Below are 85,769 nucleotides of genomic sequence, written 5' to 3' on the forward strand. Positions count from 1 at the left end.
TAAGCTTCATCAAAGCAAGAGCCATTAGCTCAGTTGGTAGAGACGAGCAAAGCAACTTTGAAAAAGCGACGAGTTGTCTCGACGCATAGTCTACTTTGAATAAACAAGTAGAGGAAGAGACACAGAAGTGAATAAGCTTCATCAAAGCAAGAGCCATTAGCTCAGTTGGTAGAGCATCTGACTTTTAATCAGAGGGTCGAAGGTTCGAATCCTTCATGGCTCACCATTTTGTTTCAACAGTGGCCCGTTGGTCAAGCGGTTAAGACACCGCCCTTTCACGGCGGTAACACGGGTTCGAATCCCGTACGGGTCACCATTCATTACATTAGAATAAAAAATGGTCCGGTAGTTCAGTTGGTTAGAATGCCTGCCTGTCACGCAGGAGGTCGCGGGTTCGAGTCCCGTCCGGACCGCCATTTTTTTTTAGGCTCGGTAGCTCAGTCGGTAGAGCAATGGACTGAAAATCCATGTGTCGGCGGTTCGATTCCGTCCCGAGCCACCATTTGCCGGCCTAGCTCAATTGGTAGAGCAACTGACTTGTAATCAGTAGGTTGGGGGTTCAAGTCCTCTGGCCGGCACTCCAAAAAAGCATGTTAGATTAAATCTAACATGTTTTTTTGTGGGAAGAAATGTAGGATTTTAGTCTAGTGTAAGATTGAAAATAATGAAAGAAATTCGCTTCCTATTTCTTACAAAAATATTTCAGATATCGCGAAACTATAACACTATATGTAACAGAAAAACTTCGATTTATAAGGGAATCAGCTAAATAAAGGAAAAAAATTGTGGATTTGTGCTCTGCTATATTACAATTTCGTTTCTTTTCTATTAAAATACGACATTGCCGTTCTCATATGGTAAAATAGAAACGGTTATTAAACTACCACTATCAATCTTTCGCCATGAAAGTCTGATGCAGGAGGAAAGCCATATGGATGTAAAAAAATTAAATACGGCATTCTTACATACTACCAATTCTCTACTACATAAATGTATAACAGCTTGGAATGGGGTAAAAAACCAGCCTCGTTATTTAAAAAATGCTATTGCAGTCGGAGCTTGCTCCGCTATGCTAGTGACAGCACCAGCGGTTTATGCAAATGAACAAGACTCAACACCATTAGATACGATTTATCATGTTTATGTTGATGGTGATTACATTGGTGTCGTAAATGAAGAAAAGACAGTGACAGAATTAATACAAGATAAGATAAAAGAACTTGAAGAAAAATATAGTGAACTTGAACTCATCATCGGTGAAAAAGTAGAAATCATACCAGAGCGAACATTTGATGACAATGTAAGTTCAAGTGAAGATGTCCTTCTGAAGCTTGCAGACAAACTAACGGTGAAAGCAGAAGCAACGGCAATTCAATTAGATGGTGAGTCATTGTTATATGTGAGTGAAGAAGCTGTAGCTGAATCAGTAAAAACATCGCTCTTATTAGAATATGTAAGTGAAAGTCAATTAGAACAATTTTTAAATAGTGAAAAAGAAGAACTTGAAACAAAACCAGAAGTGGATGAGAACATCATCCGAGATATTCGTTTTTCAGAAGAATTCACAACAGCAGAAGAAATTGTTGAGCCAGATCAAGTATTAGCTGAAAAAGAAGCCATCAAACAATTGCAATTAGGAACGTTAGAGGAACATACATATACTGTAAAAGCAGGAGACGTATTAGGTTCAATTGCAAGTGATCATAACTTAAAAGTTAGTGATTTACTCGATTTAAATCCAGATGTAACAACGGATACAATGCTTCAAATTGATCAAGAACTGAATGTTACGGCCTTTGAACCTTTAGTTTCAATTATAGTAGAAGAAGCGTCTACAACTGCAGAAGAAATTCCTTATCAAACAGAAACGAAAGAAGACTCCTCCATGTTCAAAGGTGACACGAAAGTGGAACAAGAAGGAGAAGTTGGAAAGAAAATTGTAAGTTATGAAGTGACAAAGGAAAATGGTAAAACTGTAAAACGAGAAGTCATTAGTGAAGAAGTAGTGAAAGAACCTACAACGAAAATTGTAGTAAAGGGAACAAAGGAACAGCCATCGCGTGGATCAGGAACGTTAGGTTGGCCAGCAGTTGGTGGTTATATCTCGAGTTACCAAGGCATGCGCTGGGGCCGTATGCATAAAGGAATTGATATTGCCCGACCAACCAACTATAATATTTTAGCAGCTGATAGTGGTACGGTTACTTTTGCGGGCTCTCGTGGAGGGTTTGGAAACTTAGTGATTATCGACCATAACAATGGCATTGTCACGTATTATGCTCACTTAGCTTCGTTTGATACGAGTGTAGGAGACACGGTATCAAAAGGAGAAAAGATTGGGGTTATGGGTCAAACAGGGACAGCAACAGGAATACACTTGCATTTTGAAGTGTATAAAGATGGACAATTACAAAACCCTATGGATTATTTAAAATAAAGAGAAGCCTCTAGCGATTCAATGTGCTAGAGGCTCCTTTTAAATTCTCGACCATTTCTTGTATTTTTCAGGATGTTGTATATGGTAAGATAGCAGTAATAGTAAATGAAATGATAAACTAGGAGCGATCAATATGGAAAAACGGATTCTTGTTGTTGATGATGAAAAACCAATCGCAGATATATTAAAATTCAGTTTAGAAAAAGAAGGATATGAAGTGCTTTGTGCATATGATGGGATAAAAGCAATTGAATTAGCCAAACAAGAAAACCCAGATATTATGTTATTAGATATTATGCTTCCTTATAAAGACGGGATGGAAGTGTGTCGAGAAGTAAGGAAAACACATAATATGCCGATTATCATGCTAACAGCAAAAGACTCAGAAATTGATAAAGTGTTAGGTCTAGAGCTAGGTGCAGATGATTATGTGACAAAACCATTTAGTACAAGAGAACTTATTGCCCGGGTAAAGGCGAACTTACGGCGCCATAGTAATACAACAGAAGATACGGATACAACGAAAGATATTACGATCGGTGATTTAATCATCCAGCCTGATGCGTATTTAGTGAAAAAAAGAGGAGATATTATCGAACTTACACATCGAGAGTTTGAACTTGTTCATTATTTAGCAAAGCACATCGGGCAAGTTATGACGAGAGAACACCTATTACAAGCGGTTTGGGGTTATGACTATTTTGGTGATGTTCGAACAGTCGATGTAACAGTAAGACGATTACGTGAAAAAGTGGAAGATAACCCAAGTTACCCAATCTGGATTATAACGAGAAGAGGAGTAGGGTACTACTTACGGAATCCTGAACAGGAGAGTTAAGAATGGAAAATAATAAGGTCGGTTTTTTTAAATCGATTCAATTTAAATTGATTATCATTTATGTTTTGCTTATTTTTATCGCCATTCAAATTATAGGTGTTTATTTTGTTAGGCAACTTGAAGAACAGCTTGTATCCAACTACCGAACGATGTTAGATGAACGTGCCAATTTATTAGCTTACAATATTGAGCAAGAAATGGTGAAGACCCGGGAAGACCCACAAACATTAACGACAGACATAAATAATTTACTACGCGAGTTTTTCTCTGTTGAAAATGCAGAAGTTCAAGTGATTGATATTAATAAAACGGTCATTAGTACATCAAATAGACAAAACACGCATATCGTTGGCCAACAAACAACAGAAGTAATGGTCAAACGTGCATTAGTCGGTACTGGCGATGACAGAGTGGTCCGTGATCCACAAACAGGACAACGAATACAAATTGTCATCATGCCGATAAAGTCGGATAATGTGACGATTGGTGCGATTTATATTGAAGCATCCATGGAAGAAATTTATGAACAAATTCAACAAATTAATAGTATTTTAGCGACTGGAACCGTTATTGCATTGGTCATTACCGCTCTCTTAATTATACTCGTTGCTAGAACCATTACTTCCCCTATTTTAGATATGAGAAAGCAAGCTATTCGAATGGCAGCGGGAGACTTTTCAAATCAAGTTCACGTGTACAGTAAAGATGAGATTGGACAACTGGCGAACGCCTTTAATGATTTAACCGCTCGCATAAAAGAGGCAAATGCGTCAACGGAAAGAGAAAAGAAAAAATTAAGTTCTGTATTGACACATATGACAGATGGAGTTATTGCGACAGATTCGAATGGTAACATCATCTTAATGAATAAAAGAGCAGAAGAATTACTAGAAACGACAAGTGAAGTAGCGATTGAAAAGTCACTTCCTGATGTGCTAAGGATGACGGAAGCATATTCTGTTTATGAGCTATCGGATTTTACAGATGGTATCTTACTTGATTTTAGTAATGAGGAACAAGATTATTTATTACAAGCTAGTTTTTCAGTAATACAAAAAGAAAACGGTCCAATTAATGGGATTATTACTGTTTTACATGATGTAACAGAGCGAGAAAAAATTGAGCATGAACGAAGAGAATTTGTGGCGAATGTTTCCCACGAATTACGCACGCCGTTAACAACAATGAAAAGTTACTTAGAAGCGTTAGAAGATGGCGCATTACAAGATGAAGAGCTCGCTCCACGGTTTTTACAAGTAACACAAACGGAAACAGAGCGAATGATTCGACTTGTCAATGATTTATTGCAACTTTCAAAAATTGATAGTCGTGATTATCAGCTTACATTACAAAAAGTTGATTTCCATCAATATTTACATGAAACTGTAGATCGCTTTGAAATGATTGCAAAAGATAAAAATGTCACCTTTAAACGAAAGCTACCTGCTTTCCCATCAGAAGTTCAAATCGACAAAGATAAAATTACTCAAGTTATTGATAATATCGTTTCAAATGCGTTGAAGTATTCACCAGAAGGCGCAACAATTACGATTTCACTAGTGAATCAAGGTAAAAATATTCGGGTTGGGGTTGCTGACCAAGGTGTCGGTATTCCAAGAGAAAGCCAAGCAAAAATATTCGAGCGTTTTTACCGAGTCGATAAAGCACGAGCGAGAAATGTAGGAGGCACAGGATTAGGCTTAGCAATAGCAAAAGAGCTTGTACATGCACATGGCGGCAAGATATGGGTTCAAAGCACATATGGAAATGGAACAACCATTTATTTCACTCTTCCTTATTCAGTAAGTCATGGAGGTGCGTAACGGTGACGTTTGAAAATGTGAAATCAGCAACGTTAACTTTTCTCGTTTTACTCAGTCTGTTTTTGACGTGGGAATTATGGACATTCCAACCCGATTACGCATTATTAAAAGAAGCAGAATATGTGGAAAACACAAAAATAAGTGAGGAGCGAAGTTTAACAGATATCATTGCTCCACAACAGGTGATTCTCCACAACAATGAAGATGTTGCTTCACTTGATTTAAATGATGTGTTATTTGAGGAACTGTATGAGCAGCTTGTGGCCACAAATGTAGAGGATTTAACTGTCGTTAGTTGGGATTTAGCGTCACCGTTAAAAAGTCAATCGATTGAATTTGTGTATCCCACTTCAATTCCAGCTGAAGTTATCTTAAACATGTTCCCGAATATAGGTGAAGATACGATATTACCAACAGAATCGGTAGACCGCTTAATTCTTTACCATGTAACGACTAAAGACAAAATTCATTTACGGATGGTATCATATGAAGAGCAAGTCTCTTTTGATTTTGCTACGTCGTTTTCGATCGGTGATTTTCAAAATGTTTACTTGGCCAAAGCATCAGAGTTTATTCCTGTGTTTTCCTATGAAAAAAGAAATGATGATTATGAACGGTTTACGAAACATATTTATTTACCGAGCGAAGAGACCGAATATCCGATTCTGACTTATACTACAACAGCCATTTCCGTCGATGTGTTTAAGCAAATTTTATTCAGTGATTTATTATCTGTAAAAAAGTTTCGGCAAGAAGGTGGGAATGAGTCTTATACAGATGGAAACCGAATGATTAATGTCAGTGGTCGAGGATTATATATGAATTACATTAATCCGATTTCAAGTGAAGGTCATAACCGAAGTGGGAAGCATGGTGTATTAAGTAGCATTGAGTTTATTAACGGGCACGGTGGTTGGACCGATGATTATGTACTCGCAAATTGGAGTTCTACAATGGTTGATGAGGAAGCGCAATTTCGGTTAAGAATTAACCATATTCCGGTTATGCGGATGGGTGGACAAGATACGATGCTGTTATCAGTTACTCGAACAGGAAACCAAACTTCCGGTTATTCTCGACCATTATTTGATTTAGATTACACCCCGATTGGCGATGCAACAAGATCGAAAACATTGCATTCTGGTTATGATGTCCTCTCACAGCTAGAAGATCAGGAAGCTATTGATCTAGAACAAATAGAAGATATAAGAATTGGATATGAGATGACGAAAAATAATGCGTATATTACAGTAAGTCCGTTTTGGTTCATGAAATACGGTGGGTATTGGCAAAAAATAAAATTGGACGAGCCTACAAAAGAGGTAGATGATTATGGATTGGAGTAGAACAAAATCAATTTTTATCGTTGCATTTTTATGTTTAAATGTCTTTCTGTTTTATCAACTCCAAGAATTTAATCATGCAAACAATATTAATGTCAATACAACGACACCGTTTCAAGAAGTGTTACATGAATTAAATGTCGTCATTGAGGGTGATATTGAAACAGAACCAACGACAGGATTTCATATTGTTGCCAAAGAAGTGAAAGTGACAGATGCAATATTAAATTTGTTGTCCAATCAAAAGGCGGAAGTGGTTAATGAAACAACGATTGTTTCACAACTAGATGTACCATATCAAATCAACCCTGATGAAGATATGCGGGCTCAGCTAAAAGTCTTTCTGGAAGATTATGTGTACCAAGGTGAAACGTATTCCTTTTCACAATTTGATGACGAGAAAATGCTTGTTACGTTTATGAAAAAATATGAAGATAAAGTGATGTATTCTTCTGAACGAGCTCCGCTTATTATACAGTTAAATGAAAACTATCAAGTTATCCGATACCAACAAGTTGCCGTGGAAGTTGATTCATCTGGCCGCGAGCAAGAATTTTTATCAGGTATGAAGGCGATTGAGATTTTGTTAAATGAACAAATTGTTCGAGCAAATGATACGATTACACATGTGGAGTTTGCGTATCATAGCTCATTCCAACCAGTTGAAAATATAGAAGTTTTTGCACCAATGTGGAGAATTCGTGTGAATGATGATGATTATCTCGTTTACGCGATTGAAGGTTCAATCCAAGATATCTCCTAGAAGAGGAATTACAAATAGATGGAGTGAACAAACATGAGTTTTCAATTTAGTGTGCTTGCTAGTGGAAGTACTGGCAATGCCATTTATGTAGCAACAGATACGCAACGCTGGCTCATTGATGCCGGCGTCAGCGGCAAAAAGATGGAACAGCTGTTAAAAAGCATTCAATGTGACCCTAAAGACTTAAATGGAATTTTAGTCAGCCATGAGCATAGTGACCATATTAAAGGGGTTGGCATCCTAGCGAGGAAATTCAATCTACCAGTCTATGCAAATGAAAAAACATGGCGGGCAATGGAAAAGGACCTTGGTAAAATCGATACAGAACAAAAATTTCATTTTAACCTTGAAGAAGTAAAAACATTTGGAGACCTTGATATTGAATCATTTGGTGTTTCTCATGATGCAGCGGAACCGATGTTTTATGTTTTTCATCATCAAGGCAAAAAATTAGTCCTTGCGACCGATATGGGCTATGTCAGTGACCGCATTAAAGGAACGATTAAAGAAGCCGATGTATTCATTTTTGAATCGAATCATGACGTGAATTTATTAAGAATGGGGAAATATCCTTGGAGTGTCAAGCGTAGAATTATTAGTGATGTAGGCCATGTTTCAAATGAAGATGCAGCTTATGCGCTATCTGATGTCATTGGTGATAGAACATCACGAATATATTTAGCCCATTTAAGCAAAGATAATAACATGAAAGAATTGGCAAGAATGACAGTCGAGCAAATCCTTCGAGAAAAAGATCATGGAGTCGGTGAACAATTTCGCATTTTTGATACGGATCCTGATGAGCCAACCGCCCTTGCTGTTGTGTAAACACGTTTATTTATCAAAAGTTTTGGGAAATCTAGTAGAAGTTATGTGAAATCACATAAAAGATGATAACGATCTAGATTTTTTCTATCAGCTTACTATAATTATGAGTAATAAGTATTACATCATTCAAGGATGGTGAGTCCAATGGGTTATTATGATAGTCATATTCCAAAGCGAGAAGACAATAGGAAAAAACGTGCAAGTGGACTATCTGCATTTTTTGGTGCAATTGTTGGTGGGGTTATCGTATTAGTGTCTATACCGGCACTTTCTCAAACCGGTTTATTGCCGTATGACATTTCAACAAATCAAAATGAAACGGTTCCGACGATGGTCGAAGGTGAACCAGCAGGTTTAGAGCAAACAGTGAATCTCTCCGTCAACTCAGATATTACAAATGCTGTGGATAAAGTATCTGATGCGGTTGTAGGGGTAATTAACTTACAAGAAACAAACTTCTGGTCTAATACCGGTGGTGAAGGAACAGGCTCAGGTGTCATTTATAAACAGGCAGATGGAAAAGCATTCGTCGTCACAAACCATCATGTCATTGAAGGAGCAAGAGAAGTCGAAGTTAGCTTAACAGATGGGACTCGTGTACCTGCAAAAGTATTAGGTACGGATGTGTTAACCGACTTAGCCGTTTTAGAAATCGATGATGAAGGCGTTACGGCTGTCGCTGAGTTTGGTAACTCAGAAACATTACGTGTCGGAGAACCGGCTGTTGCGATTGGAAACCCATTAGGTTTAGCTTTTTCAAGTACAGTCACACAAGGTATCATTAGTGCAACAGAGCGAAGCATTCCTGTAGATTTAACGGGTAACGGTCAAATTGATTGGCATGCAGAAGTTCTTCAAACCGATGCAGCGATTAACCCGGGTAATAGCGGTGGGGCTCTTCTAAATATTCAAGGACAAGTGATTGGCATCAACTCGATGAAAATTGCGCAAAGTTCGGTGGAAGGAATCGGATTTGCAATTCCAACGGCCATTGCAGTTCCAGTCATTAACGATTTAGAGCGATTTAGTGAAGTAAGACGACCACAGATGGGAGTCGGCATCCGTTCATTATCTGAAATCCCAGGCTATCATTGGCAGGAAACATTAAAGCTTCCTGATGAAGTCAAAGCGGGCGTATTTGTTACTAGTGTAGCACCAGTGTCTCCAGCAGAACGAGCGGGATTACAAGAGTATGATGTGATTGTCAAAATCAACGACCGAGACATTGAAGACGGTCATGATTTACGCAAATTTTTATATACAGAAACTGAAATTGGCGATGAAATTACAGTGACGTTTTACCGTGAAGGATCAAAGCAAACAACAACAATAACATTATCAGAACAACAAGCGTTTTAACAAAAAACACAGTGGCGTGATGAGCCACTGTGTTTTTTGTTATACTATAAAAAATGAGAAAACGAGAGGATGGGCTATGTTTGATGAAGTTTATGACATGTCTTGAGCATGTAGAAATAGCAATGGAGCAAATTATTGATGAATGTGAAGTGGCACCTACGATAGAAAAGATAGAAGAGTTATCCACAAACTGTGCATTTTGTAATGAAGATGCTGTGTATATTGTATCCGAGTAGGAGTTTAGTAGCGTGTTAGTATGTGGATAAGTGCTGTGGATAACAAAAAAAGAAGGGGAAAATGCTTGTGAATATCTCAATTATTACAGTCGGAAAGCTAAAGGAAAAATATTTAACACTAGGTATAAATGAATATAAAAAACGCCTGACTTCCTATGCAAAAGTAGAGATTATAGAAGTTCCTGATGAAAAAGCCCCAGAACAATTAAGCGAATTAGAAATGGAACAAGTAAAAGTAAAGGAAGGCGAACGCATCCTAGCAAAAATCGCTGTGGATACACATGTCATCGCTCTTGCGATTGAAGGAAAAATGTATTCTTCAGAGCAACTAGCAACAGAAATGGACAAGTTAGCGACATACGGGAAAAGTAAAATCGCGTTTGTCATTGGCGGTTCGCTAGGATTAAGTGATGCAGTGATGGCGCGTGCCAATGATACGATGTCGTTTTCAAAAATGACGTTTCCTCATCAGTTGATGCGGTTGCTGTTGCTAGAGCAAGTGTATCGGGGGTTTCGGATTAATCGGGGAGAACCGTACCACAAATAGTGGTAAAGCGGAGGGTCGAGATAACATTGGAAAATGAAATATTGAAAACCCTATTATAGTATTATGAATAAGTTTACTCAATGTTGTTAACAAAAGGTATATATTTTATTCTTAGTGCTTATTGAGAGACAGGTTAAATAACTTGTCTTTTTTGTTTTGCAATTAACAAAAGATTATTTGGTCAATCTTTGTAATAACATGTTTACTATAACCAACATAAATAATTATGAATAACAATACCATAATTTTGTAATGCTAACTGTAAACTAACATTTTGAGAGGATATTATGTACATAAATAAAAACTTGTCTGTACATGTCAAAGATCGATTAGATTATTGTGATGACTTAGTAATTAGGACATTTCCAGAGTTGAAAATTGAGGTATTATATTTTGGTCATCTAGTAGGGGAAGAAGAGTTGAAAAATAACATTTTACAACCTTTTTCAAATACAAATGATGAGGAAGTAAAAATTATATTAAGAAGAAAACAATATCAACAAGAAGAAGATATTAATTTAATGGTTAAGGGAGTACTTGAAGGAAAAGCATTAATAATATACCAAAATTCACTTGCGTATGCAGTAGATATTTATGTTCCTAAAACAAGAAGTGTTTCTCCAGCAGAAATTGAAACAGTAATTGTGGGATCCAAAGAAGCCTTTATAGAAGATATTGGAACTAACTTGTCTATGATTAGGAGAAGGATTAAATCAGACTGTTTAAAAGTTCTTAGTTATAACATAGGTACCATCACACAAACGAAAATGTATTTGTTATATATTGAGGGGATTACTTCTCCTATATTAGTTAAAGGATTGCAAGAAAAGATCAATAACATTGATACAAAAGGAGTTAATGACTTAAATCAAATTATACAGTATTTAGACAAGAAGCCGTTATCTGTTTTTCCGCAGTATTTTACGACGGAGAGACCAGATGTCTCGACATCTAAGTTACTTGAGGGCAGAGTTCTTTGTTTAATGGATGGCAGTCCCTACTCATTATCAACCCCAACAAATTTCTTTGAATTCTTTCAATCGCCAGATGATTATAATCAACGGTGGTTACTTGGTACTTTATCTAGGTTATTAAGATTTGCTGCACTATTTATTACATTATTTGCTTCCTCTTTATATGTAGCAGTGTCAATGTTTCATTATGAGATTATCCCTGTTAAATTACTTCATGAGTTTATTCAATCAAGAAGTAAAGTACCATTTAATCCAGTAATTGAGGCATTAATTATTGAAGGTATTATTGAATTGTTAAGAGAAGCAGGAGCAAGACTGCCTTCTAAAATTGGACAAACAATTGGCATAGTTGGGGGAATAGTAATTGGTACCGCGGCAGTAGAGGCTGGTTTTACAAGCAATGTTCTAATTATTGTAGTTTCTGTATCTGCCATATCATCTTTTGTAGTACCACATATCATAATGACAGCATCTTTAAGAATTACTCGATTTTTCTTTATTATTCTTGCATCCATTTTGGGGTTTTTTGGGATCATTTTTGGATTTACTATTATAATGATTCACCTCTGCAGGTTAAAGAATTTAGGGGAGTATTATTTAAAGCCTATATCCCCACTATCTTTGAAGGATATAAAAGATACCATCATTCGTGCTCCTTATCAGTTTTTTAAGAAATAGGTTAAGGAGGGAGCCTTATATGCAAACTGAAAAATTTAAACCGTTCTATCTCTTTTTTATTACTTATATGACTCAAACGGGTATAGTGCTCTTTATGTTACCTAACATGGTAGCCAATTATTTTGGATATAATGGTTGGTTAATGATTATACCCATTTCAGTTTTTGCTATGATTCAAATTGGATTAATTGCTGGAATTTATTATTTTAATAAAGGAAGTTCAATTTTTCAAACAATCGAGACTTCTTTTTCAAAGGTGAATATTATTGCCAAACCTTTGTATCTTTGTTTGAGTATATTTTGGTCCGTTCTTTCCATTACAGTTGCAAAACAATATGTACATGTTATGAAGTTTTTATACTTTCCACAAACAAATATACAATGGTTTGTACTGTTAACATTAATTCTTACGTACTACCTTGTGACAAGTGGAATCGTAACAATTGCTCACGTCTCTACATTGTTTTTCTTCTTATCAGCACCAATGATATTCCTTTTAATTTATTTTGTTCCCGATTTCTCTTTTTTGCAATTTTCTACCTTTGTTTTTAATGAACATAATGACTTTTATGGAGGCATGATAGAGTTATATACAGCATTTCTAGGGTTTGAAGTAACACTATTCATGTTTCCTTACATAAAAAAAGAGAAAAAGATTTTTAAGTACGTGTTTTTGGGGCACCTGTATACCACATTAATATATTTGAGTGTAACGATTTTTTGTTACGGGTTTAATAGTTTCCAACAATTAAATTATCAAGTTTATCCCGTAATAAATTTATTGCAGTATATAGAATTTGACTTTATTGAACGATTGGACTCCGGATTTTTTATATTATTTTATTTGAAGTTAATAATTACTATAACGATGTATATATGGATTAGTTTAGTTACGTTTAAAAGAGTTGTTAAGTGGAGTGCTCAACGTAGTGCTTTTGTATTATTGGTAGTTGGATACTTAGTGACATTACCATTTGTCACCAAAAATGAACTTACTTCTTTGTTATCTTTATTAGCAAAAGTTCAAATACTAATATCCATTTTCTTACCACTGTTAGTATTGACAATTATATTTTTAAAAAGAAGGAGAAAACATGTCTAGAATCTTACTAATTATTCTAATATTGTTGGTACTACCGGGGTGTAGGGACCAAAAAATTGTAGAAGAGTTAGGGTTTATTCATACAATAGGTTATGAGTTAATTGAAGAAGGAGAAAATTCAGGGAAACTTGAAGTGACAATATCTCTACCAGTAGCAGAAACCTTAAAACAACAGACAATCACTACAGTGGTTGAAACTTCGAAGGAATCAAGAATATTTTTAAGTAAAAAAACAGATAAAAATTTAGTTTCCGGGCAAGTTCGAAGTATTTTAATTGGAGAGAAACTAGCAGAAAAGGGAGTATGGGATTTAATTGACACATTTTATCGAGACCCTGTTTTAAGACCTACAGTAAAACTGTCAATAGTAAAAAGCAATCCAAAACAATTATTATCAAAGGACTATCCAGAATATCAAATGGTTGACACTGTAATCGAAAATCTTCTAAAAAAAGAAGCAAGGTTAAATACAATTCCTGAAATGGATATACATAAATTTGCAAAAGATTACCTAGACGATGCTATTGATCCTATTGCTCCTATTATTTTACAATCGGAAGACGGAATAATGTCGGACGGAATAGGGTTATTTAGTGGTGACCAGTTAAAAGCAACCATACCAGCCATACAAGCAAGAATCTTTTTTTTACTAACTGGAGAGTTTACAGAAGGTGATTTATTAATTAAAAACGAAGAAGAAAAAGTATTATTTAGTTTTTTAACGAATAAAAGAAGTATAGATGTTACACTAGGAGATCAAGAAGAAATAGATGTGAAGTTGTCAATTGATTTTAAAGGCTTCTTACTGGAATACCAAGGAAATAAAGACATGACTAATGAAAAAGAAATAGAAGCATTAGAGAATTACATTCAAGAGAATATAGAAAATAAAATACGAGATATATTGGAAACTATGAAGGAACATCAAATAGATAACCTTGGTTTAGGAAAGTATATAAAACAAAAAATGGATTATCAAGAATGGATAAACTTGAACTGGCCCAAGACAATTGACAGAGTGAATATTACACCTAGTGTTACCGTTAAAATAATTGATACTGGAATGGTTAAATAAAAAAATTTGCTAAGTATTTATCATGGCTTGAATGAATAGTATTTAAGTACGACTTAGTTTATGCAAAGGAGGGCATCATGGCTGTAATAAAGGCAAGTTATAATGATAAAAGACTTCTAGCAAGACTTATCCGTGCGGAAGCAGAAGGTGAAGGAGTGCAAGGAATGTTATTAGTCGCCAATGTTTGTGTAAATAGAGTACGAGTAAGGTGTTTAGATTTTGTTGATATTAATTCTGTAGAACGAATGGTTTGGCAGTCCCCAGGAGGATTTGAAGCAGTACAACATCCATACTTTTATCAAAGGGCAAGAGAAAAAGAAATCAGATTAGCAGAACGAATAATTAATGGTGAAAGGCATCATCCAGCAGAACGAGCACTATGGTTTTTTAGACCGAATGGCACTTGCCCTGCCCAGTGGTGGAATCAGTGGAACAGTGGCCGATATAAACTTCATTGCTTCTACTCACCTGTTGAATCCGAATGTCCAGATGTATATAGGGTTTATTGAATATAACAATAATCTCTAAGAAAATTGTAAAAAACTATAAACAAAAGAAACTTAAGCTTGCTTAAGTTTCTTTTGTTTATTTTTCTACTCTTTGTGTAAATGAATTTTTTTATCAAGATGATATTATTAAATAAAATTTAAATTGATATATAATGGAAATTATAGATGTGAAAAATTGTAGAAGGAGGTTACTAATTGAAGAATTTTGCTGAGTTTTACAAGTGTGCATTACAGGTTAACCCTTATAGTTATGTTGCCTATAGAGGTGGAGAGCACGAAATTAGCGAAGAAGAGTATAATCAATCAGTCCTAAATAATTGCTTATCAGAAGAAATTAAAGTAGTTGGCTTGGCAGACCACGGAAGTGTTCAAACTGCTGAAAAGTTGAGGGATTTGTTAACTGAAAATGGAATAACGGTGTTTCCCGGGTTTGAAATTGCAACAGCAGAGAAAATACATATAGTGTGTCAATTTTCAGAGGAGACAACTCCTGATCAGTTAAACCGATATCTTGGTAGGCTAGGTTTAACTGATGTAGAAAATGGAGTGATGCCAAGCAATTTATCTTGCTTAGATATTGCTAAATTAATTGAAGAAGAATTAGGTGGTTTTTGGTACGCAGCACATATCACTAGTGACAATGGAATATTAAAAATGGGTCAGATGAATCATATCTGGACTGATGAAAGACTAAAAGTAGCGCAAATACCTTATAGTTTAAATGAAGTAGATCCAAGATATATAAACATAATAAAAAATAAAGAACCAATGTACAAGAAAGAAACTCCTTTTGCGTTTGTAAATGCAAAGGATGTTTGTAGGCCTGAGGATTTATTAGAAAAAAATGCATATTGTTTAGTTAAAATGTCAGATTTGAATTTTACTTGTTTTAAAGAGGCTTTTCAAGACCCAACTGCTAGAGTTAAACTTTCATATGACCAAAATGAACGCTTTCATAGCAGTATAAATAAAATTGAGGTATTTGGAGGATATCTTGACGGCATGTCTGTTGATTTATCAAGGAATTTAAATACAACTATTGGTGGCCGGGGTACAGGGAAATCTACACTGTTAGAGTTGGTGAGATATGCTTTAGACCTAGAACCAAAAAGTAATGAATCAAAAAGGTACTTTAATGAGTTAATTAAATCAAATCTAGGTTTAGATAATGGCAGAGTTGAATTGCATGTTACGTCTTATCAACGGTATGGACAAGAATATAAAGTTATTAAAAGATACGGAGATCCAACAGTAGTAAAGAACATAGATGATTCCGTATCAAATCTAACTGTAAAGGACATTCTGCCACATGTTGAGATTTATGGACAAAATGAAATAATTGAATTAGTCGCAAATGAAGAAGCCAAACTTAATATTCTAAATAGGTTTCTTCCTAATCAGGCAGATATTTTAAATGAAAAGGAAGAAATAATTAAGAAACTAAAACAAAATGCGATTAAATTAGTAGATAAAATAGAGAAAAAAGATGAAATATCTACCAAAGTCTCAAAGTTACCTATTCTTGAGGAAAAAGTGAAATTTTTTAAAGAAGCAGGGATAGCAGATAAGTTAAGTACAATAGAACACCTTTCCACTGAAGAGGAGTATTTAAAAAAGTCGCTAGAGGTCATTGTCCAACATAATGTTCCATTTAATAAAGTAGATTTACCTTTTTCTGAGGAATTTTTAGGGAAAACCCCAAATTCTGCTAAATTTAAACTAATTGATGAAGTATTCACCAACTTCAATTTAAAACTTAATGAGTTAAAGGATGAGTACGAAAAACTTGTTAAAGAATCTGCCAGAAGTGTAGAAGAAATTAACTCTGGATGGACAGTTATAAAGCAAGAATCAGAGGGGGAAATACGAAATTCAATTAAATCTTTAGAGGGTTTAAATGGAAAAACTGGACAAGAAATTGCCTTAGAATATAAAGAAACAGTAGCAGAAATTGCTAAAATAAACCCAATTAAAAGTGAAACAAAGAAATTAGAAGGAGAATTAGAAGAAATAATCTCCGAAAGAAGAACACTGATAGAGAAACTTAAGAAAGCACAAGATCATTCCTATGATTCTCTAAGAAAGGCAGTTAAAAAAATAAACAAAGGCAAACTAAGAGGTAAAGTACAGATTGAAATACATGCTGCCAAAAATAGAGATGAATTAATAGAGGTTTTATCTGACATTGAAGGTTTAGGTCCTAAAAGTTTAACTTGGGTAAGAGATAAAGACGAGTTTTCCTTATTTTCTTTTATAGGGCATTTGAATCAAGGTAGCGACAAACTAATTGAAGAGTATAACTTAACAAGAGCAAAGTCAGAAATTTTAGCCAACATTCCGCTTGCCAAAAAATTAGAACTTGAATTAGTTCAATTATTAGATGTAATAGATGTCAAACTAAATACTGCTAGTCTGGAAAATGAACAAGAAAATTATAAATCACTCAGTAAACTTTCGAAAGGACAACAATGTACTGCTATTTTAAATATATTAATGTTAGATAATAATGACCCTCTGATAATAGATCAGCCTGAAGATAATCTGGATAATTCCTATATTGCAAATAACTTTGTTGATGGTTTAAGGGATTATAAGTTAAACAGACAATTTATTTTTGCAACACATAATGCCAATATACCTGTATTCGGTGACGCTGAATTAATAGTGGTTATGCAAGAAGTAGATAGGCATGGTTCAATTAAAGAAAATTGTATCGGTTCAGTTGATAATCCAAATGTTAAAACAGCGGTGGTAAATACATTAGAGGGTGGGAATATTGCTTTTAAAATGAGAAAGGCAAAATATAATTTGTAGATTTCGAGCCTAATATAATGTTCAAAAGCAAATGAACTTCGTATGTAATTATAATTTCAAGAAATTTCAAAAGAATAACTCCCTTCCGCTTAATTTACGAGAAGAAATATGAAAAGTATTGGGCTTCTATCTAAGAAAAAAATAAAAAATTATCTTATTGGACCATTATACAATTTATAGATGTAGGGAGAGTGTAAGCTAGCTTACACTCTCTTTGTTTCTGTAAAGTTCGTTAATTTTAAAAAAATCTTAAACAATCTTTTAATTGTTAAGATTTTTTATGAAGAATTAGAAGGTGAGCGTCTATCTTTGTTTAATAGAAATGTAAAGTAAAAAGGAGGTGAGAGCATTGCCAAAATATTATCCAAATTTTAAAACCGGAGAAGTAGTGGAAGCAAAAAAATTATGGGGAAAGAATAAAATTGATTTGTATAAGGAAGGGTATCTGGTTAATTTCTTTAAATCTAATCAATATAATGGTCAAGAGTATTTCATATTAAGAAAAAAAGTGGGGGATTATTATCAATTTGAAAAGGTTAGCAGATATGGTACCACAAATAAATTACCTTTATTTCTAATTAAAGGTTGGACAATTGTTAAGGCTCCTGAAGGAGTTGAACTTAGAAGAGATTAAACTACCAACATGCATGTATTTTTAAGCCATCTAACAGGTCTTCACAACACAATAAAAAGCATACATATAAAACACAATATACACTCCTAAACCCTGTGTAATGAGGAAAGGGGAGTGATGTAATATGGCTACATCTAAAGAATTTAAAAACAAAGTTACACCACCAAATTGGAGTAATATTGATGGAGAAAACAATCAAGAAATAACAGTTTCTACTGAGGAACTAAATAAAAAAGTTGAAGAATATGAAAAAAAGGATTTAAAACAAGTCTCAATAAAAGACACAGAAAATCTCCCTATCTGGAAGAGTGTCTTATACGACGAAGACGGAAATGAATATATTGGACCGAAAGGATTTAAGGTAGAATACATAGATAATGAAGTTCGATTTGTTGGCCCATTTTTAAGGAAATCAGATAAAGGCTTTAGTTATATACATCGAGGTTTTTTGTCGGAATACCTCATAAAAAATGTTCCTGTCATCAATTCAACAGGAAAGTTATATTTTTTTGATAATGGGGTGTATAGACCAGCGAATGAGAATGAGGATAAGGGGATAGTAAAAGAGTTATTAACACCTGAATATGCTAAGTCCCAGGTTATAAATGATGTTGTTCAATTGTGGAAGATAGATAGTCGAATTAATAAGTTTCCGGACGAAATAAATAAGTATCCCTTTAAGTTAAATCTTCTAAATGGAACATTTGATTTACAAACTTGGGAGTTTACTAAAGGTCACTCAATAGATAACTATTCTACAATTCAAATACAAGCAAACTATGATCCGAACGCTAATGGAGAAAACTTCAATAAGTTTATTAATAGTGCAGTACCGGATAAAGAACTTCAAATGCTGCTGCAGGAAATGGTAGGGTATTGTTTAACTCCATTAACAGATTCCAAAAAGATGATTTTCATATTTGATGGACCGGGAGATGCAGGGAAAAGTACTTTTATCACAGCAACTCTAGAGAATCTTTTAACCGATAATGCTAAATCACACATTCCATTACAAGACTTGTCTGATAATGAGTACAAACAAGCAGAATTGTTTGGGAAGGTTGTCAATATATTTGCTGATCTACCCGCTAAAGGAATTAAAGATAATGGCTATTTAAAAGCGGCTACTGGGAATGATAGGATATCTGCACGAAGACCATATGGACAAGTATTTGAGTTTTATAATAAAGCAAAGTTTGTTTTCTCCACAAATGGTCTACCGGATAATTACAGTAAAGATACTAGTGATGCTTTTTACAACAGGTTAAGTATTATCCCTTTTAAGCATGTACCTGCAAAAAAAGACCCTCATTTGAAGGATAAATTATACAAAGAGAAGGACGCTATCCTGCTTTGGATTCTAGATGGACTAAGAAGATTGATACATGATAATAATTTCAAGTTTACTGAAAGTAGGGAATCTAGTGAACTAGTCCAAAAATACAGAGAAGAGAATAATCCTGTAATGAAATTCATGAATGAACATTGCGAATTTAATCCAGATGCTGAGACAGCACGTATAAGTCTTTTTACAGCATGGCAAAACTTCTGTGAACAAAATGGACACATTGCGGGAAGTCAAACAAAGTTTAATAAAAAAATTGAAAGTATATATGGTAATCTGGTAAAACGTAGCCAAATGAATAACAGTAGAAGGACTAAGTCTTGGAAGGGTATAAAACTACTTGATTTTGATGAAATTTAAATTGCAGACGGGTATTTATAACCCGTCTTTAATTTTGTGAAAATAGAACCAAAGTTGAACCAATCTTGAGCCAATAATGAACCAAGTGTTTGCAAGGGGAACAAGGGTTGAGCCAAATGAACCAGTTTAATATTAAAACTGTAGAATGTGTGATATGTACACAAATAGTCACTTACAGTTTAGTAATGTTTTTTAAGAAGGTCATTTTGTTAAAATGTAGTTCAAACGGCTCAAATATTGATACCAAAAGAATCGCAAGCCTTCAAACTAGTTCAAAAAACCAGTCGAAAATGGTTCAGTGCTTCTTGTTATTTTCCTCCAAAATAAAGGTGAGAACAAGTGTTTGTTTAAGTGTACAAGTGGAAAGATTACACTAAAGATATTTGGAGGGATTCTCTTGAAAAACAAGGATATACTTCGTAAGAAAACTGATTATGAACTAATATCATTTAAGCATTATCAGTACAATTTCAAAATTGCAAGATTTAAGAAATGCTTTTTATTGCCAGATGAAACTGAACCATTCTTCTATTTCATATATGTACTTAAAGAGGATTACAGAGTGGCAGGCAAAAAAAAGGGGATGACAAAAATTGAAAAGTATAATGTAATGTGTTTTAACCAAGATTTTAAAGATTATAACCAAATGATCTTGCTGCTTTGTCCGATTTTGGAAGAGTATATACTAGAGCCAGATGTTCGATACAAATTAATCAAGTTAGCGCGAAAGTTAAATCCATCTCAGTAAGGACTATTCCTTACTGTTTTTTTATTTTGAAAAAAAAGGGTTGTTATAAGTTATCTCTAATAGAAAGGTATACAAAAATTCTGTTAAGGTCTAGTCAGTTTAACGTGAATTTTATAATGAAAGGGGAGGATTTTTATGAATCAAAAAGTAGAAATTAGGAGTAATATAGATGTTGAGAAGTTAGTGGAGTTAAACTTATTTCATGCAAGGTACGGTTTGAAAGTAAAGGGTTACATTTATAACGATAGGGGTGAGGAGTTAGAAGGAGTACTTATAGAGGAACGGAGAAGTCTTGGCGAAGAGCCGAATGTTTATCTACTATCAGATATAGAGTATACAAACATTTTGAATGGTTTCTATAATTATGATTTAAAAGAGGCGAAGAGGTTATTGTTACAAGATTGTACATTTTCACTTTCTAGAAACGATAAAACAGGATTTTATCAGTTTACTTTTATCCGATCAATAAATGATATTTTTGTGTTTATGTGTTCAAAAGAAGAAAGAGATTATTTATTCAATTTTTTAGTAGGTTAATCTTTATTTGGCCCTGATATTATCTTTAAGACGCGCTATAATGTATGTAATTAGTTAGTGGGGGTGACCTAAAATTGAAAGAGATTAATTCGAGAATAAGGTATTTGGCATTTCTTGTAATTTGGACGCTGCTAATCGGTGGAATTAGTTCTGTCATGTTGTACCCTGTAAATCATTTCACTTTAAAATTTGATTTAGTTTTCTATTATTCCTTATTCATATTAGCATTTGTAGGCAGTGGAATATTTTATCACATATTTTATTCTGTAATTATTTCTGGTAATACCGAAAACTCTAATGAGAAAAAGGAAAGGTTCTGGGAAATAATATCAGTTTTTATATTTAGTATAATTGTTTTAATCTTTGGTATTATCGTTTATTTATTCTCAGATATTTTAACTTATGGTATTGTGACATTCTTTGTATGTCTTAGCGGAGTATATACATGGTGTTTGCCAATGCTTGACATAAAAAAATTGGTAAAAGAAAGAGAACAGAAATTGAATAAAGTGTTTATTGATGAAAACGGGCATAAACGTATGTGGTTTAAAGTTTGAAGAAAGTATGTCACCTAACAGAATTGTTAGAAGTGGGCATGCTTTTTTATTTGCAAATAAGTACATTTCTATTTCTAAGGAGTTTGCGAAAAAAATAAATGATTTAGCCGAAAAAAATGCTACAGAGTAATAATGTGCAATGTTGATAAGGAGAAAAATGAAAAAAATAGGTAGTGCAAAAAAAGGCTTAACATTTAATCATTTTGCCGATAAAAAAAATTAAATGACTGATTTTTAAGAAAATGAAGAAATAAGAACAAATAATAATTTGAACGAGACGAAAAAAATAATTAATTAAACTAAGGCTTATTTAGAAGGTTTTAGAAAAGAAACAAACAAGATAACTATATAAATCAAAAAAGGAGTGTGCATACAAATGAAAAATTGGGTTGATCTTCAGCAAGATATTATAGAAACTAAAGAACTATTTGGAGAATTTATCAGTTGGTTAGAAATTGCTTTCCGCTGGTCATTCTTTTCTGTGATTATTCTATTGATTGGCTGTGTAATTATCAAATGGCTTCTTCAAAAGAATAAGAAGGTTGGAGAAATCACGTTTGGTATGTTAATTGGTTTTTGCTCAATGTGGATATTTGGTAGTTTTGTTATTTCATTTTTTGCATATACAAACTGAAGCTGTGCTTCAGTTTGTATATGGACATTATTTTTTCGATAGCAATTTCGTAGAATAATTGCATAGAATAGGTATTCCATGCAATTAATTGACTAAATAACAGTAAAAAGGAAATGAATTATGGCAAATAACAGTAAAAAAATATTGCATAGAATTATTTATGCCGAAAAATCAGGAGGAGAGTATATGATTAACCAATTTGTAGAAGAAGCACTGAGAGGAAAATCAGAACAGACAATTAAGACTTATGTTCACTCAATTAAGCAATTTAGTGATTGGTTGGAAGGGGCTGGAGCAGATTTATCAAATTACGCGAGAAGCGACGTTCAACAATACATTGATTATTTAGTGAGTAGACGCAAGAGCCCAGCAACAGTAAATAAAATTTGGAATGCGATTAAGAAGTATAGCAAATGGTCTCAACAAGTGAATACAATAGAAGATATTTCGGTTGTTAAACCTACTAACTATAAAAATGAGGCCCCTAAAGCACTAGACAGGTTAGAATTGAATAGGTTGATACGAGAAATTGATAGAACTGAGAATAAAAGAGATATGGCTATTCTACAAGTATTGTTAAATACAGGTTTGCGGCTTTCTGAATTGGTTGCCTTAGATATATCAGATATCGAAGTAAGTGAGAGAAAAGGTCAGGTTACTGTAATTAAAGGAAAAGGAAACAAACAGAGAACAGTTCCACTTAATAAAGAAGCACGAAGAGCATTAGTTAAATATCTTGAAGAAAGGTCTGACAATGAAGAAGCACTATTTCTATCAAATAGAGGTAAAAGAATAAGTGTTAGAACAGTGCAATATTTAATAGAAAAGCAGGGTTTCAATGTTCATGCTTTAAGACATACTTTTATAACAGGATTAGTTCGAAGTGGACAGGATATCAGCGTAATCCAATCTTTAAGTGGACATTCAAGCGCTGACATGATACTTAGATATTCTGCTCCTACTCCTGAGGACAAACAGATTGCAGTAGAAGAAATTTGGACTAGGTGACCTTTACTAGTTTTATTAATCATTAATATTTGAGATCAATTATTATAATGGCTAATAAAATTACTATAATACTTTGCCATAAATAAAGGGTTATGCTATTTCATATAGAAGTGTAGGTATATCAGGACAATTATTCCCCTTTAAAATCCTGAATGTGTACCTCTCCAAGGTGTAACTTAGACAAATTTCTTTTGCTAGCCCTTTCTAGGACATAAAATGGTCAAACAGTAATTTTTGCTGTTTGACCATTTTTATTAAATATCAAAATGTGACAATTTTGTGAACGGTTATCTATGAACGAACAATAATATCATTTCATAGATAAAAAGGCAGGGTTATGCAGATAATGCATTTTTAATCTAACTTATATATTATTTTAATATAATTAAATATTTATCTACGATTTTGCCGCCAATTCAAATCATAGAGAAGTGGGTTTACAAGCGTATCAAGGGTCTTTTATAATCAAAATCAAGTTAGAAAATTATCTATTAACAATTTTTTTGCAAGGGGATTTGTTATATGAGAAAAATTTAGGGATTTAAAAAGGGGGAAGTTTTAATGGGAAAACCAACAATTTATATTTTGATGATCAAAATTCAAAAACGCTTCTAGGTATAACAATTAAGGCAACTAAGATGTTACAACATATGGGAGATCAATGAGATAAAACAGTTGAATTATATAATAATGTTGCTAGCGCGGTAGAAAACATTCTTATAGTGAGGGAGAAATATATGAAGGTGGACTCGATATTATAGAAGAGTATGTAACCATCAGTAATAGGAGACGATAGCCCAAATAAATTCGTCACAGATATCTTATGACATACCGATTTGGTCTTTTAATAAAGGTGTTATACTACCTAAAAGTAAGGTAATTGCACTTTAAAGGAGGTGATTAATAAAAGTAAAACATGATTGTTACTGATTGTTACTAACTGTTACTTATTGTTGCATCATTGGCGTGGGCAACTCTAAGCAAAACTATTATTTGTAAAGTTACAAAGGTGATTCTATTTATGGTAATTATATATTACCACGGAATCTCCTTAATGAAAAGGGGGAATTTTAGTGAAAAAAATAGCAGTAGGTTACTTTATGGTTAATTTAAATGAATCAAACTGGCAAGTTATAAGTGATATGTACAAAGCACTTTACGAATATTGCAATAAAGAGAACTACTCGTTACATGCTGTGTATCACGATATTAGTGAAGAATTAACTGAATATCAGTTACTCAACGCTGCATATAGACCAACTTTCAAGGATTTTAAAAGAAGAGTATCAGAAGACAGCAGGATTGACCATGTTCTATTACCAGTACTTTCAGAGAGTTATTATGATGGTGGATATGATGATTTATTGGAAGTTCCTCACTTTGGAAAAATCTCAATGTTTTATGTAAATAGTCCAGAGATTCCTGAGGAAGCATACGAATTTGATGGAATACCTTTCTAAGAGATTCAAGATGGATTTTGAATAAAAATATAGATTTAAAAAGGAGGAGTTTTTATGTTGGAACAGTTAAAAACAGCAGTAGGCTATGTAAGGTTTGCTTCATTAGAAGATGGAAGTTTGCAACGAAGTAATGCAATTGTAAATTATTGTACCAATAAAGGAATTCTAGTCGAAAAGATTCTTGATGATAGAGACAGTGGATATTGTCCATTAATTACGCGTAATGGTGGTTGTAAACTAATTGATTACGTTGATAGTGGAGAAATTGACTATATCATACTCTCATATTTGCATGAATTGAGTAGAGACAATGAAGAACTTTATCATTTCTTAAAATTATTGAAGGAAAAAGGGATTGAGTTGATTGTACTTTCATCAATAAATATTGAAAAAAGTTATTTTGAAAATCTTTTTAAAGATTTTGCAGATAGAGATTTTCAACTACCTAGACTAGAAAGAGGTTATCTATATGAATAACGATAAATTTCATGTTGGAGTAATTAATTCAAGTTTCGGGATTCAAATAGCGGGTGCTGATGTGTGCTTTAAAGAAGGTGAGGTAGTTTATATCCTTGCTGAAATTTATGATAAAGAAAATCCAGAATGCATTATGTGGTATGTAGTATTAAAACCTTTAAGCAAGGATTCATTAAGGATTAACTCAGAATTTGTGGATTTAATGTTCCTAGAGAATGTTCCTCGATTTCCACATTAGAATGAACTATGGCTTCACATACAAGTATAAGAAAAGGAGATGGTTTAATGAAAAAAATAATTAATAAAAAAATTTATAATACAGAAACAGCGACACTAATTGCTGAGTATAGTAATGGGCTTACAAGAGGTGACTTTAATCATATCTATGAAGATCTATATGTAACTAAACTAGGACAGTTCTTTTTACATGTAGAGGGTGGACCACTTACTTGCTACAGTGAAACAGATGGTAGAAATACTTGGGGAATAGAAACTATTATTCTTCTAGATTCACGTCAAACATACAACTGGCTAGAAAAACGTTCAGAATACGAATTAATAGACAAATATTTTCCCGATATGGTTTCTGAGGGGTAATTAGTTTCTATAAGGAACTATAATCAATTTCAATATTAACAGTAGGAGGGTGTCTCTATAATATTTACTTCACACTATAACCCTTCCTGAAAAAGGGAGGAATCTATAATGGACAAGAAAACAACAAAAGAATTGAAAAGTGATAAGGAAAAGTTTCATATTCCTAGTGAAGAAGAATTGAAAAAAAGAGAACTAGTATCAGTTCTTGCGGAACTTATTTTAAATTATTCATTGTCTAAAAAGAAGTAAAATAACGACGCTATAATTCAATGTGAACATGGGCAAGCTGCTGCTTGCCCAAATCTTAGGGGGATATTATAAGTGAAAAATTTAAAAAAGAAATTTGTAATTTATATGAGGATAGATTGGAAGTGAAGCAAAAATTGAAAAAAAAACAAATCTCGTTAAAACTATGAAAAAGATACGATGTTAAGTTATTAGATTTTTATGGTAACGATACTATAAATAATTTTGTAAGTAAAAATGATTTGAATGAGGGGAGAGGTATATATGGAAAACAGTAAAAAATTAAAAGTTGTTATTTACAAAAGGGTGAGTACTGAGGAGCAAAAAAGAACAGGCTTTTCATTGGAAGGACAAGAAGACGAGTTAAGGGCATATGCCGAAAGGAAAGGGTATAAAATAGTAGGTGTGTATACTGATGGTGGCTATTCAGGGAAAAATTTCAAGAGGCCCGAAATTCAAAGGTTGTTTTCTGATATGAGAAATGGTGATTTTGATGCGATTTTAGTATGGAAAGTGGACAGGATCTCAAGGAAGAACAGGGATGTTTTAGATTTAATTGATAATGAACTCCATCCAAGAAATATGAAACTATTAGTATCTACTTGTGATATAGATAGTAGTAATGCCAACGGTTATATGTTTATTTCTATGCTAGGTACTTTTGCTGAGTATGAAAGGTCACTAATTATAGAGCGTGTGTCAAGTGGCATGGAAAAACGTGCAAAATCAGGTATGTGGAACGGTGGTATCATTTTAGGATACGATGTAGTAGAGAAAAGTTTAGTAATTAATGAGGAAGAATGTGAAATAGTTAAACAGATTTTTCAATTAAGGGCAAACGGCTATGGATACAAAGCGATTACAAATGTACTGAATAGTGAGGGGAAAAAAACTAAGAAAAATAACAGTTTTAGTATAAATGCTGTAAAGACAATTTTGGAAAATAAAACTTATATTGGTCAATTAAATTGGGGAACTCATAGAGAGTGGGAGAAGAAACGGAGAAGTGGGAAGACAGATCCAATCAGTGCCGAAGGTGTACATGAGGCAATAATCGACTTAGGGTTATGGAATAGGGTACAAGAAGTTAATAAGGTAAACAGAGACGCTTCTACAAATACCAAAAATATTAAGAGTGAGTTTATACTTTCAGGGATATTACGTTGTCCCACCTGCGGGGCTGGAACTGTTATGAGTAAGTCAAAGAAAAGAGATGGTTCAGGATATCATTTTTATTACATGTGTCAAAACTATCATACAAAGGGTAAAGATGTCTGCCGCTCCAATTTAGTTAAGAAAGAACTGATCGAAGAACAAGTTTTATCTTATATTAATGGTCTAATCTCTAAATCTGGAATCGTAAATGACATTATCGATAAGATAAATAAAGAAAAACATACAGGTACAGACAAACTTCAAGAGCAAATAGTTGCTTATAAAAAGGAATTGAGGGTAAAAGAGAAGGAATTGGACGCTATTGACGAAGAATATCGCAATAAAGAAATTACTGCAAAAGCATACGGAAGGTTATCTGGGAAAATTGAGGATGAAGTAGAGCGATTACTGGGTATTGTCAGCGATTTAGAAGAAAAGTACGTTAAAGTAACTTCATCATACTCTATTGATGAAAGATTGTAAAAGAGGCCCTAGAAAACTTCAACGATTTATTTACTGGTGCAAGCAATGAAAATAAGAAAATCTTAATAAAATCACTTATTAAGAAAATTGAAGTTGAATCAAACAGAAAGGAAATAAAGCGCATTGTCTTCTGGTTTTTAGAAGACAGTGCTTTGTCTTTAAAGAATGCTTTACCAAATAATGAAGGACGCAGAACCGTACCATAAATAGAGGCAAAAAAAGTTGTAAATAAGGTGGTAACTTGTCTTTTAGATCAGAATTTGAAGTGGAATGGTCCTCAAAATGCTCTAATTCATAATAAAGGGTGTGGATAAGTGTAAATGTCTTGGACAGGTTGACTTCAGAAAAGTCAAAATCCAATTCGATTTTATCCACAGTTCGAGAACGACCCTCGGATTGTTTGATTGTTATTTTGTTTAGTAAAAGCTGAAAGAGGTGTTTTTTCTTTTCTCTTGTAGACTGTTGAAATGCTTCGACATACTTTTCTAATAAATGCTTAATCACGTCTGGGGGTATAATTTTCGAATCTGATGAGCTTAGCTGAACGCTAAGTTCTTTTTTCTTTTGTTCTAAATCGTTCTTCGACTTAGCTAACTTTTGTAACCGCTCCTGTAATATGGTAACAGGGAAGAAGTTTTGCTCGAATGCTTCCATATATTTTTCTTGCATAGCATTGGTTTCTTTAAGCTTTGTTTCGATAATCTCTAACTGTTCTTTTAGTTTTAATTTTGAGTGAACCGTTTCTTTATTTATATTTTCTATGGTTTGACTAAATCCAGCTGAATTGTTTAAGAATTCGCTGATACGATTAATGACATCATCTTCTGCATCGTAGGCTTCAATTGAATTTGCTTTACAGGCAGATGATCCTTTGTTGTGGAATACACCACATACATAATAACGATGCTTACGTTTGCTTCCATCTTTTCGAGTAGAAGTAGTAATAGAAGGAACCATGCCTTGTCCACAGGTAGGACATCGAAGGATGCTGCTTAATAGGAAAGGCTCGTTTGACTGACGCTGCTTAAATGATTTACCCTGTCTTCGAGCTTGGACAATATTCCAAAGTTCATCGGAGATAATTGCTTCGTGTTTCCCTTCGACTATAATGGGGTTGGCATTTTTGCCACGTCTTCGTTTCTTATCCCAGTTCTCAACTTGTAACCAACGGATTTTCCCTATATAGACCGGGTTATCTAATATAGTAGCAATGCCATTAATAGAAAAGTGTTTCTCACGTTTAGTCAGATAACCTGCTTTGTTTAAGCGGTTAGCTATAGCCTTAAGTCCTTTACCTTCTGAGTATAAAGTAAAGATATGTTGAACAACCTTTGCTTCTTTGGGCTTGACAATAAGTTCTTTTTCTATAGAGTCATAACCGAAAACTAGGCCACCATTCCAGCTACCTTCTTTAGCACGTTGAGTCATGCCCAACTTGACATTTTCTGAAAGAGTATTTCTTTCCATTTCAGCAATAGAAGCCATCAGTTGGACAACAAGTTTCCCAATTGGACTAGATGTATCAAAATTCTCCGAGTAAGAAATAAACTTTATGTCAAACTCTTCAAATTTATCTAGCAACACAAGAGTATCTAACATGTTACGTGAAAGGCGTGATATTTTCCAGACTAATACAGCTTGAAATTTGTTTTTATTAACGTCAGCTATCAACCTTTGCATGGCAGGTCGACCCTTTATATCTTTACCACTAATACCTTCGTCAACATAATCCTCAGCAATCTGCCACTTATATAAGGCTGCATATTGACGTAATGTTTGTAGTTGTGCAGATATACTATAGCCCTCACTTGCTTGCTCTTCTGTGCTGACACGACAGTAAATTGCTACACTTTTTATCTCATTCATGTGACCACTCCTTTAACTTTTTAACAGTATTGGTTGTAAAGGAGGTGAAACATACCTTACTTTGTTTATGGGGGTTAATTCTATATGTGATTGTCATAAAAGGTTGGATAAAGCTGCGTTAAAAGAAAAAATAAAGCATTCGAAAATGGAACTGTTGATACTAATGAAACCGAAACTTATACCCTAGTTTCAGTTTGCTCAGCTGTTAAGTCTAAAATTGACTTATCGAATTCTTTCCTATTCACCTTATATAAAGAAGTAAGTCAAGTACACAGGGAAAGTGTCCTAGGGAAAAATTTGAGATAAGGGGAAAGAAGGAATAATAAGTATTAGAAGAAATAGACTTACAGATAAAAAAGAGATGTTAAACAGACAATCACTATAGAACTTAATATATCACCTGTGAATGGTGTAGTCGTAGTCATTTGTGAAAAAGGTCTAAAATCTCGTAGTTCATAGGTTACCTATCAAACTTGGTTCTTAAGGGATTTAGGAAGGAAGTCTTTACAATGAAAATATCAATCAAGGAAGAACTAGCGAATAACTATTCGTATGTTCTACAATACGTTAATAAAAATAACTGGTGTGAGAAGAATATTTCGTGGATCACCTTACTCTCAATGTATTTGAGAAGGAGAGACAGTACGAACAATGTAAAAGGTAAAATTCATGCTTGGATGGAAAGTCTTAAATAAGAGCATAATCAATAGCACTCTAATTTACATGTCCATGTGTAATTAGAGTGCTTATTTTTGTTTTACAAGATGTAACATAAATATTCATTCCGTATGACGAGATTATTTCATGGCTAACCTTAACTTCAATAATATCTGAGGAAGTAAGAGACTAAAGTAAATAGTTAATTTGCTAAAACTAATATTATTGAAATTGTAACAATTGATATTATCATGGAGAAAACAATAGATATAGATATTTCTTTTTCAAAAATGTTAAATTTTTGGGCAAACACATAGGCTCCTGCTCCTACTGGTAAGGCAGCCATAACAATTGTTGAAATAAACCATACTCCTTCTACTGGGAATACATATAGTGCTAACAATAAAGTAACGAAAGGCTGTATAATTATTTTCAAAATTATAATAGTAAAGACTTCAATATTACTAAAAGTAGGAATATTGAATAACTTTCCTTGACTTATAAGACCTAGACCTAGTGCAAACAATGCCGTCGGGCCAGCTGCATCTGCTAGCAGGCTAGAAAAGACATGAATTGATTTCGGAAGTTCGATATTAAGTACTGAAACAATAATTCCAGCAACTACTGATAAAGTTAAAGGACTTAAAAATACAGACTTTAATATATTTGAGATTATAGTCATTGTCTTATTAGAAGGCTGATTTATAGTGGGTATCTTTATGTTTTCTTGTCCTGCAACGTTTGCTAATTCTTTATTTTTAGATTCTGTTAAGGTTTTATACAGTTCAAATGAAATGGTTACGATAATAATTACCGGAATATTATGAATTAATGTAGCTAATGCGGCAGGTAGGGCAGCCGATTGACCAAATGCTGCGATTAATAATGGAACTCCCATATATCCAGTTGTACCATAAGATGCTGACATCCCATAAATACATATATTGGGGAATTTCCTTTTGAATACAAGTTTTGATAGAAAACAAGCAACAAAAAAACTTACTAATATACCAAACAAGTTAGCAAATAAGAAATTCCAATTAGTTAAGTGACTAACTGGAGCTTCTGCTAATGATAAAAAAAGTAAAGCTGGAAGAGCAATGTAATAAACAAAATTGTTTAAGCTTTTGGAACCAGAGATATCAACAATTTTAAAAATTCCTGCAAATATTCCACACAATATAATGGCAAAAACGGGGATTAAGACATCAAAAATAATTTGCATTTGAATCGCTACTTTCTTTAGTTTTAAGTGTTTTACGAGCAGGTTTTTTGCCTGCTCGCTTTATCTAATCTTCTATTTAGTGTATTCCGGTAAAAAATTCTTAGCAGTTTCAATTATATCAGCTGCACTGAAAACTCCTTTGCTATAAAGTTCACTGAATCTATCCGAAATTTCCGAAAACTCAGATCTCTTATGTTCGTATATAATTTCCATCTTACCTTCCATAGAGTTAACTATATTTTGTATGAACGTATCATCATTTATTAAATTCGAACTAAATCCAGCTGCTTCTAACGTCCGCTTGATTGTATTGATATGCAAACCAACATTATTTAAAAAATAATCAGTTTTTCTGTCTACACCTAAATAGTCAGGAATATTAGCCACGCCTAGATTCTCCTTTTTTACAAGAATTCCACTTACAGGTCGGTAAATATTAGGGATCGTCATAAATACATCTTCAGTGAGGACAGCAGCATGATTAATTCTTTCTTCTTTGAGGTCTATGTTTTTAATAGTAATATTTTTTTCTTTGAAAATAAGGTTTAGAAGTTCGATAGAAGGTAATCCAGAACGGTTACCGTATCCAGCGAATGCTCCCTCAATCATATTAAATCCATGATAAATCGAGATTAAAGCATTTTGAAGTCCTAGTCCCTTGTCATTATGAGCATGCAAACAAAAATTAAGGTTTGGATACTGGTGTGTTAAATTTGATGCTAGTATAGCCATTGCTTCAGGATAGATAACTCCCAATGAATCGTTCACACGTATCGTTTGAAAACCGAGTGATACGGAACGGTCTATTTGTGAAGTGATTGAAAGGTATTTTTCTTCATCAATACCTTCTGAAAAGCTATTGATTAGACTTACCCTAAAGGTTTCAACGCCAATTTGTGAAAATTTCTCTGTAACACGTTCTAACAGTTGCTCATCTTCCCCATACTCTACCATTCCAAAACTAATAATTACATCTTTCAAATATTGTTTGGGAAACTTTTTAAATTGTTCGTATATTGGCTCCCATGAATTAAGTAGGAGGATGAAAGCGAATTTTGAATCTTTAGGAAATGTCTCAAGGTCATATTTGTGTTTCAAACACTCTAACAGAAGTTGCGGATCTTTAGGTCCCGAACCTAGAATAATATCTCGAACTCCTGAATCTAAAATCTCTCCGATTAATTGCAATTTTCTGACATTGTTTACTGAAAAAAGACAACGTTCTGCCCCTTCTCTCAATGTTTCGTCTAGCAATCCGTCGAGTTGAAAATTTTTGTAACGAGGTCTGTGCCCTTTAGGATATGACAATTGCATGAACTTCACACCTTCCATATTTTGTTTTATATTACATTTTTTATTTTATTTTGGTTTTAGTATCAAGTAAAATGAATATATATGATAATTAATATCACTTTTTATGATATCAAAAATGGAGGTTGAGTAATTTGGACATTAAAGAACTTGAAATATTTCAAATGGTATCTAGTCAACAGAGTTTCAGTAAAGCAGCTGAACAGTTGAATTATGTTCAATCTAATGTAACAGCTCGTATTCACAAATTAGAGTCAGAACTTCAGACTTCTTTATTTCACAGAAATAACAGGGGGGTTGCTCTAACCGCAAATGGTGAAATTCTACTTGAATATACAGAGAAAATCCTGAAACTTCTTAGAGAAGCTAAAGAAGCTGTTCAAAACCCCAATCAACCTACCGGACCTTTGTCAATTGGAGCAACCGACATTACTACTGCTATGCGGTTACCAAAGGTTCTTTCTGTATACCATAAACAATATCCGGATGTAAGTTTATCTTTAACGCCAGGTTCTACTGAAGAATTAGTTAATGAGGTGTTAAAGTATAATTTAGATGGAGCATTTGTAACCAATGGAGTTAATCATCCTAGAATTATTCAAGAAACTCTGATTCATGAAGAATTAGTTTTAATTATGGATTCATCTCAAAGACTTAAATCGATTAAAGACCTTAAAACACGAACAATTTTAGTGTTTCAATCGGGTTGTACTTACCGCGCAAAATTGGAAAATTGGTTGCGAGAAGAAGGTGTATTACCAGTTAAACAAATTTCATTTGGTACAATTGAAGGAATGTTAGGGTGTGTAAAATCTGGCTTAGGAGTTGCCCTTGTTTCCAAACGTATTGGAAAACATTTAGAAAGAGAAGGAAGTGTTATTTGTTACCCTGTCCCAGATAAATATAAAAATGTCACCACTGTATTTATTCGTCGGGATGACGTGTCAGTTTCTAATTCACTAAAAAAGTTTTTAGAAACTACTAAAAAGTGTTTTGTTAATGAAGAAGAATATTTTTTCGAGTTAAAGTAGGGAAACCTATTTTGAATGCAATAATTCTATTCAAACTCTTGTTTAGACATTGCTAAAATAATTGAGGATGAATTAGGTGGTTTTTGGTACGCAACACATATTACTAGTGACAATGGAATATTAAAAATGGGACAAATGAATCATATATGGATGGATGAAAGATTAAAAGCAGCACAAATACCGTATAGTTTACAAGAAGTAGATCCGAGGTATTTAAATATAATTAAAAATAAGGAACCAATGTTCAAGAAAGAAACCCCTTTTGCGTTTATCAATGCAAAGGATATTTGTAAGCCTAAAGACTTGTTAGAGAAAAATGCTTATTGTTTAGTTAAAATGTCCGATGTGAATTTTACTTGTTTTAAAGAGGCTTTTCTAGACCCAACCGCTAGAGTTAAACTCTCATATGAGCAAAACGAGCGCTTTCATAGCAGTATAGATAGAATTGAGGTATTTGGCGGTTACCTAGATGGTATGTCAGTTGATCTATCTAGAAATTTAAATACTACAATTGGTGGTCGAGGTACAGGAAAATCTACATTATTAGAATTGATAAGATACGCATTAGATTTAGAACCGAAAAGTAGCGACTCAAAAAAGTATTTTAGAGAGTTAATTAAATCAAATCTTGGATTAGATAATGGTAGAGTTGAATTGGATGTAACTTCATATCAAAGGTATGGAAAAAAATACAAAATTATTAAAAGATACGGAGATCCAACAGTAGTGCAGAATATTGATGGCTCTATTTCAAATCTAAGTGTAACAGATATTCTACCTCATGTAGAAATTTACGGGCAAAATGAAATTATAGAATTAGTAGCAAATGAAGAAGCAAAACTTAATATACTGAATAGGTTTCTTCCTAATCAATCAGATATAATTGCTGAGAGGGAAGATGTAATAAAACAACTTAAACAAAATGCGATTAGATTAGTAGATAAAATGGAAATGAAAGATGAAATTTCTAATAAAGTATCAAAGTTGCCTATACTTGAGGAAAAGGTGAATTTTTTCAAAGAAACTGGAATTGCAGATAAATTAAGTACAATAGAACATCTTTCAACAGAAGAAGAGTATATAAAAAAGTCTTTGGAAGTTATAACTCAACATGATGTTCAATATAAAGAAGTAGACACCCCTTATACTGAGGAATTTGCACAGAAGACACCAAACTCTGATAAATTCAAAGCAGTTACAGAAGTAATTAGTAATTTTAACCTTAAATTAAATGAGTTAAAGGATGAATATGAAAAACTAGTTAAAGAAACTGCTAGAAAGGTAGAATCCATTCATACAGAATGGAAAGAAATTAAACATGAGTCAGATGGAGAGATAAGGAATACAATTAAATCTCTAGAGGGGCTTAATGGAAAAACTGGACCAGAGATTGCTCTAGAATATAAAGAGACAGTAGGAGAAATTGCTCGAATAAATCCTATGAAAAGTGAATCAAAGAAGTAAACGTCAAATAGTCTACACTTAATTGAACAGGTGTGGACTATTTGACGTTTACGTAGTATATGAATAAAGATGATATTGAACGATTTGAAGAAGGTTTTCAAGATGGTGTGTATGTCATATCAAGAAATAAACAAGAGCCACGAGTAAAGGTACGAGCTCTTTACGATTATTGTCAGGCAAACAATGTTAATCCAGAAGACTTATCAGAACAAGAGATGGAGCATTTTTTAGATCGAGGGTTATCTAATATGAATGATAGAATAAACAAATAGAGGCAATGAACCTGTAAGTAATACTTACAAGTCTAACTTAAATAATATAGGTCTTAATGGTATAAAAAAGGAGCGTACCAATGAGTTGGGTATATCCTCAAGACCAATGGGGCTCCTTAGTTATCAAAATTATTATATAAAGTATTTAGAAAAACATCAAAGGGTGGTTCCTAATAGGGAACTATTCGGTTTCTCCGAATAGTTGAAACAGAGCAGTCATCAAGCTTGGCTTGACAACTGTTCTGTTTTAATTTGTATTTATCTGTAATTGTTCATACCCTTCTTTTTCCACATGCCCTAATAAGTATAGGAAAGCAAAGGCGGGAATACGGATAATTCTTGTACTTGTCTCGTGCTTTGTCATTCCATAATCATCATCATTACGAGTAACAACAATTGCCCCTTTGGTTTGATTGTCATTAGCCCACTCTACGATGGCTTCATTTTCAGAAATCGTAGAGTTTTGTCTGTATTTCACTTCAATAATCGTTCTACCGAATGGAAATGATACGATAATGTCTATTTCCTTTTGGGTTTTTGCATCTCGAAAATAGCCAATTGTAGGGTGTTGGTCGTAAAAGAATGTATGGATATGTTTGTATACAGCAGTTTCAATAATGGTTCCCATTTCTAATGGATCGGTTAGAACTTCCTCTCCCAACATAAGAACAGCGTTTCGAATAGCAGAATCAGCTAAATAAATTTTTGGCTTTGATTTTAGTATCTTCTTCCCTTTAAGCTCAAAAGGTTTACTCATATAAATTAAGTTGGCGTGTTCAAGTAGCTCTAAGTAATTATTAATGGTTGGTCTGGAAACACCTATTTCTTTAGCAATGGTTTCGGTAACAACAATATTTCCACTTGTCATACATAAATACAAGAAAATTTTCTCGAATTCGGATACATTACGTATATTAAATAAAGAGACAATATCACGTTTAATAACTTTATCGACTACATCTTCTCGAATAATTTTTTGAGCGAATGGGATATCATTTGTCTGTGCTACTTCTGGAAATCCGCCAATTAAGAGATATTGGTGGAAGTGTTTCTGTAAAGGTTGCAGGGCAAGCATGATAGCTGTTAGATCCATATCAGATAATTGACCTAATTGAGTTGGTTTAATATTTCTTGGTAGTTTAGGCTGAGTTGCACCAATCAATTCGATATATTCATAAAAGGAGAGTGTTGGTATTTTAATTTGTTTCCACCTTCCAACACCACTTTCACTCATTTTGGATACAAGTATCGGACTTGCTGAACCTGTCGCCATTATTTTATAAGAAGGGTGCTGGTCGTATAATGTCTTTAGCCATGTATCCCAATCTGTGGCGTACTGTATCTCATCAAAAAATAAAAATAAATCATCTGATCCTTGAGAAATATTGTTCTCAAACACTTCAAGAATATCGCCAATCTCACATAATTTAAGCATAGGATGATCAAATGAAATATACAAAATTTGTTTAGGAGGAGAATGTTCAAGTATATCACCAATCATTTGATACATAATCGTCGTTTTTCCTACACGTCTCGGTCCAGACAAAATGACTTCACGTCTGATTTCGGTATGATAAAAATATTTTTTTGCTTCATAAAACGCTAAACGTTTGACAGGTTTAATAAAGTCACGAGGTATTTGTCCACTATTCCACCAAGGATTAAAGCCTAATAAAACCTTTAATATCTTTTCTTGAGATATAAAAGACATAAAAATCACCCCTTTATCAAAATATAATTATATTTTATACTTATTCAGTAAAAGTTTAAAGTATACTTTACATTTTTACCGAAAAAACTAAAATATAAACCGAAATGTAAAAAACACGCTGAACCGTACCATAAGTGATGGTAAAGCAAAAAGTTGAGATTATATTAAATAAATCGATTCTAAATAAAATTCTAAAAAAGTGAAAATAAGTTAGATAGGAAGCCTATTTGACCTGCAAGGTTTATTCATGAATCGCACATATATTGAATGAAGGAGAATCGTCATGGTATATAACAGATCTGGACAGAGTCATAAAACTTTGTCCTTCATAAAAAAAGCAACGACCGTTAAAAAGCAGAACGTGGATACACCATTATACCAAGCGTTTTCTACCGCGAGTAGGAAACGTTTTTTGTATATTTGTTAAGCTGCTAGCCGTCAAAAAAAGCAAGAGGATGGTTCCTTTTCACCTCTGTTCGTGCTATTTTAGAGGAGTCTGTATGGTTTGAAAATTATTTCTAATTATATAACAAATGAGAGGAACTTCTATATGCAAAAGAACTGGGCAGGTAATCTACAATACAGTACAAGTAACTGGCATGAACCTGAAACGATTGAAGATCTTCAACAATTAGTCTCAAAGGTAACAAAGCTCCGTGTCGTCGGAACGCGTCACTCGTTCAATAGTATCGCAGATTCAGATGAGAATCTCGTATCCTTGCATAAGCTGAACAAAGTCTTAAACATTGATAAGAAGAAAAAAAATGTAACGGTAGAAGCTGGAATTAAGTATGGTAACCTTTGTTATGAGCTTCACCAACATGGCTATGCTTTGCAAAACCTTGCTTCCCTTCCCCATATTTCGGTTGCTGGCGCTTGCGCAACAGCTACACATGGTTCAGGTAATCATAATCAAAATTTAGCTGCAGCTGTTTCTGCAATGGAAGTGGTAACCGCTAGTGGAAGCGTTGTCAAGTTTTCGAGGGAAACTTCAGGAGAGGAGTTCTATGGCTCGGTTGTGGGATTAGGTGGAATCGGTGTTGTCACAAAACTAACACTAGATATCGTTCCAAGTTATCAAATGAGGCAGGATGTATACGAAAATCTTCCATTGTCACAACTAGCTCACGATTTTGATACGATCTTTTCCAGTGCTTATAGTGTTAGTCTATTCATGGATTGGCAGGACGAAACGATTAATCAAGTGTGGCTGAAAAGCAAGGTGACGGATGGTCAAGTTTTTTCGTTTGGAGAGGATTTTCATGGTGCAAAAGTGGCCACAGAAAATCTCCATCCCGTACCTGGCGTCGGAGCAGAGAATTGTACAGCTCAGTTAGGTGTGGAAGGAGATTGGCTGGATCGCGTGCCGCACTTCCGAATGAATTTCACCCCGAGTAAAGGTCAAGAGTTGCAAAGTGAATATATCTTTGCTCGTGAGCATGCCTATGAAGCTTTATGCGCACTTAGTGACATTCGTGAATACATCGCACCACATCTACTCATATCAGAAGTGCGGACCATTGCAAAAGATGAACTTTGGATGAGCCCATCATATAAGCAGGATTCGGTTGCAATTCACTTTACATGGCAAGATAAATGGGCGGAGGTTCAGCAAGTGCTCCCACTCATCGAAGCTAAGCTCGAACCTTTTCAAGCGAAGCCACATTGGGGGAAATTGTTTACGACGTCACCTGAAAAAATACAGTCCCTATATGAAAAGATGTCTTCATTTCAGTCCCTTCTGAATAAGTATGACCCGAATGGGATGTTTCGTAATCGCTTTTTGAGTCGATATATTTTTAATGAGGGTGAGTGAATTCGTTTGACGGGGGTTCACGTCATACGATCGAACTTAATGCAGCATATACCGTTTTAATAGCTGAGTTGCATTAGCCTTGCATCGAGCAGTGCTCGAACCGTTTGGTGCCACCAAATCTTTGTTCGTCATGATTCAGCGTTCCTAATATGATAGGCATTTGCTTCATTCCTTTCATTGAAGGGTTGATTACTTCTATGAATCCATTGTTATAAGAGTAGATGAAGGGTTGTAGCATAGCATTTATTGTTTCTCGTGTAGCTGTCCTTACTGAGGGCTGAAATACTAGTATGTGTTAAATGAATAAAAAAAGTAGTAAGGAGTTGATAGAAATTGGTTGTCAGCGAAATCAAACGACAACGAAGGCAGATCACAGATTCATGGTATGAGATTGAGCAGTTAGACAGTATGACGTATGTGTTACACGAACCAAACTATTATCAGAAGAATAGTCAGTATTTGATCATCGGTTCAGAACGAGCGTTGTTGCTTGATTCAGGGTCTGGAAGGAGGCCAATTCTTTCTGTCGTTCAATCGATTACGAACAAACCAGTTGTATTATTTAACTCACACACTCATTTTGATCATATTGGAAACAATCAGGAATTTGCAGAGATTGCAATGGCGGATCTTCCTATTAATAGAAAACAGATGGTGGGAGATTATTTTGCACCGAAGTTCCGCTTAAGATTGACGCTACGTCAACGTACATTTCGTATCCATGAATGGATAAAACCTTATGATCCTATCGATCTTGGAAACAGAAAGTTAACCGTGTTACCTTTAAAGGGGCACTCAGCCGATCACGTTGGATTGTTGGATGAGACAAATGGCTTCATATTTGCTGCAGATGCACTATATCATGGACCTCTGCTCGCCTGTTTTCCAACTGCTAATATGCACGAGTATCTTAGAAGTGCACAGCTTCTGCAGCACCTTTATGATAACCAACGCATTTATGGGAATCATTATACATATAAGACACCTATGGATGGACAGCATATTAAGCAATTGGTCGAGCTTTGCGAACAAACTCTTGACACACAGCAAAATGGGTGGAAAAAGGTCATTCCTGTTCAGAAGGTTGTCCGTGGAGAAGCAATTCTTTATGTATCTCGTTTTGCGTTAGCGACACCATAAACACTAGCCGAGAAGTTAGGTGTGAGTGACCAAACCGTTCGAAGGATGTTGGAAAAAGATCATGGTGGAGTTGAGCGGTTGTAGCAATAGACAGCAGAAGAAATAAGTTTTTCCTAGAAATGAGTGAGCTATTACGATTTGACCGGGATGATTTCCGTGTTTGGCTCACTCCCATTCAAGAAGAATGTGATTACATTTTAACATCAAATCACAGGCGTTTCCCTTCTGAAATCGGTTCTATTAAACGGATTCATCCGAGTGACTTTTATGAGCGACTAACGAATCCATAAAGTTTGTGTTGCGCATATGATAATGATACTATCATGCATAAGTTTTAAGTTTACATAGTACATATACTAATGAAAATGAAAATACTTAAAAGACGACAAAATTTTTGTTGTCTTTTTGTTTTGAAGATGAGACACGCTTTCTCAGTATGGATTAATACCCTATAAAAATCGACTTATTCTAGTATTTAAGTACCAACTTTAAATGAACTTTGATTTTTCAAAGGAAAACGATGTTTAAAATTAAGGTGCAAGTTTTAGTTGTGGGAGGTTTTATTTAGTGATGAAGTTTGTTGATGACTTAGTAGGAGCTATATATGATGTTTTTAAGTTTATCATGAGGTCAATTGGTTATTTTCTTGTGGGGACGATTATTGGTGCAGTTCCAATTTATCTGATTGTTTGGATAATACGATTGTTTCAATAATTCAACTAACGGGAGGAAAAAAGAATACCAAATAAGGCGTTTGAAAAAGCTTTAAATACTAGTTTTTAACTAAAATGTAATGTCTTATATTATATTGTATTTGTTTTAGAATGAGTTTAGTAACAAAATAAATATTAAGAGTTGTTTTCATGTTTCAAAGAGTAATTTTCAAGTATTCAATAGCTTTTGCAACATTATTACTTACATTTATGATCTTCGGAAGTACTGTTATGGCTAACGAAGATATCTCTGATCAGGAAACACTTGAAGAACAAATTAAAGAATTGAATGAAAGATTAGAAGCTGGTGAAGAAATTTTTATAGTAGAAAGAGAATTGAGTTTTACAGATGAGCCCGCACAAGTTGAGATTAATAGTGGGAACACACAAGTAAGTGGAGAATTTGGGATAATGTCTACAACTAGATCAGCAAATTTTAAAGCCACATTATGAAACCCTAAACCCTATGGGAATAGCTAATAGTTTCGCTCATAGATTAAATATTGATTGGACTTATAATAGCAGCAATTCAAATATAATTAATGTTGTTCCAAGATCATTCTTAACTGGACCATTATATTATAGGACTCACGATACAGAATCTTCTGCATTGACAGATGCCGTTCATCAAGTTGAATTGGTAGGTAGATTTCGTCCATATAATTTTGCAGTAATATCTTATCAGACTAAGTTTGTTATAAATGTTAATGGTACAGGGACACATCAAGTTGTATTTTCTAAATTACTTTTTAGGTCCTATATTCTCGTATTATGCAAATTTACCAGTAAATAGTTTAATCGGGCGTTATAGTGTCGAAACCATTATCAAGGAACATAGACCAATAGGAGAAATCTTGGTGGAGTTGAGTGGTTGTAGCCATCAGACAGCAGAAGAAATAAGTTCATCCCTAGAAATGAGTGAGCCATTATCTCGAATTGACCAGGATGATTTCTGTGTTTGGCTCACTCCCATTCAAGAAGAATATGATTACATTTTAACATCAAATCACAGGCGTTTCCCTTCTGAAATCGGTTCTATTAAACGGATTCATCCGAGTGATTTTTATGAGCGACTAACGAATCCATAAGGTTTGTGTTGCGCATATGATAATGATACTATACATGCATAAGTTTTAAGTTTACATAGTACATATACTAATGAAAATACTTAAAAGACGACAAAATTTTTGTTGTCTTTTTGTTTTGAAGATGAGACACGCCAGTATGTATTAATATCCTATAAAAAATCGACTTATTTTAGACTATGTATATATAAAACCGTTTGAATATTTGTTAAGTTTTAGAGAACATCATAGGGGTGATCAGTAGGTTGAAGAAAATTTAGGAATTAGTTAAAAGGGGGGGAGTTTATAACTGTAATATATAGAACTTCCTTGTTTCTTTTCGCTCCCAATTACAAAATGTTGGGTAAATAGAAAAAGGGTGTTCAAAATCGCGGGGGGTGTTACATATAGAACTTTTCTTTAAAATCACGAAATTCCTAATCTTGTTAATGTTTATAATTTTGAATATAGTCTCAAATACTATTATACGTGAATTTGACCTGGTTGATAACCTTTATGTCTTCTTATTGTCTATATTCTTTATTTTTGCCCTTTTTGGGGAAGACATGAAGAATAAAAAACTCTATCATTCAATTATTGTATTCGGGATAACGATACTTATCTTTTATTTGATTGTTATTTTGAATGACAGAGAGTGGGGTTCAACAATATTTGGGATACTATTAATAAAAGTTATTTTACTTATTAATAGTATCCACACATTATTTCAAAGAAAAAAGAATTGAATGAATGTAAAAAAACGGGGGTACACACCCCTGTATTTTTACATACTATAAATGTGATTTTCAATATCAATCCGTATGTATCGGCGCAAGATCATGGCATGCTGACAGCCCATTACGGGGAACGGTTATACGCCCTTGCAAAAAAATAATTGCATTCCAGTATTCATTTGGAATTAATTGACTTGAAAATGTCAACTCTTATCTCTCCAATGATTGGTTAAAGATAAATTTATTATCCCCTAGAAAAAGTTTCCAATACTAGATACTCCAGTTTTTGAAATAAGTTCAACTAAAAAGCAAGAGAATAATTTTTGGATTAACCTAATTTATCAATAAATTTGCTATGTCTCAAAAAAAAAAAACAGAGTTATAACAAGTTGTGCAAATTTTTCAAAAAAAGATTGAAATATTATAAATTATAGTTTAACATCATTACTGAAACCGCTTTCCTTTTTACCACTAGCAAACGATGTGATATTTGCAATACATAAGAATTAAAAATCATTTTTTTTACCCCATTACTAACGCGTGTTAGTAACAATCATCGGCCATATGAAAGAACCAAACTTCTATAACGTAAATATACTCCCAAGCACTTCTAGAAAGTAAAGAAAGACGAGCTCTCGGGGATGAAGAAATGCTGTTGTCATATGTCCTTAGTTTTCAATTACCTGCCTCTAAGAATTAGATTAATAGTCATTTCCTAACGACCTAACTACATAGGTGATTTTATTATGAAGTTGTTCAAACCTGAAATTGACGCGCGAATAATCTAAAAAGGGGGGATGCCAAATTTATTCTGTAACATATGTAGATTAAATAAATTATTTAGGAGGTTATCATGAATCTGAAAAAAATGTTTATCTTATTTCTAGCAATTATTCTTATTAGCTCTAACTTTACTTTTATAGCTAGTGTTTCCGCTGTTGATAGTCCAGAGGTTGATAGAAGTCCAAGCCCAGAATCAGAAGGTTGGAACTTAGTTTGGTCTGACGAATTTGATGGTGACGAGATCAATATGGATAACTGGAGTTATGATGTTCCTGAAAATGGTAGATGGAATGATGAAATACAATCGTATACAGAAAATAACGCTTTTATTGAAGATGGCTCTCTTATTCTTGAAGCAAGAAAAGAAGATATTACAGAAAAAGATGGTCAAGTCTATAACTACTCTTCTGCTAAACTTATTACTCAAGGTAAGCAAACATGGACATATGGAAGAGTCGATGTAAGAGCGAAATTACCTGAAGGACAAGGCATGTGGCCAGCGATTTGGATGATGCCCGATGATGAACCATTTTATGGGACGTGGCCAGTAAGTGGTGAAATAGATATTATGGAATTGCTAGGACATGAACCTGAGACAATCCATGGGGCTGTACACTTTGGGAGTCCACATCAACAAATTCAAGGAACATATAAACTAAAAGACGGAACAACGTTTGCTGATGATTACAATGTTTTCAGTATAGAATGGGAACCAGGGGAAATTAGATGGTATGTGAATGATCAACATTTTCATACTGCAAATGACTGGTTCACAAAGCACCCTGACAATGCAGATCCTTATACTTATCCTGCTCCGTTTGATCAACCATTCTTTTTAATTTTGAATATTTCAGTAGGTGGAGGATGGCCTGGAAATCCAGATGAAACAACAGTATTTCCACAACAAATGGCAGTGGATTATGTGAGAGTTTACGAGAAAGATGAATATCCTGTACACGAAAAACCTGAAAGCTCAGAAGAACGTGAAGGAAGAGCACCGCTAGAAGATGGTAACTACGTATATAATGGAAGCTTTGACAGTGATGACCCTGAAATTCAAGGAATAGTAGGGGTTTCGTATACGGATTATTGGACATTTTTACAAGATGGAGGCGGCAATGCTACTCTTGCTGTAAATGATGGAGCATTGGATGTACAAATTCAATCTGGTGGGAATGTTCAACACGGAGTTCAATTGCTTCAGTCGCCAATGCATCTAGTTGAAGGAGCGACATATAAAGCTTCCTTTAGAGCAAAAGCTGAGAATGAAAGACCGCTTAAAGTAAAAATAGGTGGAGATGGAGATCGGAGTTGGGTTGATTATGCAGAAAAAGACCCAATCACCATTACTACTTCTTGGGAAGATTATTCGTTTGAATTTAAGATGAAGCATCCAACTGATGTTAAAGCAAGATATGAATTCAATATGGGTTTAAATGATAACAATATTTCACTTGATGATGTCAGATTAGAAAAAATTGCTGACCCAGATCCTGCTGATACGAAAAGAGGCCCACTTCCAACTGGGAACTACATCTTTAATGGTACATTTGATCAAGGTGTCGATAGAATGGGGTATTGGGAGTTCAGCACAGATGAGACAGCAGATGCAACGCATTATATTGGTAGTGCAATAAATGAACGAAGATTTGAAGCATTAATTACTAATGGCGGTAACACAAGTAATTCTGTGCAGTTAACACAAAGTGGTTTCAGTTTGGAAAATGCTAGAAAATACGAGTTGACGTTTGATGCAAGTTCAGAAACTGAAAGAGAGATTCAAGTAGCTTTTATGAATTCAAATTCTGAAGTTGTTCATGAAGAAACCATTAATCTAACAACAAATACAGAAGAATATACCGTACATTTTATTATGGAAGCTGAAAATAATCATGACTCATCACTTCAATTTAATATGGGTGGTCATAACAGCGATGTATACATTGACAATGTATTTCTAAAGCGACACCAATCCGATCTAGAAGTGGGGAATCTTATAGAAAATGGTACGTTTGATTCTTTAACTGGTTGGAGAAGAGAAGCCTATAGTCCTGGTGAAGCAACATTTTCTGTAGAAGATGGACAAGCAAAAGTTGCGATAAAGAATATAGGGACGGATGATTGGAATATTCAATTATTCCAACATGGAATCAATATTGAAAAAGATGCAACTTACGAGGTTTCATTTGACGCAAAGTCAACTGTTGATCGACCATTACGTGTTCAAATTCAACGTAATGGGGAAGAAGATAACATATGGACTGAATACTTTGACCAAACCGTATCGTTAACCGATTCATTAGAAACATACACGCACACATTTACAATGACTGAACCTTCAGATCCATTATCTAAATTTGGTTTTGCTTTAGGGAAAGATGAGAATGGATTAACTCCAGCAGAAGCTCATAATGTATTTATTGACAATGTGTCGGTTAAAAAGGTAGAAGGTAATACTGAAGAACCAGGCACCGAAGAACCAGGTACTGAAGATCCAGGTACTGAGGAACCGGGTACTGAAGAACCAGGTACTGAAGATCCAAGTACAGAAGATCCAAGCAATGATAATCCAAATGAGCCAGAAGAAAGACCAATGGGTGAGCAGTTTACTGATGAATTTGATTTCCATGATGAAGAACGTTGGTCGATGGCAGGTGTTTGGACAAATGGAGATATGTTTAATACAACATGGTATCCAGAACAAGTAACGTTTGATGATGGTAAAATGCTATTAACTCTTGACCATGACGAGAACGCTGAGGAAACGGGTATACCATACAAGTCTGGGGAGCTTCGTACAAATGATTTTTATCAGTATGGTCTGTTCGAAGTCAGTATGAAGCCTGTAAAGTCAGAGGGAACCGTATCTTCTTTCTTTACGTACACAGGGCCATGGGATTGGGATAATGATCCTTGGGATGAAATAGATATCGAGTTTTTAGGTAAGGACACATCAAGAATACAGTTTAACTATTTTACTGAGGGCGTAGGTGGTAATGAACATTATCACGATTTAGGTTTTGATGCATCTGAGTCATTTAACACATATGCATTTGAATGGAGAGAAGACTCTATTACTTGGTATGTGAATGGAGAAGCTGTTTATACGGCAACAGAAAACATTCCCCAAACACCACAAAAAATCATGATGAATCTATGGCCTGCAATAGGTGTAGATGGATGGACAGGTGTGTTCGATGACGCTGATATTCCATTAGTTGCCGAATACGAATGGGTAAGGTATACACCACTAGAAGAGTTAGAGGCACCAGCAGATCCAGTAAAACCGGAAGAACCTGTAAATCCAGAAGATCCAGAAACTCCACAAGAACCTTCTGAAGATGAAGCCAGTGACGACAAAGAAAAAGATGGTGAGAAACTCCCAGTCACAGCAACGAACAACTATACAATGCTGTTAATTGGTTTCTTCATTTTACTTGCAGGCGCTCTCTACTTCACAGTAGTATCTTACCGCAAGCGTCTAGAGTAAAACTCTAGCTACTAAAAAAGAGTATCACTGATGCGTAAGTGTCAGTGATACTCATTCACTAAAAACACCAGAAAAATCAAATACACTTTATTTCTCTCACTCAAACCACTTTATTCTCCTATTAACACTTTAGCATACTCAAGCACCTTCTTTAGATTTGTATACATTCACATATAGTAGGTAAAAAGATTAAATCATTATGCAAGGAAACTAATTATATTGGAGTGTGATTCATTATGATGAATAGGAAAAAATGCATAATTGTACTTTTCTTGACTTTACTAATGCTATCGGTTTCTTCAGTAACCTACGCAAACAATCCGGTAACAGGAGATGGCTTGTTTGCACCTTTTAACAACCATGATGCACGCAATTGGCAAATTTCCGACGGGTGGAAAAATGATGACGTTTTCTTTGGTTCACATTGGAGTTCAAATCGAGTTAACTTTAATGGTGGAGTGCTAGAATTATCACTACGTAGAAATGACGCGTATGCACGTCCGTATAATTATGAGAGTGGAGAGTATACAACAAATAATTTCTATGGATATGGACTTTATGAAGTTTCAATGAAGCCAGCTAATGTATCTGGTGTTATTTCCTCATTTTTTACGTATACAGGACCATCATACAATGGAGCACCATGGGATGAGATAGACATCGAGTTTTTAGGAAATGATACGACAAAAGTTCAGTTTAATTATTATACAAATGGTGTTGGTGGAAATGAAATCCTGTATGATTTAGGATTTGATGCTTCTCAAAGCTTTAACACATATGCATTTGATTGGCAACCAAACTATATTAGGTGGTACGTTAATGGACAATTAGTAGCTACAGCTACAGAAAACATACCTAGTAATCCCAGTAAAATTATGATGAACATATGGAATACTTATGGAATCGATGAATGGGCTGGTCGTTATTCTGGACAAAATGCAAATGCATATTATGAGTGGGTCCGATATACACCAACTATAGGAGGCGGACAACAACCACCAGGAGTTGCTCAAGATTTCCAATTACGAGCATGTGATTTTTCTAATGCAAGAGGAGTTACTTCATGGAATTGTGGGGTAGGGTCCTTCCACCCTGGAAATTGGATTAAATTTGATAATATAGACTTTTCTACGGGTTATAATGCGTTTGCGGTAAGTTATGCATCCCCTCTTCAAGGAAGCTTTGATATAAGGATTGGTAGTCCGAGTGGTAGGATTATTGGTACCGTCAATTATGGGCCGACAGGGGGCTGGTCAAGTTACGAATGGAATGGTACTCCGAATTTAGATAGTAGGGTGCGTGGAGTTCATGATGTCTATATTGTATCTACTAGTGGTGGCGCAAATGTAAGAGAGTTTTGGTTTAAAAATGAATAGTCTTTCAAATCATATTGTATAACAAGGAGGTTGTCCACAAAGGTACTGGGTCCTTTGTGACAGCCTCTTTTCATTGAAAAATACATAGATTGTTTCGTTAAATCGGTTTTTATATAATAGGATTAATATTAGTCATTAGGTGGGAACGTTATGCGTAGTGAGGATTTAGCTAAACTTCTAGGATTATCTAGAAGTACAATATCAAGAGTGATAAACAATTATCCAGATATACCACAAGCAACTAGAGACAAGGTTTGGAAAGCAATTGAGGAATACAATTATGCCCCCAATGCTTCAGCACGAAAGTTAGCTGGCGTAAAAAACAAAATGATAGCTATCATTTTATTAGATGTAAAAGATAATGATGAACCTCATCATGTAAAAACAACGGACGATACTTTAATACATGATAATCCGTTTTTTTCTCCAGTTATTAACGCAGTCAGTGACCAAGCGAATAAAATGGATTATTATGTTCTTATTTCAATTGCCTATTCAAAAGAAGATTTAAAAAAAGTTCAAAGTATTTTTTATCAAAAATTAATTGAGGGAGCTATTTTTGTAGGGACGCAAGAAGCAGAAAATGAGCTTATCTTTAATCTCATTAAACAAAAACATTTCATAGCTATGATTGATACGAGCGAAGTTTATAACAAAAATCACAATGCAATATATGTTAATGCAGATAACTATGAGGGTAGTGTGAAGGCCGTATCATACTTATTGGAACTAGGGCATACTTCTATTGGTATTATTACTGGAAATTTAAATAAATTATCTGCAAAAGAAAGGTTAGCAGGCTTTGAAAACACGTTAATGAAACATGGAATAGAATTAACAAAGGATTTGATTTTCCATGGTGATTTTACTGAGAGTAGTGGGTACGAAGGCGTAAAGTATCTTCTTAGAGGTCCCAATCGGCCGACCGCTATTTTTGTAAGTAATGATACGATGGTAGTAGGTGCATATAAAGCAATAAGTGAATTAGAGTTACGTGTTCCAGAAGATGTATCCATCATTGGATTTGATAACTCCTTTTTTTCATCTTATCTAAATCCACCTTTAACAACAATTGAAATCTCATTTGCCGATATAGCGAAAAGAGCAACAACACTTCTGATTGAATCGATTGAGCAAGAACAGCAACGAGGGATTGTAGAAAAGGTTAATGCTACTCTTATCAAAAGAGAGTCTTGTCAAGCAATCAAAAGTAATGGAGAGATTACATAAAATTTTATCGATAGAAAGGGTGCACAAGCTTCTAAACAATTACCTAGTAAGAAAAAGTGAACGCTCTATGACAAATTACGAAAGATTCCCCAGTTTTCTTGTTTAGCAAACAAAGGGTAGGAGGATATAAACGTAATGATGATAGGCGCATCGTCGAGCTCATGGTATGTGTCAAATAGTAATCTATCGCCGTACCGAATCGCTGTTAGAGCAAGAGGTAACTCACGTCTAAAGATTTCATTACGTTTAGCTGCTTCAAGTTGGCTATATTCTCCTTGATCTACGTATAAGTAAATCGCAAAGTATAAGGAACTTCCATGTGTTTTCCATTCCGCTAATACTTCATCTCTCATTGGATTGATTTTATCCCAAGCATAATCTTTACCAATCGTTAAAAACAGTTCTCCAGTAAAGTCTGAATGAGTGAGTGTGTAACGTCTTGGAATAATAGGGTGTGTTATAGTCACACCGTCCACGTACTCCACAAATAGTTTTTCAGGATTGAAGTTACTCAAGACATCAACTCCAAACATTTTTGTTATATAAATATGCTTTTGTTTAACCACTCATTCTAAATATCACAAACAAATAAATGAAGTTAAATAATTAATTACAACAATGGGTCCAGGCATACCTAACTGAGCATTGAGTAAAAGTCCTCAATGCTCTTTGTGTTTCTTAAATATACTGCGCTTAAGAATTGAAATACGCATAGCCCTACACTTGCAAAGCACCTTCAATCCTTACAAATCTCCTTTTTACCATTCCCTTGGTTCATAGTTGAGTTCTTTAAATAACTGTGTTCGCTCTTTCTTTGATAAATCTCTCCATTGTCCAGGTGGAAGATTTCCTAAATGAATATTCATGATCCGGGTTCTTTGCAGTCGATAGACTTCGTAGCCTAACGCTTCGCACATGCGACGAATTTGGCGATTTAACCCTTGGGTTAAAATAATTTGAAAATCAAATTTTGATAGCGGCCTTACTTCACAAGGAAGTGTTTTTGTACCTAATATTTTTACACCTTCAGACATGTTTTTTACAAATTCAGCTGTGATAGGCTTGTCTACTGAAACGATATATTCCTTTTCATGCTTATTTTCCGAACGTAAAATCTCATTAACGATATCACCATCATTTGTTAGGAGTATTAAACCTTCTGAATCCTTATCTAACCTCCCGATATTAAAAATTCTTAATGGATGATTTACTAAATCAATAATATTACCTTTAACTTTCTTTTCCGTTGTACTTGTAATACCTACAGGTTTATTTAAAGCAAGATAGACATTATTTCTAGCAACCCGAACGGGCGAGCCGTTTACAAGGACATCATCGCCGGGCTGAACTTGATCGCCAATTTGTGCACGTTTTCCATTGATGGTGACTCTTCCTTCTGTAATTAATTTGTCCGCACCTCGCCTAGATGCTTTTCCAGCTTCACTAATATATTTATTGATGCGCATGTAAATCACGACCTTATTTTAAAATTAGTTATTCGCGTAACCAAATATACCTTATTTTAAATAGCAAATCAAAAACATTTTATTGAAAAAGGATAAGGTCTATTCCCTGTTATCAACTAATTTTTCTAGTACTGACTACATCTACTTTAAGTTGTTTGACTCTTAAATAAAACCAGGATGTAATTAAAAAGGATAGAATTCCATAAGTAATCATCATTTGTTGCAAACCTAACGTATCTAACATCAATCCTGTTGATAATAAAATGATTTGGTACATAAAATCATCGATCATACCTCGGAAAGAGAAAAATCTCCCATGGTACATGGGGGGGATAGTCACTTGAAAAACCATTGTTGCTATTGGGAAAAAACATCCGACAGCAAAACCGAAAAGCACAAAAGCTAGTATCGTTAAATATGAAAACTGTACGTAAAAAAGCATAAGCTGTGCAAACGCGATGACTATAGAAAGTATGAATAATTTTTTAAACGGTGTGTTAAAGCCGAATCTTCGTACAAAAAAAGTACCGAGAATAAAAGCCACTCCTTCAATGGTATATAGCCATCCTTTTATTGACGGGTTTTCTAGAACTTCACTTATGTTAATCACAATTAAATTAAAGCCACCTATAAACAAAAGAGGAACCATTGTTAGGAAAAGCGTTGGAAAAATAGTTGGTCGTTCTTTTATGATAGGAAATAATTCTTTAAAAGACTGCTTAGTGTTCTCTTCTTCAGGCAAATTTTCTTTCTCCCTATTTGGTTCTTTAATGTTCAAAAAGGTTGTAAGGGTTAGCAACAAAGCATATGAAATGAATGCTATAACGTAAAGCATGGAAAGGGACATTATAGTTAAAAAGAGGCCGGCAAAAGCTGTACCAAGTACCCGAGAAAGGGTGGAAATATTCATATATAACCCATTAATGTGAAGTAATTTTTTTTCTTCAACGACAAGTGGAATGGTAGCTTGCAGTGCTGGGAAATAAAAGGCGGCTGCAACATTAATAGAGATTAGAAAGGCAAGCATCCATGCAATTGACCCAGTTTCAATGGCAATAAACATAAACCCAACACTAATTAGGCGCCCGATTCCTGCACAGAGCATAATGTTCTTTTTTTTATATTGGTCTACAATTCTACCTGAAAGGGGACCAATGGCAATTCCAGCAAGAATACCAGTCGCCAAAATGAGCGATTTATGAAAATCTGAAGGAACTTTATCTTGCATAAACGCTAAGTCACCGATAATTCCAAGCCATAAACCAAAACCTGCAATAAATTCACCAGTTAATAAAATCCAGATATTTTTATTTTTAAATATAATAACAGCATCACCTATCAGAACTTATTAAAATTGATTATCATTATCATTATAATATTAACAAGAGTAAATCACAAAAGGTCCAATTTAGTCAAACTGAAAGACTACTAGTTATTGGCGGTTTAGTTTGAATAACTAATCTTCTTAAGAGTTTATATGATAATAATTATCATTTTCATTTATGTGTTTGGTTATTAATCTACTATTATTGAGTAATTAATGTCAATTGTTTTTCACTAAATTTGGAAGGTGTTCGTTATATGACCTATAATCCACTAGAAGATGTTAAACGTTTTCATATAACTTTATTAAAAGTTAGTGAAGGAAAAAGTGAAACAATAAACCAGTTAGGTGAATATAATGGGTTAATTTATATTTCATCTGGCACAGGTTATTTACAAAGTGGAAGAGAGGAGAGAAAACTTGTTGAGGGGAAAAGTTATGTCTTTACAAGGGAGAGCAAACTTATTTCTTCATCTCAACATTTGTATGTTTACATACTATCCTGGCACAAAAATGAAACAGAATTCGCTTTTTTATCTTCAGTTCGGTTAGCTAAACAAGTACCAGCAAAAGTGAGTCCATTATGGCAGGATGCTTTATCACTTCAAGGGAGGAAATCATACTCTGAGAGTTGTAGATTCAAAAGTACCGTATGGAATTTATTATCAATGCTAACCGAATCTTCAGAAGTAGATGAGATGGACGAAATAATCGATTACATGAGGAATCATTTAACAAAGTCTTATAAAGTTTGTATGTTAGCTGCAAAGGCGAATATGAATCCAACTTCATTTACAAGGGCTTTTAAGAAGAAGGTTGGAATATCACCGAAGGATTTCTTGATAAGAGAAAGGATACGAGTAGCAAAAGAATTAATGGTTCAAAACAAAGGAATCACAATAAAAGAAGTAGCGTTAAAGATAGGGATGCAGGATGAGTTTTACTTCAGTCGACTTTTTAAGCAAAAGGTAGGATATCCTCCAACTGTGTATATGAAAAGAGCGGAGGAGCGGATTGCTATTGTAAGTCAAATGTTTTTGCAAGATCATTTACTTTCTTTAGGTATACAGCCTGTGGCAGCACCAGCTTATCCAACGATATATTCAAAGAGCGGTGGAATACCAAGATATTTAGAAAAAGAGCTCGTAGGAACACGATTGTTAAATGCTGAAAAAGTCTTTCAACCTGATGAAATATTACAAACACATCCTGATCGGATTTTAAAAACAACTTTACATAATGGAGAAACCCAATCTGTCTTGTTATCCCATGACCTCAAGGTTGAGCATATTTCCTTTAAAACGAATTGGAATGAGTATTTACGGGAAATTGCTCGTATACTTCGAAAAGAAAGTAGAGTCGATAATATAGAACGAGAAATTGAAATTTTGGAGAATACGGTAAGAGATCAGTTGTGTCCATTAACAAAAAGGGGCAATTGGGCTGTGATTTGGGTTCGTAACAATGAAATTCGCTTATATGGATACAAAGACCATGCACTTCTTGATCTTCTTTATCAAAAATTAGGCTTTAATCCACATCCTAATTTACCAAAAAACGGTTACAAAGTGATTTCGGTGGAACAACTAGCTCATTTACAGTGTGATAAACTCCTTATTTTATGGAGTCATGAACGTGATGTTTGGAAGCTAGCTCAATTAAAAGAATGGAAAATGATGAAGGCTGTTAAAGATAACGAAGTGTACTTTCCAAACAGTAAAAATTGGGATCCATGGGGTCCATTAGGAAGAAAAAAAATGCTCATTGAATTTGCGAATACATTTCAAAAATCGAAGGTAAAATTATACTAAATGATTCATTTATCCATTCAGTATGTTAAAAATGTCCATGTTCTGTTAGGATTGTAGACTTTATAATTGAAAATGAGTTTCATTATTACTTGAAATACATATGTATAGCTAATGCTATCAGGTGGTAGTAAAGAGAATATTGAGGCGGGAAGATAGCCCGTGAAATGTCAATAATGGTTGAAAGAAAGTTAGTAACGATGATTTGATAATGAACCATTTTGCTTTTTCAATAGTCTTTCTTATATAGAAAGACTATTTTCTAGCAAGTTATTGAGAATGGTTATCAACTACTAGGACGAAAGACTCTACGAAAGGGTGAGTTGATGGAAGAATCCGCTAAAACAGTTGCAGAACATGCTAGCTTTCAGGCCTTTATAAATAGCTATTTACGTGAAGGTGGTAATTGCGGGAGATGGATAAGGTCCAAGGAATGGATAAAAGAAAATCCTACTGCTGTTAATCTAACGGGCATCAATGTCATTGAGCTTGTATTAATTGAACACTCAAAGAAGTTTGTACTTGAAATCAAATACCGATCGATAGTTGGAAGACATTTAGTTGGAGTTCCGCTTAAATATTGTTCAACAACGAATCAATGGGTGAGAGAAGATCCTCTCATCGTAATGATGACACTTATTCAGGAGCTACATTTGCTGGCAAAGAGAAAAGGTTACATTGGATTTGTCACACATTATGATGAATTAATTGTTCGATTAATAGAGAGCTATCATACGATGACAAACTATATTGAAAGTAGAATATGTGATTCAGAAAAATTATATTCCGTAAACAGTACATTTATTGAAACCGAACAATCATTACTCTTCGGTCATTGGCTTCACCCAACACCTAAAAGTAGACAAGGTATGGCTAGTTGGCAACATAAAAACTACGCTCCAGAGCTTGCAGGTAGTTTTCAGCTTCATTATTTCGAAGTATCACGTGAGGTTATTGAAGAGGAATCCATTTTAAATCAAAAAGCGAGTGAGATAGTCACTCAATCTTTACTGAGAACGAATCCGAATCTAGATATCTCAAAGGAAAGTTGTGTAATCCCTACACATCCGCTACAAGCTCAGTGGCTTTTGCAGCAAGACTATGTTAAGGAAGCAATCGATGGTGGGCAGATTAAGAGCTTAGGAACAATGGGACCAGTTTATACAGCAACATCTTCTATTCGTACAGTTTATAGCTTTGAAGAAGATTGGATGTTAAAGTTTTCAATTCCTGTCAAGGTAACGAACTCTTTAAGGGTGAACAAGCAACATGAACTAAAAGCAGGGATAGTAATGGCTAGCTTATTCCGTAAACTTCCTTTCTTACAAAAGCATTCGACGTTTCATATTATAGAAGACCCTGCTTATCTTACAGTTCATTTACCTGGCAGGAAGGAGTCCGGTTTTGAAATTATTATAAGGTCAAACCCATTTTGTGAAAAAGAAAAGCATAAGCGAGGTTTTAATTCCGTTGCAGCTATTGCTCAAGATCCATTACCAACAAAGAAATCCAGGCTCTTTCAATTAATTGAAACGATAGCTCTTGCAGAAGGAAGAACGGTGAAAGCAGTTAGTCTAGATTGGTTCAAAAAGTATTGGAACTGTGCGATTGAACCGCTCATTCGACTATACGATGAACATGGAATTGCTCTAGAGGCGCACCAACAAAATAGTGTGTTAGATGTTTCGAATGGTTATCCTGAATCTTATTTTTACCGTGATAATCAAGGTTATTATTTATCAAAAGATTATGAAAAAGACCTTTGTTTCACCGAACCATCTTTGTTACATACACCAGAACTTTTTTATGAAGATTCACTCATTCAAGAAAGGTTTACATATTATTTATTTATGAATCAACTTTTTTCTGTTATTTATCGCTTTGGAGCAGATGGTTTGATTCGGGAAGAAAAACTACTGCAATATTCAAAATTACAGTTACTTTTACTGGAAAAAAGATTACAAGGACAAGGGAAAAGATTCGTATCCACTATTTTACATCAAAAAAAACTGTCGTATAAAGCTAATTTACTGACTCGTTTACACGATGTCGATGAACTATCAACAGTGCTTGAGCAAGCGATTTATACGAAGGTTGAAAATCCATTTGTAGCAATAAAGGAGGGAGAACGTGCAAAAAATTTGTCACTTACCTTCTGATAGACAAATGTTGCGAGTCAAACGTCAATTACTAGAAGCGATGATGTTTGAAGGTCTAATTTCCTTTGAAGAATATAAAACTGAAGATGATAAATATTCTTTGTTTTATATATACGGTAAAAAACGTAAATATCAATGTGAAGGACGTAGAACAGTATTTAATCGCATTCGAATAAAGGAGAATAGCTTATTTTATGTAAAAAATCAGAGGTTAATAGAAACAACGATTGAGGACCTGTTAGAAGAACTTTGCTCAAATCATAAGGATAAAGCTCAATTGCAGCATGAATTATGGCAAACGGTAAAACTATGTCAGTGGAATGAGACACATCTTTCTCAACCATATTCTAGGAGAGATTCAAGCTATGAAGAGTTAGAATCCGAATTAATAGAGGGACACCTGTATCACCCTTGTTTTAAATCAAGGACGAATTTTACTATAGATGATCATGAAATGTATGGCCCAGAAGCAAAGCAATCTTTCTCTTTAGTTTGGCTAGCAGTCAGACGAAGCAAGACTCAGATCTCGATGTTAGAAGAAGAAAAGGAATTCTGGCAAAAAGAGCTCGGCTTGAAATCGTGGAAAGAATGGATAAAGCAGCTTGAGCTATTAGGGTGCCATTTTGACGATTATACATTTCTTCCGGTTCATCCATGGCAATGGAATTCATTTAAAGAGAATATAACTGAATATATGGCAAGAGAAGATATTTACTTATTAGGAGTGAAAGGAGATCAATATCGTGCAACTCAGTCTGTTCGTACGTTAATAAATAAATCTAATCCAAAGAAAGCCTATTTAAAATTGTCAATGAATTTGGTGAACACATCTTCTTTAAGGACGTTAAAATCTCATTCAGTCTGCTCAGCACCGTATATATCACAATGGATCGAACGAATCATTCAATCAGACTCTTATTTAAAAAATGAAGCTCAATTAGCTATATTAAAAGAATATGCGGGCATCATTTTTGAACCAGAAGAAGGTCAAAGTGAAAATGTAGAAGGTCAGCTTGGTTGTATATGGAGAGAGAGCGTGCACACTCATTTGAGGAAAAAAGAACAAGCTGTCCCGTTTACTGCACTTATGTTATCTGAGGAAGATGGCAAACCTTTTATCGATCCATGGCTTATATACTATGGAATAGAAGAATGGATTAATCAATTTATCGAAATCAGTGTTATCCCAATTTGGCATTTGCTTGTTGCTCATGGCATTGCGGTTGAAGCGCATGCGCAAAATATGATTTTATTGCATAAAGATGGGTGGCCGATCCGTGTTGTCTTACGTGATTTCCATGAAAGTATAGAGTATACAAAAGAGTATATTGCAGATAAAAAGCTTGTTCCTCATTTTGAAAACATACATAAAGATTATGAACATGCACCTGAAGATGTCTATTATTGGATGTCGAAAGTTGAAGCATTACGAGAGTTGGTTATGGATACATTATTTGTGTTTCATTTATCTGAATTATCATCCTTACTTGAAGAACAGCATGGCTACAAAGAAGAGGTGTTTTGGACTCAAGTGGCAACCGCTATTGATAAACATTTGTACAAGTTTCCGGAATTGAAAAAGCGGCATGACATGCTTCAGTACAATAAACGAAAAATATATGTTGAATCATTACTGAAAAAGAAAATACAAGGGGTAGAAGAAGGAAATTTCCGTCATCTTGTACGAAATATTTTTTATAGAGAGGAAGGATGAAATGTTCTATATTAATGATGATTACTACACTACCCAAGATTTAGAAAAACAGTTTAGTGATTTTGAAAATAACTCGTATATCCATGAGTGTAATAATAGGAGATTTGCTGTTTGTCTATCAGATACGTTTCAGTGTATTGCGCTGTGTTTATTCATACGTCAACAAGGGGGGACGATATTACCGATTCATCCTTTCACTCCTAAAGAAGCTGCTATTAGAATGGCATCTAGCGCTTCAAGTAATATGTTATTCTATCAAACATTAGATTCAGTTATTATGCTAACAAATGAAGAACACGTAGAAGAAGGCGGCCTAATCCAAATGAGTTCTGGAACAACAGGAGCTCCTAAGTGTATCAAACGAACGTGGGCATCGATTGAGGAAGAGCTGAAAGCCTATGTTCTTACTTTACCCATAGACCGATCATCAAAGTCGATTATTGCCTGCCCTGTTACACATTCTTACGGATTAATAAGTGGTGTGTTGGCAAGCTTAGAAAGAGGAGATGAGCCATTACTTATTACAATTCTGAATCCAAAGTATATATTGAAAAAATTACAAGAGCATCCATCACATATTCTTTATGCAGCACCAGCTCTTCTTCATACGATTTCTTGTTTAGCTAAAAGTAAACTGCGATTAGATAAAGTGATGACTTCTGGAACGATGATACCTGAGAGCTGGCTAGATTCAATCAAACAAGTATCAACAACGGTTCTTCAGCAATATGGTTGTTCGGAAGTAGGTTGTATATCAATTCACCCTGACTTACATATTGCTCGGGAAGTTGGATATCCACTGCCGCATATAAAGGTGGAAGCTGGTGAAATAGGAAATCCGAGTGAAATTGTTGTTCATTCATCAAGGGGGACAATTTATACAAAAGACCTTGGTTATATAAAGGATGGTGTTTTGTCATTTCTATCGAGGATGGACGATATGATTAATGTAGCCGGCTTAAATGTCTATCCGCAAGAAGTAGAAGATGTTCTGCTTAAGGAACCAAGAGTAGTAGACGTAGTTGTATATAAGAAGCCAAACATGTTATCTGGTGAACGTGTTTGTGTCCAGTATGTTTCAAACAGTGTGATTAAAGAAATAGAGCTGCGCGAATGGTGCAGTAGATTCCTAGCACCATATCAAATACCAATGGAATTCATAAGAGTAGCACAAATTGAAAAATTACCTAATGGAAAAGTAAGTAGAAAAAAATTATCGGAGTCAATCGTATGACGAAAGAACAAATCATTGAAAGCATATATGACATTTTGAAATATCAGTTAAAGCTACAAACCATTGACTTTTTCCATATAAATGCACGTTTAAATGAAGATCTTTATTTGGATTCTATCTTATTATTAGAGCTTATTCTTCATATTGAGCTAGACATAGGAATCGAAATCCCTGATGACGCAATTGTACCAAAAGATTTTTATACAGTAGAAAGTCTTGCCGATTTTCTCCTTCAAGAACAAAACAAAAAAACAGCGGGGGAAGTTGTAAATGATTAAAGTCCATTGTTTTGTTAGTTGTGTATGTGAAGTTATTAAGAAAACAACGGGTGTTGACCATAGACCATACTACTTTGGTGTGTGGGATGCGGATTATGACATGCTTGAGGATGGAACGATCACTTATCACTCTGCTAATATTGACCATCAATTCTTTCAAACATGGTATGAAATGCTTTATGGTATCAAAATCTATCAATGGTATGACAAAAATAAGTCTAAACAAGAAAACATAGTGGAGTTGGAACGATTACTAAAAGGTCATGTAAAACATCAGTATATTATGGTGATGCTGGACCTCTCTATGCTTCCTGAAAGAGAAAATAAGTTCAACCAAAAGCCTTTTCCTCACTATGTCATGCTTGAGCCGACAGATAAAGAAGATGAATGGTTTATGTATGATCCTGATTTTAGATGGGAAGGAATCCTTGAAAAGGAAAGGATTATTAATGCTATAAAAGAACCGTGTGCAGAAGGAGGATTTTATTTTAATGGAGCTTCCATTATTCCTCCTAGTGTAGAGACAGTGGAAGCTTATTTTAACACGTGTATGAAACATGATATTAATCCGATTATCAAATCTGTATATGACGTTGTTTCATCTTATACCGTTGGGGAGCAGAAGGAGAATGTAGCAAATATCCATCTTGCATTGAAGCAATTACCTGTATTAGCCATTAGGAAATATGCTTACGAACATGCTTTTGCGTACTTTTGGGATTATCTTGGTTGGGAAAAAGATGGTTTTGAAGCATGGTGCAATGATATTGAACAACTTGTTAATGGGTTTACAACGATACAATATCGAGCCATGAAGCTTGCTAAAACAAAGGATTTAACAATAGCTGAAACTATATTTGAAAAGCTAGAGGAACAAAATGAGCTAGAATATAAAATTAAAAATGGCTTACGAACGTGTTTTAATGCTTGGTTATGTGAACAAAATAATCAAAAGAAAAAGGTGACAACCTAATGAAACTCTCAGTATGTACTATTTCTTTTCGTCATCACCTCCAATCCATTGACCAAATCGTTCATTGGGCAAGAACTCATCATTTCCAAGGAGTTGAACTTTGGGGAATACATGCAAAAAATCTTGAAGGTAATCCGAAATATGGAGCAGAGTGGTTGAATTCTTATGGATTACAGACAAGTATGATTAGTGATTACCTTCCTTTAGAAGGATCAACATCACATATGATAACTGAAACAATGAAAATATCTAAACTTGCAAAAAAATGGGGGACAAACAAGATTCGTACGTTTGTAGGGAGAGCAGGAAGCTTAAAAATAAGTAAATCGGAAAGAAAACACTTAATTAGTAAGCTTCAAATGATTTGCGATTATTTTGAGTCAGAAGGGCAGTTTGTTCTTGTGGAAACCCATCCAAATACATTAACAGATAATCTCGCTTCTACTATTCAATTGATTGAAGAAGTGAATCATCCAGCATTACGAATTAATTTTGATGTCCTTCATATATGGGAATCAGGAGCAAATCCAATTGAAGCATTTAGAAGGCTTTGTCCATTTGTTTCGCATTTTCATTTTAAAAATATTTCTTCGCGTGAGCATTTAAATGTATTTTCACCGGCAAATGTCTATGCCGCAGCAGGCTCAAGGGAGGGAATGACATCATTATTTACGGGTGCCATTAATTACGAAGATTTTCTTAATGAAGTTATTCCAACTATGGAAGTGGAAGCATCGTTAGAATGGTTTGGTCCTAATGTTTGGGATGTACTGGAAAATGACCGTAGTGAAATTAAAAAGAGGTTTGAAGAAAATTCTTTGCAAGGGTATTATTCAAAGACTTGACAGTTGTAAGTTTGGTAAAGACATGGTCTGTCTGTATTAAGCTGTTCACTTAGATTAGGGAGAATAAGAGAGAGAAATCATTCAATCAAACCAATACTTCATATAGATATGAAATAAACCCATCTATCATTTTAGATGGGTTTATTTATTTCCTTTTTATGAAGTCATCTTTATTTTTGCTTTTTTCTACCCGTAACAAGTAATGTCACTGTAGCTCCAACGAATAAAGCAATCAAGGCAGTTAGGATTAAACTCCACAAACTTGCATCGAATGAGCCTCTTTGTTGTTCTGTATTTCCAGTATCTAGTAAGAATGTAGAAGTTCGACTAGTTTTTATATATTCTTCACCGTCAAGAACTCCCTCTTCATCCGTCCTAACATTCGCTTTAATTAACCATTCACCAGACGAAGAAAGATTCAGTTCAAAGAGTCCGTTTTCGTCACTTTCTCCTTCTAACACTTCTCCTTTAGGTCCATATCCACTTATAATAGCATGAGAAACAGCTTCCCCATCTAATAACACTTGCCCTTCGAAAAAACCAGTTGTAAAGTTTGAAAGACTATTGGTTGGGACAACTTCTAATGCTAAATTTGTTGGTTGTTGGGACGTTTCATCCCCATCCCCTTTATAAAAAATCGTTTTTGCCATTTGTAAGCTTAATTGTGTATCTCCACCATCAGGGGTGTACGTACTCGGTTTTCGTTCTGCCCAAAATACATATTCTCCTTCTTTCGTCGGTTGGAAGTAAGCTCTAGCCTGCACACCTATTTTTTCTAAAGGTAACGATTCGACACTTCCATCTGGATAGCGGACTTGCAGTTTATAATTTTCATAATTTCCTTCGTCTACAAAATCTCTAATATGTCCCCATAGGACATCAATTTGGAGTTCACCTGAAGATTGGTCCTCCTGAATTTGGATAAATAGCTCATGGGCTAAACCTTTAGGAATAAAGGAAAAAAAATAACGACGGCTAAAAAAGAGATGAAACACTTTTTGTTCAATTTAATTCCTCCTATGCTCTTAGATGTTTTCGATAAATAAATACGGAACAGATAAACAGTAATAAAGAAACTCCAAGCAATGCCCTCAACCCAACAGGTACAGCTAAAAAAACATTCGGCTCTTCGTCTTTTACCCATGATGCACGATGACCAATACCGTCATATGCAATGATATGATCCACTTTAATTGTTGTGTCATAAGAATATGTACCGTTTTCATTGACCTGAGCTTCAAATAATAGATTCCCAGACTCGTCGTAAGCAGAAACTACAGCATTGCCAGCGGGTGTCCCATCATCATAACGAACGATAATATTTCCCTCTTTTTCAGTTTCGACAATCATACGATGTGCCTTCACTGGTTTTGCTTCCAATACAAACAAGAAGACTGGTAGTAAAGCCAATAAAATCATGATTGTCTTCACGTTATCACCTCCAATGGTTTTGAAGCTCAACTAATTTATATATTGGTTAGCCTTGCTATATTCCTCAAATGTTGAAAGAGATTATTACGAGTACTCTTACATCCATATTGTCAAAAGCCTAAATAAGAACAAGAAAAATCCTAAGGAAGTTTATCGGTCTTCCTCACTTCATGGAATACAAAGTATAGTAGTGATAGGTTAGGAATGTTTAGAGAATAGAAAAAACTTGAAATTAACTTCAAACTGCTCTAAGATGTAAGTATCCACTTGCATGCAAAGGATGAACAAAAAATGGATGAAACGAAGAAGAAAATAATTAATGCCACGGTAGCATTGTTTGTTTCAAAAGGCTATAAAGGAACAACAACGAAAGAAATAGCAAATGCTTCGGGAGTGAATGAAGTGACAGTCTTTAGGCACTTTGGCAGTAAAAAAGGGTTATTGGAAGCGGTAGTTGACCAGATGACGTTTCAAACGGTTTTTGATGACCATTTTACAAAGCAGCTCTCATGGGATTTAGAAAAAGATTTGTGGATGATTTCAAAAAAATATCATGAAACTCTTGATTCAATCAAAGACTTAGTGTTAATTGGATTTCGTGAAGCAGGAAACCACCCCGAATTAAATGAGTTAATTTCTAAATTTCCAAAGTCCTTTAAAAAGATTGTGTATGACTATTTAGTAGAAATGAAACAGAAGAATAAAATCATTAATGTGAATTTAGAGTTGCAGGCCATGAATTTTGTGTGGTTAAATTTTGGTTATTTTATATCAAAGTCAAGGTTCGGTAAGGAATTAATTACGGTCGATCATGACGAATTTTTAAAACAAAGTACCATTCTTTTTGCTAGAGGCTTAATGCCCTAGCAAAAAAATGTGATATAAATGCAAGTAAGTACTTACTTTCAATTGAGGAGGAGAAACATCGAATGAACACATGTAAAGCTTTTTTTAAGTCAGGTCCGACACTTGTAGGAATAGGAATTGCTTTTGCTTTTTTGCTTATTTTTTTTATTGTGTGGTTAACTGCTTATGATGGTGTATCAGATCGCTTGGAGAATTTGAGGGTTGGAATCGTTGATCATGACACTAATTTTTATTCAAGTATACTGGAGGAAAGCTTACCATTTACGACTATAACAATAGATAATGAAAGTGCTGGGATGGAGAAGTTAAACAAGAGGGAAATTGGAATGTTAATTGTTATTCCAGAAGGCTTTACGAACAGCATACAAAGAGAACAAGGAGTAATGGAATACTATATTAATCAGGCGACACCATCTATGTCGAAACAAATGATGGAAAACGCTGCAAAAGAAATAACGACAAAACTCAACGAATATATATTTACGGTTAAAAAGGAACAGGTCATAAATGTTCCAGATGAGTATATAAAAGAAGGTATGCAGTTACTATCTTATCAAAGTGTACGTACAGAAATAGTGGAGGTAAATTATACAGAGGGTTTTGCTGCTACTATGGTTCCGCTTTTAATTATATTGGCATCGTTTGTGGGCAGTATGCTTATGAGTTTAAACTTGTTTCAAGTAACACAAAATCTAATGTCTTCTTACAACAAATGGTCCATTCTATTATCCCGGTTCAGTATTCAACTTATTGTATCGGGTTGCCTTTCTGTCTTAACTATCAGCTTGTTATTGCTTTTCCAATTTGAACTGCAAATTAGTGTATTTGAAAGTATTATATTTCAAACATTAGTGTACTTGTCATTTTTATGCTTTACGCAAATGTTTACTATTTTGTTCGGGATGGCTGGGATGTTATTTAATATTATTAGTTTATCTATCCAGTTAGTCACAGCAGGTGTTATTGTTCCAAGAGTACTGCTATCTGACTTCTACCAACAGTTAAGTACGATATTTCCAGCTACCTACGGAACTAGCGGGTATTTCACGATTATATATGGGGGTGCAAGCTTAACGGAGGAAATGTTGCTGTTATGCTCAATCATCGCTATTACGTTTGGAGTAACGGTCGTTAGAGTGGCACTAACTAAAGAGAAAATCGAGGAAGTTCCTTTGCAAGGAAACTAACCTATAGAGTAAGGACCTAAAACATGGTGCATGTACCATTGGAAAATGAAAGAGATCGTTCTTATCTTATAAAAACGGTCTCTTTTAAAAAAGTATTTGAACTAATCGTCCATCTTTAAAATGACCATCGTAAATCTTTTAAAATCACCTGTATGCTTGTCTAAAATAGCTTTTAAAATGTTTAAATCAAGTGCTTGATAGTCATGGACAGCTATATTTCTAAAACCGACGATATTTTTTAAGATTTTTGCGAGTGCAGGATCAATAATTCCGGAATCCTGAAGTAAAGTGAATGCTTCACGACTTGATTTCGGTACCCCTAGTTTTTTTTCACTTACAATGTGCATGGCAATATCAATACTTGCTTCACAGGCGCGTTGAATATTAAGAATCATACTATCTTGCTTCGTAAAGTCTGTTAAGTTTTCTGGGTTGTTTTGATAAACGTCATGAATTCTTTTGACACATCGCTCTATTGTCGTTACTTTGTTTAATATGACATCATTCATTGCCAAACACACTTCCTCTCTTTTTAATTTGTTCAATAATGACCTCACGTTGTTCAGATAGTTCGGCATACATCCGGTAAGCTTTTATCGTTTGACGTGTATATTCATCTTCATTACGAATATAAATAGGGACACCTTGCTCAAAAATTTGCATAGCAAATATAGTGTCGATTTCACGTATGTCCACAAGGTCAATGTCTCTTTCACAAATTAATGCTAAATGATTTGCTAGTGTATACCGTTCATAAGATGAAAGTTGCTTTTCACTGAAGTAAGCAAGGTCAACATCACTTTCTTCACGATCAGTTCCTTTTGCAAACGAGCCAAATAATATGATGAAATCAGGGTTCGTTTCCTTTTGAAGTATTTCAATCATTTGAATCTTCATGTCTTCAGTAAGCATACTTTCACCGCCTTTGTTTTATTATACGCCTTTTTTATGTTCAAAAAAATAAAAAAAGCAGCGTGCATAAAACACGTTGCTTTTAATGTTTATTTTACCCACTGTACGATATCTTCTATCGGCTTTCTCGTCTTTGGTCTTGGTTCATTTTTACGATAGCCAAACGCGACCATAACGGAAACAGCTAAGTGTCCATTTTCTAGTAAGCCTTCGTCAGCAAGAACTTCTTGTACTTTATCATAATCAAACCCTTCAATAGGACAAGAATCAATCCCAATTTGAGCGGCAGCTGTCATCATATTCGCTAAGGCAATATATGTTTGCTTGCTTGCCCAGTCAAACATAGAACGATTACTTTCCAATAATTTGAGGTCATTCTCCTGGAAGGTTTTGTACCGAGCTTTAATAGTTTCAAACATTTCCGCTGGGATTCCTTTTACGTGTAACATTTGGTTTGCGACATAGTCACTATCATATTTCGTGTCTTTTATCGTTCTAGCTAGAATAACAACAAAATGGCTTGCTGTTGGGAGCTGGCCTTGACCGCCCCAAGTAACTTCACGTAATTTCTCTCGCAATGTTTCATTTTGAACAATGACAAACTTCCATGGCTCATACCCGACAGAGCTTGGTGATAATCTAGCTGTTTCTAATATAAATTGAAAATCCTCATCAGAGATTTTTTTTGTATGGTCAAACTCCTTTGTTGCATGTCTAAACGAAAAGGCATCAAGAATTTGTTGTTTTTTTGTTTCTCGGTCCATGTATGTTTCCTCCTTTTTAAAATATAAGAAAGCATAAAAATTTTGGTATAGCAGTGAAGCTTTTGAAAGCTTATTCTAGAAGAGCGAAGACTCCGCACCTGCGCGTTTCACCCCAAAAGAGCACTAGGGGTTCACTGTCAAAGGCTTGCAGGGCTTCGTACTTCGCTTGAAAAGAAAAGATAATCCTGCGTTTTCTTTATCGCATGTGTTCATATCATATAAGAAATTTGCTTTTATTTCACGTAATAGGCTCAAAACTAGTATGAACTTTATAAAAAAGGTGATTCACAATAGAAAAGAAAATGTATATGGAAGGAAATCACTGCTTTATAATACGATTATGTATGTCGTTTGCTTAAGTTTTTATGGGAGCGTGAGGAAAGTGAAAATATTACTTGTCGAAGATGACCGAACAATTGCTTCTGGATTAGAATATTCGTTACAACAAGATCAGTTTGAGACGGTTCTTTGTTATGATGCAACTTCAGCCCAAAAATATATCGTCGAACATTTACAAACCATCGATTTATGTTTATTTGACTTATCATTGCCAGATGGAAGTGGGTATGAGTTATGTAAACAAGTAAAAGCAACTTCTGATATACCTGTTATTTTTTTAACTGCTATTGATGATGAAGTGAATGTTGTGATGGGACTTGATATGGGGGCTGATGATTATATTACAAAGCCCTTTCGTGTAAGAGAATTGCTATCGAGAATCCGTACGGTGTTACGAAGATATCATAAACAAGCGCAAACAAAAACGATGATCGAGATTGACTCGATTCAAATTAATACATTAGAAGGAAAAGTGTTTAAGCATGGAGAGGAAATTGTAGTCACCGCTTTAGAATATCGACTCCTGCTCATTTTTGCTAACCATATTGGACAAGTGTTAACGAGAACCCAGTTGTTAGAGCGAATTTGGGATGTAGCCGGGGATTTTGTCAATGATAACACATTAACCGTTTATATTAAGAGGTTACGTGAGAAATTAGAAGACAATCCACAAAAACCAACGTTAATTAAAACCATTCGTGGCTTAGGTTATAAGGTAGGTGAGTAAGATGTTGCGTAATCGCGAGTTGAAGTGGCTTCTTTTGGTGATGGTGATGATTAGTGTAGTTGCGGGTTGGGGGGTCATCATTCTCCCTGCATTTTCTCTTTATATTGTTTGTTTCCTAGCCGCTTTGCTTATAACAGTCACTTTTCTTTTTACACATTGGAGATATGAAGAGATCCGAAAGCTGTCAGGTTATTTAAGAAAAATAAGCGGGGGGGACTTCTCGCTCGATGTTCGTGATAATAAGGAAGGCGAACTTAGTATTTTAAAAAACGATATTTACAAAGTGACGTTAATGTTATCAGAGCAAAGTTCTGGTCTGAAGAGGGATAAGAGCAAACTGACCGAAGCGATTTCAGATATTTCTCACCAACTGAAAACGCCTGTGACATCGATGATGGTGATGGCAGATTTATTGCAACGGCAAGGCTTATCTGAAGAAAAAAGAGTTGAATTTACTAAGAATATTTCGTTGCAATTGGAGAGAATCGAATGGTTAGTGTCTGCTTTATTAAAGCTTTCAAAGATGGATGCAGGCTCGATTTTATTTAAACGTGATACGATTATTGTAAAGGATTTGATTCACCAATCCATAGAGCCGCTACTCATCCCGATGGACATTAAGCAGCAATCTCTCATCCTAAATGGGGACGTGAATGTTACATATGATGGTGATTTTAATTGGTCATCTGAAGCGCTCATCAATATTATCAAAAATTGTGTCGAGCATACACCAGAGGGTGGGAAATTAACAATTACTTTTTCAGAAAATCCATTATTTACTCAAATTATAATTCAGGATACTGGAAAAGGAATCGCCAAAGCGGATTTACCATATATTTTTAAACGATTTTATAAAGGCAAAAATGCTAGCGAAGAAAGTGTCGGAATTGGACTAGCATTAGCAGAGAAAATAATTACGAGCCAACATGGAAGTATTGAAGTGAAAAGCCAAGAAGGAAAAGGGACAGAATTCACAATAAAATTTTATAAACAAGTAATCTAATCTTTTGTCAGCGAAAGTGACTAAACTGTCATATTAAAGTCACCGCCCCGTCATTTACGACAGATAAAGTAAGGATAACAAGAAAATATGGAGGTTATCATATGGAAATCTTAAAAATTGAAAATCTGTCAAAGGTGTATGGGAGTGGTGACACTGTAGTGAAAGCGATCGATAATGTTTCATTTAGTGTTAATAAAGGAGAATTTGTAGCGATTATAGGTCCATCTGGTTCTGGTAAATCAACGCTTCTTCATCTACTCGGTGGAGTCGACCGACCATCAAGTGGGAAAGTTTTTGTAGATAATACTGATATTTATGGATTAAATGAAACACAGCTAGCCATTTTTCGAAGAAGACAAATCGGCTTAATTTATCAATTTTACAATCTTATTCCGATTTTAACAGTAGAGGAAAATATCACATTACCTCTTTTATTGGATGAGCACAAAGTTGACAAGAAGCAATTTTCTGATATTGTCAAAGTTTTAAATTTAACGAACCGACTAACACACCTGCCAAATCAGTTATCTGGAGGTCAACAGCAACGTGTTTCTATTGGACGTGCGCTCATTAGCAATCCAGCGATTATGCTTGCTGATGAGCCAACTGGTAATTTAGATAGCAAAAATAGTAGCGAAATCATGGATTTATTAAAAATGTTTAATAAAACATATAACCAAACTTTAATTGTCATCACCCATGATGAACAAATTGCGCTACAGGCTGACCGTGTTATTGCAATAGAAGACGGAAAGATTGCTAAAGACGAGGTGATTCGTCAATGAACATCATGCAGAAACTCACCATCCGTCATTTAAAAGAAAACAAACGAAGAACCCTTGTCACCATTATCGGCACGATTATATCCGTTGCGATGATTACAGCTGTAGCGACACTCGCCATCTCTTTTTTAGATTTGATGCAGCGGCACGTCATCGCAAACCAAGGAGAGTGGCATGTTCAGTATCATAACGTGAATGAAGAACAGGTGAAAGCCATTAAAGATGATGAACAGACAAAGCGGGTAATGCTGTCACGAGACAGAGGTTATTCCTATTTAGCGGGAAGTGAAAATCAATATAAGCCGTATCTTTTTATTAAAGAATACAATAAAAGTGGATTGGAAAATTTCCCGATACTATTAAAAGAAGGAAGACTTCCTGAAAACCCAAATGAACTTGTGTTATCAGCAGAAATCGCAAGCAATGCAAAGGTTGAGTATCAGATTGGAGATACGTTAACGCTTGACGTTGGTGAACGAAAACAATTAGATGAAGAAGTACAAGAAGAACGACTTACCCAACAGTATTCTTTGCGTTTTATTGAGGATGAAGTGGGAGAGACTCTTGAAAATACGGAATCTGTCACATATGAGGTTGTAGGGATTATAGAGCGGCCAACATGGGAACCGTCATGGGCACCTGGATATACTGCGATTACGTATACAGATGAAACGTTCATTACACCGGAGTCTCCAGTTACGGTCTCTGTTGTCGTCAACAAATTAAACCGTTCGATCTTCGAAAATACAGAACAGCTAGTAGAAGAAATTGGGCTCAATTTAAATTTCGTTTCGTACAATAATGAGTTATTTCGTTACCATGGGATAACAAGCGACGATAATTTGAAAAGTTTGATGTATTCATTAGCTGGAATTATTATGTCGGTTATTATCGTTGGGTCCATTGCTTTAATTTACAATGCCTTTGCAATTTCCGTTTCAGAACGTGCCCGTCACTTAGGAATGTTATCAAGTGTTGGTGCTACGAAAAGGCAAAAGCGAAATTCAGTTTTCTTTGAAGGCGTCATAATTGGAGCCATTAGTATTCCAATAGGGCTTATTTCAGGAATCGTTGGGATAGGTATTACGTTTTGGTTTAGCAACCGATTGCTGCAAGATGCATTAAATGTATCACAGAAATTAACGGTTGTTGTTACTCCATGGTCCATCGTCACAGCGATAGTTGTATCGATTGTAACGATTTTTATTTCTACGTATTTACCAGCAAGGAAAGCGTCGAAAATATCGGCTATTGATGCGATCCGTCAAACGACCGATATTAAGTTGAATGGTAAAGTCGTGAAAACTTCAATACTAGTCAAAAAGCTATTTGGGTTCGAAGCGGAAATAGGATTGAAAAATTTAAAGAGAAATAAAAAGAAATATCGAATTACAGTATTTTCATTAGCGGTTAGTATTATTCTCTTTCTAGTCGTATCCTTTTTCACGTATTCACTAGAAAAGGGAATGGAGTTATCACAAGGGAATGTAAATTATGATATTCAAATATCACCATCAGGTAATCATGAAATCGATAGCGAGTTAGTCAGTTCGATTACTAGTTTAGAAGATGTGACAGCTCATTCTATCGTAAGAGAAACGTTCTTTTATGCGATGATAGACGAAGAAAACATGTCGGATCCATTAAAAAAACGCGTGAAAGAAGAGCCAGAGATGTTAGAGGATGGACAATTTCCATACTATGTAGAAGTGTATTCTCTCGATGACGAAAGTTTTAAGCGATATGCTGAGGAAGTAGGCTTTGATCAGTTACTGTTAATGGAAGAAGATGAGATGAGAGCAGTTGTCATTAATAACGCTGTATACGAGGATCCGGATGAAAGGAAAATTGTTGAGATAAAACCGTTAAATATGAAAGTAGGAGAGACGATTGATTTAGTTTATGATGACTGGGAAAATGAAGAAAAAGACTTTGTTAGTGAAATTACGATTGAAGCTATGACGGATCGATTGCCGAAAGGAGTGACTTCTGGTGGTGGTGAGGCTTCGGTAAAAATGGTCATTTCAGAGACTAAATTCAATCAATTATTAGCTCTTGAAAACAGGACGAGTAAAAATAGTTATCTTTATTTAAACAGTTCCGATCCACTAAAAACACAAAATGAGATTGAAGAGCTATCAGAAAACACGATCTATATTTATAACGTATTTAAATCTCGTCAACAAAGTGAACAAATGATTTTATTTATGTCGGTGTTTATTTATGGGTTTATTGTGTTAATTACACTTATTTCAATCGCGAACATTTTTAACACGATTTCTACAGGGATGGCGTTACGTAAAAGAGAGTTTGCCATGTTAAAGTCGGTTGGCATGACACCAAAGTCATTTCATAAAATGATTCAGTACGAGAGTTTGTTTTATGGGATAAATTCCTTACTGTATGGCATTCCAATCAGTATTGGGATTATGTATCTATTGCACAGGTCGATGATGAACTCATTTGAGTACGGCTTTGAACTCCCTTGGCTGAGTTTTGTATATGTCATTATTGCTGTATTTGTTATCGTGGGCTTTGCGATGCTGTACTCGTTGGCTAAAGTTAGAAAAGATAATATTATTGACACGTTAAAACAAGAAAATATTTAATGACTAAAGAAAAACGCGGGAGCGTCTTTTCGCTCTTCTTGAATAAGCTTTTTAAGCTTCGCTGCTAGACCAAAATTTTTATCTTTCTTATCTTTGAACGAAAACAAGCATGGAACCTTCATGCTTGTTTTTTACTTTGTTAAAGTCCCGGGAAAGAGAGATAAAAGTGTCAACCTAGATTTCTTTTTGCAAAAGCTTTTGGACAAGTGTAGGGATATTTTCCTTTTTTAGCTTATCGAGTGGAACGACATGGCCCTCCAATGTTACCGCAGGAAGGACTGTCACCCCATATTTTGCAGCTTTTGCTTCCATCATCTCTTGACCATCAAGACAACTCGCATCATAGACGATAACTGTGCAACGGGAACAGGCAAGACTTTTTATTTGTTGTTCGAACTCATTTGAAAAACGGCTACTATCTGTAAAAATCTCAATCGTTTTGCTCATGATACACATCCTTTTTAAGTATTTTTATAATAGGGCAATTTTGTTTTTGATGTAATGTTGAATCATCTTCTGGCTGAGAAAGCGCTGTTTCTAATAATGATTTAAACTGTTCCAATTTAGCAATTTTCTCGCTTATTTCGTTTATTTTCTGAAGAGCAAAAGAATGCATTGATTCGGTTGGAAAATAATCCTCCTTTTTCAAGATGGCTAATAGTTGTTCGATTTCGCGTAAAGTAAATCCGAGTTCTTTTGCTTTTTTGATAAGTAATAAATCGTTCACTGTCGATTCAGCAAAAAGTCGGTATCCTGAATGACTTCTTTCTGGCTTATCTAAGAGTCCTCTTTTTTCATAGTATTTTATTGTTTCAATATTTACGCTAGCGGCTTTAGCGACCTCGCTAATTTTTAAAGGTTTCACTTCATCATCTCCTCCCGATATAATCGTACACCCGGTACTATACTACCGAGTCAAGTTTAGTTAAAGTATTACTTCACGTATTAATGTAGGCGTACACTTTTTTACGGACAACTGTTCCGCTAGTTTAAGAAAAAACAGCGTTTCTCAAATGTTAACGGACACTGGTTCCGTTAACGTAGGGATTTAGAAGGATTTAATCGCAAATTTGGGTAAATAGCGGAACTTATGTCCGCTAGAATGAAAAAAACGTCGAATTTGATGAAATAGGGGAATGGATGTCCGTTCCGATAAAGTTTGATAAGAACTATAAGAAAAGAATTCCCACTCACCTTGAATGGGAATTCTTTTCTTCGTAAGTTACCTTTCTAAATCTCGTTCTTGCATTTTTCTCACATTCTCCGAGTGGAATGGCGAATCTGCCACTTCACTAACGACACTAAATGGATTCCCGTCTAAATCAAAAAAATCAAAGTGCTTCATCCCTCCAAAATCTGTGATGTCCGTCGTTGTAATGCCATTATTAATAAAGTGCTGATGGGCTGCTTCAATATGGTCAGTGACAAAGTTGTAATACGAGTTTTTTTGATTTTCTTGTGTGGTAAATTCGGTAGGTTGAATGTTGTCGACTTTAACTAATGCTAGTTGTGTTGAGCCAGTAGGCAAATAAAAGCCAACACCTTCGTCCCAACTCTCAATTTTCTTCACGCCTAAATATGTTTCATACCATCCTGTCGATTTCTCAACATCTGTAACCGGAATAAAAATACTCCCAATTTTAAACATAGTATCCCCCTTTGGATTTATTTAGAAATATAATATAAAAAGTTAATCTAGCAGTTTAATGACATCACCACTGCTAGGAACGACCATAATTGATACTTTTTCCTCCTCTTTTGTGTGGCCGGTAAAACAATAGGCTCGACTTGATGAAACAGGATTCCAATCATCATTAGTAATCATGATTTTCTCTTCCGCTATAATAGTAATTTCGTATGTATCAATCGCTTTTTGCTTTGCCTGTTCATATGTTACCGCGGGTAATGAAATGAAGAAACATGCAATAAAAGCCGTAATGAATAAAAGATAGGTAATCCGTCTTTTTTCTTTTCTTAAGCTGTCAAAATAGTATACGTGAGTCACAAGTAAAGGAATAAGAAGACTAAACTGCATCGTATTGTCGTAAAAGTAAGAATCAAACATTAGTAACAAGATAAAAACAACGCTAGATATAATGGCAGCTATTTTGTAATTCCCCAAAGACATTCTCTCCGTTAAATAGAAAATTTTTCCTTTATTATAACATGAGGAAAAGTGACTTTTATAGAGGGGAAAATATTTATTTTGGTTACTAGTAAAAAATGTATTGACAAAGAGGATTGAGTAGTATAAATTCCTTATAAAGAACAAATTTTACTCTTTATAAAGAACGAAAATGAAATAATGAAAGGTCAGATGATAATGAAAAAAGAATGGTCAAGCCCAAAGGTAGAAGTATTAAGTGTAAGTATGACTTTTAAATTTCACGACAAAAAGCCACCAAAAAATCCAGATCCAGTTAATCCTGATTTACCACAAGACCCTTTGGATAGTTAAACCTGAAAGCAGAGCACTTTTCTTAAAGCTCTGCTTTTTACATGAATTTTTCTTATCTAGGAGGTACCTGATGTTTGAAGTTGTTCGAACGAATAGGCAACAAAAGAAGTTTGCAAAAGTATGGGAATATATGTGTTCTAAAAAGGGCTGGATAAATGATCCCTATGCTGAACAAGGAATTCGATATAATCTACTCACTCCTAGTAAAATTCCTTTACTTCCTAATAAAGTAGTGGGAACTATAGAATTTATCCCTTTTGATCCAAAAAATCCACATAGTACTGTTGAAGGACCTTCTAGAGCTAAGTTTTCTTTATATGATGACATAAGAAAATATCAGTCGAGAACATGGGAAATCGATAAGTTGTGTATTCATAAATCATTTCAACGGCAAGGGCTCTTTCAAGAAATAATGGAAATTATTTATGACCATGCAAAAATTTACGCACCTAAATATTATGTCGCTTTAATTGATAAGAAACTAGCTCGGATGTTAAAAATATTATATGGTCTTGCGATTGAACAAAGGGGCGAGGTATTTGAATCCGATGATTCTGTTTTGGTTCCAATTGTTTTTGATATTGAGAGGATTATGAATGATAAAATGTTACTTTATTATTATCAAAAAAAATGTTTGTCTTATGAGAAAGCAGAATAGCCATTCGTATCGGACATTTGTTCTGCTATTTCATAAAAATACTGCCAATTTTTATTTGGTTCTGACACATGTTCCGTTATTACTTTATATTTGAAATAGAAAGATGCCATTTTCATGATTTAACGGAATAGATGTCCGTAAGCATCGGAGAAACCTAACTTTTTTTGAAATATCGGAACAGATGACCGATAGCATTGTGATGACCGAGAACTCAACTTTACATAAAGGTTGAGTTCTCCTTTTTTGTCGCAAGCTTTTGTTAAATTCAACCATAATCCTTTGTGGAAGGAGTTCTCACTTTTTTAGAAGCGCTAAATAGTTTATAATTATTAGATAATAGTAGATATTTTAATCCTTTAATTTATAATAGATATGATGAGGTTAGTGAAGACAGAAAAGGTGTGTTCCTAGGTGGCCCCTTGCTTTTTGTTATGCCGCTCGGGAGTGCCAACGCTTTTTTGCAAAATATAGAGGATAAGGAAGGTTATAATGAGCGACATACAGAGAAAATCAGACATTATTTTAATTGGTGCCGGGATTATGAGTGCGACTTTAGGAACAATCTTAAAAGAATTAAAACCGGACTGGGACATTACAGTTTATGAGAAACTATCGAAACCAGGTGAAGAAAGTTCAAATGAGTGGAATAATGCAGGCACTGGTCATGCAGCGCTATGTGAATTAAACTATACGGCTGAAAAAGCAGATGGCTCCATTGATATAAGTAAAGCGATAGCGGTAAATGAGCAGTTTCAAGTATCAATGCAATTTTGGTCTTTCCTTGTAAAAAACAAACTTATCGAAGATCCACAGGATTTCATCATGCAAATTCCTCATATGAGTTTAGTACAAGGTGAGGAAAATGTCGCTTTTTTGAAGAAACGTTTTGAAGCGCTATCAAACAATCCGCTTTTTGAGGGAATGGAGTACTCTGAGGAAGCTGAAACATTGAAACAATGGATTCCTCTTGTTATGCAAGACCGACCTACATCTGAAAAAATTGCAGCTACTAAAATTGACTCAGGTACAGATGTGAACTTTGGCGCCTTAACAAGGATATTATTGACTCACTTGCAAAAGAAAGAAGTCGATCTGAATTACAGCAATGATGTACAAAATATAAAACGTACGAGTGATGGATTATGGGAGTTAAAAATCCATGATGACCGCACAGGGGATATTATCCACCATACAGCAAAGTTTATTTTTATTGGTGGCGGTGGAGGAAGCCTTCATTTACTGCAAAAGTCAGGAATTCCTGAAGGCAAACATATTGGTGGATTTCCTGTAAGTGGTCTTTTTATGGTGTGCAATAATCCGGATGTCGTTGAGCAGCATCATGCAAAAGTGTATGGGAAAGCAAAAGTCGGTGCACCACCAATGTCAGTGCCACATTTGGATACAAGGTTCATTGATAATAAGAAATCATTGTTATTTGGTCCGTTTGCTGGGTTTACACCTAAGTTTTTAAAATACGGCTCAATGTTTGATTTAATTACATCTGTTAAGCCACATAATGTAATAACGATGCTGGCATCAGGAGCAAAAAACTTGTCGTTAACGAAGTATTTAATTCAACAAGTCATGTTATCAAAAGAAAACCGAATGGAAGAATTACGTGAGTTTATCCCGAATGCCAAAAGTGAAGATTGGGAATTGCTTGTAGCGGGACAACGTGTGCAAGTTATTAAAGATACAGCAGAAGGAAGAGGAATCCTTCAGTTTGGTACAGAAGTTGTTAGTGCCGCTGATGGCTCAATTGCAGCACTACTTGGAGCATCACCAGGGGCATCGACAGCAGTTCACGTTATGTTAGAAGTCATAAATCGATGTTTCCCTGAGCATATCAATGAGTGGGAGCCAAAGATTAAAGAAATGATTCCATCCTATGGTTTGTCGTTAATGGAAAATCCGGAGCTATTGCGTGAAATTCATAAATCAACAGAGGAAGTATTAGGATTAACTCCTCCAAAGCAAGTTAATGCGATGTAATGACGAATAAAGGGGAGTAACGTTTCTTTCCTTTTCTCTATTGCAAAAATTGGTAATCAATCATTTCTTATTTACAACCATCTTCCTTTTTACTACTATAGTAGGATGAGAAGGGACAATAGAGCTCTTCTTTTACATTTAAGAAAGAAACACAATAATTACATTTAGTTTTGGCAGGAATGCTTTAGATTGATACGCTAAACATAAGCCGAAATAGCAAAAAGACATATTCTTTTTGCTATTTCGGTTTTTTTCTTTTATTTTTCGTTAATGGGGGAAATAGTGATGAAAGGTCAGGGCACCAACATTCGTATGAATGATTATTTATATGCGGTTGCTGTCACAATAAAAATAAAATACGTAGAAGACATGTCTGAAATTGTTAAGGAAATAATCGAGCTATGCGAATCAGAAATGAGTGAATGTGAAGACATGATTCATACGATGAAAAGAAAACTCGAAAACATTGAAAAGATGGGTAATGACTGTAACAAATTAATGAAAGAGGAAATGGAAGATCCTAAATATAGAGAGGTTTTTTTAGCTTTAACGAAGTTACTAACTGAACAATTGAAGGACTTTTCGTGTGCGATGAACATGTTAGAACAACGTATGAAACAACTTCCAATCTCCAACATGACAAAAATTAAAGTGGCTTTTAAAATAAATAAAATAATTCGTGTAGCAGAAAAAATTATAAAGTAAATTTAATAATGCAAAAAGTTGTCCATACTAGTATAGGTTTACATGGTTAGAGAGGATGAGTTTTGCAGTGCAAGAAGAAATGGAACATCTCCAAAAAGAAATTAGTGGTTACACAGGAAAAGTATTTCGAGAGATTTTTGGGAAAGGGCCACAGTCTGTTCAAACCTCCATTGGTTTTACATTTATTACGATTTATTTAAGAAACTTTATTACACCTGCCGAGCAAGTCTTGATGGGACAAGATCAAGTAATGACCATTTAACAAATGAGAGATAAGTTAATGGAAACCATTATTCCACAACTGAATACGTTTATTGAAGTAAGGACAGGTAAAAAGGTTCGAGAGTTTTATTATGACTGGAACTTACATAATAAGTCAGCCATGTTCACTTCCATTAGTTCTGACCCGTTTACATCGGAAGAAGTTTTGCAAGAACAATACAAGCAAAGAGACTTAATCAATAAAGAAATCATTGATATTAGTGAACGTGCTGAAAAAAGTCCAGAAGAAATTTACTCTTGTCAAATGGATGATAGAACGATTGTAGTCATTCGGAATGGGATATTAGTTCGAATTGAAAAAGAATTGATTCGGTTAGGCAATAGTGAACTTTTAAAGCGAGTGAAGAGAAACTTAGAAAAGCATTATTTACACAATAATAGCAGACTTGAGTGGATTTTTAACCATCATATTGTTGATGCATTAGTTGACTGGGATTTTAATTTAGATAAAAGTGTAATTGTCCTTAAATTAAATCAAGCAAAACCGAAAAAGCCTAATTATGAAAAGGTGGATATTGCAGAATAACATGTTTGTTACATACTGTAGAAAATCCTGGATACTATTACCGTTAAATAGTTTTCGTTTGAACATAACGTTATCAACGGTTAAAACCGATATAACCATAAAAGAATAAGAATATGAACTCACTTGAGGAGAGGATAATGAACCTTACCATCGTTAGCAGAATCGCTATTTTTACACTTCCTACATTTGCTGTATTCTATTATGGTTGGATACTCTATTTCCGTTTTAATGAGTTTTGGTTAGTTATAGGGGCAAATACATTACATCTCATTGCTCCTTTATTAGCCACTGTTTTTTTAGTGATTCCTTTTATCCAAACAAAAGGCCGGGAACGTCTATATTATAGTTTACTTTTTATCAGTTGTTTGTTTTATGCAGTTGGACAAGCAATTTGGAATTATTATGAAATTATTGTAGGACAGTACACACCATTTCCTGGTTTATCCGATGTGTTTTATTTTTTACAAGCACTTTTGTTTTTTTGTGCTGTTCTTATCAAAATGAAACAAAATTTCACAAACTCAGCGTTAGCTCAATATCAATTTGATATTTTAAGCTTCCTTATTATTTTGTTTTTGTTTAGTTTTGAATATATATTCAAGCCTTTATTTATAGAACCGTATACGTTTACAGAGGTTTTCTTTTACTTTTCATATTTTATACTTGATATTGGAATTGTATTAGCTCTACTCGTATTAAATTATTACACGGAGATTAATAAAGAAATTAAGGTATTAATTATTGGCGCCTCCATTCTCGTCATTAGCCATATCGCTTATTCAATTATGTTACTCGAGACAAGCTACCAAACGGGAAATTTAATTGATCCATTATTTTCGATTGGTCTTTTGCTAATTGGTGTATCAGGACTTTATCGTAATACGCTATCTGAAAATCGAATATACCAACAAAACCGCTTTTTTTATACAAGAATGGTTTTTCCAATTGCGTTAATTTTGCTTTTGTTTATTTGGTATGTGCTGCATCAGTATAACGACCATAATTTCCATTTTTTTGATTTAGGTGTTATTGCTATTGTTTTATTGACGCTTTGTCGTATCATCATTTCAAGAATTGAAGTGATACGAATGTTAAAAAGTAAAATAAAAGAATTAACGATAGCAAAAGACATTCAAGAAAAATCATTGCCACAGCCTATTCATGATGACAAAATCCAAATTTCAACGTTTTATGATGCTTCTGAAGAATTATCAGGTGATTTCTACATGTGGTTTAAAGTTGATGAAGATAAATATGGTTTCCTCGTTATTGATGTGATGGGGCATGGTGTTTCATCGGCTCTTATAACGATGTCTATTCAATCTGTAGCGAGAGAAATTGTATTAAGAGAACAAACGCCAACGGTCGTTATGGAAGAGCTTTCAAAATATATGTATGAACTGTTTCATAGTGAAGACCATATGTATTACTTTACTGGTATTTACATTTTGTTAAATACAAAAGAAAAACGAATGACTTATGTGAATGGTGGGCATCCGACTGGGCTTTGGAAAGAGAAAGATGGCAATGTAGTTCGTTTAGCTTCGACGTGTCCTCCAATAGGATTGTCAGCACAATCTCCAGTGATTTCAGAGGACATTTCATATTCGAACCCGGGTAGACTTGTCTTATGTACGGATGGATTACTAGAAAAGCTTAGCAGTTCTCATGATGTCAATGAATTGGAAGAGTATGTCATTGCCCATGAAAATGTAGAGCTTGATGATTTTAAAATGAAACTTGTATCAAAGCTACAACATGGTGGAAATAGTGATGACGATAAATGTTTAGTCATTATTGATGTAAAATAGGAAAAGGTTGTCTTGTGGGGAAGATATAAATCCCACGTGACAACCATTTTAGTTACATGCCGATGAATGAAACTGTATGGATGATGCCAGTAACATAATGGATAGAAGTGATCAAGTTTATACGGACATTCGTTCCGTTAAATTACATAAAGGAGCAAATTTTATTGTTAGATTAATAAATAACGTAACCTATGTCTGATAAAAATAGAAAAAACTTGCTTTTTCATAAAATAGTGGAGTATATGTCCTTAAGCTAACCAACCAAAATCACTTCATTACTAGACGACCAAATATGGTCGTCTTTTTTCTTTAGTCAAAACGAAAAATGTAAAAAAGTCGAAAATAGCAATATCATTAAAAAACTGGTTGCCAATAATGTTTATGTAATAATATACTGAAATTGGTAGGATTATTGAAAAAATTGTAAAACGACGGTGGCTGCTGTCGGAATGGTGGTGCAAATCTAGTAAAATTAGAAGATGATAAATTGGAATTAGTAGAAAAGACTTATGAAACTAAGGAGGACAGAAATGAATTTTATAAAACGAGGTTTATTGAGCATTACGAGGAATAAAGTGAAGTCAATCATTTTGTTAGCTATTATTTTAATTTTAGGAAACTTAATTGCTGGTGCGATTTCTATTCAACAAGCGACAACAAATGTTGAAAAAACGATAAAGGAACGTATGGGAACAGCGGCAACCGTTGATTTAGACTATGACTCTCTTTGGAACTCGGACATGACTGAAGAAGAAATGATGAATGTCAATCCCGAGATGTTAACACTTGATCAGATTAAACAAATTGGGGAATTGAGTCAAGTGAAATATTACGATTATAGTAGTAGGACTAATTTAGGATCCAATCATGTAAAAAGTTTCACAGTTTATGAAGAAGATATGGAATATGAAAGTCCTTATTTTGAAACGAACTTTTTTATTAAAGGTGTGAACTATGCCCCAATTATTGATTTTGAAGAAGGAAAAAATCAAATAGTTGAAGGACGGGTGTTCACGAATGAAGAAGTGGAGAATGGAGCGGCTGTTACTGTCATTTCAAAAAAGCTAGCCGAAGTAAATAATCTCCATGTTGGTGATAATTTAATTTTAACGAGTGCGGTAATAGATTATACAGGTCAACAAGAAGAGATTCTTGATTCAAGAGATGTACCTTTAGAAATTGTCGGCTTGTTTGAGCCTGTTACGGTTGAACGAACAGAAGATGAAAACAATCAACACGGCATGTGGGACTTCATGGATATGGAAACACAAAATACTGTGTATGTCCCAAATGATATTGTGTTAAGCGAGCGAAAATATGACCTGGAAAAACGAATGGAATTGGATGAAGAATTTCGAAAAATGGTCGAAGAAGAAGGCGATGCATGGCTTCAAGAATATTATCAACCGATTTATATTTTAAACTCTACAGATGATGCTCAAGCTTTTGCTGAAGATGCTCTTACATTAGTACCTGATTATTATGTTGTTCGACATGCGAGTGACCAATATGACTCTATTTCTGGACCAATAAAGTCAATGTCGAAACTATCAGGATATGTATTAATTGTTTCTGTCGCTGCTTCGATTTTAATTATTGGACTTGTTGTCCTCTTATTCTTACGTGATAGAAGACGTGAGCTAGGTATTTATTTATCACTTGGCGAGCGCCGTGGCCGCGTTATCGGACAAATTGTCATTGAAGTATTTGTTATTGCTTTAATTGGAATTACGCTCTCTTTATTTACGGGGAACTTAATTGCAAGCGGTGTTTCTGGCACGTTAATGCAGTCGGATACAGTAAATCAAGATGAGTTTTATTACTATGGTGATGATTTCACTTCGAATTTAACAACATCGGATGTGTTAAATTCGTATGAAGTTCAACTTAGTCCAACGTATATTTTAATGTTTATCATTATCGGTCTTGCTACCGTGTTATTCTCAACCATTATTCCACTGATTTATATTGTTAGACTGAATCCGAAGAAAATATTAATGTAGAGAGGTGAAAACATGATACTTGAAGCAAAAAACTTAGACTACTATTACCAAGACGGAGAAAGCCGCCGTTATATTTTACGAGATACAAATGCCTCTTTCGAAAAAGGAAAGTTTTATACAATTTTAGGACAATCAGGTTCAGGAAAAACGTCCTTTCTTGCGTTATTAAGTGCACTTGATTCCCCACAAGGTGGGAGTGTTGTTTATGATGGCAAAGACATTAAACAAATTGGTTATGAAAACTATCGACGTAATCATATCGGGATTATTTTTCAAAGCTATAACTTAATTCCATCACTAACTGCAGTGGAAAATGTACTTGTCCCGATGTCGATTACAGAAAATGATATACCCGAAGATAAAAAAGAGGTCGCCTATAACCTATTAGATTATATCGGGATTGTAAAAAGCAAAGCAGACCGTTATGTCAATAAGCTTTCTGGTGGGGAGCAACAGCGTGTTGCCATTGCGCGTGCTCTTGCTACAAATGTAGAATTAATTCTCGCCGATGAGCCTACAGGAAACCTTGATGAAGAAATGGAACAGGAAATCATTGATATTTTCAAAAAACTAGCACATGAACACCAAAAATGTGTCATTGTCGTTACTCACTCAAATGAAATTGCTCAACAATCTGACCAAATTTTCACGTTGAAAAAAGGAGTTCTTTCAACAAATGAGTGATTTCTTATCGAGATTTAATAAAGATAATTACGATAAGCTTCAAGATGAAAAGCAAGAAAAAGAAATAAAGAGTGAAACGGACAATGCTGAAAAAGTAGAAGAGTCAGCTCCTACTGACGAGATAGCATCTTCTTCAGAGGTGACACCTGTCAAAGCAAGTCAATCACCCGCACCAAGTAGCCGGAGATCAGAAGCGGTGGAAGAATTAGAAATTGATCCTGAATATCAAAAGAAAAAAAGAAGAAGAATTATATATTCTATTATTGGGGCGATTGCCGCGCTTTTGCTCATTTTTGTTATTTATTATCAAGTCGTACATGTGACAATGGAGGATTTTGTAGGAGATTCTGTTCAAGAAGCGCGCTCGTGGGCTAATGAAAACGGGATTGAAATTGAGGTTAAACATGAGACAAGCATGGAACATGAGGCAAATCATGTGATTACACAGAGTGTGCCAGCTGGAAAAAAAGTCCGTAAAGGTAAAACAATACAGCTTGTAAGTAGCTCAGGTCCTGACCCGGAAGAACAAATTGAACTGCCAGAGTTTAAAGAATTAAGTCAGTATGAGGCAGAAACATGGATTGCAGACAATAAAGTCGAAAATCTTCAACTGATTTCGGAATACAGTGATGATATTGAACAAGGTGAGTTCATTCGATTTGAAATCCGAGATTCTGCGATTGATGAATCAGAGTACCGCAGAAAAGATCGAGCGATTGTCTATTACTCGAGAGGGAAGGAAGTATTTGAAAAAAATATAACCGTCCCTAATTTCACTGGAAAAACAATGGATGAAGTTGAACAGTGGGCCAAGACAAATGAGATTGATTTGAAAGTAGAAGAAGAAGATTCTAATAATGTAGAAGCTGGTTTGGTCATAAGCCAGAGTGTGTCTCCTGATGAGAAAGTGGCCAAACGTGATGAGATGGAAGTTGTTGTCTCATTAGGAAAAGCTGTTGTTGTACCAAACTTCGGTGAATTAACAATGGAAGAAGCGTCAAGCTATCCAGGTCTATCTCCAATCGTTAAACAAAAATTCCATGCTAGTGTTTCATATGGTGGTCTTATTTCACAATCGATTGAAGCAGGGACAAAGCTTACGGATCAAGAAGAGACGAATTTAACGGTTGTATATTCTGAAGGGCAACCTTATTTACGTGATTACCGTGGGCAACTAGAAGGAGATTTACCGAGACTTTTTTACGAAGATTATCAGTCACGAGGAGCAAATATTCGTTATAAAGTAAAATATGTTTCAGCTCCTGAAGTAAAAGGAACAGTTGTAAGTATGAGTAAGTTTAATGAATTTGTCCCAATGACGTATACGGTTGTCATTGGAGTTAGTAATAATACAAATGCCCCTGCTTCACCTTGGGAAAACGATGGAGGAACGTCTGAACCTCCACCAGAAGAGGTTGAGGTAGACAAATAAAGATAATATCGAGCGACCTAATCATTAGGTCGTTTTTTTTGGATATATTAAAAGGTATTAAAATTTTGATATAGCAGTGAAGCTTCGAAAGCTTATTTTAGAAGAATAATATTTCCTTGAAAATAAATTTGACAAAAATCATCATTTATATTTAAATGATAGTAATTATCATTATCAAAACTTTGGAGACAGCATGAGGGGGATATATATGTATACAATAACAAGAAAAAGCTTGGCTCAACTATTAGGAGTAAGTGTTCTGGCTTTGTCATTGGCAGCTTGTGGAAATAGTGGAGCGGAATCAGAGCAAATTCCTGAAACAGATACAGAGGGAACACCAACTGAACAGGTGGAAGAAGAAGCAACGACAAGAGTAATAACAGATGCGATGGGACATGAAGTAGTCGTTCCTGCAAATCCAGAGCGTGTAATTGCTAGTTATCTTGAAGATCATTTAGTGGCACTTGGAATTAAACCAGCAGCACAATGGAGTATAAGTGATGGACAAGGGGTTCAAGACTATCTTCAATATGAATTAAAGGATGTTCCAACAATTCCATATGATTTACCATTTGAAGCCGTGATGGAAATGAATCCAGATTTAATTATTGTGGAATCAGCTAGTATGGTTGAAGAAGGAAAGTATGAACAATATAATAAAATCGCTCCGACGTATGTGATTGGAGTAGAAGTCAATAATGATTGGCGAGATGAATTAGTCCGTGTTGGACAAGTATTCGGGAAAGAGGAACTTGCAAACGAAGTGTTAACGGAGTATGATACAAAGGCAGCAGAGGCGAAAGCGTCGATTGAGACTGGGGTCGGTACACCATCCGTTGCAGCAGTATGGTTAGTAGGCGGAAAGTTTTTCATGGTTGCTGAAACGGTTTCAAGTGGAGCTGTATTATATGGTGACCTTGAGTTAGAAGTACCTGAAGTTGTAAAAGAGATTTCTGAAAATGCGACCGGAAACTGGAATGAGATATCGTTAGAAAAACTAGCTGAACTTGATGCAGATCATTTATTTTTAATTAATAGTGATAATGGTGTGGAAACGACACCTTTAAGTGAATCTTTATGGGGATCAATTCCGGCTGTAAAAGCGGGAAATGTTCATGAATTTTCACCAAGCGAAAGCTGGCTATACACAGGACCAATAGCTAATAGCCAAATTATTGACCATGTTGTAGAACGTTTAGTAAAGTAGTTTTTATCAAAAAAACGAAGTTCATTGAGCTTCGTTTTTTTTGTTTGTCTAAATGAAAACCCTAGGCTAGGCCTAGGGTTCCAAAAAGCTTCTAGCGAGGTATTAAAAAAACTCCTCCGTGGTGCTAAAATATATTTGG

Annotated in this window: 76 protein-coding genes, 5 tRNA genes and 3 pseudogenes; 68 read left to right on the forward strand and 16 right to left on the reverse strand. The window is 34.7% G+C overall.

Annotation, left to right across the window (positions count from 1 at the left end):
- Positions 1-150: 150 nt before the first annotated feature.
- The 32 genes from T323_RS0124030 (at position 151) to T323_RS27610 (ending at position 27,567) form a co-directional block, all read left to right on the forward strand.
- A tRNA-Lys gene (locus tag T323_RS0124030) sits at positions 151-226 on the forward strand.
- A gap of 15 nt (positions 227-241) precedes the next feature.
- Positions 242-316: transfer RNA gene (locus T323_RS0124035), tRNA-Glu, on the forward strand.
- Positions 317-339: 23 nt separating this feature from the next.
- Positions 340-416, forward strand: a tRNA-Asp gene (locus tag T323_RS0124040).
- Between the two features lie 10 nt (positions 417-426).
- Positions 427-502 (forward strand) — tRNA-Phe (locus tag T323_RS0124045).
- A gap of 3 nt (positions 503-505) precedes the next feature.
- Positions 506-578, forward strand: a tRNA-Thr gene (locus T323_RS0124050).
- A gap of 353 nt (positions 579-931) precedes the next feature.
- A complete protein-coding gene (locus T323_RS0124055; protein WP_051556707.1) occupies positions 932-2,437 on the forward strand; it encodes a M23 family metallopeptidase in 1,506 nt (501 codons plus the stop codon).
- A gap of 133 nt (positions 2,438-2,570) precedes the next feature.
- Positions 2,571-3,275, forward strand: coding sequence for a response regulator YycF (yycF, locus tag T323_RS0124060; protein WP_026675540.1), 705 nt, complete (start codon positions 2,571-2,573; stop codon positions 3,273-3,275).
- Between the two features lie 2 nt (positions 3,276-3,277).
- Positions 3,278-5,098, forward strand: coding sequence for a cell wall metabolism sensor histidine kinase WalK (walK, locus tag T323_RS0124065; RefSeq protein ID WP_026675541.1), 1,821 nt, complete (start codon positions 3,278-3,280; stop codon positions 5,096-5,098).
- Positions 5,099-5,100: 2 nt separating this feature from the next.
- The gene (locus tag T323_RS0124070) at positions 5,101-6,444 is read left to right on the forward strand and encodes a YycH family regulatory protein (RefSeq protein WP_026675542.1); all 1,344 of its coding nucleotides are present in this window, start codon (positions 5,101-5,103) and stop codon (positions 6,442-6,444) included.
- Positions 6,431-7,204 (forward strand): two-component system regulatory protein YycI, encoded by a 774-nt coding sequence (locus T323_RS0124075; protein WP_026675543.1) that lies wholly within the window; start codon positions 6,431-6,433, stop codon positions 7,202-7,204. Before T323_RS0124070 ends, T323_RS0124075 begins: the two co-directional genes overlap by 14 nt.
- Before the next feature lie 33 nt (positions 7,205-7,237).
- Positions 7,238-8,032: an MBL fold metallo-hydrolase gene (locus tag T323_RS0124080; RefSeq protein ID WP_026675544.1), complete on the forward strand. Its 795-nt coding sequence runs from the start codon at positions 7,238-7,240 to the stop codon at positions 8,030-8,032.
- 144 nt (positions 8,033-8,176) lie between these two features.
- Positions 8,177-9,391: a S1C family serine protease gene (locus T323_RS0124085; RefSeq protein WP_026675545.1), complete on the forward strand. Its 1,215-nt coding sequence runs from the start codon at positions 8,177-8,179 to the stop codon at positions 9,389-9,391.
- Positions 9,392-9,474: 83 nt separating this feature from the next.
- A complete protein-coding gene (locus tag T323_RS28610; RefSeq protein WP_084309395.1) occupies positions 9,475-9,627 on the forward strand; it encodes a CxxH/CxxC protein in 153 nt (50 codons plus the stop codon).
- A gap of 67 nt (positions 9,628-9,694) precedes the next feature.
- Positions 9,695-10,174, forward strand: coding sequence for a 23S rRNA (pseudouridine(1915)-N(3))-methyltransferase RlmH (gene rlmH, locus T323_RS0124095; RefSeq protein ID WP_026675546.1), 480 nt, complete (start codon positions 9,695-9,697; stop codon positions 10,172-10,174).
- A 287-nt stretch (positions 10,175-10,461) separates the two neighbouring features.
- Complete coding sequence (locus tag T323_RS27605; protein WP_051556708.1) at positions 10,462-11,826, forward strand: spore germination protein; 1,365 nt, start codon at positions 10,462-10,464, stop codon at positions 11,824-11,826.
- Between the two features lie 19 nt (positions 11,827-11,845).
- Entirely contained in the window at positions 11,846-12,928 is a 1,083-nt protein-coding gene (locus tag T323_RS0124105) for a GerAB/ArcD/ProY family transporter (RefSeq protein WP_026675547.1), read from the forward strand.
- On the forward strand, positions 12,921-14,003 hold the full coding sequence (locus T323_RS0124110) for a Ger(x)C family spore germination protein (protein ID WP_026675548.1): 1,083 nt from the start codon (positions 12,921-12,923) through the stop codon (positions 14,001-14,003). Before T323_RS0124105 ends, T323_RS0124110 begins: the two co-directional genes overlap by 8 nt.
- A 77-nt stretch (positions 14,004-14,080) precedes the next feature.
- Positions 14,081-14,512 (forward strand): cell wall hydrolase, encoded by a 432-nt coding sequence (locus tag T323_RS0124115; RefSeq protein WP_026675549.1) that lies wholly within the window; start codon positions 14,081-14,083, stop codon positions 14,510-14,512.
- A 195-nt stretch (positions 14,513-14,707) separates the two neighbouring features.
- Positions 14,708-17,326, forward strand: a complete 2,619-nt coding sequence (locus T323_RS0124120) for a TrlF family AAA-like ATPase (RefSeq protein ID WP_026675550.1) — start codon at positions 14,708-14,710, stop codon at positions 17,324-17,326.
- Positions 17,327-17,675: 349 nt separating this feature from the next.
- The gene (locus T323_RS0124125) at positions 17,676-17,960 is read left to right on the forward strand and encodes a hypothetical protein (RefSeq protein ID WP_026675551.1); all 285 of its coding nucleotides are present in this window, start codon (positions 17,676-17,678) and stop codon (positions 17,958-17,960) included.
- Positions 17,961-18,084: 124 nt separating this feature from the next.
- A complete protein-coding gene (locus T323_RS0124130; RefSeq protein WP_026675552.1) occupies positions 18,085-19,665 on the forward strand; it encodes a DNA primase family protein in 1,581 nt (526 codons plus the stop codon).
- A 397-nt stretch (positions 19,666-20,062) separates the two neighbouring features.
- A complete protein-coding gene (locus T323_RS0124135) occupies positions 20,063-20,413 on the forward strand; it encodes a hypothetical protein (protein ID WP_026675553.1) in 351 nt (116 codons plus the stop codon).
- A gap of 135 nt (positions 20,414-20,548) precedes the next feature.
- On the forward strand, positions 20,549-20,950 hold the full coding sequence (locus tag T323_RS0124140; protein ID WP_026675554.1) for a hypothetical protein: 402 nt from the start codon (positions 20,549-20,551) through the stop codon (positions 20,948-20,950).
- Between the two features lie 74 nt (positions 20,951-21,024).
- Complete coding sequence (locus T323_RS0124145) at positions 21,025-21,507, forward strand: hypothetical protein (protein ID WP_026675555.1); 483 nt, start codon at positions 21,025-21,027, stop codon at positions 21,505-21,507.
- Positions 21,508-21,883: 376 nt separating this feature from the next.
- The gene (locus tag T323_RS0124150) at positions 21,884-22,141 is read left to right on the forward strand and encodes a hypothetical protein (protein ID WP_026675556.1); all 258 of its coding nucleotides are present in this window, start codon (positions 21,884-21,886) and stop codon (positions 22,139-22,141) included.
- A 120-nt stretch (positions 22,142-22,261) separates the two neighbouring features.
- Entirely contained in the window at positions 22,262-23,149 is an 888-nt protein-coding gene (locus tag T323_RS0124155) for a tyrosine-type recombinase/integrase (protein ID WP_245613764.1), read from the forward strand.
- A 1,073-nt stretch (positions 23,150-24,222) separates the two neighbouring features.
- Entirely contained in the window at positions 24,223-24,609 is a 387-nt protein-coding gene (locus T323_RS0124160; protein ID WP_026675558.1) for a hypothetical protein, read from the forward strand.
- A 54-nt stretch (positions 24,610-24,663) separates the two neighbouring features.
- Positions 24,664-25,086, forward strand: coding sequence for a recombinase family protein (locus T323_RS0124165; protein ID WP_026675559.1), 423 nt, complete (start codon positions 24,664-24,666; stop codon positions 25,084-25,086).
- Positions 25,079-25,324: a hypothetical protein gene (locus T323_RS0124170; RefSeq protein ID WP_026675560.1), complete on the forward strand. Its 246-nt coding sequence runs from the start codon at positions 25,079-25,081 to the stop codon at positions 25,322-25,324. Before T323_RS0124165 ends, T323_RS0124170 begins: the two co-directional genes overlap by 8 nt.
- Positions 25,325-25,371: 47 nt before the next feature.
- The gene (locus T323_RS0124175; protein WP_026675561.1) at positions 25,372-25,683 is read left to right on the forward strand and encodes a hypothetical protein; all 312 of its coding nucleotides are present in this window, start codon (positions 25,372-25,374) and stop codon (positions 25,681-25,683) included.
- 108 nt (positions 25,684-25,791) lie between these two features.
- Positions 25,792-25,932, forward strand: a complete 141-nt coding sequence (locus tag T323_RS29055; RefSeq protein WP_156942526.1) for a hypothetical protein — start codon at positions 25,792-25,794, stop codon at positions 25,930-25,932.
- 261 nt (positions 25,933-26,193) lie between these two features.
- On the forward strand, positions 26,194-27,567 hold the full coding sequence (locus tag T323_RS27610; RefSeq protein WP_245613765.1) for a recombinase family protein: 1,374 nt from the start codon (positions 26,194-26,196) through the stop codon (positions 27,565-27,567).
- A gap of 78 nt (positions 27,568-27,645) precedes the next feature.
- Here T323_RS27610 and T323_RS27615 read toward each other — a convergent pair whose 3' ends face one another.
- From T323_RS27615 to T323_RS0124210, 3 genes are all read right to left on the reverse strand, one after another.
- Positions 27,646-29,433: a recombinase family protein gene (locus T323_RS27615; RefSeq protein WP_156942527.1), complete on the reverse strand. Its 1,788-nt coding sequence runs from the start codon at positions 29,431-29,433 to the stop codon at positions 27,646-27,648.
- An 859-nt stretch (positions 29,434-30,292) separates the two neighbouring features.
- Positions 30,293-31,315: an AEC family transporter gene (locus tag T323_RS0124205; RefSeq protein WP_051556709.1), complete on the reverse strand. Its 1,023-nt coding sequence runs from the start codon at positions 31,313-31,315 to the stop codon at positions 30,293-30,295.
- Positions 31,316-31,387: 72 nt separating this feature from the next.
- Entirely contained in the window at positions 31,388-32,629 is a 1,242-nt protein-coding gene (locus T323_RS0124210) for a hydroxymethylglutaryl-CoA lyase-like TIM-barrel protein (RefSeq protein ID WP_026675564.1), read from the reverse strand.
- Positions 32,630-32,760: 131 nt separating this feature from the next.
- On the opposite strand from T323_RS0124210, the gene T323_RS0124215 reads away from it, so the two are divergent.
- From T323_RS0124215 to T323_RS27625, 3 genes and pseudogenes are all read left to right on the forward strand, one after another.
- Complete coding sequence (locus T323_RS0124215) at positions 32,761-33,657, forward strand: LysR family transcriptional regulator (protein WP_026675565.1); 897 nt, start codon at positions 32,761-32,763, stop codon at positions 33,655-33,657.
- A gap of 36 nt (positions 33,658-33,693) precedes the next feature.
- Positions 33,694-35,118: pseudogene (locus T323_RS27620) on the forward strand (TrlF family ATPase); the annotation flags it as partial.
- Positions 35,119-35,180: 62 nt separating this feature from the next.
- Complete coding sequence (locus T323_RS27625; protein ID WP_245613766.1) at positions 35,181-35,393, forward strand: hypothetical protein; 213 nt, start codon at positions 35,181-35,183, stop codon at positions 35,391-35,393.
- 247 nt (positions 35,394-35,640) lie between these two features.
- On the opposite strand, the gene T323_RS0124230 is transcribed toward T323_RS27625, so the two are convergent.
- A complete protein-coding gene (locus tag T323_RS0124230) occupies positions 35,641-37,104 on the reverse strand; it encodes an ATP-binding protein (protein ID WP_026675566.1) in 1,464 nt (487 codons plus the stop codon).
- A 550-nt stretch (positions 37,105-37,654) separates the two neighbouring features.
- Between T323_RS0124230 and T323_RS0124235 the strand changes: the two genes are divergently transcribed.
- The 10 genes and pseudogenes from T323_RS0124235 (at position 37,655) to T323_RS0124275 (ending at position 49,450) form a co-directional block, all read left to right on the forward strand.
- Entirely contained in the window at positions 37,655-38,920 is a 1,266-nt protein-coding gene (locus tag T323_RS0124235) for an FAD-binding protein (protein WP_035179892.1), read from the forward strand.
- Positions 38,921-39,253: 333 nt separating this feature from the next.
- On the forward strand, positions 39,254-40,060 hold the full coding sequence (locus T323_RS0124240; protein ID WP_026675568.1) for an MBL fold metallo-hydrolase: 807 nt from the start codon (positions 39,254-39,256) through the stop codon (positions 40,058-40,060).
- A gap of 119 nt (positions 40,061-40,179) precedes the next feature.
- Entirely contained in the window at positions 40,180-40,350 is a 171-nt protein-coding gene (locus T323_RS29060; RefSeq protein ID WP_156942528.1) for a hypothetical protein, read from the forward strand.
- Positions 40,351-40,627: 277 nt separating this feature from the next.
- Positions 40,628-40,774 (forward strand): hypothetical protein, encoded by a 147-nt coding sequence (locus T323_RS29265; protein WP_169737923.1) that lies wholly within the window; start codon positions 40,628-40,630, stop codon positions 40,772-40,774.
- A 149-nt stretch (positions 40,775-40,923) separates the two neighbouring features.
- Entirely contained in the window at positions 40,924-41,226 is a 303-nt protein-coding gene (locus T323_RS0124250) for a hypothetical protein (protein WP_026675569.1), read from the forward strand.
- 404 nt (positions 41,227-41,630) lie between these two features.
- Complete coding sequence (locus T323_RS27630; RefSeq protein ID WP_245613767.1) at positions 41,631-41,861, forward strand: hypothetical protein; 231 nt, start codon at positions 41,631-41,633, stop codon at positions 41,859-41,861.
- 1,563 nt (positions 41,862-43,424) lie between these two features.
- Entirely contained in the window at positions 43,425-46,844 is a 3,420-nt protein-coding gene (gene bglS, locus T323_RS29825) for a beta-glucanase (protein WP_026675571.1), read from the forward strand.
- A gap of 236 nt (positions 46,845-47,080) precedes the next feature.
- Positions 47,081-47,821: pseudogene (gene bglS / locus T323_RS29460) on the forward strand (beta-glucanase); the annotation flags it as partial.
- Positions 47,822-48,220: a carbohydrate-binding protein gene (locus tag T323_RS29465; protein ID WP_281175768.1), complete on the forward strand. Its 399-nt coding sequence runs from the start codon at positions 47,822-47,824 to the stop codon at positions 48,218-48,220. It begins immediately after the preceding pseudogene.
- Positions 48,221-48,370: 150 nt separating this feature from the next.
- On the forward strand, positions 48,371-49,450 hold the full coding sequence (locus T323_RS0124275; RefSeq protein WP_026675573.1) for a LacI family DNA-binding transcriptional regulator: 1,080 nt from the start codon (positions 48,371-48,373) through the stop codon (positions 49,448-49,450).
- A gap of 65 nt (positions 49,451-49,515) precedes the next feature.
- Here T323_RS0124275 and T323_RS0124280 read toward each other — a convergent pair whose 3' ends face one another.
- The 3 genes from T323_RS0124280 to T323_RS0124290 form a co-directional block, all read right to left on the reverse strand.
- The gene (locus T323_RS0124280; protein WP_026675574.1) at positions 49,516-49,965 is read right to left on the reverse strand and encodes a staygreen family protein; all 450 of its coding nucleotides are present in this window, start codon (positions 49,963-49,965) and stop codon (positions 49,516-49,518) included.
- Between the two features lie 243 nt (positions 49,966-50,208).
- Positions 50,209-50,916: a 23S rRNA pseudouridine(2604) synthase RluF gene (rluF, locus tag T323_RS0124285; protein ID WP_026675575.1), complete on the reverse strand. Its 708-nt coding sequence runs from the start codon at positions 50,914-50,916 to the stop codon at positions 50,209-50,211.
- Between the two features lie 112 nt (positions 50,917-51,028).
- Positions 51,029-52,258 carry an MFS transporter gene (locus tag T323_RS0124290; RefSeq protein ID WP_308417670.1) on the reverse strand — a complete coding sequence of 410 codons (1,230 nt, stop codon included), beginning with the start codon at positions 52,256-52,258 and terminating at the stop codon, positions 51,029-51,031.
- Between the two features lie 239 nt (positions 52,259-52,497).
- Between T323_RS0124290 and T323_RS27635 the strand changes: the two genes are divergently transcribed.
- From T323_RS27635 to T323_RS0124325, 7 genes are all read left to right on the forward strand, one after another.
- Positions 52,498-54,051, forward strand: coding sequence for a helix-turn-helix domain-containing protein (locus tag T323_RS27635; RefSeq protein ID WP_026675577.1), 1,554 nt, complete (start codon positions 52,498-52,500; stop codon positions 54,049-54,051).
- A 323-nt stretch (positions 54,052-54,374) separates the two neighbouring features.
- Positions 54,375-56,207, forward strand: a complete 1,833-nt coding sequence (locus T323_RS0124300; protein ID WP_026675578.1) for an IucA/IucC family protein — start codon at positions 54,375-54,377, stop codon at positions 56,205-56,207.
- Positions 56,179-57,921 (forward strand): IucA/IucC family protein, encoded by a 1,743-nt coding sequence (locus T323_RS0124305; RefSeq protein ID WP_245613768.1) that lies wholly within the window; start codon positions 56,179-56,181, stop codon positions 57,919-57,921. The genes T323_RS0124300 and T323_RS0124305 overlap by 29 nt, the downstream gene beginning before the upstream one ends.
- Position 57,922: 1 nt before the next feature.
- Positions 57,923-59,155 (forward strand): AMP-binding protein, encoded by a 1,233-nt coding sequence (locus tag T323_RS0124310; RefSeq protein ID WP_026675580.1) that lies wholly within the window; start codon positions 57,923-57,925, stop codon positions 59,153-59,155.
- Positions 59,152-59,433: a petrobactin biosynthesis protein AsbD gene (gene asbD / locus T323_RS0124315; protein ID WP_026675581.1), complete on the forward strand. Its 282-nt coding sequence runs from the start codon at positions 59,152-59,154 to the stop codon at positions 59,431-59,433. Before T323_RS0124310 ends, asbD begins: the two co-directional genes overlap by 4 nt.
- Positions 59,426-60,406 carry a DUF6005 family protein gene (locus tag T323_RS0124320; protein WP_026675582.1) on the forward strand — a complete coding sequence of 327 codons (981 nt, stop codon included), beginning with the start codon at positions 59,426-59,428 and terminating at the stop codon, positions 60,404-60,406. Before asbD ends, T323_RS0124320 begins: the two co-directional genes overlap by 8 nt.
- Positions 60,406-61,251 carry a sugar phosphate isomerase/epimerase family protein gene (locus T323_RS0124325; protein ID WP_026675583.1) on the forward strand — a complete coding sequence of 282 codons (846 nt, stop codon included), beginning with the start codon at positions 60,406-60,408 and terminating at the stop codon, positions 61,249-61,251. The genes T323_RS0124320 and T323_RS0124325 overlap by 1 nt, the downstream gene beginning before the upstream one ends.
- 170 nt (positions 61,252-61,421) lie before the next feature.
- Here the strand turns inward: T323_RS0124325 and T323_RS0124330 are convergent, their stop codons facing one another.
- Both T323_RS0124330 and T323_RS0124335 read right to left on the reverse strand, forming a co-directional pair.
- Positions 61,422-62,246 (reverse strand): DUF4198 domain-containing protein, encoded by an 825-nt coding sequence (locus T323_RS0124330; RefSeq protein ID WP_026675584.1) that lies wholly within the window; start codon positions 62,244-62,246, stop codon positions 61,422-61,424.
- A gap of 22 nt (positions 62,247-62,268) precedes the next feature.
- The gene (locus T323_RS0124335) at positions 62,269-62,682 is read right to left on the reverse strand and encodes a hypothetical protein (protein WP_026675585.1); all 414 of its coding nucleotides are present in this window, start codon (positions 62,680-62,682) and stop codon (positions 62,269-62,271) included.
- Positions 62,683-62,973: 291 nt separating this feature from the next.
- On the opposite strand from T323_RS0124335, the gene T323_RS0124340 reads away from it, so the two are divergent.
- Both T323_RS0124340 and T323_RS0124345 read left to right on the forward strand, forming a co-directional pair.
- Positions 62,974-63,549 (forward strand): TetR/AcrR family transcriptional regulator, encoded by a 576-nt coding sequence (locus T323_RS0124340; protein ID WP_035179872.1) that lies wholly within the window; start codon positions 62,974-62,976, stop codon positions 63,547-63,549.
- A 62-nt stretch (positions 63,550-63,611) separates the two neighbouring features.
- Entirely contained in the window at positions 63,612-64,736 is a 1,125-nt protein-coding gene (locus T323_RS0124345; protein WP_026675587.1) for a YhgE/Pip domain-containing protein, read from the forward strand.
- A 101-nt stretch (positions 64,737-64,837) separates the two neighbouring features.
- Here T323_RS0124345 and hepT read toward each other — a convergent pair whose 3' ends face one another.
- From hepT to T323_RS0124360, 3 genes are all read right to left on the reverse strand, one after another.
- Positions 64,838-65,245 (reverse strand): type VII toxin-antitoxin system HepT family RNase toxin, encoded by a 408-nt coding sequence (gene hepT / locus T323_RS0124350; RefSeq protein ID WP_026675588.1) that lies wholly within the window; start codon positions 65,243-65,245, stop codon positions 64,838-64,840.
- Entirely contained in the window at positions 65,238-65,648 is a 411-nt protein-coding gene (gene mntA, locus T323_RS0124355; RefSeq protein WP_026675589.1) for a type VII toxin-antitoxin system MntA family adenylyltransferase antitoxin, read from the reverse strand. Before mntA ends, hepT begins: the two co-directional genes overlap by 8 nt.
- An 89-nt stretch (positions 65,649-65,737) precedes the next feature.
- A complete protein-coding gene (locus T323_RS0124360) occupies positions 65,738-66,412 on the reverse strand; it encodes an NAD(P)H-dependent oxidoreductase (RefSeq protein WP_026675590.1) in 675 nt (224 codons plus the stop codon).
- Between the two features lie 382 nt (positions 66,413-66,794).
- On the opposite strand from T323_RS0124360, the gene T323_RS0124365 reads away from it, so the two are divergent.
- The 4 genes from T323_RS0124365 to T323_RS0124380 all read left to right on the forward strand — a co-directional run bounded on the left by T323_RS0124365 (position 66,795) and on the right by T323_RS0124380 (position 71,872).
- The gene (locus T323_RS0124365; RefSeq protein ID WP_026675591.1) at positions 66,795-67,478 is read left to right on the forward strand and encodes a response regulator transcription factor; all 684 of its coding nucleotides are present in this window, start codon (positions 66,795-66,797) and stop codon (positions 67,476-67,478) included.
- A gap of 1 nt (position 67,479) precedes the next feature.
- Positions 67,480-68,481 carry a sensor histidine kinase gene (locus T323_RS0124370; protein ID WP_026675592.1) on the forward strand — a complete coding sequence of 334 codons (1,002 nt, stop codon included), beginning with the start codon at positions 67,480-67,482 and terminating at the stop codon, positions 68,479-68,481.
- Positions 68,482-68,582: 101 nt separating this feature from the next.
- Positions 68,583-69,266, forward strand: a complete 684-nt coding sequence (locus T323_RS0124375) for an ABC transporter ATP-binding protein (protein ID WP_026675593.1) — start codon at positions 68,583-68,585, stop codon at positions 69,264-69,266.
- Positions 69,263-71,872: an ABC transporter permease gene (locus tag T323_RS0124380; RefSeq protein ID WP_026675594.1), complete on the forward strand. Its 2,610-nt coding sequence runs from the start codon at positions 69,263-69,265 to the stop codon at positions 71,870-71,872. Before T323_RS0124375 ends, T323_RS0124380 begins: the two co-directional genes overlap by 4 nt.
- Positions 71,873-72,046: 174 nt before the next feature.
- Here T323_RS0124380 and T323_RS27640 read toward each other — a convergent pair whose 3' ends face one another.
- The 4 genes from T323_RS27640 to T323_RS0124405 form a co-directional block, all read right to left on the reverse strand.
- On the reverse strand, positions 72,047-72,319 hold the full coding sequence (locus tag T323_RS27640) for a hypothetical protein (RefSeq protein ID WP_245613769.1): 273 nt from the start codon (positions 72,317-72,319) through the stop codon (positions 72,047-72,049).
- Entirely contained in the window at positions 72,303-72,737 is a 435-nt protein-coding gene (locus T323_RS0124395) for a MerR family transcriptional regulator (RefSeq protein WP_026675595.1), read from the reverse strand. The genes T323_RS27640 and T323_RS0124395 overlap by 17 nt, the downstream gene beginning before the upstream one ends.
- Positions 72,738-73,094: 357 nt before the next feature.
- Positions 73,095-73,520 (reverse strand): VOC family protein, encoded by a 426-nt coding sequence (locus T323_RS0124400; protein WP_026675596.1) that lies wholly within the window; start codon positions 73,518-73,520, stop codon positions 73,095-73,097.
- A 42-nt stretch (positions 73,521-73,562) separates the two neighbouring features.
- A complete protein-coding gene (locus T323_RS0124405; RefSeq protein ID WP_026675597.1) occupies positions 73,563-73,994 on the reverse strand; it encodes a hypothetical protein in 432 nt (143 codons plus the stop codon).
- Positions 73,995-74,177: 183 nt separating this feature from the next.
- Between T323_RS0124405 and T323_RS29065 the strand changes: the two genes are divergently transcribed.
- From T323_RS29065 to T323_RS0124455, 10 genes and pseudogenes are all read left to right on the forward strand, one after another.
- Positions 74,178-74,330 (forward strand): paeninodin family lasso peptide, encoded by a 153-nt coding sequence (locus T323_RS29065; protein ID WP_156942530.1) that lies wholly within the window; start codon positions 74,178-74,180, stop codon positions 74,328-74,330.
- A 70-nt stretch (positions 74,331-74,400) separates the two neighbouring features.
- Positions 74,401-74,988 (forward strand): GNAT family N-acetyltransferase, encoded by a 588-nt coding sequence (locus T323_RS0124415; RefSeq protein WP_026675598.1) that lies wholly within the window; start codon positions 74,401-74,403, stop codon positions 74,986-74,988.
- A 489-nt stretch (positions 74,989-75,477) separates the two neighbouring features.
- Positions 75,478-76,980 carry a malate:quinone oxidoreductase gene (locus T323_RS0124420; RefSeq protein WP_026675599.1) on the forward strand — a complete coding sequence of 501 codons (1,503 nt, stop codon included), beginning with the start codon at positions 75,478-75,480 and terminating at the stop codon, positions 76,978-76,980.
- A 282-nt stretch (positions 76,981-77,262) separates the two neighbouring features.
- On the forward strand, positions 77,263-77,685 hold the full coding sequence (locus T323_RS0124425; protein WP_156942531.1) for a hypothetical protein: 423 nt from the start codon (positions 77,263-77,265) through the stop codon (positions 77,683-77,685).
- Positions 77,686-77,764: 79 nt separating this feature from the next.
- Positions 77,765-78,493: pseudogene (locus T323_RS29850) on the forward strand (Na-translocating system protein MpsC family protein).
- Positions 78,494-78,630: 137 nt separating this feature from the next.
- Positions 78,631-80,304 (forward strand): PP2C family protein-serine/threonine phosphatase, encoded by a 1,674-nt coding sequence (locus T323_RS0124435; protein WP_026675601.1) that lies wholly within the window; start codon positions 78,631-78,633, stop codon positions 80,302-80,304.
- A gap of 530 nt (positions 80,305-80,834) precedes the next feature.
- Complete coding sequence (locus T323_RS0124440; protein WP_026675602.1) at positions 80,835-82,307, forward strand: ABC transporter permease; 1,473 nt, start codon at positions 80,835-80,837, stop codon at positions 82,305-82,307.
- A gap of 12 nt (positions 82,308-82,319) precedes the next feature.
- On the forward strand, positions 82,320-82,991 hold the full coding sequence (locus T323_RS0124445) for an ABC transporter ATP-binding protein (protein WP_026675603.1): 672 nt from the start codon (positions 82,320-82,322) through the stop codon (positions 82,989-82,991).
- Positions 82,984-84,423 carry a PASTA domain-containing protein gene (locus T323_RS0124450; RefSeq protein WP_026675604.1) on the forward strand — a complete coding sequence of 480 codons (1,440 nt, stop codon included), beginning with the start codon at positions 82,984-82,986 and terminating at the stop codon, positions 84,421-84,423. Before T323_RS0124445 ends, T323_RS0124450 begins: the two co-directional genes overlap by 8 nt.
- Before the next feature lie 208 nt (positions 84,424-84,631).
- The gene (locus T323_RS0124455; protein WP_026675605.1) at positions 84,632-85,630 is read left to right on the forward strand and encodes an ABC transporter substrate-binding protein; all 999 of its coding nucleotides are present in this window, start codon (positions 84,632-84,634) and stop codon (positions 85,628-85,630) included.
- Positions 85,631-85,769 lie beyond the last annotated feature (139 nt).

This window comes from Alkalihalobacillus bogoriensis ATCC BAA-922 (assembly GCF_000621445.1).
Lineage (GTDB): Bacteria > Bacillota > Bacilli > Bacillales > Bacillaceae_F > Bacillus_AO > Bacillus_AO bogoriense.

What these genes read in the sequence shown, in the direction of transcription:
- T323_RS28610 (WP_084309395.1), top strand. Translation starts at nt 9,475, where the DNA reads ATGAAGTTTATGACATGTCTTGAGCATGTAGAAATAGCAATGGAGCAA.
- T323_RS0124085 (WP_026675545.1), top strand. Translation starts at nt 8,177, where the DNA reads ATGGGTTATTATGATAGTCATATTCCAAAGCGAGAAGACAATAGGAAA.
- T323_RS0124140 (WP_026675554.1), top strand. Translation starts at nt 20,549, where the DNA reads ATGAATCAAAAAGTAGAAATTAGGAGTAATATAGATGTTGAGAAGTTA.
- T323_RS29060 (WP_156942528.1), top strand. Translation starts at nt 40,180, where the DNA reads ATGAGTGAGCTATTACGATTTGACCGGGATGATTTCCGTGTTTGGCTC.
- T323_RS0124170 (WP_026675560.1), top strand. Translation starts at nt 25,079, where the DNA reads ATGAATAACGATAAATTTCATGTTGGAGTAATTAATTCAAGTTTCGGG.
- T323_RS0124325 (WP_026675583.1), top strand. Translation starts at nt 60,406, where the DNA reads ATGAAACTCTCAGTATGTACTATTTCTTTTCGTCATCACCTCCAATCC.
- walK (WP_026675541.1), top strand. Translation starts at nt 3,278, where the DNA reads ATGGAAAATAATAAGGTCGGTTTTTTTAAATCGATTCAATTTAAATTG.
- T323_RS0124105 (WP_026675547.1), top strand. Translation starts at nt 11,846, where the DNA reads ATGCAAACTGAAAAATTTAAACCGTTCTATCTCTTTTTTATTACTTAT.
- T323_RS0124400 (WP_026675596.1), bottom strand. Translation starts at nt 73,520, where the DNA reads ATGTTTAAAATTGGGAGTATTTTTATTCCGGTTACAGATGTTGAGAAA.
- T323_RS0124300 (WP_026675578.1), top strand. Translation starts at nt 54,375, where the DNA reads ATGGAAGAATCCGCTAAAACAGTTGCAGAACATGCTAGCTTTCAGGCC.
- T323_RS0124310 (WP_026675580.1), top strand. Translation starts at nt 57,923, where the DNA reads ATGTTCTATATTAATGATGATTACTACACTACCCAAGATTTAGAAAAA.
- T323_RS0124210 (WP_026675564.1), bottom strand. Translation starts at nt 32,629, where the DNA reads ATGCAATTGTCATATCCTAAAGGGCACAGACCTCGTTACAAAAATTTT.
- T323_RS0124075 (WP_026675543.1), top strand. Translation starts at nt 6,431, where the DNA reads ATGGATTGGAGTAGAACAAAATCAATTTTTATCGTTGCATTTTTATGT.
- T323_RS0124080 (WP_026675544.1), top strand. Translation starts at nt 7,238, where the DNA reads ATGAGTTTTCAATTTAGTGTGCTTGCTAGTGGAAGTACTGGCAATGCC.
- T323_RS0124110 (WP_026675548.1), top strand. Translation starts at nt 12,921, where the DNA reads ATGTCTAGAATCTTACTAATTATTCTAATATTGTTGGTACTACCGGGG.
- mntA (WP_026675589.1), bottom strand. Translation starts at nt 65,648, where the DNA reads ATGCTTACTGAAGACATGAAGATTCAAATGATTGAAATACTTCAAAAG.
- T323_RS27605 (WP_051556708.1), top strand. Translation starts at nt 10,462, where the DNA reads ATGTACATAAATAAAAACTTGTCTGTACATGTCAAAGATCGATTAGAT.
- T323_RS0124450 (WP_026675604.1), top strand. Translation starts at nt 82,984, where the DNA reads ATGAGTGATTTCTTATCGAGATTTAATAAAGATAATTACGATAAGCTT.
- T323_RS29055 (WP_156942526.1), top strand. Translation starts at nt 25,792, where the DNA reads ATGGACAAGAAAACAACAAAAGAATTGAAAAGTGATAAGGAAAAGTTT.
- T323_RS0124435 (WP_026675601.1), top strand. Translation starts at nt 78,631, where the DNA reads ATGAACCTTACCATCGTTAGCAGAATCGCTATTTTTACACTTCCTACA.
- T323_RS0124415 (WP_026675598.1), top strand. Translation starts at nt 74,401, where the DNA reads ATGTTTGAAGTTGTTCGAACGAATAGGCAACAAAAGAAGTTTGCAAAA.
- T323_RS27640 (WP_245613769.1), bottom strand. Translation starts at nt 72,319, where the DNA reads ATGAGCAAAACGATTGAGATTTTTACAGATAGTAGCCGTTTTTCAAAT.
- T323_RS27610 (WP_245613765.1), top strand. Translation starts at nt 26,194, where the DNA reads ATGGAAAACAGTAAAAAATTAAAAGTTGTTATTTACAAAAGGGTGAGT.
- asbD (WP_026675581.1), top strand. Translation starts at nt 59,152, where the DNA reads ATGACGAAAGAACAAATCATTGAAAGCATATATGACATTTTGAAATAT.
- T323_RS0124230 (WP_026675566.1), bottom strand. Translation starts at nt 37,104, where the DNA reads ATGTCTTTTATATCTCAAGAAAAGATATTAAAGGTTTTATTAGGCTTT.
- T323_RS0124320 (WP_026675582.1), top strand. Translation starts at nt 59,426, where the DNA reads ATGATTAAAGTCCATTGTTTTGTTAGTTGTGTATGTGAAGTTATTAAG.
- T323_RS0124360 (WP_026675590.1), bottom strand. Translation starts at nt 66,412, where the DNA reads ATGGACCGAGAAACAAAAAAACAACAAATTCTTGATGCCTTTTCGTTT.
- T323_RS0124345 (WP_026675587.1), top strand. Translation starts at nt 63,612, where the DNA reads ATGAACACATGTAAAGCTTTTTTTAAGTCAGGTCCGACACTTGTAGGA.
- T323_RS0124055 (WP_051556707.1), top strand. Translation starts at nt 932, where the DNA reads ATGGATGTAAAAAAATTAAATACGGCATTCTTACATACTACCAATTCT.
- T323_RS27635 (WP_026675577.1), top strand. Translation starts at nt 52,498, where the DNA reads ATGACCTATAATCCACTAGAAGATGTTAAACGTTTTCATATAACTTTA.
- T323_RS29065 (WP_156942530.1), top strand. Translation starts at nt 74,178, where the DNA reads ATGAAAGGTCAGATGATAATGAAAAAAGAATGGTCAAGCCCAAAGGTA.
- rluF (WP_026675575.1), bottom strand. Translation starts at nt 50,916, where the DNA reads ATGCGCATCAATAAATATATTAGTGAAGCTGGAAAAGCATCTAGGCGA.
- T323_RS0124420 (WP_026675599.1), top strand. Translation starts at nt 75,478, where the DNA reads ATGAGCGACATACAGAGAAAATCAGACATTATTTTAATTGGTGCCGGG.
- T323_RS0124370 (WP_026675592.1), top strand. Translation starts at nt 67,480, where the DNA reads ATGTTGCGTAATCGCGAGTTGAAGTGGCTTCTTTTGGTGATGGTGATG.
- T323_RS0124235 (WP_035179892.1), top strand. Translation starts at nt 37,655, where the DNA reads ATGCAAAAGAACTGGGCAGGTAATCTACAATACAGTACAAGTAACTGG.
- T323_RS0124165 (WP_026675559.1), top strand. Translation starts at nt 24,664, where the DNA reads ATGTTGGAACAGTTAAAAACAGCAGTAGGCTATGTAAGGTTTGCTTCA.
- T323_RS0124155 (WP_245613764.1), top strand. Translation starts at nt 22,262, where the DNA reads ATGGCAAATAACAGTAAAAAAATATTGCATAGAATTATTTATGCCGAA.
- T323_RS0124250 (WP_026675569.1), top strand. Translation starts at nt 40,924, where the DNA reads ATGTTTCAAAGAGTAATTTTCAAGTATTCAATAGCTTTTGCAACATTA.
- T323_RS0124340 (WP_035179872.1), top strand. Translation starts at nt 62,974, where the DNA reads ATGGATGAAACGAAGAAGAAAATAATTAATGCCACGGTAGCATTGTTT.
- T323_RS0124130 (WP_026675552.1), top strand. Translation starts at nt 18,085, where the DNA reads ATGGCTACATCTAAAGAATTTAAAAACAAAGTTACACCACCAAATTGG.
- T323_RS0124275 (WP_026675573.1), top strand. Translation starts at nt 48,371, where the DNA reads ATGCGTAGTGAGGATTTAGCTAAACTTCTAGGATTATCTAGAAGTACA.
- T323_RS0124175 (WP_026675561.1), top strand. Translation starts at nt 25,372, where the DNA reads ATGAAAAAAATAATTAATAAAAAAATTTATAATACAGAAACAGCGACA.
- yycF (WP_026675540.1), top strand. Translation starts at nt 2,571, where the DNA reads ATGGAAAAACGGATTCTTGTTGTTGATGATGAAAAACCAATCGCAGAT.
- T323_RS0124205 (WP_051556709.1), bottom strand. Translation starts at nt 31,315, where the DNA reads ATGCAAATTATTTTTGATGTCTTAATCCCCGTTTTTGCCATTATATTG.
- hepT (WP_026675588.1), bottom strand. Translation starts at nt 65,245, where the DNA reads ATGAATGATGTCATATTAAACAAAGTAACGACAATAGAGCGATGTGTC.
- T323_RS27625 (WP_245613766.1), top strand. Translation starts at nt 35,181, where the DNA reads ATGAATAAAGATGATATTGAACGATTTGAAGAAGGTTTTCAAGATGGT.
- T323_RS27615 (WP_156942527.1), bottom strand. Translation starts at nt 29,433, where the DNA reads ATGAATGAGATAAAAAGTGTAGCAATTTACTGTCGTGTCAGCACAGAA.
- T323_RS0124375 (WP_026675593.1), top strand. Translation starts at nt 68,583, where the DNA reads ATGGAAATCTTAAAAATTGAAAATCTGTCAAAGGTGTATGGGAGTGGT.
- T323_RS0124440 (WP_026675602.1), top strand. Translation starts at nt 80,835, where the DNA reads ATGAATTTTATAAAACGAGGTTTATTGAGCATTACGAGGAATAAAGTG.
- T323_RS0124455 (WP_026675605.1), top strand. Translation starts at nt 84,632, where the DNA reads ATGTATACAATAACAAGAAAAAGCTTGGCTCAACTATTAGGAGTAAGT.
- T323_RS0124380 (WP_026675594.1), top strand. Translation starts at nt 69,263, where the DNA reads ATGAACATCATGCAGAAACTCACCATCCGTCATTTAAAAGAAAACAAA.
- T323_RS0124115 (WP_026675549.1), top strand. Translation starts at nt 14,081, where the DNA reads ATGGCTGTAATAAAGGCAAGTTATAATGATAAAAGACTTCTAGCAAGA.
- T323_RS0124150 (WP_026675556.1), top strand. Translation starts at nt 21,884, where the DNA reads ATGAAAAATTGGGTTGATCTTCAGCAAGATATTATAGAAACTAAAGAA.
- T323_RS0124445 (WP_026675603.1), top strand. Translation starts at nt 82,320, where the DNA reads ATGATACTTGAAGCAAAAAACTTAGACTACTATTACCAAGACGGAGAA.
- bglS (WP_026675571.1), top strand. Translation starts at nt 43,425, where the DNA reads ATGAATCTGAAAAAAATGTTTATCTTATTTCTAGCAATTATTCTTATT.